Below are 107,566 nucleotides of genomic sequence, written 5' to 3'. Positions count from 1 at the left end.
GAGTGCGCGGCGGCCCGCGCCTCCACCTACCTCCTCCGGGACCTGGGGCGCGCCCGCGGCTACCGTCCGGCCTACCGCGCCGCCCGGGCGCCGGGGCGGCGCGTTAGGCCGGACGGTAGCCGGGAAAGCACCGCGTGTGCGGTCCTCCCCCGGCCGGCCACAGAGCCGACCTCGTGACTTTTGCCCGCCGTGCTCCCCGCAGGGCCTGCGGGTCCTTGCCTGGCCGGAGCGGCGGTGTCTAGCGTCGGGACATGACCACCGAGCCGCAGCGCTTCGAGATCCTGTTGGTACCCGAGCACGTCAAGAACCGGAGCGGAGCACCCCAGGCGGACCATCCCCTGCGATCGGCGGTGGTCGAGGCGACGGGCAAGACGGGCGCCTCCGGCTACCCCCGCTACGTCGGGGAGGGGATGGAGGCCGACATCGACCCGGCCACCCGCACGGTCGAGGCCGTCTTGGTGGACGGCTCGGAGCTGGACCCCGGGATGACGGCCCTGATCGCCCCGGAGACCGGAAAGGGCGCGTCGGGCCGGCGACAGTAGGGGGACGTGGGCCGAGCAGAACCGGCCATCGGGCGCCCGCCGTACGTACGGGCGGACCGCCCGCCGCCGTAGCCTCCGCGTACGGCCGCCCCGTGCGAAGGCGGCCGCACCCGAGCCACCTCCCTGCCCCGCCCACCCTGAGGTCGGCGGCGAGCTGCTCGTCCACGCGGTCACCGAGGGCCCCGAGGGCGAACGGCTGCCCGGCAACTTTCCCGAGTACCGGCTCATGCCGTGACGCGGCGGGCTCCTCCCCCGGGTGGGGGAGGAGCCCGGCGATCAGGTGGTCAGGTGGTCGGGTCGGGTGGCGGTCAGGTCACCTGGACGGTGACGTCGTCCACCACGAACGACGTCTGGAGGGACTGGTCCTCCGCGCCGTCGAACCGCAGGCTGACGGTCTGCCCGGCGAACCGTGCCAGGTCGTACGTCTTCTGCGCATAGCCGGTGTTGGCGTCCAGGTTGGAGAGGGTCTCCAGGGTCTGGCCGCCCACCGAGACGGTGAGCCGGTCGTAGACGACGTTCTCGTTCTCGTCCGTGTCGATGTGGAGGAAGAAGGAGAGCCGGTACGAGGTGCAGCCCGCCGGGACCGTCAGGGACTGCGCCGCGCTGTCCGCGTGGGACGATCCCCAGCCGTTCAGCCAGGCCATGTACCGGCCGGAGTGCGCGACCTGGCCGGACTGGCTGGTGATGACCCCGGTGGTCGCGGACCACGGGCTGCTGCCGTTCTCGAAGCCGCCGTTGGCCACGAGCTGGCGCGGGGTGCAGGTGCCGCCGCCACCGCTGACGGTCAGCGTGTAGGTGGTGGTGTGGCTGACGGTTCCGGAGCCGGTGACCGTCAGGGTGTAGGTACCGGGCGCGGTGCTCGCGCCGACCTGCACCGAGAGGGCCGAGGAGCTGCCGGACTGGACGGACGACGGGCTGAGCGTGGCGCTCACCCCGGCCGGGGCCCCGGAGACGGACAGGGCCACCGTCTGGGCGGCGCCGCTGACGGTCCGGGTGTTGACGGTGGCGGAGGCGGAGCCGCCGGGAGCCGCGGTGCCCGCGGACGGGCTGGCGGACAGGGAGAAGTCCTGTGCGGGCGTCTCACCGCCGACGGCCTGCTTCCACAGCGCGTAGGCGACGCCGTCGGCGCTGCGGTCCAGCACGGTGGCGTTGATGTTGTTCGTGGTGTCGCAGGAGCTGTGGTAGCAGGGGTCGTAGGCCGCGTTCGCGGTGCCTCCCCACTTGGCGGCCTGCGCCGAGGTCTTGCGGGCGCTGGCTCCGGCCGCGTAGCCGGAGGTGGGGATGCCCGCCTGCTGGAAGGAATAGTCGTCGCTGCGGCCCTGGCCCTCGGTGTTCTCCTCCGGCGCGAGGTTCAGCGAGGTCCAGTACGCCTTGAGCGGGGCCGCGGTGGCGGAGTTGAGGTTGCTGACGAAGTAGCCGCCGTTGGTGGAGCCGACCATGTCGAAGTTGTAGTAGCCCTTGATGGCCGAACGCTGGGCGGCGGTCAGCTGGTTCACGTAGAACTCGGAGCCGTTGAGGCCCTGCTCCTCGTCGGTCCACCAGGCGAACCGGACGTGCTTGGTCATGGTCGGGTTCTGCTGGGCGAGGGCGAGGGCGTTCTCCAGCAGGGTCGCGGAGCCCGAGCCGTTGTCGTTGATGCCGGGGCCGGCCGCGACGCCGTCGAGGTGGGCGCCGAACATGACCGTCTGGTCGGCGGGGCCGCCGGGCCAGTCGGCGATCAGGTTGTTGGACGGGTAGGTGCAGGTGGAGCAGTTCTGCTCGGTGACGGTGTAGCCGGCGGCCGTCAGCTTGCCCTTCACGTACGCCAGCGACTGGGTGTAGCCGGCGCTGCCGGCGCGGCGGTGGCCGCCGTTCTGGGTGGCGATGGTGTTCAACTGGGCCAGGTGCGCCCGTACGTTGGCGACGCTGATGTCCGGAGGGTCGTTGCCGGGCTGGGTCCCGCCGACGTTCAGCGTGTAGTCGACGGTGTGGGAGAGGGCGGCGCCCTGCCCCTTGACCACGACCGTGGAGGTGCCGGGCGCCGCGTTGGCGGTGGCGGTCAGCGTCAGCACGGAGGACTGGCCGGCCTGGACGGTGGCCGGGCTGAAGGAGGCGCTCACCCCGGCGGGCAGGCCGCTCGCCGTGAGCGTCACCGACTGGGCGACACCGGTCGTGACGCTGGTCGCGACCGTGGTGGTGGCCGAGGCGCCCTGCTGGACGGTGCCCGAGGACGGGTTCAGCGCCAGCGAGAAGTCGTTGTTCTGGCCGCTCGGGGTGCAGGTCGGGTCGGCTGGCTGCGCGGGCACGCTGATGGCGTCCCAGGCGGCCTTCGTCTTGGCGAAGAGGCCGCAGGTGGTGTCGAGGGACTTCGCCGAACCGAGCGTCGCCGTACGGTACTTCTTGTACGACATACCGCTGGTCTTGAGCAGCATCCCGCCGTAGAAGATCTTGCCGGCGTTCTGGATGCCCACGCCGGACAGCGTGGTCTGGTTGCAGGTGCTGCTGGACGGCTTGCCGCCGCCCGGGTTGGTGCCCTCGGCGAGCAGGTAGAACCAGTGGTTCATCGGGCCCGCCGCCGCGTGCACCTCGGTGCCGGGTATCGCCGAGCTGTAACAGGCCGGGTCGTTGTTCACGGCCGCCGGGTTGTACATGTTCCGGATCGGCCCGCGGCCCTGGAGGTTGATGACCTCGCCGACCGTGTAGTCCGGGGTGTCGTACGGGGACGGCTGGTTGATGTACGCCTCGGTCAGGGCCCCGAAGATGTCACCGGTGGCCTCGCCGAGCCCGGCCTCCTGGCCGCCCGTCCCGCCCGGGGTGTTGCTGTCGATGGCGTGCCCGTACTCGTGGGCGACCACGTCGACGCCCGCGATCCACTCGTTGGCACTGTTGCGGCCGATCGTGACCGAGCTGCCGTCCCAGTACGCGTTGAGCTCGTTCAGCCCGACCTTGGCGGGGAAGGTGCGCCCGTTGCCGCTGACGCCGTTGCGGCCCAGCCACTGGCCGAGCATGTCCCACTGCTTCTGCGCGGCGAACATCAGGTCGACGCAGCCGGTCTCCTTGCTCGTGGGGTTGCCGGTGCCCCAGGAGTCGGTGGACTTCGTGAAGACGGTCCCGGTGCTGTAGTCCGCGCAACTCAGCCCGGTGCGGTTCGGGTCGCGCAGGGTATAGGTGGAACCGGAGTTGGTGGTGTCGATGGTGAGCGGGCCGGGCCCGTTCCACTTGCTGCTGCCGCTGCCGGCGACCACGTCGTCGTAGCTGTCCACGAAGGCGCCGGTGCGTGCGTCGACGAAGACGTGCAGCTTGCTCGGCGCCGTCCGGGTCCGGCCCGACAGGACGGTCTCCCAGGCCAGGACCGGCTTGTCGTCCTTCAGCCGTACGACCAGCCGGCTGCTGTCGACCTTGTCGACGGAGGCCAGCCGCGCCCGTGAGGCGGTCTCGGCGTCCTTGGCTCCGACGGTCGGCCGGGTCGCCACCTCGATCCGTACGGAGGAGGCCGACTGCAGGGCCCGTACCCTGCCGTCCCCGTCGGCGAGCACGACCGCGTCGCCGCCGACGACCGGCAGGCCGCGGTAGCTGCGCTCGTACGCCACCGAGTAGAGGTCCTTGATCCAGGGGGTGACCTGGCGCCGTTCGTACTGCTCCTGCGAGGAGTTGACCAGGGAGTCGAGACCGCTGTCGACGGCCCGGTCGGCGGCGGCGACCGCGCGGGCGGCCGGGGTGTCCTGCGGGGACGGTGCGGGCTGCGCCTGCTGCGCTGCCGATGCCGTCCCGGCCAGGGTGCCGGCGAGACTCGCGGTCAGCGCCATCGCTGCCACGGCCGCCGTCCATCTGGTGGGCTGCAACGTCCACTCCGATCGTGGGGGTGGGTGGGGGGAGTGCGTGCTCGTTCGCGGCCGAGTATGGGCGTGGACATGACGGAAATGGGACATCTCGGCAGGCATAAGCCCGGAGTTATGGTGCGGTGGCGGCCCGCTGCGTACGCTGCCCGGATGCAGCTGGAGTTGAGGCACCTGCAAGCCGTCTGCCGGATCGCCGAGGCGGGCAGCCTGGGCGGTGCGGCGCGGCGGCTCGGGGTGTCCCAGCCCGCGCTCTCGGCGCAGCTGCGCCGCATCGAACGGGTCACCGGCGGCGAGCTGTTCGTGCGGGGCCGCAACGGGGTGGAGCCCACGGCGCTCGGCCAGTTCGTCCTCGCCAAGGCCCGCCGGGTGCTCGGCGAGATGGAGGCCCTGGGCGCTGAGGCGCGGGCCATCGCCACCGGCACCCCGCTGCGGCTGGGCTGCATCCTGCTCGTCCTGCTGGACGGACTGCTGGCCGAGACCGACCGGTCGATGTCCGGCCAGGAGATCACCGTGGACCTCGAGGACTCGGTGACCGCGCTGGCCCGGATGCTCGGCGCCGGCCGGTACGACGCCATCGTGTACGGGGAGGTCAACGAGCACGAGGTACCGCTCCCGGAGGGCACCCTGGCCCGGACGCTCATCCCCAGGGAGCCGTTCTGCATCCGCATGTCGGCGGCGCACCCGCTGGCCGGCTCGGACCGCATCGAACTGGCCGACCTCGCCGGCGAGTCGTGGATGACGCTGGTGGAGGACGACGACGGCGGCCCGGAGGCCCTGGTCGCCGCCTGCGCGAAGGCCGGGTTCGTACCGTCGCTGCGGCACCGGATCACCGACCGCAAGATGCACTACGACCTGATCGCGGCGGGGCGGGCCGTCTCCCTCAGCCAGCCGACGGCCCCGGCGGTGGCGGGCACGGTGATGCGGCCGCTCGCCGGGTCCCCCGTCACCGGCCGGATCCGGCTGGCCTGGAACCGCTCCGCGGTCTCGGCCGGACAGGCGGAGCTGCTCTACCGCGCCGCGGCCCGCGCCCATCTGGCCAATGTCGCCAACCACGGGTTCCACAAGGAGTGGTGGGACGCCCACCCGGAGGTGCATCCGCTCCTCGACTGACCGGGGGAGCGGACGCACCGCACGGGGCGCGCCGCGGGTGCGGGAGCCGGCTCAGGAGCCGTCGGCGAAGACCGCGTAGACGTCGCGCCGGCCCGCGTACTCGCTCAGGTTCCAGATCACGGACTCGCGGTAGGCCCAGTCGGCGGCATCGGAGCCGTGGAAGCTGAGGTCCTCGCAGCCCTTGCCGAGGCGGACCACGGTGGAGGGAGTGTCGGTGCCGGACACGACGGTGCGCAGGCTGCCGTTGGAGTCGGGGCCGTCGCTCGCCGACAGGTAGTGCCTGGTCTTCCGCGAGACCACGCCCTGGATCTTGCCTTGCTTGACCGTGACGGCCTCGGTGGCCGTGGTGGAGGCGAGTCCGCGGGTCGTGTAGTCGAGCGGCCAGCGCACGATCTTGGGCAGGGCCACCTTGGTTCCGTTGCCGTTCCAGCCGGTCCCGGTGTAGTCCACCGCGGGGCTGGTCAGGCTCTTCGCGTACTCGCTCACGGTGAGGTTGTCCGGGCTGGAGGCGCGGTCGAGGCCGATCGCCGAGAAGCGCAGCAGAGTGCCCGTGTTGTCGTAGGCCGCGCACTGCGGCAGGACGAAACGGTAGTCGTAGGCGTGGTAACTGCCGTCGGACTGGAGCCCGCAGGCGTCGGGGCGGCCGGTGGAGACTTCGAGGATGGCGTCCATGTCGAAGACCCGCAGGCCCTTGTACGTGTCCACGACGTACAGCCGGTTGCCGTACCACATGATGCCGCCGGCGTGCTTGCGGACCGGCTCGTAGGTGAAGGTGCCGCCGGCCCCGCGGACGGGCTCCACCAGCAGGACGTGCCGGTAGACGGGCGCGGCGGCCGAGGTGAGGTCGACGAAGCTGACGCGGATGCCCTTGTCGAGGGGGAAGTCGTCGACCTCGTCCTGGTCGGGGTCGGTCTCGAAGTACCAGGAGACCAGGACGACCCGCTTGCCGCCCGCCGGCCACAGACCGGCGCCGAGCGCGTCCGCGCTGGTGGTGATGCCCTGCGGGATCCACTCGACCGCGTCCTGGTCGCCCGGGTTCCAGGTGAAGCCGTGCGAGAAGCCGCCGATCCCCGCGGGGGCCGAGGAGAGGCGGGTCGCCTCGCGGTTGGCGAGGGCCAGTACGTCGGACACCTGGGCGCGGGGCAGGGTGCGGGCCAGGCCGGCTATGTGCTCTGCGAAGCGACCCGACGCGTTGGAGGTCCGCTCGGCGAGCGTGAACTGGCCCGGGGAGATGGTGGCCGCCTCGGCCGTGGCGGGGGCGAGGGCGGCGCCCGCGGCCGTGGCGAACGGCGCGGCGGCCATTCCCTTGATGATCGTCCTGCGTGACATGGTCATGTAGCGAGAATGTAGATCTTCGGATCGCGGCCGTGCAAACCCCGAACCACCGGGTACCCGAGTCCGGCTGACGGCACTTCACGGGCGTCCGCTCCCCGGGAGTGCGGGACGGGAGGCCCGGCCCCGTCCGGTGCGTGCGCGGACGGGGCCGGGCCGGGCCGGGCGCCGGGCCGTGCTCAGTGGAACAGCATGGAGGCGTCCCCGGCCGCGGTGGCGACCGACCCCGGACACAGGAAGCTGCCCGAGGTCTTGGTGGCCGTGAAGGGCCTGTTGGTGTACTTCCGGGTGGTTCCGTCCCGGTCCCACACCAGGTTCGTCGCCTTGTACCTACAGGAGATGAAGCTCTGCTTGCCCGTGATGTCGATGGCGTCCGTGCGCGCCACGGCGCCGGCGTCGTCGAAGGTGAAGGCGGGGTTGTTGTTGAGGGTGGCGGTGATGCCGCCGTTGCAGGCGAGGTTGCCGCCGGGCTTGTTGATCGTGGTGCGGTCGACGGTGAGGGCGTTCGGCGGGACGGCGCTGGTGCTCGCGTTGGTCCACGTGCAGGTGCTGCCGGCGACCACGATGACCCCGTCCGCCTTCTGGTCGACGGTGGGGCCTGCCGCGACGGCCGCCGTCGTACCGGCGACGGTTGCCGCGATCGCCAGTGCGGCGAGTCCTGTGAGGGTGGGGATGTGCCTCATGTCGCTCCTCCTTGCCACGTCCTTGTGGGGGTGATGCGAGGGCCCGGAGGCCTCGCGGGAGTGCGTCACGGAGAGTGGCACAGGGACCTTGAATTGTCAGGTGCAGCTCAACTACTGGCTTGAAGCCGCCCTTCGCCCTTCGAGGTGAACGTATTGAGCGTCTCGATCGATATCTCGTGAAAACGGTCTGTCTACTCGATTGTTATGTGCGTTCACCCTTGACGGCGATCGGTTTCGGACAAACGATGGTGCCCGTTCACCCCACTCCTTCCATACGAGGCCCCGTAGGAGCCGTGCCATGTCGCGCACTTCACGTTCGTTCCGCATAGCCGCCGCCACCGCGTCCCTCGCCGCCCTGGGGCTTCTGGCCACCGCCTGCGGTGGCGGCGACGGTTCCGGCCAGGCCGCGGGCGGCGGTACCGCCGCCCAGCCGGTGGAGATCACCTACTGGTCCTGGATGCCGGGCACGAAGCAGACGGCCGAGGCCTTCAACGCGAGCCACGACACCATCAAGGTCAAGTTCGCCGAGGTGCCCGCCGGCCAGTCCGGCGGCTACGACAAGCTCGCCGCCGCCGTGAAGGCCGGCAACGGCCCCGACGTGATGAACGTCGAGTACCAGGCCGTCCCCGACCTCGTCACCCAGGGGCTGCTCGCCGACTCCTCCAAGCTCCTCGGACCCACCGTCAAGAAGCAGCCCGCCCAGGTGCAGGCGCTCGTCACCCTCGGCGGAAAGCAGTGGGCGGCGCCCTTCGACGTGGGCCCGCAGATGCTCTACTACCGCAAGGACCTCTTCGAGCAGCACAAGATCGCCGTCCCCAAGACCTGGGCGGAGTTCAGAACGGCCGCCGAGGAGATCAAGAAGGCCGACCCCGAGGCGCGCATCACCTCGTTCTGGGGCGACGAGGCCGCGACCTGGGCGGGCCTTGCCCAGCAGGCCGGTGCCAAGTGGTACGGCACCGAGGGCGACGCCTGGAAGGTGAACATCAACGACGCCGCCACCAAGAAGGTCGCCGCGTACTGGGGCGACCTGGTCAAGAACGACCTGGTGTTCAACCACAAGGCGTGGAGCCCGGAGTCGACCAAGGCGGCCGCCGAGAACAAGGTCTACACCCGCCTCGGCGCCTCCTGGAGCGCGGGCGGCCTCAAGACCGAGCAGGCGAAGCAGGAGGGCAAGTGGGCCTCCGTCGCGCTCCCCGGCTGGGGTGACGGCAAGATCGGCATGGTGGGCGGCTCCTCCTTCGCCGTCATCAAGGACAGCAAGAAGGCCGAGGCCGCCGCCGAGTTCATCAAGTGGGCCACCACCAGCCCGGAGGCCGTCAAGGCCCGGCTGAGCATGGGCACCTCCAGCGCCATGCCCGCGGACGAGGCGCTCCGCGAGACGGCGAAGGCCTCCTTCGACACCAAGTTCTACGGCGGCCAGGACATCTACGCCACCGCCTCCGAGCAGGTCCCGAACATAGCCACCGGCTGGGTCTGGAGCCCGGTGCACAACGCGACCTCGGTCGAACTCGTCGCCGCCCTCGCCAAGGCCCAGGACGGCAACTTCGCCGCAGCGTTCGACACGGCGCAGGCCACGGCCGAGAAGCTGATCAACGACCGCGGTCTGAAGCTCGCGAAGTAGGAGGAGCGGACCGGCCGGGCCCGGCAGGCGCACGCACCGCACCCCACGGCACCGCACCCCACGGCACCGCACCCCACCGCGCCGCCGGGCCCCCGCCCCCATCCGCCCGTACGCCCGATCAGCGACTCCCCTTCCCCCGCCCGTCCTCACCCCCCCCCGGCCCCGGAGGTGCCCCGGTGACAGCACCGCTCGCCCCCAGCAGCACACGGCGCCCAGGCCGCAGCCGGCGCGGTCAGCGCACCGCCGCCGCCCTGCTCATCGGACCGTTCGTCCTGCTCTTCCTCGCCGTCATGGTCGTGCCCATCGGGTACGCGGCCTACCTGAGCCTGTTCCGCGAGCAGTCCTCCGGCCTCGGCTTCGGCGGAACGCAGACCTTCTTCAGCGGCATCGACAACTACGTCCGCGCACTGACCGCCCCCGCCCTGCAGACGGGCTTCCTGCACATCGCGGTGTACTGCGCGGTCTACATCCCCGTCATGATCGGCGGAGCCCTGGTCCTGGCCCTGCTCATCGACTCGGCCCTGGCCCGCGCCAAGCGGTTCTTCCAGCTCGCCGTCTTCCTGCCGCACGCGGTGCCCGGACTGATCGCCGCCATCATCTGGGTGTTCCTCTACACCCCCGGCCTCAGCCCCGTCCACCAGTTCCTCGACTGGGCCGGCGCCGAAGTCGACTTCTTCGGCGACGACGCCATCCTCTTCTCGATGGTCAACGCCACCACCTGGCAGTGGATCGGCTACAACATGGTGATCTTCTACGCGGCCCTGCAGGCGATCCCCCGCGAGACCCTGGAGGCCGCGATCGTCGACGGCTCGGGCGCCCTGCGCACCGCCCTGTCCGTCAAGATCCCCATGATCCGCTCCTCGGTGGTCCTCACCACCCTCTTCACCTGCATCGGCGCCATACAGCTGTTCACCGAACCGGAGACCTTCCGCTACGACGCCACCGGCCTGTCGCCCGAGTGGTCGCCGACGATGTTCATCTACCAGGCCGCCTTCTCCAAGCACGACTACGGGATCGCCGCCGCGGCCTCGCTCATCCTGGCCCTGCTCGGCGCCCTCCTGTCCTTCGTCGTCACCAGGCTCGGAAACCGGTGGAAGGAAGCATGAGCACCCTCACCGTGGACAAGACCACGCCCCCCGCGCCCGACGGCACCCCGCGCCGCCGCCCCCCGCACCCGCCGCGCCGCCCCCGCACCGGCGGCCGGATCCTCGCCTCGAAAGCCGCGGTCAACGGCCTCCTCGTCCTGATCGCGCTCTACACCCTGATGCCGCTCACCTGGCTGCTGTTCGCCGCGACCAAGAACAACGCGGACCTCTTCGGCAAACCCGGCTTCACCCTCGGCGACTTCAACCTGCTCGCCAACCTCGGCGACCTCTTCACGTACAACGACGGCATCTTCGGGCGCTGGCTCTTCAACAGCTTCGTCTACTCCGTGCTCGGGTCCCTCGCCTCGACCCTGCTGAGCCTCGGCGCCGGCTACGCCTTCGACAAGTACGACTTCCGGGGCAAGGAGAAGCTGTACGGCTTCATCCTCCTCGGCCTGCTCGTCCCCGCCACCGTCATCTCCCTTCCCATGTACCTGCTCGCCTCCAAGGTCGGCATCGTCAACAGCTACTGGGCCATCCTGATCCCCGGCCTGGTCAGCCCCTTCGGCGTCTACCTCTCCCGGATCTTCTCCGAGGGCTACGTCCCCGGCGAGACCCTGGAGGCCGCCCGCATGGACGGCGCCGGCGAACTGCGCATCTTCGGCTCCGTCGCCCTGCCGATGCTCGCACCCGCCTTCGTCACCGTCTTCCTCTTCTCCTTCACCGGCAGCTGGAACAGCTTCTTCCTCCCGCTGGTCATGCTCAACGACCACGACCTGTACCCGGTCGGGCTCGGCCTGTTCAACTGGAACGCCACCCTGACCCAGTACCCCGAGCAGTACGCCCTGCTCATCACCGGCTCCCTGGTCTCCGTCCTGCCGCTCGCCGTGGCCTTCCTCTGCCTCCAGCGCTTCTGGCGCTCGGGCCTGACCGCGGGCGCGGTGAAGTGACCGTGACCACCACCGCGCCCGTACGGCACCCCGGGCACCCGGCCGCCGCCCCGCCCCCGCGCACCCTGCTCGCCATGGGCGCCACCATCCACCGCACCCTGCTCGAAGCCGCCGCGTTCGAGCGGCTGCCCCGCATCGCGGACACCGACCCCGCACTGCTCGTCACCGACTACCGGGCCGCCGACCCGGAGCTGCTCGCCCGCACCGAGGTCCTCTTCACCCACTGGGGGTCCCCGGTCCTCGACGAGGACGCGCTGCGCCGGCTGCCCGCGCTCAAGGCCGTCGTCCACGCCGCCGGGTCCGTCAAACACCACGTCACCCCGGCCGTCTGGGAGCGGGGCATCACCGTCTCCTCCGCCGCGGACGCCAACGCCCAGCCCGTCGCCGAGTTCACCCTCGCCGCCATCCTGTTCGCGAACAAACGGGTCCTGGAGAGCGCCCGGCGCTACCGCCGCGAGCAGACGGCGTACGAACTCCTGCCGTACTTCGCCGGACACGGCAACTACCGCCGCACCGTGGGCATCGTCGGAGCCTCCCGCATCGGCCGCCGCGTCATCGAGCTGCTGCGCCCCTTCGACCTCGACGTGCTGCTGTACGACCCGTACGTGGACCCGGCGGAGGCCGCCGCCCTCGGCGTGTGCCCGCTCCCGCTCGGCGAACTCGTCTCGCGCAGCCACGTGGTCTCCATCCACGCACCCCAGCTTCCCGAGACCCACCACATGTTCGACGCGGAACTGCTCGGACGGCTCGCCGACGGCGCCACCCTCGTCAACACCGCCCGGGGCTCCCTCGTCGACACCGACGCCCTCGTTGCCGAGCTGCGGACCGGCCGCATCCACGCCGTCATCGACGTCACCGACCCCGAGGAGCCGCCCGCCGGCTCGCCCCTCTACACCCTGCCCAATGTGCTCCTCACCCCGCACATCGCGGGCTCACTGGGCAACGAGCTGACCCGTATGACGCATTGGGCGATCGACGAAGTGGAACGCTACGCACAGGGCCGCCCCTTCGCCCACGGCGTCGGCCCGGACGAGCTGCTGCGCTCGGCGTGACCCCGGCACGACATCCCGTAGGAGAACGGCCCGCCCATGACCAGCACCACCCCCGCCTCCGTCCCCACCCCCCACACCGCGTACGTCGAAGACCGGTCGCCCGGCAGCGGCCGGCTCGCACCCCGGGCTGCGCTCCGCTCCGACGCCCCGGACCTCGCACTCGACGGGCCGTGGCGCTTCCGGCTCGCCGCCGGACCCCACGACCTCAGCCCGGGGTTCGAGGCCCCAGGCTTCGACGACCACACCTGGGGCGAGCTGCCCGTACCGTCCTGCTGGCAGCTGCACGGCCACGGCGCCCCCGCCTACACCAACGTCACCTACCCCTTCCCGGTCGACCCGCCGCACGTCCCCGACGAGAACCCGACCGGCGAGTACCGCCGCGCCTTCACCCTCCCCGAGCCCTGGCCCGCCGACCGCACCGTCCTGCGCTTCGAGGGAGTCGACTCCTGCTTCGCCGTCTGGCTCAACGGGCAGCGCCTCGGCGACGGCAAGGGCAGCCGGCTGCCCACCGAGTTCGACGCCGGCGGCGCCCTGCGCCCCGGCCGCAACGTCCTCGCCGTCCGCGTCCACCAGTGGTCCGCGGGCAGCTACCTGGAGGACCAGGACATGTGGTGGCTGTCAGGCATCTTCCGGCCCGTCCGCCTCCTCGCCCGGCCCGAACAGCGCCTCGACGACGTGTTCGTGCACGCGGACTACGAGCACACCACCGGCCGCGGCACCCTCCGCGTGGACACCTCGGGAGCCGCCGCCCGCCTGCACGTCCCGGCACTCGGCCTGCACGACGCCGACCCGGCAGGCCCGCACACCCTCCCCGCCGTCCTGCCCTGGACCGCCGAACAGCCGCACCTCTACGAGGGCGAACTCGTCACCGCGGGCGAACGCGTGCGCATCCGCATCGGCTTCCGCACCGTCTCCGTCGAGGACGGGCTGCTGCGGGTCAACGGCCGTCCGCTGCTGCTGCGCGGGGTCAACCGCCACGAATGGGACCCGGACAGCGGCCGCACCCTCTCGTACGCGACCATGCGCCGCGACGTGCTGCTGATGAAACGGCACAACATCAACGCCGTCCGCACCAGCCACTACCCGCCCGACAGCGCCTTCCTGGACCTGTGCGACGAACTCGGCCTGTGGGTCGTCGACGAATGCGACCTGGAGACGCACGGGTTCGAGCCCCTCGGCCGGCGCGCCAACCCGAGCGACGACCCGCGCTGGGAGGAGGCGTACCTCGACCGGATGAGCCGCACGGTCGAACGGGACAAGAACCACCCCAGCGTCATCATGTGGTCCCTCGGCAACGAGAGCGGCACCGGCCGCAACCTCGCCGCCATGGCCGCCCTGACCCGGCGCCGGGACCCCTCGCGGCCCGTGCACTACGAGGGCGACCAGGACAGCGGCTACACCGACGTCTACAGCCGGATGTACGCCGATCACGCCGAGACCGAGCTGATCGGCCGCGGTGAGGAGCCGGCCACCACGGACCCGGCGCTCGACGCGCACCGCCGCGCCCTGCCCTTCATCCTGTGCGAATACGCGCACGCCATGGGCAACGGACCCGGCGGACTGGCCGAGTACCAGCGGCTCTTCGAGCGGTACCCGCGCCTGCAGGGCGGCTTCGTCTGGGAGTGGATCGACCACGGCATCGCCCGGCGGACCGGGGACGGGCGCACCCGCCACGCGTACGGGGGCGACTTCGGCGAGCCCGTCCACGACGGCAACTTCGTCGCCGACGGACTCCTCTTCCCCGACCGCACCCCCTCCCCGGGCCTGGCCGAGTACAAGAAGGTCATCGAGCCCGTCGCCATCGACCCGGACCCGGCGGGCGAGAGCATCCTGATCCGCAACGGGCACGACTTCCGCGACACCGCGCACCTGCGCTTCGACTGGCGGGCCGAGGTCGAGGGCGAACTCCTCGCGCAGGGCCCGCTGCCGGTCCCCGTCCTGCGGCCCGGCGAGCACATCCTGCTGCCGTGGCCCCCGCTGCCGCCCGCGAAGGACGCCGAACGGGCCTTCACCGTCACCGCGCGCCTGGCCCGCGACGAGCCCTGGGCCGGGGCGGGCCACGAGATCGCCTGGGGCCAGGCGGTGACGGCCCCCGCGCCGCCGCCGCGGCGCCGGCGCGCAGCCCTGTCCCGGCAGGGCGCCGACCTCCTGGTCGGGCCCGGCCGGTTCGACGCGGCCACCGGGAGCCTGCGCGCCCTCGGCGGACTGCCGCTCGACCCGCCCGCCCTCGAACTGTGGCGCGCCCCCACCGACAACGACCGGCTCGGCGACCGGGCGGCCGACGGCTGGCACGCCCTCGGACTGCACCGGCTCACCGCCCGGGTGACCGCGCTGGACGCCTCCCACGACGCCCTCACCGTCACCACCCGGGTGGCGCCCGCGGGCACCGACGCCGCGATGCGCACCACCTACGGCTGGCACACCGACGGCTCCACCCTGTGGCTCGACCTCACCGTCGTGCCCGAGGGGGACTGGCCGGGCCCGCTCCCGCGCATCGGACTGCGCACGGCCCTGCCCGGCTGGATCGACACCGTGGACTGGTACGGGCTCGGCCCGGGAGAGGCGTACCGCGACTCGGCGGCCGCGGCCCGGCTGGGACTCCACCGGCGCACGGTCGACGCGTGGCAGACCCCGTACGTGCGTCCGCAGGAGAACGGCAACCGGCACCGGGTGCGCTGGGCCCGGCTGACGGGCGCGGACGGCGGACTGCTGGTGACCGGGGCGCCCTGGTACGACCTGACCGTCCGCCGCTGGACGCAGGCCGAACTCGCCGCCGCCCGGCACACCACCGACCTCACGGCCGGCGAGCGGGTCCACGTCCACCTCGACGCCGCACACCACGGACTCGGCACGGCCTCGTGCGGGCCGGGCCAGCTGCCCGAGCACGCGCTGCGCGCCCGGCCGACGGCGCTCCGGCTCGGTTTCGCCCCGGCGGGCTGAGCTCAGACGGCGAAGTCGCGGGCGAAGCCCTCGCGGAACCCGGGCCGGGCCACCGCCTGCTCGAAGGCGCGGGCGGCACGGTCGAGGGCGGCCTCGTTCTCCTGGGCGGCGGTGAGTTGGGCCAGGTACGCGCGCAGGCTCAGTCCACGGGCCGCGGCGAGCGCGGCGAGGCGGTCGTGGACATCGGTGTCGACCTCGACTGTGGTGGTGTCAGCCATGGTCCGAGTATGCGCCGTCCGAGGTGCCGACGGGGTGGTTACGGATGCGCTCACCGGGCAGGCGAGGGGGTGCGGCGGGACGGGCCCGCCGTCCCCGCCCGACCGGAGGAGCTGTTTCGCGTGACGGAGCATGTGTGGAGTTTCCGGCCGGCCTCCGGGCACCTGGCCGGCACCGATCTGACGGGCTACACGGTCGAGGCGACGGACGGCCGCATCGGAAAGGTCGACCAGCACAACGACGAGGCAGGCGACGCCTATCTGGTGGTCGACACCGGCGTGTGGATCTTCGGCAGGGAGGTCCTCGTCCCGGCGGGCGCGGTGACCCGCGTCGACCCGGAGACCCGGACGGTGTACGTGGACGGAACCAGGCAGCAGATCAAGGCCGCACCGGAGTTCCTCCGCGAGCGGCACCTCGGCGACCCGGACTACCGCGAGGCGCTGGTCACCTACTGGGCCGTGGGCCCGTTCGGCGGCCCGTTCGGCGGGAACCGCGTCTAGTACGACCGTCCGGGGAGGGCGGCGTCAGGCGGGCTGCCGGGCGGGTTCGAGCAGGTTCGCGCGCAGGGCCGCGACCAGGTTCTCGTCCGCGCCCAACAGGTCGGCGGCGTAGGCCCGTACGGACCCGTGCTCGCGGGCCAGGGCGGCGAGGAACAGGCGCATCACCTCGGCCGGGGCCTGCCCGTATCCCGGCCAGGCCGGCTCCTGGCCGGGGTGGTCCGCCCGCCAGTCCGCGAGCAGCCGGCCGGTCGCGAGCCCGGTGAGGGCGAAGTCCTCGACGACGACCTCCTCGGGGACGCCGAGCAGGTCCAGGACCACGGCCGCCAGCAGGCCGGTGCGGTCCTTGCCGGACGCGCAGTGGAATGCCACCGGGCCCTGCTGGGCGGCGATCACCTCCAGGGCCGTGCGCAGTTCGCCGACGCCGTCGTGCGCGACCTCCAGGTACCGCTCGGCGAGGTAGGGGCCGGTCTCGACGTCCGGGCCGAGGGCCGCCTGGTCGTACGGGCGGTGCTCGATGCTGAGGTGGTGGTAGGCGAGTGACGGGTGCTCGGGCACCCGGCCCTTCGCATCGATCTCCCAGGAGTACCGCAGGTCGATGACCGCCGCGACGCCGAGCTCCAGGAACCGCTCCCAGTCCCCGTCGCGCAGCTTGCCGAGGGAGTCGGACCGGTACAGCCGGCCCCAGCGCACCGCCTGGCCGTCCGCGGTCCGATAGCCGCCCAGGTCACGGAAGTTGTGCAGCCGCTCGAAGGATATGTGTCTGTCCACGGCGGCACTCTATGCCGTGACCGGCCGGCGGGGTCAGCCCGCCCACCGCCCGGTGAGGAAGGTGACGGCGACCACGGTGGCCAGCGGGGCCACGACGCACAGGTACGCCGTCAGCACCTGGGGGCGGCGCAGGCTCCAGGCGGCGAGGCCGATCCACAGCGGCCACCACAGAAGGGTGGAGCGGGGCACGGAGGTGTACCAGTAGGAGGTGCCCAGCGCCCACAGGGTGAGGCCGATGTACAGGACCTCGGGCCAGCGGCGGCGGCGTACGAGCAGGGCCAGGAGCACCACCCCGGTCACCATGGCCAGGAGCTCGGCCTGCCACATCAGGGCGTAGCCGGTGGGGTGGAGCTGGCCGAAGGCCGCCTCCCAGGTGTTGGCCCAGGCGTCCCACGGCGTGTGGAAGTCCCGGTACCAGCCGCGTTCCTGGGCGTGCTTCCAGGCCATCCAGTCCCCGGTCCGCGTCTGCAGGAACCAGCTGAACAGGGCGGGGGACAGGGCGGGCAGCACCAGCCAGGGCGCCGAACGCCAGGCCCGGCGCTCCCGTGCGGTCAGTACGAAGTTCAGGGCGAGCGCGGCCGCGAGGAAGAGCCCGGTGACGCGTACGGAGCAGGCCAGGCAGGCCAGCACCGCGGCGGCCGGCCAGTTCCGGTTCTGGGCGGCCAGCCAGGCGGGCAGGGCCAGCGCCAGGAACAGGGCCTCGGTGTAGCCGGCGGCGAGGAACACGGCGCACGGCGACAGCAGCAGGAAGAGCACCGTACGGCGGCCCGCGTCCGGGTCGGGCAGGTGGTGGCGGGCGATGCGCGCCAGCGCCAGGACGGCGACCCCGCCCGCGGCGAACGAGATCAGCGCTCCCGCGGCGGCCCAGTCGGGGACCACGGCGTGGACGGCGCGCAGGGTGAGGGGGAAGCCGGGGAGGAAGGCCTCCCGGTTGTCCCAGCCCGCCGTCCAGGGACCGGCCCGGCCGGGGAAGTAGCCGTCCTGGGCTATGTGGAGGTAGTGCACCCAGTCCCACTGCTGCCAGGGCGCCAGGAACGACGCGGGTTCCCGGGCCTGGCCGTCGGAGGGGAACAGCCAGCGGACGGCGCCCGCGGTGGTCCACAGGCCGACGCGGGTCAGCAGGTAGAGCCACAGCACCTCGAGGTCCGCACGGCCGGGGCGCCACGTGAGCACCGGCCGGCGCACGGCGGGCCGGAGGGGGACCTCGACGGGCGGCCGGGGCGGCGCGGAAACGGACATGAAGGGATCTCCTGCTCGGCTGAAGGCGTGCGGAACCGCCGGCCGTGGTTCCGGGGCCGGTGTCCGCTCAAGCGCTGGACGGGGGAAGGGCTACCGGGGCGGGCGCGTCGTGGGCAGGGAGGAGGTCTCCGCGCCCGAGGGGCCCGTGGCCGAGGTGCCGGTGGCCGGCGGGGGGCCCGGCGACGTGGACGTGCTCTGGGGCGGCCGGCGGGACATGCCCTCCGCCGTGGAGCTCGGTTCGGCCGACGGGCCCTGAGAGGTGGCGACGGGAGAGGGCGGCGCGGAAGAGGGGCTGGTCGCCGGGAGGACGGGCTCCCGGTCGTGCGGCAGCAGCGTGGCCACGGCGGTGCCGGTTCCGCCGATGACCAGCAGGCAGGCGGCCGCGACGGACACGATCCTGCGCCGCCGGGTCCGCTCGCCGCGCCGGGCGATGTCGGAGACGGGCGGGAGCACCGCACCGCTCTGCCCGGCGGAGGCGGCTTCCCGGAACAGGGACCGCAGCGGATCCTGGGCGTCATGCATCGGGTGCCTCCTCAATGCGGGGGTCCTGCAGCCGGCGGGAGAGGGCGGCCCGGCCCCGGGACAGGTGGGTCTTGACCGTGCTCGCGGACAGGGCGGTCTCGGCGGCTATCTGCTCGACCGTCAGATCGCACACGTAGTGCAGCGCCATCGTCCGGCGCTGCTTGAGCGGCAGTTGCCGCAGCGCGTCGACGAGGGCGACCGCCTCCGGCCCCGGACCCTCCACATGGCCCGCGGGGGCGGTGCGCTGCCAGGCCTCGGCACTGCGACGGCGCACGCGCCACCGGCTCACCGCGAGCCGCCAGGCGACGGTGCGGATCCACGCCTCGGGCCGGCCGTCCCGGTCCAGCTGACGGCGTCTGCCCCAGCCCCGGACGAAGGCCTCCTGCACCACGTCCTGCGCCTCGTGGTGGTCGCCGAGCATGACGTACAACTGGCCTGTCAGCCGTCCCGCCGCCTGTGCGTAGAACTGTTCGAACTCCTCGACGGTCAAAAATCGCTCCCGAACTCCATGTGTCCCTCTCACCAGGCATACGCCCGGCGACCAGCATCCGGTCGACACGGGCCGGCAGGAAATCGTGTGAGTGGCGTCACAGCGGTGGCGCGGTGTCATGATGCGCGGGTGCAGCGCAGGGTGAGGGCGGACGACGTGCGGGCCAGGGCCGGCGAGATCCTCGACGGCCTCGTGGCGTCGGGCCGGGAGAGCGGCCTCCAGGCGGCCGCCTACCTGGACGGCGAACCGCTGCTCGACGCGCACGCGGGCCGGGCGGACGGGCCGGGCGGCCGCCCGCTCACCTCCGGCACGCTGGTCCACAGCTTCTCGACCGGCAAGGGCTTCACCGCCACCCTCGTCCACGTCCTCGCCGAGCGCGGACTCCTCGACTACGACACCCCGATCGCCCGCTACTGGCCCGAGTTCGCCGAGCACGGCAAGGGGCGCGCCACCGTACGGCACGCCCTGACGCACGCCGTCGGAGTGCCGCAGCTGCCCGCCGCCGTCACCCCGGCAGAGCTGTGCGACTGGGACGCGATGTGCGCGGCCGTCGCCGCGCAGCGGCCGCTGTGGGAGCCCGGCACCGCCAGCGGGTACCACGGCTGGACCTTCGGCTGGATCCTCGGCGAGACCGTACGCCGGATCACCGGGCTGACCCCGGCCGACGCCCTGCGCAGGTACGTGACCGAGCCGCTGGGCATCGCCGACGAGCTGTACTTCGGCCTGCCGCGGAGCGAACTCGCCCGTACGGCCCCGCTGGTGGAAGGCGGCTGGGAGGCCTACCTGGAGGCGCTCCCGCCCACCGTGCCCTTCCGCCGCTACGTCGCGCCCAACCGGTCCGTGTGGACCACCGCCGAGCTCGCCAACCGCGCCTCGTACCTCCTCAGCGACCTGCCCGCCGGCGGCACCACCACGGCGCGGGCCGCCGCACGGCTGTACGCGGCGCTGCTCGGCGAGGTCGACGGGGTGCGGCTGCTCTCGCCGGAGCGCACGGCGTACGCCGCGGGCGTGGCCGTGGACGGGAAGGACCTCATGCTCATGGCCCGGCACGCCAAGGGGCTGGGCTACTTCCTCGGGCTGCCCGCCATGGCCGGGGAGCGCACCGCCTTCGGACACCACGGCAGCGGCGGCAGCATCGCCTTCGCCGACCGCGAGCGCGGGCTGTCCTTCGCCCTCACCCGTACCCGGCTGGTCAGCCCCCGGTCGGACACGACCGCCCGGCGCCTCTCGGACGCGATCCGCTCCGCCGTCGCGTAGACCGCTCTCCTCCCCGGCGGCGTCAGCCCGGCCCGGCGGCTTCAGCCCGCCCCGGGGGCGAGGCGCTCCAGCATCCGCGCGAGGGTGTCGCCGCTCTCGGGGTCGCGGACGGCGGGGTCCAGCCCGGCGGCCAGCAGGGCGTCGATCCCCGGGGTGTCGCCGTGCCGCGCGCGCTCGAAGACCTCCCGGCGCAGCGGTCGCAGGGCGCGCGGCAGCCGGCCCTGCCCCGTGGCCCACGCGCGCCGCACGGCGAAGCAGCCGGAGACGGCGCCGCCCAAGGCCGTCAGGGCCTGCTCGCGCTGCTGCTCCCGCGCGCTGTGCGGGATGCGGAGCTCCCCGTCGCGGAAGCCGACCAGGTGCCACTCGCCCCGGCACCTGACCCGCACCGGTTCGAGGACGGAGGCCGGTCCGGGCGGCCCGGCGACGAGGCCCGCGGCCGGGAACAGGGCGGCCGCCACCAGCGGGTGCAGTTCTTCCGGAGTGAGGCGGCCGGTGCGGACCAGCTGGAGGTCGGGCACGCGCCGCCACACCATGCCGGGGACCGTGGCTCCGGTGCTCGTGTACGAGGTCACCTGCGCGCGCAGGGCGGCGCCGGCTCCCGGGCCGGCGGCTTCGAGCACGACCTCGCCGCGGTACGTGCCCGGCAGCCGGAACCGGGCGGCGTACCCCGCCGCGATCAGGCGCGGCAGCTCCCGGACGAGCCGGGGCAGGTCCAGGGGCAGCGCCGAGACGATGGCTTCCGGCTGCCCCGGGCCCCACCGGGCGGGGAGCGCCCACGTGGCCGGGTCGACCTCCACGCCCGCGGCCGTGAAGGCCCCCACCGTGTCCCCGCGGGCCTGGAGGACCGCGATCCACTCCTCCCGGGCGGCCGGATCGGCGGGGCCGGGCTCGGTGTCGGGCAGCTCCCGGGCGCCGAGCGGAGTGCCGTCCGCGCGGAAGAAGGGGAGCCGGCCCGCGGCGCCGCCGCACCAGGCGCGGAGCTGCGGGGCGTACCGGGCGTCCCAGAAGTGGCGGGCCGCGGTCCAGTCGTCCACGAGGTACGCGCGGCGCAGGCCGGGGTCGTCGGCGGCCACGAAGTCCAGGACCGGCCGCTGCGGGGCGTCCCACGCGGGAGGGGTGCGGGCGACCAGGTACGACGCGGGGGAGCCGGGCTCGTGCCGGTGCTCGCGTCCGTACCCGTGCTCGCGCTCGTGCCCGCCTCCGCCGTAGCGGGCGAGGAGCACCACGCGGCCGCCCATCAGCATCGTGCCGGCGACGAGCGCCCGGGGCAGGTGCCAGCGCAGCAGGTCGGGTGCCAGGTGCGCGAGGTCGGCCTCGGCGGCGTCCCGTACGGCGTCCCCGTGCGCGGCCCCGATCCGGGCCGGGTCGAGGGCGACGTCCACCGCCGCGGCCGCGCAGGCCGCGCGCCAGTCCCCGGCCAGCCGGGCCGCGGTCGCGCCTTCGATCATCCAGCGCGGCACGGCGAAGCGCCGCACCCGGTGCCACAGCGCGACCTCCTCCACGGGGAGCCCGCCCACCAGCGGTCCTCTGCTCACAGGTCATCACCCTTCGGGGCGGCGGGGGGAGGGGCGGGAGGGTGGCAGGGCCGGTCGGATTCGAACCGACGTCCTCCGGCTGTGCAGGCCAGGTGCGACGACCTCTGCGCTACGGCCCTGCCGCCGGTGATCGTATCGACCGCCCGCCGCCTCTCATCGGTAGGAAATCTCCTACGTTTGACGCGTAGGGAATCGCCTACCTATGCTGGAGCCATGAACATCACGCACGCCTCCTTCGTCACCCTTCCCGTCACCGACCAGGACCGGGCCCTCGCCTTCTACACCGGCGTACTCGGCTTCGAGGTCCGCGCCGACCGCCAGGTCGGACCCATGCGCTGGCTGCAGGTCGCCCCTGCGGGAGCGCAGACCGTCTTCACGCTCTCGGGCCCGGGAATGGGCGATTTCACGCCCGGCTCCGAGCGGGGGATCATGTTGGTCACGGCCGACGTCGACGCCGACTGCGCGCGGCTCGCGGCGGCCGGTGTCGAGGTGAACGGACCGGACGAGGCCCCCTGGGGGCGGATGGCCGGCTTCCGCGACCTCGACGGCAACGCCCTGATGCTGCTGACGGAGAAGGAAGGCTTCTAGCGCCATGACCACGACGGGTGTCGCCGAAGACCGGGTGTTCGCAGCCCTCGCCAACGGCACCCGCCGCGAAGTCCTCCGCCTGCTGCGCGAGCGCGGCCCGCAGCCCGTCCAGTCCCTCGCCGACCACTTCGACATGCGCCGCCCCAGCCTCTCGGAACACCTGAAGGTGCTGCGGGAGGCCGGGCTCGTCTCGGAGGAACGCGCCGGCCGGCAGCGCATCTACCGCCTGGAGGCGGCGCCGCTGGCCGACGTACAGGACTGGCTCCATCCGTACGAGCGGTTCTGGCGCGACAGGCTCAAGGGCCTGGGCGACCTCCTTGACCGCATGCCCGACGAGGAGACATGACCTCAGCCTCCGGCCGGGGCTCCGACGAGGACCTCACCACGGTCCGCGTCGACCAGTTCCTGCCCCACCCGCCCGCGAAGGTCTGGCGCGCCCTCACCGAGCCCGACCTGATCGCCCAGTGGCTCATGCCCTCGGACTTCCGCCTCGAAGTCGGCCACCGCTACACGATGACCTCGCTGCCCCGGCCGAACACGGGCTACTCCGGCACGACGGCCGGCGAGGTGCTGGCCTACGAGACCGGGCGGATGCTCTCCGTCCGCTGGCGGGACGCGGCCGCCGCACCCGACGCCGGCGGGGCCGACTGGACCATCACCTGGACCCTCGAACCGGAGGGCCGCGGCACCAGGCTCTTCCTCCTCCACGAGGGCTTCGACCCGGACGACCCGGCCCAGATGACGGCCCGCACCGTCATGGGCGGCGGGTGGCGCAGCCACGTCATGGACGCCCTGCGCGCCGTACTGGAGCGGACCTGATCCGCACCGGCCTGACCTGGCCTCGCGGGCTACCAGCGGGCCGGGCTGGCCTGGGTCGCCACCGGCCCGGCCGGCGCCCCGGCCGGCGGCCCCGGGTGTGCTCCGTACGAGTTCACTTGGGGTGCCGTTCGGCCGTAGAGCCGAGTTCATGATCATCATTTTGGCTCCCGATCGTTTTGATACTGCCATCCGGGCGCGTGAGATCTGGGAGGGCAACGAATGCAACTGACCAAGGCGTGGGGCGTGGTGGCCGCCGTGACGGGAGCCATGCTGGTGGCCGCGGCGGCGCCGGGCCGGGCGTCCGACGCGGACCCCGCGGAGCACCCGGCCGGGCGCGGACCGAAGGAGGCCGCCGTCACCCTGCTGGTCGGACGGGCCGTGGACGACGGCGGCCGGACGGGCGTCGGCCGGTGCGCGGTGCACACCTCACGGCCCGGGCTGTGCGCCGGCTGGCGGGAGGAGCGGGTCCGGGCCACCGCCCGCGGCAGCGGCACGGTCCTGCGCATGCCGGCCCTCGGGGAGCCGGCCGGCGCCCGCGCGGACGCGCTGCCCACCGACGCCGGCGCGCCGCTGGAGATCGCCCTCGCGGAACCGGGCCGTCTCACCGACGTCACCGTGACCGACGGACACGGCCGCCACCTGGCCGGGGAGCTCAGTGCCGACAGCGGGCGCTGGCTCAACACCGAACCGCTGCGGGCCGGGGAGACGTACACCGTGCAGGTCGGCGCGCAGGACGCGGCCGGCACCCCGGTCGGCGTGACCATGGCCTTCAGGACCGCCCCGCCCGCCGACGGGGGCCGGCTGACGGCCGAGTTCGGGCCCCGCCCCGGGACGTACGGCGCCGGGGAGATCGTCACCGCGGACCTCAGCCGCCCGGTGCCCGCCGACGACCCGCTGGCCCGCGAGCGGGTGGAACGGGCCCTGCAGGTCACCTCGGAACCGCAGGTCGAGGGCGCCTGGCACTGGGTCGACCCGTCGACGCTGCACTACCGGCCCCGCACCTACTGGCCCGCCCACACCGTGGTCCGGGTGCGCAGCGGCCTCGACGGGGTCGAGCTCGGGGACCACGGCCACGGCGGCTCCTCGGAGCCGCTGGAGTTTACCGTCGCGGACCGGATCGAGGCCGTCACCGACTCCGCCGCCCACGAGATGACCGTACGCCGCAACGGACGGGTCATCAGGACCATCCCGGTCACCACCGGAAAGCCCGGGTTCCGGACGCGGGCCGGCGTCAAGGTCGTGCTGCGCAAGGAGTCCAAGGTCCGGATGCGGGGCGACAGCGTCGGGATCAAGCGCGGCACCAAGGAGTTCTACGACCTGCCCGTCCGCTACGCGACCCGGGTGACGTGGAGCGGCGAGTACATCCACGCCGCGCCCTGGTCGGTCGAGGCGCAGGGCGAGGCGAACGTCAGCCACGGCTGCACCGGCATGAGCACCGAGGACGCCGCCTGGTTCTTCGAGACGGTGCGCGAAGGGGACATCGTCGAGGTGGTCAACAGCGGCGGCGAGCAGATGACCCCCTTCGACAACGGGTTCGGCGACTGGAACGTGGACTGGGGGAGCTGGCTGGCCGGCAGCGCCCTGGCCGCCGCCGACGCGCGCCGGCACGGTGCGGCCCCGCTCGCACCGGCCCGCCTGCATCCGACCACCTGATCCGACCACCTGATCCGACCACCTGATCCGGCCACCTGATCCGGCCGCCCGGTCCGCCCACCCGAACCGACCGCCTCGACCGGCGGCCACCTGATCGGAATCGCCGACGCCGGGCCGCGTCCGTTGGCATCATGGTCGCGGCGGGCCGGACGGACGGGGTGGGGTGGCGGAGCCGTGGGCGGTACGGGGATGCACGGCCGGGATCGGCCGCAGGACGAGCCGCGGCGCGAGCCGGTCGGTGAACTGGCCGAGCGGGTCGCCCTGCTCGCGGACCAGGCCGGAGCGGACTCGGCGGCCTCGCTGATCCGCCGGGCCGCCCGCAGGGCCGAATCGCCGCTGGCCCGGATCTGCGTCATCGGCGGCAGCAACGTCGGCAAGTCCCGGCTCGTCAACGAACTGGTCGGCACGGACTGCCTGCCCGTGTCCGTCCGCCCGACGAAGGGCCCGCCCGTAGCCGTCCGCCCGGCCCCCGCCGCCGCTGCGGCGGACCCCGGCCCCGCGGACCACCCCGGCCCCGAGTCCTCCGACCCGGCGCAGCCGCACACCGTACGGGTCCCGGTGCCGGCGGATTCGTGGCTGGCCCGGGCCGGGGTGGAACTCGTCGACACGCCCGGCTGGGAGGGCTGGTCCGGGGTACGGCAGCCCGACACCGCGGCCCTCGCCCGGATCGTGGCCGACGGGGACGTGGTGGTCGTGGTCACCGAGGCCCGCCGGGCGATGCTCGCCACCGAACAGGCCAGGATCAAGGCGCTGGCCGCCGCCCCGCACACCCCGCCGCTCGCGGTCGTCGTCACCAAGCTCGACGAGGTCGAGGACGAGGCGGCCGACATCATGCGCCGCGTCCGGCACCTCGTCGGGATCCTCGCGCCCGAGGCGCTGGTGGAGCCCGGACCGGTGCGCACCTCCGGTACGGAGTCGGCCGAAACGGCGGACGGCATCGACCGGCTGCGCTCGGTGCTCGCCCAACTGGCCGGCGTACGGCTGCGCCGCGCGTTACGGACGATCCGCAGGCTGTACCTCCTCGCGGCCACCTGCGACCTGGTCGAAGAGGCCGCCGCCCGGGCCCTGGCGGACGCTGACCGCTCCGATCCGGTCCGGGCGCGAGCCGCACAGATCTGGCACACGGCCCACGAGAGCGCCCGCTTCCACTGGATCGTGCTCAGCGCCGACGTGGGGGATTGGCGCGCCGCGCTCGTCGCGGCGATAGCCGCCGAGGCCCGCCGCCGCCGGGCCGCCGCGACGCGCGAACTCGCCTCCCGGCTCTCCGGGATGCTGGAGACCCCGGAGGAACAGCACTTCATCCGGCTGCACACGATCCCGTACACCGCGGAAGCGCTCCAGTGCTTCGAATCCTGGATCACCGTGACCGTCGACCGGGTGCTCGAACAGGACACCCGCCGGCTGCGCGACATCCTGCTGCGCAACCGGCCCGGCGAGGAGCTCTTCCAGGGACTCGCCGCCCCCGACACCCGGCGGATCGTGCCGACGGCGGCCCTGCCCGGCGTCGCCGACACCGCGGCGGCCGCCGAATCGCAGAACGCGACCGGCTGGGACGCCTCCTGGCTGCCGGAGTTCGTCGGCACCGCCATCGAGAGCGTGCTGACCCCCGTCTCCACCGAGGTCGTCGCCCAGATCGCCGGAGCGGCCGGGACGGCACTGGTCACCGAGGCCCTCGAACACGGCCAGGCGGAGCGCCGCGAACGCACCATCGACGACCTGGAGCGGATCGTCGAAGCCGCGTTCACGGAACAGGTGGCCCGTACGGACGCACGCATCGGCCAGGTGTACGACCGCCTGCTGAGCGAGGCCCGGGACCGCGACGAGCAGTGGTGGCGGCTGCACACGACGGCCGTCGCCGCCCGCCCGGACTCCTTCGGGCACTGGAACTCGCTGCGCGGCACCGCACGGTCGCTGAGCCGTGCCGTACACGCCCACCTCTCCCCCCTGGAAGGGGCCTGATGGACCACGAGACCCCGCAGTCGTCGCCCGGCCAGGAGTCCCCGGCCACGCACTTCCGCGGCTGGAGCGACAACATCGGAGCGCTGCGCTCCTACTACCGGCGACTGCACGAGGTGGCCGGCGAGGCGGCGGAGGCCGTCGCCCCGCCCGGCGGCCCGGTCGGGTCGCTGGAACTGGGCATCAACGGAGCGGTCTTCGAGCGCGAGACCTTCCGGATCATGGTGCTCGGCGAGTTCAGCAGCGGCAAGAGCACCCTGATCAACGCCCTGCTGGGGAAGCGGCTGCTGCCCACCAAGGCCAATCCGGCGACCGCGTTCACCACGGTCCTGCGCTGGGGCGAGACCGAGCGGGCCTGGCTCTACCGGGACGCGGACCGGCGGGGCGGCGAGAAGGCCGTCACCACCGAGGAGTTCAAGCGGGAGGTATCCCTCCAGATCGACGCCCACGGCGCGCCGCGGGCCCCCTCGTTCGCGCTGGCCGTCGTCGAACAGCCGCTGGAGCTGCTGCGCAGATCCGTGGAGATCGTCGACTCGGCGGGGATCAACGAGAGCCCGGACCGCGAGCTGGTGACCCTGAGGTACCTCGAGGAGGTGGACGCCGTCGTCTTCGTCACCGACGCGGGACGGCCGTTCACCCTCCACGAGACCGAGAACTACCTCGAGCGCGTCAAACGGCTCGGACACCGCGACATCTTCTTCGTGGTGAACCAGTTCGACCGGATCGAGGAGGAGGAGCGGGCGGAGGTGATGAGCCGCTGCCGCAACGCGGTGGCCGAGCTCAGCGGCGACCCCGACTCGACGGCGGCGCCCAACGTGTACTTCGTCAGCGCGCTCCAGGCGCTGAAGTCCCGGATCGAGGGGGACGAGCAGGGGCTGCGGGCCTCGGGCATCGGCCAGCTGGAGTCCGCGCTGGAGGTCTTCTGCATGCGCGACGCGGCCCGGGTGAAGTTCGTCCGGCTCGCCGAGTTCCTCCGGCACAACGCCGTCAACCTGCGCCTGCGGCTGCACGACGAGGGCGCGATCCTGATGAAGTCCACCGCGGAACTGCGCGAGCTGCTGGTCCGCAGCCAGGCCACCCAGGACCAGCTGCGCACCAGCGCCGACGCCATCCGCGACATCGTGGGCAGCAGGATCCTCGACATCGAGAACGAACTGCAGCTGCGGTTCGCGACGTTCCTGTCCGACACCAGCGGCCAGATCTCCGGCTGGCACGTCACGAGCGGCCCCGGCCGCTTCAGCCGGGCCGTCCGCTCCTTCACCAAGGACGGCCGGGTGGCGGCCCAGCACGAGCTCATGGACGCGTACACCGCCCAACTCCAGGAGCGGATGCAGGACTTCTGCGCCAACACCCTCGACCAGCTCATCGAACAGCGGCAGTCGGACCTGCTGCGCCAGCTCGAACCGCTGATCCGGGCGCACGAGGACCTCCTCGACAAGCTCCGCGCGGAGCTCACCGGCGCCCAGTCGGTCCGCGACCAGAACCACCTCCTCTACACCCTCGCCATCGCGGCGGGCAAGGGCAACGGCCGCAGCGGACGGCGGCGCCGGGACGACGTGCCGCTGATGTACCGGCCCAGCTCCCTCATGGCCATCGGCGCGGGCACCGGGGCGGCCGTCGCGGGCGGCACGGCCGCCGCCGCCACGGCAGGCCTGATCACCCTGGGGCTGACCATGCCCCCGCTCGGCGTCGCGATCGCCATCGGCGCCGCCGTCGGACCGCTCATGGCCTCCGGGGCGGTCCTCTTCGCCGACGGCAAACTGCAGGCCCGCGCGGCGCAGGAGTTCTCCGACCACGTCAAGGAGTCGGCGACGATGGCCGCGCGCCAGTACGCCGACAGCCGCGCGGCCGACCTGCGCGCCGTATGGGGCGGGATCAGCGAGACGCTCCACACCCAGCTCCAGGACCTCATCGGCATCGTCCAGCGCAACATCGACGAGTCCCGGCACGACGAGCGGAGCAAGGCGGTCCTGCGGGACCAGCTGTACACGTACGAACAGCGGATCACCGAGATCGAGCAGCTCATCGGAGGCTTCCTCCAGCCGTTCGTGTCGGAGGCCGAGCACGAGCAGCCCTGACACCCGGCGGCCCGCCGGGGCCGGCCGGGCCGGGCACACCCGTGTCGTACCACCCGAACGGGACCGCGGTGGGCCGATAGTGAGGCGGTGAGCGACTGGTCGCAGGGATCCGGGGAACCCGGTGTCGGAGAGAACGCCGCATGGTCCGGCCGCGAGGGCGCGCAGGCCTTCGCGGCGCTGGAGGCGGCCACGGACTGGCTCCTCGGGTACCCGTTCGTCTTCCGGGAGCTGTCCCGGCGTCTCGGCGGCGGCGGGGTGCTGGTGGACTACGGGTGCGGGCCGGGCAAGGTGGCCGGCCACGCGGCCCGGCGGCTGGGGGCGCGGGTGCTGGGCGTGGACACCTCGCCCGAGATGCTGGCGCTGGCCCGCGGCGCGGGCACGGCCGTGGCCGAGTACCACCTCGTACGGGACGGCCGCGCGGCCGGCCTCGCCGACGGCTGCGCGGACGCGGTGATGTGCAACCACGTGCTCGCCTCGCTGCCCGGCGAGGACGCGGTCCTCGCGGTGTTCACGGAGATCCGCCGGCTGCTGCGGCCCGGAGCCCCGCTCGTGCTGCTGGCCACCGACCCGGACTGCACGGGCAGGGACTACGCCTCGCTGCGCATCGGCAGCCCGGGCGAGGTCCACGGCCCGGGCGAGCGGCTGACCGTACGGCTCCGGCGCACCGACGGCTCCTGGCAGGAGGTGCGCAACCACGCGTGGCCCGTCGCGGTGATCCCGGCCCTGCTGGAGCGCAGCGGCTTCCGGGACGTCGTCCAGCACCGCCCGACCGTGGAGGAAGCGCTCGCCCTCGCCGATCCGGAGCTGCCGTCCGGCCACGACTGGGCGGCGGAGCGCACCCGGCCGCCGCTGGTGATCACCACGGCGACGGCGGCCTGAGCGGAGGCGGTCACTGCGGGTCCGCTGTCGGCGAAAGCCCCTGGGCCAAAGCCCGTTGCCCGTGCTGAGGTGGCCGGATGGACATCCTGGTATTGGGCGGAACGGCATGGGTGGGCCGCGAGATCTCGCGGCAGGCGCTGGCACGGGGGCACCGGGTGACGTGCCTGGCCCGCGGCGAGAGCGGCGAAGTCGCCGAGGGCGCCGCGCTGGTGAAGGCGGACCGGCGCGCGGCGTCGGCGTACGAGGGCCTGACGGGCCGGGACTGGGACGCGGTGGTCGAGGTGTCCTGGCAGCCCGGCTTCGTCCGAGGCGCACTGGAGGCGCTCGGCGGACGGGCCGGCCACTGGACGTACGTCTCCTCGGTCAGCGCGTACGCCTCGCACGCGCGGCCGGGCGCGGACGAGACGGCCGGACTGCTGCCGGCGGCCACCGCGGACGAGGTCGGCCGCGAGGAGTACGGGCAGGCCAAGGTGGCCTGCGAGCGGGCCGCGACGGCCGCGCTGGGCGACCGGCTGCTGATCGCGCGGGCCGGACTGATCGGCGGGCCGGGCGACCACAGCGGCCGGAGCGGGTACTGGGTCGGCCGTGCGGCCCGGGAGCCGCTCGCGCCGATGCTGGTGCCCGACCCGCTGGACGTCCCGACGCAGACGGTCGACGTACGGGACCTCGCGGCGTGGCTGCTCGACTGCGCGGAGCAGAAGACGACCGGCACGTACGACGCGGTCGGCCCGGAGGTGTCCTTCGCGGAGTGGCTCGCCCTGTCCCGGGAGATCGGCGGACACACCGGCCCGGTGGTTTCGGCCGGCCGCGACTGGCTGCTCGGTCAGGGGGTGGCCGAGTTCGCGGGCCCGGAGTCGCTGGCGATGTGGATGGCCGACCCGGAATGGGCCGGGATCGGCGCCCGCTCCGGCGCCGCCGCGCAGGCCGTCGGCCTGCGGCACCGCCCGCGGAGGGACCTCCTGGCGGACACCCTCGACTGGGAGCGCGCGACGGGCCTGTCCCGGCCCCGGCGGGCGGGCCTCAGCCCGGCCCGCGAACGCGAACTCCTGGCGGCGCTGGCGTAGCGGGCCCTCGGCGGGGCCGGCATGGCCGCGACCGGGGCCGCATGCCGGGGCCGCATGCCGGGCCGTATGCCGGGGACGCATGCCGGGGCGCGACCCCGTCGCAGCCCGGTGGCCAGGCCGCGCCCCGTACGGTGCTCCTGCCCAGGGCGCGCGGGGCCATGCGGCCCAGGGGCTCCGGCGGGGCCGACCGATGGAAGATCGGCGTCCGGGGCGGCCGGTCCCCGCGTGGCACGGCGGCGCCGGGGCCGGGGCGGGATACGACGGGTCACGGCGATGTCCCACCGACGGCGATGTCCCACCCGTCGAAGGGAGCCCGCGGTGGCGAGTGGAACCGAGGCTCCCGCCTCCTCCGTCACCCTCCGCGTCAACGGCACCGCACACACCCTGCGGCTCGACCACCGCGTCACCCTGCTCGACGCCCTGCGCGAGCACCTCGGCCTGACCGGGGCGAAGAAGGGGTGCGACCACGGCCAGTGCGGCGCCTGCACCGTGCTCCTCGACGGCCGCCGGGTGAACGCCTGCCTGCTGCTCGCCGTCGCGCAGGACGGCGCGCACGTCACCACCGTGGAAGGGCTCGCCGACCCCGTCGGCACCCCGCACCCGCTCCAGCGGGCCTTCGTCGAGCGCGACGCCCTCCAGTGCGGATTCTGCACGCCCGGCCAGCTCTGCTCCGCCGTCGGGGCCATCGCGGAGGCCGCCGAAGGCCACCCGTCGCACGCCACCCCCGCCACGGCCCTCGCCGGCAGCGGCCCCGTCGCACTGACCGACGAGGAGATCCGCGAACGGCTCAGCGGCAACCTCTGCCGCTGCGGCGCCTACCCCCGCATCGTCGACGCCGTACGGGACGTGACCGCGTGAAACCCTTCGCCTACGTGCGCGCGACCACCCTCCAGGAGGCGACCGCAGCCCACGCCGGCCTGCCCGGCTCGCGCTACCTGGCCGGCGGCACCAACCTCGTGGACCTGATGAAACGGGGCGTCGAACGCCCGGGCACCCTCGTCGACCTCGCACGGCTGCCCCTGAACGGCATCGAGGAGCTCCCCGACGGCACCCTGCGCATCGGCGGCACCGCGAGCAACACGGACGTCGCGGTCCACCCCCTCGTCCGCGCGCGGCACCCCGCCCTCACCCGGGCCCTGCTCGCGGGCGCGTCGGCGCAGCTGCGCAACGTGGCCACCACCGGCGGCAACCTGCTCCAGCGCACCCGGTGCGGCTACTTCCAGGACGTCTCCGCCGCCTGCAACAAGCGCGATCCGGGCTCCGGCTGCGCCGCCCGCGACGCGGTCCACCGCGACCACGCCGTACTGGGACACTCCGAGCACTGCATCGCCACCCACCCCTCCGACATGGCCGTCGCCCTCGCCGCCCTCGACGCCGGCATCGAACTGCACGGCGAGCAGGGCACCCGGACCGTGGCCGCGACCGCCTTCCACCGGCTGCCCGGCGAGCGGCCCGAGCAGGACACCGTCCTGCGGCACGGCGAGATCGTCACCGCGGTCCTGCTCCCCGCCGCCGCCCCCGGCGCCGTCTCCCTCTACCGCAAGGCCCGCGAACGGGCCTCCTACGCCTTCGCGCTGGCCTCGGTGGCCGCCGTACTCGAACTCGGCCCCGACGGCCGCCGCGTGCGGCGGGTCGCCCTCGCCTTCGGCGGCCTCGCCCACCGGCCCTGGCGGGCCGTCACGGCCGAGGCACGGCTGACCGGCACCGAGCCGACCGCCGGGGCGGTGCGGGAGGCCGTCGAGGCGGAACTGGCCCAGGCCCGGCCCCTGCGCGACAACGCGTACAAGATCACGCTCGCCCGCAGCCTCGCGTGCGACGCACTCGCCACGCTCGCCCGGCGGGCGCGGGACGGACGGCCCGGCAGCCCGCAGGAGCGCACCCCGTAGGAGCAGCGATGCCCGCCGACCACCCCCGACGCCCCGGACGCCCCGACTCCGTCCTCGGTACCCCCGCCGTCCGCTCCGAGGGCCCCGAAAAGGCCGCCGGCGCGGCCCGCTACGCCACCGACCACCATCCGCCCGGCCGCCTCCACGCCTGGCCGGTGCCCGCCCGCGTACCCCGGGGCCGCGTCACCGCCGTGGACACCGGCCCCTGCCTGGAGGTGCCCGGCGTCCTGGGCGTCCTCACCCCCGGCGACGCGCCCCGGCTGGGCCCCTCGGACGACCCCACGCTCCGGGTGCTCCAGAGCGACGAGGTCCCGCACCGCGGCTGGTACGTGGCCCTGGTGGTCGCCGAGACCCTCGAAGCGGCCAGGGCCGGCGCCGACGCCGTGCGGATCGGCTACGCGACCGAGGAGCACGACGGCACCCTGCGCGCCGGCCATCCCGGCGCCTACACGCCCGAGGAGGTCAACGGCGGCCATCCGGGCCTGCGGGAGCGGGGCGACCCGGACGCGGCCCTCGCCGCCGCACCCGTACGCGTCGACCGCGCCTACTCCGTGCCGCCCCTGCACAACCACCCGATGGAGCCGCACGCCGCCACCGCCGTGTGGGACGCGGACGGCGGGCACCTGACGGTGTGGGACTCCAGCCAGGGCGCGGGCGCCGTCCGCACGGCGCTGGCCTCGCTGTTCGCCCTGCCCGAGGAACGCGTCACGGTCATCAGCGAACACGTGGGCGGAGGGTTCGGCTGCAAGGGCACCCCGCGCCCGCACGTGGTGCTGGCCGCGATGGCCGCCCGCCGCTTCGGCCGTCCAGTGCAGCTCGCCCTGCCCCGGCGCCACCTGCCCTCCGTCGTCGGACACCGCGCGCCGACACTGCACCGGATCGGCCTCGGCGCCCGCCCCGACGGCACGCTGACCGCCCTCGTCCACGAGGTCACCACGCACACCTCCCGCGTCACGGAGTTCGTCGAACAGGCGGCCGTCCCGGCCCGCGTGATGTACGCCGTGCCGGACAGCCGCACGCTCCACAAGGCCGTCGCCCTGGACGTGCCCACGCCCTCCTGGATGCGCGCCCCGGGCGAGGCGCCGGGCATGTACGCCCTGGAGTCGGCCATGGACGAACTGGCCGACGCGCTGGGGATGGACCCGGTCGAGCTGCGGATCCGCAACGAGCCCGGCCTGGAACCCGACAGCGGCCGCCCCTTCAGCAGCCGCCACCTCGTGGAGTGCCTCCGGGAGGGCGCGGCCCGCTTCGGCTGGACCGCGGCCCGCGCCCCGCGCGCGGACGGACCGTTCCTGCACGGCGTGGGGATGGCCGCGGCCACCTATCCCGTGTACATCGCTCCCTCGGCCGCCCGCGCGCACGCCCGGCCCGACGGCAGCCGGCTCGTCGAGATCAACGCCACCGACATCGGCACGGGCGCCCGTACCGTCCTCGCCCAGGTGGCGGCCGAGGCCCTGGCTGTCCCGCTGGACTCCGTGACGGTGGCCATCGGCCGTACCGACCTGCCCCAGGCCTCCCTCGCCGGCGGATCCTGCGGCACCGCCTCCTGGGGCTGGGCCGTGCACGAGGCCTGCACCGCGCTGGCCGCCCGCCTCGCGGCCCACCGGGGCGCCCTGCCCGCCGAGGGGCTCTCCGCCTCGGCCGACACCACCGAGGCGGTCCGGCAGGGGTCCCCGTACGCCCGCCACGCCTTCGGCGCCCACTTCGCCGAGGTGCGGGTCGACACGGTCACCGGAGAGGTACGGGTACGCCGCCTGCTCGGCGTCTTCGCGGCCGGGCGCATCCTGAACCCGGTGACGGCCCGCTCCCAGTTCACCGGAGCGATGGTGATGGGCCTCGGCATGGCCCTGACCGAACGCGGCACGGTCGACCCCGTCCACGGCGGCTTCGCCGAGGACGACCTGGCGGCCTACCACGTGCCGGTCCACGCCGACGTGCCCGCGATCGAGGTCGGCTGGATCGACGAGCACGACGAGCACCTGAACCCGATGGGCAGCAAGGGCATCGGCGAGATCGGCATCGTCGGCACGGCCGCCGCGATCGGCAACGCCGTCTGCCGCGCCACCGGGCGCCGGCTGCGCGACCTCCCCCTCACCCCGGACCGGGTCCTGTCGGCCCTGGAAGCGGCCGGTTCCGCCGCGGAGACCGGCTGACCAGTGTGCTTTCCGCCCGCCGGGCGGGCCGGACGCGGGAGGCCGGAGGGCTGGAGGGCGCATTTGGGGGGACCATGAAATGAGCCGCGCCGGAAGGGAGCGCCTTGGATGGATGCGACGGAACCGTTCGGGGGAGGCCGGGCGGACACCGCGGGGCGCGTCGCGCCCGGGGTGTCCCCGCCGAGCGGGCTGCTCGACGTCCTGAGCGTCGCCGCGGTCGTCCTGGACGCGCAGGGGCGGGTCGCGCTGTGGAGCCCGCAGGCCGAGCAGCTGTTCGGATGGACGGCGAAGGAGGCCCTCGGCCGGCCCGCCGCACGGCTGCTGGCGTCCCAGGAGCACGTGGACCTGGTCCTGGAGCTCTTCGCCCGGGTGATGGGCGGCGCCGGGGACTGGGCCGGGGCGTTCCCCGTACGGCACAAGGACGGCAGCACGCGCCTGGTCGAGTTCCGCAACATGCGGCTGCTCGACGAGCACGGAGACCTCTACGCCCTCGGGATCGCCACGGACCGTACGCGCCTGCGCCGGCTCGAGCGGGACCTGGCCCTCTCCGCCCGTCTCGTCGCCCAGTCCCCGATCGGGCTGGCCGTCCTCGACACGGACCTGCGCTACGTCCTGGTCAACCCCTCGCTGGAGCGCATCAACGGGCTGCCCGCCGCCGAGCACATCGGACGCAGCGTCCGCGACGCGCTGTCCTTCCTCGACGACGCGGGGGCCGTGGAGGCGGCGATGCGCCAGGTGCTGGCCACGGGGACGCCGCTGGTCGAGCAGTTCACGGCCGGGCACACGCAGGGCGACCAGCACCACGAGCACGCCTGGTCGGTCTCGTACTACCGGCTGGAGGACGCCACCGGGCGGGTGCTGGGCCTCGCGACCTCCGTGGTCGACATCACGCAGAGTCACCAGGCGGCCAAGGAGATCGCCCACAGCCGCCGCCGCCTCGCCCTGATCGCGGACGCCACCGTCCGCATCGGCACCACCCTCGACCTGGACCAGACCGCCCGCGAGCTCGCCGACGTGGTCGTGCCCGAGCTCGCCGACATCGCCGCCGTCGACATCCTCGACTCCGTGCTCGAAGGCCGCCCCAGCCTGAAGTCGTCCGACCACGAACCGGCGGTGTTCCGGGCCCTGGCCTTGGCCTCGGCCTACCCGAGCGAGGCCGTGCGCGCCGCGGACCCGCCGGGCGACATCGCCCGCTACGAGGCGGACCGGCTGGTCACCCGGTCCGTGACCACCGGGCATCCGGTCCTGGTCGCGCACGTCCAGGCCCGGGACATCTCCCGCATCGCCCGCGACGACGACGCGGCCGCCCTGCTGGCCCGCGCCGGGCTGCGTTCGTACCTGGCCGTGCCGCTCATCGCCCGCGGCGAGGTGCTCGGCGCCCTCGACCTCAAGCGCACCCGCAATCCGCGGCCGTTCAACGACGACGACATCATCCTGGCCGGCGAACTGGCCGCCCGCGCCGCCGTGTGCATCGACAACGCCCGCTGGTACCGCAACGCGCACCACACCGCCCTCGCCCTCCAGCACCACCTCCTGCCGCACCACCCGCCGCCCACCCCCGGTCTCGAAGTCGCCTACCGGTACCGGCCCGCCGCGGCCACCAGCGAGATCGGCGGGGACTGGTTCGACGCCATCGCCCAGCCCGACGACACCACCGTCCTCGTCGTCGGGGACGTCATGGGCAGCGGCATCAACGCCGCCGCCGGGATGGGACAGCTGCGCACCGCCACCCGCACCCTCGCCGAACTGTCCCTCGACCCGACGCGCGTCCTCGAACAGCTGGACCGCACCACCAACGCCCTCGAGGAGACCATCGCCACCTGCGTCTACGCCGTCTACGACCCGCACCGCGCGCAGTGCCGCATCGCCGTCGCCGGACACCTCCCCCCGGTCCTGATCCGGTCCGGCCTGGCCCCCAGACTGCTGGACCTGCCCACCGGCACACCGCTGGGCGTGGGGGGCGTCCCCTTCGAGGTCACCTCCGTGCCCATGGAGCCCGGGGACCAGCTGGTCCTCTACACGGACGGGCTGGTCGAGACCCGGGACCGGCCCATCGACGAGCGCCTCGACCTCCTGCTGGAGCTGCTCGCCGACACCAGCCGCCCGCTGGAGGAGACCTGCGACCGGCTCCTGGACACCCTGCGCCGGCCGGACGACCACGACGACGTCGCCCTGGTCATCGCCCGCGCGAAGGCCCTGTGAGACCGGCGGACGGCCAGTGCCGGTGGTGCCGGTCGATGACGTAGTGGTGGCCGTGCCGCCAGCCGTCCGCGGCGGGCAGCGCACCGGCGAGGTGGGGGTGGTCCGGGGGCAGGTCGGGATGGACGTGTTCGAGCCGGGACGGATCGCGGGCCGGCCAGACGGCTGCGGCCGCCGCGGCGGCGGCCAGGGACAGGGCGCCGAGGACCAGCGCGGTCACCGGCAGCCCGGCCCCGGCGGCGAGCAGGCCCGCCAGGGGGTAGGTGAGCAGCCAGCAGCCGTGGGACAGGGCGAACCGCGCGGCGAACGCTCGCGGCAGGTCCGGGGCCGCGGCGGAGCGGCGGACCACCCGGCCGCCGGGGGTCAGTACGGCGCAGGAGGCGGCGCCGATCACGGCCCACCCCGCGAGGACCCCGGACCAGGACCAGCCGTCCGGCGCCCGCGCCGTGAGGACGGCGACGGCGGCCGGCACCACGGGAAGGGCGAAAGCGGCCGGGAGCATCACGGCCCGGTCGGTACGCCGGCGCAGCAGGCGCGGCAGGAGCAGCGCGGTCAGCACCGACCCCGCCCCGTACGCGCCGAGGGCCAGGGAGACGGCGCCCGCGGAACGGCCGAAGTGGCCCTGGACCAGGACGACGGTGTCGACGAAGACCATGGCTCCGGCGGCGGCCACCGCGAGGTCCAGGGCGAGCAGGGCCCGCAGCCGGGGCGTCGCCCAGAACAGCCGGGCGCCGAACGCGGCCCCGGCGAAGGCAGCCCCGGCGAAGGCGCCGCCGGTGCGCTCGACGGGTGCGGGCCGGGGCAGGGCGGTGGCGGCGACGAGGGCCGCCGAGGCGAGGAAGCCGAGGGAGGTGCCGGTGAAGAGCCATCCGTAGGAGACCAGCGTCAGCAGGGCGGCGGCCAGCGCGGGGCTGACCAGGCTCTCCAGGTCGTAGGCGAGCCGGGACAGCGCCAGGGCCCGGGTGTAGTCGCGTTCGGCGGGCAGCAGCTCGGGGACGGTCGCCTGGAAGACGGGGGTGAAGGTGGCCGAGGCCGCCTGGAGCACGAAGACCAGGAGGTGGATCTGCCAGATCTCGCTGACGAACGGCAGGGCCAGGGCGACCGCGGCGCGGACGAGGTCCGTCGCAGCCAAGATGGTGCGCCGTGGGATCCGGTCGGCGAGCGCGCCGGCCAGCGGGGCGATGCCGACGCAGGCGATCATCTTGATCGCCAGGGCGGTGCCCAGGACCGCCGAGGCCTCGTCCCCGGCCAGGTCGTAGGCCAGCAGGCCCAGCGCGACGGTGGCGAGTCCCGTGCCGGTCAGGGCGACGGCCTGAGCCGTGAACAGGCGCCGGTAGGCGCGGTTGCGCAGGACGGACAGCACCACACCAAGATAGCCATCATGTGCGCACCTGTGCACGTGTCGGGGCGCGGGTGGGCCGTCGGGTGCCAGTGGTGCTGTCAGTGGTGCTGTCAGTGGTGCTGTCGGTCGTGCTGTCAGTCGTGCGGCGGGAGCGACCGCAGCTGGTGGTCGGCCACGCTCAGGGCCTCGTCCACCAGCCGGCGCAGGTGCCCGTGCCGCAGGGCGTAGACCACGCGCCGCCCGTCCTTGCGGCTGGTGACCAGCCCGGCGAGGCGGAGCTTGGCGAGGTGCTGGCTCACGGAGGGCCGCGCGGCCCCGCAGGCCTCGGTGAGCGTGCCGACATCGGCCTCGCCCCGCCCCAGCTCGTCCAGCAGCGCCAGCCGGGTGGCATCCGCGAGCAGCGCCAGGACGGACACCGCGGCCGCCAGCCGCTCCTCCCGCGGCTGCGCATCGTGTGCACCTGCCGGGTGCGGGCTCGCGCTCATGCGCACATGGTAGGCGGGCCGGTCTCGTCGAGGGCCGCGAGCAGGTCCCGCGCTCCGGCCTGCGCCCGGGCCACGTCCACGCCTTCGCAGACCACCTCCAGACCGAGGGCGGCGGGACCGCCCCGTCGGCGGCAGTTCGAGCACCGCCGGCGCGAACTCCCGCGCGTGCGCGGCATCCTCGAAACCCAGCAGGTCGCTGAAGTCGGGCAGCGCCGCCAGCAGCAGCCAGCGCCGCGGCCGGCCCGCCGCGTCCGGTTCGTACGCCACGGACAGCGCGCTGGAGCCCTTGCCCGTGTGGTGCTCCCAGGCGTAGGTGAAGACCTGCTCGAAGTGCATGGCGTCCATGGTGTCCTGTGCCTCGGTTCCGGCCGTATGGAGGATCTGCGGGCAGATGTGTGGGCGGTGCCGGCGCAGCGGATACGGATGGTGGGTACCGCATCCGCTGTGTGAGGAGACCCGATGGCCTGCATCAACCGCCGTGACCTCGCCCTGCTGGCGCTGCGTGCCGGAACGGGCGCGGTGCTGATGGCGCACGGCACGCAGAAGCTCTTCGGCTGGTTCGGCGGGGCGGGCCTGGAGGGGACGGCGGCCGCGATGGAGCACATGGGTTTCCGGCCCGGGCGGCAGAGCGCGATCGCGGCCGGTCTGGGCGAGGCCGGGGGCGGGGCCCTGCTCGTCCTGGGCCTGGCCACACCGGCCGCCGGCGCCGCCGCGGCGGGGGCCATGGCCGGGGCCGTGTCGGTCCACGCACCCGCCGGGTTCTTCAACCAGGGCGGTGGCTTCGAGTATCCGGCCTTCCTCGGGTTCACCGCGGCGGCCGTCGGCCTCGCCGGACCGGGCCGGTACTCCGCCGACCACGCCACCCGGCACCACTTCGACCAGCCGTGGACGGTCGCGCTGGCCTTCGCGGGCAGTGCGCTCGCGGCCGCCGTGGTGGTCACCAAGCGCGCCAGGGCGCAGGAGGAGGAGCGGGCGCGGGGCGAGTGACGGCCGCCCGGGCCGCCGCCGGAGTCGCGGCGGGGGCCCGGGACGGGTCACGCCGCGGTGACCCTGGCCGCGAAGGCGTCCAGGTTGCCCGTCATGCGCGCGAGGCGCTCGTCCAGGGTGAGGGACTCCTCGTACCGCCCGTCCCGCAGCTTCGGCCGGCGCTTGCCCCGCACGTACAGGGGGCAGGCGAGGTCCGCGCACACGTAGACGCCGACCGTGTTGCCCTCCCGGCCGCGGGCGCCGGCCAGCGGGGCGGCGAGCAGGGTGACCCCGGACGACGCGTGGCCGGTCAGGCAGATCTGGCACAGGCTGGACTTCACCGCGCTGGTGCGGCCCACCGAGGGCACGCGCAGCGAGATCCCCACCGGACCCTGCGCTCCGGGCAGCACGAGATGGGCCCGCAGCGGCGCCCCCGGATCCACCCATCCCAGGAAGTCCAGGTCCTCCCAGGGCAGTTCGGCGAAGTCCAGCGGCAGCCGCAGCCGTGCTGCCTCGCCCTTGGTGCAGTTCACGAACGACGAGCGGATGCTTTTCTCAGTGAGTGGTTCCACGTGGATCGACCCTACGCACGCGCTGACCTGCGCGCATCCCAATATCAGGGTCCTCGGTGAGGAAGCTGCGCAGGTCGATGACGGTGTAGCCGGAGGCCTGCGCCGCGTCGATGATCCGGGGCAGGGCCTGGGCGTCGAGGACGACGCCGTCCCCGGTGCTGCCCACGTGCATCTGGATGATCGCGCCGGGCCTGAGGGCGTCGACGGCGCGCGCGACCGCCTTGTCCACGGTCATGCCGCCGGCCGGGCCGAGGTAGCCATTGGTGTCGGCGGTGAACTCGATCGCCGCGTAGCCGAGGTCGTTGACGTCGGCGACCGCGTCCCTGGTCGTCGCGCTGTACGGGAACCGGAAGAACGGCAGCGGCTCGGTCCCGGACGCCCTGCGGATCGCGGCGTCGGCGCTCCAGACCTCCTCCGCCCGCTCCTCGGTGCTCAGGTCCCTGAAGTAGGGATGGCTGTACGAGTGGTTGCCCAGGCCGTGCGCCGCGCCCATGGCCCGTACGGCGGCGGGATGGGAGTCGGCGAAGTCGCCCGTCGGGAAGAAGGTGGCGGGCAGTGCGCGGCGGCGCAGTTCGCCCAGCACCGTGTCCAGCCCGCTCCCGTCCCACGCGGCGTTGAAGGTGAGCGCGACGACCTTGAGCGTCGTGGGCAGCCGGCGGATCTCGGCGCCGAGCAGCGCGGCGGGCGGGCGCGGGCCGGTGGGCCGGGCGGGGGAGCCGGGGGCATCGGGGGCATCGGGCGCGGACTTCGGCGGTCCCGCGGACTTCGGCGGTCCGGGCGGGGCGGCCGCGGCGCCCGTGCACGGGGCCAGCCCCGCGGCCAGCAGTGCGGTCATCGCGGCTCGTCGTCCCGCATCCACCACGGTCTCTCCCTCCGGCACCGCGCCGCGGCGGCCGCGGCGTACCACGACTATGCGAGAGCGGGGCCGCGGCGCCCGGCCCGGACCTGCCGGGCACCCGGGTGATTCGAGTGGTCCGGCCGGCGCCGGGAGGAGCGGGCGTCAGGAGGGGCGTCAGGAGGGGCGGCGGCGCAGGTGGGCCGTGAGGTGGTGCTGGAGCGGCTGCCCCACCGCCGCCATGTCGTGGGTGACCGTGATCTCGTCGCCCCGGAGCGCGTAGTGCCGCCGGGTGCCGGTGACCTCCTTGGCCAGGGGCGTCAGCGCCACGTCCTTCGTCTCGATCTCGATCTCGGTGTCGGACACCCGCCCGACGTACGTCTCGACGATGCCGGTCGGATGGGCGAGGACGACCTCCAGGGACGCGTCGGGCGTCACCCGCCACCATCCGGCCTCGCGGCCCGCCGGGCGCACCGGGGTCCCCGAGGCGTCGATCAGCCACGCGCGGGCCTCGTAGCGCAGGAACGGGCGCCCGTCGTGGCTGAAGGTGATCTCCTGCTCGTACCGGAAGTCCTGCTCCAGGGTCGGGTACTCGCCCCGGCCCCGGCCGTGCCAGCGGCCGAGCAGGGGCAGCACGGGCCGCAGCAGCGGGTGCGGTTCGGGCCCCTCGCCGAGGACGTGGCTGTCCGGGTACGGATTCTCCTGCGGCGACTCGAACATCTGTGCACCTTGCCTGTTGTGACGGTTCTTCCGGGACACGCAGCCTAGTGCGGCGACCCGGTGCCGGTGCCGGTGCCGCTGCCCGTGCCGTCGCCGGACCGCTGCGGCGAGGCCCCGCCCCGCCCCCGTGGCCGGGGGGCGGGGCGGGGCGGTCGGCGGCTACCGGGCCCGCAGGGTCTGGGCGACCAGGGGCGGAACCGGCGCGAGGCCCGCCTGACGGGTGGTGAAGGTGCCCCGGCCCTGCGTACGGCCGCGCAGCCGGGACGCGTAGCCGAAGAGCTCGGCCAGCGGCACGGTCGCCGTGACCACCGCGCTGCCGGACCGGGAGGTGGACCCGCTGACCCGCCCGCGGCGGGCCGCGAGATCACCCAGCACCGCGCCCACGCCGTCCTCCGGGACCGTCACCGTGACCTCCGCGACCGGCTCCAGCAGCTCCACCGTGCTCACGCGCAGCGCCTCGCGCAGCGCGAACCGGCCCGCCGCGCGGAACGCCGGCTCCGAGGAGTCCTTGGAGTGCGTCGCCCCGTCGGTGAGCGTCACCCGCAGCCCGGTCACCGGGAACCCGCCGAGGGGGCCCTCGGCGAGGGCGTCACGGCAGCCGGCCTCCACGGCCCGCGCGTACTCCTGCGGCACCCGGCCGCCGACGACCGCCGAGCGGAACTCGAAGCCCGTCATCCCTTCCTCCAGCGGTTCGACATCGATGACGACGTGCGCGAACTGCCCCGCACCGCCGTCCTGTTTGACGTGCCGGTACACCAGGCCGGTCACCCCGCGCACGACGGTCTCCCGGTAGGAGACCTGCGGACGCCCGACGACGACCTCCACCCCGTGGCCGCTGCGGAGCTTCTCCACGGCCACCTCCAGGTGGAGTTCGCCCAGACCCGACAGCACGGTCTGGCCGGTCTCCGCGTCGGACCGCACCACCAGCGACGGGTCCTCCTCGGCTAGCCGGGCCAGGGCCGACGCGAGCCGTCCCGTATCGGTGCCGCGGCGGGCCTCGACGGCCACCGACACCACCGGGTCGGCCACCGAGGGCGGTTCGAGGACCAGCGGAGCCCCCGGAGCGCACAGGGTCGTACCGGCCCGGGCGGCCTTCACCCCGACCACGGCGACGATGTCACCGGCCACCGCCTCCTCCCGTTCCTCGTGCCGGTCGGCCTGCACCCGCAGGATCCGGCCCACCCGCTCGGTGCGGCCCGTACCCGCGTCCAGTACGGACTCGCCCCTGCGCAGCGTGCCCGCGTAGACCCGCAGGTGGGTCAGGCGCCCGGTCGGTGTCGCCGTCACCTTGAAGGCGAGGGCCGCGAACGGCTCCGCCGGGTCGGGCGCGCGCTCCACCTCCGCGCCGTCCGCCGTCCCGCGCACCGGCGGCATGTCGGCGGGCGACGGCAGGTAGGCGAGGACCGCGTCCAGCAGCGGCTCGACCCCCCGGTTCTTGTACGCCGAGCCGCACAGCACGACGACTCCGTCGCCGCGCAGCGTCAGCTCGCGCAGGCCGCGGACCAGGGTCCGTTCGGTCAGCGCCGACGTCGCGCAGAACTCCTCCAGCGCCTGCGCGTCGAGCTCGGCCACCGTCTCCTCGAGCAGCCTGCGCCGTCGGCCGGCCTCCTCGCGCAGCGGTTCGGGGACGGGCCCCGTCTCGTACGTGTCGGCGCCGGCGTGCCAGATCAGGGCGCGCATCGCCAGCAGGTCGACGACGCCGGTGAAGGCGTCCTCGCTGCCGATGGGCAGCTGGACCACCAGCGGTACGGCGCCCAGGCGTTCGCGGATCGAGGTGACCGCCGTGTCGAGATCGGCGCCCGCCCGGTCCAGCTTGTTGACGAACGCGATCCGCGGCACGCCGTGCCGGTCGGCCTGCCGCCACACCGACTCGCTCTGCGGTTCGACGCCGGCCACGGCGTCGAAGACCGCGACGGCCCCGTCCAGCACCCGCAGGGAGCGCTCGACCTCGTCGGAGAAGTCGACGTGGCCGGGGGTGTCGATGAGGTTCACGCGGTGTCCGTCCCAGGTGCAGCTGACGGCCGCGGCGAAGATGGTGATGCCGCGGTCGCGCTCCTGGGCGTCGTAGTCGGTGACGGTCGTGCCCTCGTGGACCTCGCCCCGCTTGTGGATGGCACCGGTCGCGAAGAGGATGCGCTCGGTGATCGTGGTCTTGCCGGCGTCGACATGGGCGAGGATGCCCAGGTTCCGGACGGTGGTGGCGGGGGAGGCGGTGGCGGCGGATCGCCGGTTGGTGCGCATGGCCCGAGGCCTTTCGAATGATGTCGAACGATGAGGAGAAGGGCGCGCGATTCCCGGACGGCGGAGCCCGGCGGCCCGCCCCGCGTGCGACGGCACCCGTACGGGCGCGGCAAGGGCAGGGCAGGGCAGGGGCGGGGAACTGAGGATGCGTCACGGGGAACGGTGGCGGCCGCGCGGCCGGCACCGTCAGGCGTGAGACACCGGGATCACGTCGTACCGGGACGGGGTGGCGAAGGCGCTCGCGGTGCGGTGAACGCACATGGCCCGGCTCCCCTTCTCTTCACTCGGCATGAGGCGCGCGCCGCTCTGTCGGCAGCGCGTGTGGCGAGTGTAGGGAACCGGATCGTGCCGGGGCACCGCATTTTCCGCCGGGGGGATGACCGAGGGCCCGGGGAGTGATGGTGCTCCCCGGACCCTGGGCCGCGGACACCGCGGGGACGCGAGTGTTTTCTGCGACGTACGGAGAAACGATCCGCCATGCAAAGGGTTACGCACCCGCTCCGCGGCGTTGCGCCGTACGATGCAATCAGGGAGGGAACGCGTCGTTCCGGGAGTGCGCGATGACCATCCGGCACCGATTCCATCTGGATCAGAACGGTCACTCGATCAGCGTGCTGTACGAGGGCCCGCGCCGGCCGGTCGAGGTGCTCGTCGACGGCAGGACCGTCGCCATGGGCCGCGCCCCCGGGGCCGCCCGCACCGTACTGACGGCCGAACTGCCCGGTGATCCGCCGCAGCCCTTCGCCATCGACCTCGCCTGCCCGCGCGACCCCGACGACAGTCCGGTGTGCGCCCTGATGGAGTCGGGCATGCGCTACCCCATGCCCGACGTACCGCTCCGCCCGGGCCGCTGAAGCCCCTTCCGCATGGCGTGGCGTGACGGCCCGGACGCGGAGAGTGTGCGAAGAAGGAGGGCATGGCTGAGAAGAAGACCATCACAGTGTTCGGTGCCACCGGCTCGCAGGGCGGCAGCCTGGTGCGGGCGATCCTGGCGGACCCCGGGAGCGGCTTCGCGGTGCGCGCCGTGACCCGCCGCGCGGACTCGCCGCAGGCCGCGGAGCTGACCCGGCTCGGGGCGCAGGTGGTCCAGGCGGACATGGACGACGAGTCGAGCCTGGCACCCGCCTTCGAGCACGCCTACGGGGCGTACCTGGTCACGAACTTCTGGGAGCACATGTCCGCCGAGCGCGAGAAGGCCCAGGCCCTGGCCCTCGCCCGGGCGGCCTCCCACGCCGGGATCCAGCACGCGATCTGGTCCACGCTGGAGGACACCCGCAGCTGCATCCCGGTCGAGGACCCGCGGATGCCCACGCTCCAGGAGCGGTACAAGGTGCCGCACTTCGACGGCAAGGCGGAGGCGGACCACTACTTCGCCGAGGAGGGCGTCCCCACCACCTTCCTGCGGACCACCTTCTTCTGGGAGAACCTGCTCACCACCTTCGCCCCGCGCCGCGCCGCGGACGGTGTCCTCGAGCTGGCCCTCCCGATGGGCGACAGCAGGCTCTCCGGCATCGCCGTGGCGGACGTCGGCAGGACCGCCCTGGCGGTCTTCGAGCGGGACACCGACCTGATCGCCGCCACCGTCAGCATCGCCGGCGAGCACCTCACGCTGGCCGAGATGGCCGCGGCCCTCACCGAGACGGTCGGCGAGACCGTGCGCTACCGCCCGCTGAGCGCGGACGCCTTCCGGGCCCAGGATTTCCCGGGCGCCGACGAGGCCGGGAACATGTTCCAGTACTACGCCGACTGCGCGGACCGTTTCACCGCGGCCCGCGACCTGACCGCCGTCCGCGAACTCGACCCCGGACTCCAGGACTTCGGGACCTGGCTCGCCGCCCACCGCGACGAACTGCGCACCGCGCTCGCCGAGTAGCCCGCGCGGGCCCGGTACCGCGCCGACCGGGCCCGCCCGGGCCCGCCCGGTCCGCTGTCGGCGGCACACGGCATGCTGAGCCCGTGCAGATTCCGCAGCAGGTTCTTCATGTCCCGGGCGGCACGGGCCGGATGGTGGTGTGCGGCGACGACGGTCTGGCCCGGAGGCTGGCGGCCGAACTCGGCGACATGTACGGGGAACGCGTCACGCTGGTCGTGCCGCCCGCGAGCGAGCCGCCGCTCGCGGTGGGACCGACGGCCAGGCGCGGGCGCTGGGGGCGCACCTCGGCGTCCCGGGTGCTGCGCGGACCGGCGGGGGAGCGGCCGCCGGAGGAGCCGCGGATCGTGGAGGCCGCGGAGCCGGACGAGGAGGTGCTGGCCGCCGTGGTGGCCGGCGCCGCCGGGCTCGCGCTCGTCTACGAGGACGACGACCGCAACGTACGGGCCGCCCTGGTGGCCCGGCGGCTCAACCCCGGGCTGCGGCTGGTGATCCGGCTCTACAACCGCAAGCTCGGCGAGCACCTCGAGGACCTGCTGGACCAGGCGGCGATCGTCGCCGGACCGGGGAGCCGCCCGCGCGACCGGGACTCCGTCACCACCGTGCTGTCCGACGCCGACACGGCCGCACCCGCCCTCGCCGCGAGCGCGGTCGCCGGTACGAGCAAGGTGGTCCAGGCGGACGGCCTGCTGCTGCGCGCGGTGGAGCGTACGCCTCCGGGCCGCGGCGAGACGGCCGACCCCGGTCTGTGCACCCTCGCCCTGCTGTCCGCGACGTCCACCGACCCGGCCGGCAGCGAGAGTTCGGTGCTCGGCGGAGAGCGCGGACTGCAACTGCTGCCCGACGACCGTGCGGTGGCGGCCGCGACGGGACGCGGCATCGTGGCCCTGGAAACGGTGACGTACGCGGGCCCCGCCCAGGCGGCGGCCCCGCGGCTGAGCGCCGCCGCACTGCCGGTGGCCTCGCTGTTCTCCCGGAGGCTGCGCTGGTCGCTGGCCGGCATCGTGGCCGCCGTCACCGCACTGGCCGTGGCCTCCTGGCTGACCACGGGCGATCACCCCCTGCACGCCGCGTACGTCACCCTGCTCGACATCTTCGCGATCAACGACCCGGCGGTGGGCGCCCCGACGCAGCGGCAGGTGCTGCAGATCCTGGCCGGGTTCGTGGGCCTTCTGCTGCTGCCGGTCCTGGTGGCGGCCGCGCTCGAGGCGCTGGGGGCCTTCCGTACGGCCACGGTGCTGCGCCGCCCGCCCCGGGGGCTGTCCGGGCACGTGGTGCTGCTGGGGCTGGGCAAGATCGGTACCCGGGTGCTGGCGCAGCTGCGGGAGCTGGAGATCCCGGTGGTCTGCGTGGAGTCCGACCCGCGCGCCCGCGGACTGGCCCTGGCCCGCCGGCTGCGGGTGCCCGTGGTCGTCGGGGACGTCACCGACGAGGGGGTGCTGGAGGCCGCCCGCGTCCACCGGGCGCACTCCCTGCTCGCCCTGACCAGCTCGGACACCACCAACCTGGAGGCCGCCCTGTACGCGCGCGGGGTCAAGCCCGACCTCCGGGTCGTGATGCGGCTGTACGAGGACGACTTCGCGACCGCCGTCTACCGCACCCTGCGCGCCGCGCACCCGGGCGCGCTCACCCGCAGCCGCAGCGTCACCCACCTCGCCGCCCCGGCCTTCGCCGGGGCGATGATGGGCCGGCAGATCCTCGGGGCGATAGCGGTGGAGCGCCGGGTGCTGCTCTTCGCCGTCGTCGACGTGGCGGGCCACCCGCAGCTCGAAGGCCGGACCGTCACCGAGTCCTTCGAGCCGGGCGCCTGGCGGGTCGTCGCCCTCGACACCGCCTCGCCCGCGGAGCGCCGCCCCGACCTGGCCACCGTCCCGCGCGAGGGTACGGTTCCCGGCCCCGGGCTGGTGTGGCAGCTGCACCCGGGTTACGTCCTCAGGCCCGAGGACCGCGTGGTCCTGGCCGCCACCCGCCGGGGCCTGGCCGAACTCCTCGGCCGTACGGGAGCTTCGGCCCCCCGATCCTGACGGCCGCGGCCGGGCGACCGGCTGGAAGGAGGGCTCGGCACCGCCCCAGGGCCCTGCGAACGACCCGGTTCCGGCCATCAGAATCAGAGAGATTTTCTAGAACTAGACTCCAAATTGATGCGGTGCCTGGGCCACACTCGGCCCATGGCCAACAACCTCGTTCGCCCACGCCCGGCGAGATCGTCCCGGTTCGCCCGCCTCCTGCGCGCGAAGGCCGCGGTCCTCGCCCTGGCGGCGGCCGTCCTCCTCGTGGGCACACCGCCCGTACACGCGGATCCCCCGGGGCCGCCCGCCATGACCGACGGGTTCGGCCTGACCCAGACCGCCGCGGTGACCGGCACCGGAACCAACTTCGTGCTGACCGTCACCACGCCGCAGGTCGCGGGGGAGCACCGGATCCGGATCCTGCTGCCCCGCGACTACGCCGCCGACCGGGCCAGGCGCTATCCGGTCCTCTACTTCCTGCACGGCGCGTCCGACGACCCGGGGAACCCCGCGATCGCCTACCCCGCGCTCACCGCCGCCCAGTCGATGATCACGGTCATCCCGGACGGCGGCCGCCGCGGCTGGTACGCCGACTGGATCGACCAGAAGACCGCGGCCGGGGCGCAGAACTGGGAGACCTTCCACATCAACCAGGTCATCCCCTTCATCGACGCCAACCTGCGCACCCTCACCGGCAAGGAGGGCCGGGCCGTCGCGGGCCTGTCCATGGGCGGATTCGGCGCACTGCACTACGCACAGCGCCACCCCGGCCTGTTCAGCCAGGTCGCCACCCTCTCCGGTGCCAACGACCTGTCCAGGAACCACATGGTCACCCGCGGTGCGGTCGTCGCCACGCTCACCAACGTCGGCGCCCCGCTGTGCGGTTCCAGCTCCGGCCCCTCCTGCAACCTCGAGTTCGGGCCGACCGTCTCCAGCGACGCGATCTTCGGCACCCCGTATCCGGTGTTCGACGCCGACTGGCGCTGGAACGCGGCGGATCCCAGCTCGCACATGGCCGCCCTGGCCGGCATGGGCATCGCCGTCTACACCGGCTCCGGCAACGGCAACCCGGCCGACTTCGAGTTCTGGGCCGAGTCCGCGGCGCGCAACACCAAGGCCGCGCTCGACGCCCTCGGCCTCCCGTACCACTACGTGAACTACGGCAACGGCTCCGGCTGGGGCGAGAACTGCCACGGCGGCCACGAAAGCGGCTGCTGGAGCCAGGACCTCGTGGACTGGGTCCCGCGCCTGGAGGCGGCCTTCGCCGCCGCCACCGCGGCCTGACCCCTCCGACGCGTCGCCCGACGCGTCGCCCACCGCACCCGAGCCACCGCTCCCACCCGACCGAACGCAAGGAAAGGCCCGACCCATGACCGCAATCCCGGCCACCGCGCCGGAACGCGCCACGTCCTGGCTGCGCTTGCTTGCCGCCGCGTTGGCGACGTGCTGCGTCGCCCTCGGCATCCTGGCCTCCCCGCTCACGGCGGCCCCGGCGAACGCCGCCGCCCGCGCCGACGGAGCGGCCCCGGCGAGCGGCGCCGACCGCGCCGACGGCGCCGCCCTCCAGGGCGTGAACTTCACCTCCGTCAGCAACAGCCGCCGCCTCGACGTGCAGAACGGCTCGCGCGCCGACGGCGCGTACGTCGTCACCAACTCCGCGCCCGGCCACCACCAGGCCTGGAACCTGGCCGTCGACCCGGCCGACTTCAGCTTCGCCATCGTCAACGGCACCACCGGCAAGTGCATCGACCTCAGCTGGCCCGCGCTGCGGCAGCAGACCTGCCGCGGACAGAAGAGCCAGAAGTGGTACTTCCAGCCGGTGGCGGGCTCCACCACCGCGTTCATGATCCGCAACGCGAGCGACAACTCCTGCCTCGACCTCATCGCCAACGCCCAGTACGACGACGCCTGGACCGGTCAGTCCCGCTGCCACGCCGGCGCCAACCAGCGCTGGACCACGAACTCGCCGGCCGCCTGGAACCTGGCCGTGGACCACGGTGCCAAGGCCTGCCAGAAGGACCCCTCCAGCTGCTCCTGGGCCGTACGCAGCGAGGCCCCCGCCGCGCCCCTGCCGAAGGTCTGCGCCTCCGCAGTCTGGTACAACAACTCCTCGTCCCCGGTCAGCCAGTCCTTCTCGGTGAACAAGACCACCGGCTGGCAGAGCAGCATCGGGACGACGCTGTCCTCGGAGCTCGGCGGCGGCGCCGCCCCCGCCCTGGAGGTGGCCGTCTCCACCACCCTGTCGTTCCAGAACGTGTGGAGCGGCTCGACGAGCGTCGGTGACGCCATCCAGGTGTCCGTGCCGCCCGCGCAGTACGGCTGGGTGACCCTGTCCGTGCTGGCGAGGAAGGTGACCGGCAGCTGGACCTTCGACGCCCGCGGCTTCCCCTGGACGGCCGAGGACACCGTCACCGTCCCCGTCAAGGACGACCCGAACGGCGGCGCGACCCTCTACATCGCCAACACCAGCCCCACCTTCACCTCCTGCACCTGAACCACGGCTACGGACCGGCCGGTTGACCCGGAGGTGAGGGCGCGCACAGCATGCTCGCATGGTCATCTCCGGACTCCCCGCCGACAACCGTGAGGTCAGCCCCCGCACCGGCTACACGCGGGAACACTGGGAGGCGGCCGCGGACGGACTGCTGCGCGCCGCCTGGCGGTGGGCCACTCCCGACGGGGCCCTGCTCGACCTGCCGGGGCCGCCCTCCGCCTCCGGAGTCCGCTCCGACGGGCTCGAAGGGTACGCACGCACCTTCCTCGCCGCCGCCTTCCGTGTCGCGGGCGGCGGCGGGAAGGACCCGTACGGCTGGCTCGACCGCTACGCGCGGGGGCTCGCGGCCGGCACCCGCACCCCCGGCCGCCAGGACACGGAATCCTGGCCGCTCATCCGCGATCTGCACGTTCACGGCCAGCCGATGGTCGAATCCGCCTCCGTGGCCCTCGGACTGCGGCTGACCCGGCCGTGGCTGTGGGACCGCCTGGACGGCGCCGTGCAGGACCGCACCGAGGAATGGCTGCGCGGCGCACTGCGGCACGCGCCCGCCCCGAACAACTGGTACCTCTTCCCCTTCACCGTGGCCGGATTCCTGGAGTCCGTGGGACGGGGGGACGCCGAGACGGCCCGGGCCCGCAGCCGCGCCCTCGGCCTCCTGGAGCAGGGGTACACCGGCCAGGGCTGGTACGCCGACGGCGACGGCCGCGCCTTCGACCACTACAACGGCTGGGCCCTGCACCTGTACCCCATGCTCGACGCGCACCTCGCGGGCGGCGACGGAGCCCCGGCCGGCGCCGGGCAGCCGCACGGGGCCCGGCTGCGCACGCACCTGGACGGCCACTCCCTGCTCTTCGGCGCCGACGGCGCCCCGCTCTACTTCGGGCGCTCCCTGACCTACCGCTTCGCCGCCGCGGCCGCCGTCGGCCTCGGCGCCGTGACCGGCCACACCCCGCTGACCCCGGGCACCTCGCGCCGGCTGCTGAGCGGCTCGCTGCGCTACTTCCTGGAGCGGGGCGCGGTCGACGACGCCGGACTGCTCCGGCTGGGCTGGCACGGCGCGCACGCGCCGACCCTCCAGCCCTATTCGGGGCCCGCCTCGCCGTACTGGGCGGCCAAGGCCTTCGTCTGCCTGCTCGCCCCCGCGGGGGATCCGCTGTGGACCGCGACGGAGGAGCCCGCTCCGTGCGAGCGCGAGGACCGGGTGCTCGCCCTGCCGGCGCCGGGCCTGCTCGTCCAGTCCACCCGCGCCGACGGCCTCGTACGCCTGCACAACCACGGCAGCGACCACGTCGGCCCGGACGAGGCCGAGTCGGCGGCCGACGAGGACCCGCTCTACGCCCGCCACGCCTACTCCACCCGCACCGGGCCCACCGCGTCCGGCAACACCCCGGACAACCACCTCGCCCTGGTCGCGGCCGGGACGCGCAGCGCCCGGCGCCGCATCCACCCGCTCGGAGCCGGGCACGGCGACGGCTGGGGCTGGGCCGCCTCCTGGCACCGGCCGGTCTTCGCGGCCGGGACCGGCGTGCCGGGGCTGCGCGTGGACAGCGTCGCCGTGGTCAGGGGCCGGCACGAACTGCGGGTCCACCGGGTCCAGGGTGCCCCGCAGGGGTCCCGCGCGGAGCAGACCGGCTGGGCCACCGGCCCCGGCGACGCGCTCCGGTCCGCGCTCCACCCGCTGTACGGATGGGAGGTCCTGGACGAGGTCCGGGCGCCGGCGGGCACGGCCTTCACCCCGTGGGCCCTCGTACCGCGGCTGACGGCCGGGGCGGCGGGCACGGGCCTGTACGCGGCGCTGGCCACGCTCACCGCGGACCCGGAGCCGGCCCCGCTCGCGGCGGCGGTGACGCGGGTGCGGGCGGACGGCGACGGCATCGAGGTGCGGTGGTCGGACGACGGATCACTGACCCGGATCGGCTTCGGACCGGTGGCCGTGGAGCACTTGCCCGCCGGTACCGACCGGGCTACCGGTCCGCTGCCCCCAGGTACCGCGTGAACCAGTCGCGGGCGAGGCCGGCGACCTCCTCCAGGGTTCCCGGCTCCTCGAAGAGGTGCGTGGCGCCGGGGACGACGTCGAGCCGGTTCTCGCAGGTCAGCCGCGCCTGTGCCTGCCGGTTGAGGTCGAGGACGGTGGTGTCGCGGCCGCCCACGACGAGCAGGGTCGGTGCCCGTACGCCGGCCAGCCGGTCCCCGGCCAGGTCGGGGCGGCCGCCGCGGGAGACCACGGCGCCCACCTCGGCGCCCGCGTCCGCGGCGGCCCACAGCGCGGCCGCCGCTCCGGTGCTCGCCCCGAAGTAGCCGACGGGAAGCGGTTCGCGGCGCCGCAGCCAGTGCGTGGCGTCCGTCAGCCGCAGGGCGAGCGGCTCGATGTCGAAGACGTTCGCGCGACGGGCCTCCTCGGCCGGGGTGAGCAGGTCGAAGAGCAGGGTGCCCAGGCCCGCCCGGCGCAGGGCGGCGGCCACCGACCGGTTGCGCGGGCTGTGGCGGCTGCTGCCGGAGCCGTGCGCGAACACCACCACCGCGCCCGCGTCCGGCGGCAGCGCGAGGTCACCGGTCAGCCGGACGCCGCCCGCGTCCACCTGCACCTCCTCCTCGGCCTCCGCTCCCGGCCCGGTCCCGGCGGCCCGCGCCAGCAGGAGGACGACCTCCTCGTCGGGGGTCTGCGAGAAGTCCTGGTACCACTGGCCCACGGCCGAGAACCCGCTCGGCGTGGACAGGCACACCACCTCGTCCGCCGCCGTGCGCAGCCGGGCGACCGCGTCCGGCGGCGCCACCGGCGCCGCCAGCACCACCCGGGCCGCGCCCATCGCCCGTACCACCTGGCAGGCCGCGGCAGCGGTGGCCCCGGTGGCGATCCCGTCGTCGACGACGAGCACCGTCCGGCCGTCGAGGTCCACCCGCGCCCGGCCGGCGCGGAACCTTCCGGCCTGCCGTACGAGCTCCGCCTCCTCGGCGCGCTCGACCGCCGCGAGATCCCCGGCCGCCGCCCGGCTGCCGCGCACGATCTCCTCGCTGATCACCCGTACCCCGCCCTCGCCGATGGCGCCGAAGCCCAGCTCGCGGTGGTACGGGACGCCGAGCTTGCGGACCACGACCACATCGAGCGGCGCACCCAGCGCCCGCGCCACCTCGAAGGCCACCGGGACCCCGCCGCGCGGCAGGCCCAGTACGACGGGACGCTCCTGCTCCAGGTGCCCGAGGGCCGCGGCGAGGCGCCGTCCGGCGTCCGCGCGGTCGGTGAAGAACACGGTCGCTCACCCCCAGACCAGGGGAGACGGAAAGACGGGCCGGGGAGACGGAAAACCCGGTACACGCCTACTTCGAACCAACCCCACATCGGCACGCACCGCAAATCGGCGGCCCCGGACCCCGGCCCCGGGCCCGTGCGGCAGCGCGTCGTTCCCGAGATTCGGCGTTTCGGCGTGCGGGGCCGCTCCTTCGTGGGCGAGGGTGTATCCGGCTCGCCCGATCCGTTTCGTTCGTGAGGAGACGTTCCGTGAACTGGACGCTCGAAGTCGTCCCGGTCCCTGTCAGCGACATGGACCGGTCGAAGGAGTTCTACGCCGACAAGGTCGGCTTCGCGGTCGACCTCGACGACGAGGTCGCCCCCGGGGTGCGCATCATCCAGATGACCCCGGCCGGCTCCCGGTGCTCGATCGCGTTGCTCTCGGGGATGCCGCCCGCGCCCGGTACGAAGGAGATGGAACCGGGCGCCCTCCAGGCGATCCAGATCTGCGTGACCGACATCGAGGCGGCCCGCGCCGAGCTGGTGGACCGGGGGGTGGACGTCTCGCCGGTGCGCCACGTCGGCGAATCGGGCTGGACGGAGGGCAAGGGCGGGACCTGGAACTCGTTCATGACCTTCGAGGACCCCGACGGCAACGGCTGGGTGGTCCAGGAGGCCCCGTCGGAGCTGTCGGAACGCTGAGCGGGCGGCGGCGCCGTCACCGCACGGCGCCTACGGCCTGATGTTCTGGTTGAGGTGGAAGAGGTTGCCCGGATCGTAGGTGCGCTTGACCTCCACCAACCGGTCGTAGTTGTCCTTGTAGTTGGCCCGGATCCGGTTCTGGTCGTCCTCGGCCATGAAGTTGATGTAGCCGCCCTCCTCGGAGTGCAGGGCGGTCGCCCCGTAGTAGTCGCGCACCCATGCGATGCCGGAGTCGTTGTCGGCGGGGTCGGGCCACATCCCGGCGATGACGGTGGCGAACGCGGCGTCGCGGTAGGCGTAGGCCGTCGCGTCCGGTGCGACGCGGTGGCAGGCGCCGTTGACGGGGTAGATGTGCACGGTCGAGTTCACGGCGGGCAGCCGCGGCCCGAACCGCAGGTGCGCCTCGATCGCCTCGTCGGTCAGCTCGGTCATGAAGTTGGCCTTCCAGTAGTGCTGGAGGCCGGGCGGCACGAGCGCGTCGAAAGCGCTGTTGAGCGCGGGGTACGGCATGGGCCCGACGTGCTCGGCGACCACGGGTGCGATGTCGTGGAACACCCGGAGCGCGCGTTCGCCCTCGTCGACGGGGCCGGACCAGCAGGCCACGATCAGGGCGAAGGGCTCGCCGTGCCGGTCCTCGGGGATGAAGGGGAGCGGTGGTGCGATCTGGAAGGCGGGGAAGCCGCCGAGTTGCTCCGGGGCGTCGGCGATGAGTTCGCGGAAGGCGCGCAGGACGGTGCCGGCGTCGGCCAGTTCGAACAGCATCGGCCCGCCGTAGACGTCCTTGACGGGGCTGAGCGCGAACTCGAAGGAGGTCACCGCGCCGAAGTTGCCGCTGCCGCCGCGAAGGGCCCAGAACAGGTCCTGGTTCTCCTCCTCGCTGGCGACGAGCATCTGGCCGTCCGCCGTCACCACATCGGCCGACAGCAGGTTGTCGCAGCTCAGGCCGAGTCCACGGGCGAGGTAGCCGATGCCGCCGCCCAGGGTGAGACCGCCGACACCGGTGGTGGAGATGATCCCGCCGGTGGTGGCCAGGCCGAAGGCGTACGTCGCCGCGTTGAAGTCGCCCCAGGTGGCCCCGCCGTCGGCGCGGGCCGTCCGCCTGACGGGATCGACGCGGACGGACCGCATCCCGGACAGATCGGCGACCACGCCGTCGTCGCAGGTCCCGAAGCCGGGCACGCTGTGCCCGCCGCCGCGCACCGCCAGGTCGAGCGCGTTGTCGCGGGCGAAGTCCACCGCGGCCATCGCATCGCCGGCGTTGGCGCAGTGCACGACGGCCGCCGGCTTCCTGTCGATCATGGCGTTGTTGACCTTGCGGGCCTCGTCGTAGCCCTCGTCCTGCGGGGTGATGACCGCCCCGCGTACCCGTGCGCGCAAGTCATCGATCGAGGGCTTGCCCATGGCCGTCGCTCCTCGTGTGGTCGTGCCGCCGAGATTCCGGCACGTTCCACGCTACGCCGGTGCCGTGAAGCCTCAACCCGGCATCCGGGCAGGCCCCGGCGGGGTCGGTCCGGGACCGACCGTCAGTGGTCCTGGGGGGCCACCACGGTGAACGACGCGCCGTCGGGGTCGGTCAGGACGACCGAGCGGCTGGTGGCCGTGGTCTCCACGGGCGAGACGACGCGGCCGCCGAGCCCGGTGGCGGTTTCCACGGCGGCTTCGAGGTCGGGGACGCGGAAATGGACGTGCCAGCGCGGTCGGACCTGCGGATCGGGGGCCTCCTCCACCGCCCCGCCCACGATGCGCGCCGTGGTGTCGTTCCCGTGGCGCAGGACGACGTGGTCGTGTTCGTACGAGACCGTGCAGCAGCCGGTCCGCTCGCCGGCCCAGTCGAGGACCTCGCCGTAGAAGACGGCCGCGGCGAAGGCGTCACGGGTGCGCAGTTCGAGCCAGGCGGGGGCGTTGCCCTGGCCGACGGTCCAGTCGGGGATGACCTCGCCCTGCCAGAACCCGAAGACCGCTCCGTCGGGGTCCGAGGCCAGCGCGGCGCGTCCGGTGCCGAACGCGAGGGGGCCCACCGCCATGGTCGCGCCGCGTTCGACGATCCGCGCCGCGGTGACGTCGGCGTCGTCGACCGCGAAGTACGGGGTCCAGGCGGCCGGCAGGGCCAGCCGGTGGGCCAGCGCGCCGATGCCGGCCACCGGGGCACCGTCGCGGAAGGCGATGGAGAAGCCCTCCCCGAGCCGGGTGGCGCGGAAGTGCCAGCCCATGACGGCCCCGTAGAACCGCTGGGCCGCGGCGAGGTCCCCGGTCATCAGGCTGACCCAGCACGGCGCGCCGAACATCTCGTGACTCGACGTCGACACAGCTGCCCACCTTGCTCGCGATCACCTACGGCCGGGTCCGGCCCACACTAGCGCCGCCGGGCGCCCCCGTTCGCGAGGCGCAAGACACCCCCTACGGCGTACGGGTGAAGGAACGCCGGTAGGAGCGCGGGGGCACACCGCGCCGGCGTACGAACTGCTCGCGGAGCACGGCCGCGCTCGCGAACCCGACCGCGCGGGCGATCTCCTCGACGGACAGTGCGGTGGTCTCCAGCAGCTCCTCGGCGCGGCTCAGCCGCAGGCCGACGAGCCAGGCGTGCGGGGTGGTTCCCGTGGCCGAGGTGAAGCGGCGGGCGAAGGAGCGCTTGCTCATCACGGCGCGCCGGGCCAGTTCGGCGACGGGCAGCGGCTCGTGGAGGTGCTCGCGGGCCCAGGCGAGGACTTCGGCGAGGCGGGTGTCCTGCGCGTCCTCGGGGACGGGGGCGGCGAGGTACTGGGCCTGCCCGCCCTCGCGGTGCGCGGGCAGGACCAGGTCGCGCGCGATGGCGTTGGCGGTCGCGGCGCCGTGCTCCCGCCGGACCAGGTGCAGGCAGAGGTCGAATCCGGCGGCGGCGCCCGCGCCCGTGACGACGCGGCCCTCGTCGACGTAGAGGGCGTGCGGGTCGACCGTGACCTCCGGATGGCGGGCGGCCAGCAGGTCCGCGAACCGCCAGTGGGTCGTGGCCCGGCGCCCGTCGAGCAGGCCGGCGGCGGCGAGCGCGTACGTGCCGACGCAGTGGGCCGCGACCAGGGCGCCGCGGTCGTGGGCGGCGGACAGCGCGGCCGGCACGGCCGGCGCGAGCGGCGTGCGGAAGTCGGCCCAGGGCAGGGCGATCACCAGATCGGCGGTGGCCATCCGCTCCAGCCCGTGCTCGACCGCCAGTGGTACGCCGAGGTCGGTCGGTACCGGCCCGGGCCGGTCGGTGCACAGCGCGAAGTCGAAGCGCGGCAGGCCCTCGCGCGGGCCGAACACCTCGGTGACCACGCCGACGGCGAGCATTCCGACACCGGGCGGGGTGTAGGCGGCGATGGAGGTGAAGGGCGGCATGCGGGGAGTCTGGCAGATTTCCCGCGATCGCCGGGCTCGGGCCCCGGATGCGCCGCCCGCCCGACTACCCGAGGAACGCCGAGGTCGCCGCGGTGAACCGGTCGGCGTCGTCGATCCAGGGGGAGTGGCCGGCTCCCGGCTGTACGACGAGGGAGGCGGCGGGGAAGAGCCCGGCGAACTCGGCGGCCGACCGGGGCGGGCTGTTGAGGTCGAACTCCCCGGCGAGCACCAGGACGGGCCCGGCGAAGGCGGCGAGGGCGGCGCGCGTGGCTTCGGGGTCGAAGGCCCCCTCGGCGCCGAAGAGGGCGACGGCCTCGGCGTTGCCGGGCCGGGCCGCCGCGTGGTGCCGGCGCGCCCGGTCGTCCCAACGGCCGCAGAAGAAGGGGGCGATGGCGTCCACGTCGTCGCCCGTGCCCGCGCCGATCGCCTCCAGCGCGGCGAAGGCGGCCGGGAACCACGGTTCGTCCCGGCGCAGTTGGGCCAGCTCGCGGCGGGTCTCCCAGGTGATCTCGATGCCGACGGCCCGGGTGCTGGGGGTGATCAGCGCGAGCCGGCGCACGCGGTGCGGGAACCGGGCCGCGTACTGGGCCGCGAGGTTCGCCCCGGCGCAGTGGGCGAGCAGGTCGGTCACCGCCAGCCCCAGGTGTTCGCGCAGGGCCTCGACGTCGTCGACGAGGCGGTCGCAGCGGTAGCTGGACGGGTCCTCGGGCACGGCGGACCGGCCGGTGCCGCGCAGGTCGGGGACGATCAGCCGGCGGTGCGCGGACAGGCCGCCGAGGTCGCCGAGGTAGGCGGAGTCGGCGGGGCCGCCGGGCAGGCAGAGCACGGGGTCGCCGGTTCCGTGGGTGCGGTAGGCGAGCCGGGTGCCGTCGGGTGCGCAGAAGGTGGGCATGGCACGGATCCTGCCAGTCACAACCTGGTTGTACAACCTGGTTATGGCCGAGCGGCCCGGTGGGTGTATAACCAAGTTGTGGCAGGTGGAGAGCAGGAACCCCGGATTCCCGAGACGCTGACCGAGGAACAGGCCGAGCGGATGCTCGCCGGCATGAACGAGGTCATCCGCGCGGGCGAGGAGATGCGCAGGCTGCGCACCGAGATGATCAAGGTGTTCGTCGGCTTCGGCTGGACCCAGGACCGGATCGCCCGGCTCACCGACATGAGCCAGCCCGCGGTGTCCAAGCAGGTCACCAAGTACAGGTCGGACGAGCCGCCCGCGGCCATCGGGCTCCGGCTCGACCAGTACGACGCCCCGTGGCTCGAAGGCCGCCTGTGGGGCCTCGCCGAGGAGGTCTCCGAGACCCTCGACGGCGCCGCGCACTGCACCCGCAGCGTCGACGCCCTCGCGCGCGGCAGGAAGCGCTTCACGCCCCGGACCGTCGACGAACTGCGGCGCCGCCTCGAAGAGGACCTGCGACTGCACCGCGACCGGCTGCCCGCCGCCCACCAGACCGCCTACGACGAGATCGGCCGCGCCCTCGACGTCCCGCCGAAGGCCGCCGCCGGCGCCGCGGCCGACCCCGCCGGATCGCCCTCGGTCCGCCGCGCCCTCGCCCACCGGATCCAGCGCGACCGCCTGAGCGGCCAGGCCTGAGCGGCGAGGCCTGGGCCGGGCATCCGGGGCCCGGAGGAAACCGCGGGCGGGCCCGGTGCGTCCCTCCGTGCGGGGGTGGTGTTCATGCCAAAAACGGAACCGCGGAAGCGGCGGCTCGCCGCAGGTCTGCCCGCCGTTGCCGCGGCGGTCGTGTACGGCTGGACCCACTGGTGCTTCGCGGGCCCGGCCTCACCGCCCACCGCCGTCGCATGGCTGGGCGCGGTGGTCCTGCTCGTCGGCGCCTGCGTCGCGTACCGCAGGCTCGTCGGCGTCAGAGCCAGCATCTTCGGCGGGCTCCTGCTCGCCCTGGGGCTGCTGCTCACCGTGACGGCCGCCGAGCAGACGGCCTCCCGTCCGGCGACCGCCACCTGCGCGGTGCGCGAGGTCCACACCAGGCTCCAGGGCTCGCTGGGCGAAGGCGCGCCTCCCGGGAAGACCGTGTACCGCCTCACGCTGGACTGCCCGGGCGGCTACCCCGGCGAGCTCAAGGACGACCAGGCCGTCGCCGCCGTCGGCGAGCAGGTCCGGGTGGCCTACGACCCGCGGCGCCGCGCGTCCCCCGCACTGGAGGGGGAGACCTCGCCGTGGCGGGCCGCGGTCTGCGCGGTGCTCCTCCTCGCCCTCAGTACCGTGATCGCCGGATGGCGCGGCTTCCCGGAGGCGGAGCGGGTTCCGGGCGTCGGGAGACGGCGCCGATGAGCGCACGCGCAGCACGGCCTGAGGCACCGTCAAGGGACGGCCCGAGCACACCCCCAGGCCCCGCCCAGGCTTCACTCCCGGTTCACCCGCGGCTGTCACCGTGGCCGGATGGCTCTCAGTAGACGAGCACTACTGGCATCCGGCGTGACCGCGGCCTTCGGCCCGCTCACCCCCACCGGCCGGGACACGGCCACCCGCACCCTGCGCGGCACCATCGCACCCGGTGCCCCGGACTGGGTCTACCTCCCCCTGGGCGTTCCGCCCGGCAGCACGGAACTGCGGATCTCCTACACCTACGCCAAACCCCCGGTGCCGCCCGGCACCCCGGGCAACGCACTCGACATCGGCATCTTCGACCAGCGCGGCACGGGCCTCGGCGGCCGCGGCTTCCGCGGCTGGTCGGGCGGCGCCCGCAGCGAGTTCTTCCTGCGCGCCGACGCCGCCACCCCCGGCTACCTGCCCGGCCCCGTCGAGCCCGGCCGCTGGCACGTGGCGCTCGGACCGTACACCGTGGCCCCCGAGGGCCTCGACTACGAGATCACCGCCACCTTCACCTGCGGCGACCGGGGCGAGCCCGCCGTCCCCGCCTACCCGCCGCAGCGGGCCAGGGGCCGCGGCCGCGCCTGGTACCGCGGCGACTGCCACCTCCACTCGGTGCACTCCGACGGCCGGCGCACCCCCGCCGAACTCGCCGCGCTCGCCCGGGCGGCGGGTCTGGACTTCATCAACTCCTCCGAGCACAACACCCACGCCGCGCACGCGGCCTGGGGCCCGGTCGCCGCCGCGGAGCCCGGGCTGCTGATCCTCACCGGGGAGGAGATAACGACCCGTACCGGCCACGTCGTCGCCGTCGGCACCACACCCGGCACCTTCACGGACTGGCGCTACCGGGCCCGCGCGACCAGGGCGTGGTGTTCACCGCCCCCGCGGCCACGCGTCTGGAATGGCGCACCACCCCGGCCCGTACCTCCTACGTCCGCGCCGAGGCCCGCCACCCCGCGACGGCCCCGCCCCTCCCCGGTCCTCCGGCGGCGCTGACCAACCCGATCTGGCTGTCGGCCTGACCGCCGCCGCCACCCCGATCCGGTCCCGCACCCCGATGGCGCGCCGGGCACGGCACGGCGCGCCGGGCGGGGACCGGACGCGGGGTTACCGTCGGCGGCATGGACGGTGATCGCCGGGTGTGGCGCCAGTGCTTGCTCAGCGGGGCGGTGTTCGCCGTGTGCATGGCCGGCACCACGCTGCCGACCCCGCTCTACGGCCTGTACCAGGAGAAGTTCGGCTTCTCCGAACTGATCGTCACCGTCGTGTACGCGGTGTACGCCTTCGGGGTCATCGGCGTACTGCTGCTGGCGGGCAACGCCTCGGACGCCGTGGGCCGGCGGCCGGTGCTGCTCGTCGGGCTGGGCTGCGCGGCGGCGAGCGCCGTCTGCTTCCTGTGCGCCACCGGACTGGGCTGGCTCTACGCGGGCCGGCTGCTGTCGGGGCTGTCCGCGGGCCTGTTCACCGGCGCCGCCACCGCGTACGTGATGGAGCTGGCCCCGTCCGGCGGCGGCTCCCGGGCCACGTTCGTGGCGACGGCCGCCAACATGGGCGGCCTGGGCTGCGGTCCGCTGCTCGCCGGGGTGCTCGCGCAGTACGCCGCCTGGCCGCTGTACCTGCCGTTCGCCGTGCACCTCGCCCTGGTGGCCGGCTCGGCCGCCGTCCTGCTGCGGCTCGCGGAGACCGTACGGGAGCGGCGGCCGCTGAGCACCGTACGACCGCAGCGGCCGGGCCTGCCCGCGCAGGTCCGGGCGGTGTTCGGGCCCGCGGCGATCGCCTCGTTCGTGGGGTTCGCCCTGTTCGGGGTGTTCACCTCGGTCAGCCCGGCGTTCCTCGCCCAGTCCCTGGACGTGCACAACCACGCCGTCAGCGGGCTGGTCGTCGCGCTGGCCTTCTTCGCCTCGACCGCCGGGCAGCTGCTGGTCGGCCGGGTCGGGGTGGCGCGCTCGCTGCCCCTGGGCTGCGCCGGACTCCTCGCCGGGCTGGCGCTGCTCGCGGGCGCGCTGTACTGGGACCTGCTGGTGCTGGTGGTCCTGAGCGCGCTCGTCGGCGGCGTCGGCCAGGGGCTCGCGTTCCGCGGGGCGCTGGCCGCGGTGGCCGAGGCCGCTCCCGTGCACGAACGCGCGGCCGTGATCTCGACCCTGTTCGTGGTCGCGTACGCCGGCATCTCGGTGCCGGTCATCGGCGTGGGCGTGCTCTCGGGCCCGATGGGCCTGGAGGGCGCGGGCCTGGTGTTCATCGCCTGCATGGCCGTGCTCGTCTCGACCGCAGCGCTCTACCTGCTGCGCCGCTCGGCGGCCCCGACCCGCGGCTAGTCCGACGCCGGGACGGCGCGGGGACCGGAGCCTGAGAGCTCCGGTGCCCGCGCCGCCGTCCGCCGCGGCCGCTACCAGAGCACGGGGAGCCGCTCCGGCAGGCGCTTCATGAAGCGGGTGCGCCACACGAGCTGGTCCACCGGCACCGCGAGCTGGAGACCGGGCATCTTCTCGACGAGGACCTCCAGGGCGATCTCGGTGTGCCGCTTGCCGAGGGCGGTAGCCGGGCAGTAGTGCTGGCCGCCGCCGAACGACAGGTGGGTGCCCGCGTTCGCCCGGTCGATGTCGAAGGTGTGCGGGTCGGGGTACACGTCCGGGTCGGTGTTGGCGGCCTCGACCAGGACGAGCAGGAGCTCGCCCTTCTTCACCTCGACGTCCCCGAGGGTGACGTCCTCGAGGGCCAGGCGGGGCAGGCCGTCCGCGATCGAGAGGTTGACGCGCAGGAGCTCGTCGACCGCCGCGGGGATCCGGGAGGGGTCCTGGCGGATCTGCTGCCAGACCTCCGGGTGCTGGATGAGCGAGACCAGGGCCATCGTGAGGAAGCCCATGGTGGAGATGACGCCCGCGCCGAAGAGGGTGACCCCGACGGTGGCGAGCATCTCGTCCGTCAGGTGGGCGTAGTCGGGGTCCTTGCGCAGGGCCGCGAGCTCGGCCATCAGGCCGGTGACCGCCGGGTCGTCGAGGCGCTCGACCATGTAGGCCATGTCCCGGTCCCAGTTGAGCTTGGCTCCGGTGACGGGGCAGGCCGAGTTCATGAACGCGATGTCGAGGCTCGCCGCCAGCCGCGGGGCGTCCTCCCCGGGGATGCCCAGGATGCGGCAGTGCAGCTGCTCGGCGTACGGACTGGCGAACTGGCCGCGCAGGTCGACCGGCGCGCCCGCGGTGAGCATGCCGTCGACGAGGGTGTGGGCCTGGGCCCGCATCCAGTCGGTCAGCCCGTCGGTCTTGGGGTTGATGGCCTTCAGGACGGCCTTGCGCAGCCCCGCGCCGGTGATGTTGCCCATGTTGTTGACGACCTCGGGCGGGATCGTCAGCGCGTACTGGCGCGGAACGCCCGGAGCCGAGGTGTCCTTGAGGCTGAACCTCGGATCCTCGAGGACCTGCTTGCACAGGGGATAGGAGGAGACCAGCCAGGCTTCGTCCCCGGCGATCGTGCGCACCCGCTTGACCGGCTCGTCGCGGAGCAGCTCCACCTCGCGGGGGAGCTGGTCGCCGCGCGCGGAGAACGGGAAGTCGAGGAGGGTGTCAGTGGGCATCGGTGTCTCCATCGGCGGGGGTGATCACGGCGTGGCCCTGGTTGCGCGAGGCACGCAGGCCCGAACCTCGGGAGTACAGCAGCTCGGCCATCGGCAGCAGCTGGTGGTAGCAGTTGAGGGAGGAGGGCACGCCGAGGATGGCCGGGGTGTCCAGGAAGAGCGGGGCCTCGGCGCAGACGTACTCCAGGCAGACCTCGCGCTGGCGGAGCGTGGCGGTCTCCCCGCCGAGCACCTTCGAGGAGAGGAACGCGTCGACCAGCGCGTTGCAGGTCTCGCGGAACTCCGGGTCGGTGTCGAGGAGGGTGTTGAGGTGGGCGTGGAGCCTGCGGTACGCGGGGATGTCGGTGAGGGACGACATCGGGCGGGCCCGCAGGCGGGCTCCCGAGGGATCGGCGTCGGCCGCGGCGTTGTTGACCTTGGCGCGGACCCCGCGCAGGTTCTTGACCGCCTTGCGCCGGGCCTCGTCCTCGGGGTAGCCGAGGGCCTCGTACATCTCGGCTACGTGCAGGTCGGTGTAAATGAGGTCGACCTGGCGGAAGTTGCGCATGCCCCAGTGCGCGAGATCCGTGACGCGTTGCGCGGAGAAATAGCTGTTTCCTGGTGAGATGCCGATCACCGCGTGATCGCCTTCGGTGTGGATCACCTGGCAGTGCGGGGTGAAAGGCTGGACCGTGAAGACTTCTGTGGCTGTCGTCAACAGACGTCGGTTCCTTTGGTCGCCGCGAGTCCCGTGGGGCCCTGTGCCCCGGGTGTGGCGGCGACGTGATGGAAGGTACCTGAGCGTGACCGTGCAGTTCCACGTCTAGCCTGAGGTAATTCACATGCTGGACACAGGAGTTGCCTGGTCCAGGCCAAGCCCTTGACAGGGAATTTGTTCACTTCTTAAATCACGAAGTGAACTAAGGGCCTGGCATGGTCATGACCTTCCAGTCGGGCCTCCCTCACACTCCCGGAAGGGAGCGCCATGAACTCCCCGCGCTTATCCCGGCGTCTGCTGCTGTCCTCCGTCTCGCTCCTCGCCCTCGCGTCCCTGTCCACCGGACTCGCCCAGGGCGCGGCCCCGGTGCGCACCCCCGCGCCGGCCGCGGCCGCGGTCTCGGTCCCGGCGGGGGGCGCCGCGGCCGAAGCCGTCACGTTCTCCGACGAGTTCGACGGGCCCGCCGGCTCCGCCGTCGACGGCGGGAAGTGGCAGGTCGAGACGGGTGACAACGTCAACAACCACGAGCGGCAGTTCTACACCGCGGGCAACCGCAACGCCGCCCTCGACGGCCAGGGCCATCTGGTGATCACCGCCCGCCGCGAGAACCCGGCCGACTACCAGTGCTGGTACGGACGGTGCGAGTACACCTCGGCCCGGCTGAACACGGCCGGCCGGTTCACCACGACCTACGGGCGGGTCGAGGCCGGATGAAGATACCGCGCGGGCAGGGCATGTGGCCGGCGTTCTGGATGCTGGGCCATGACATCGGCCAGGTGGGATGGCCCGCCTCCGGCGAGATCGACGTGATGGAGAACGTGGGCTTCGAGCCGTCCACGGTCCACGGCACCCTGCACGGCCCCGGGTACTCCGGCTCCGGCGGCATCGGCGCCGGGTACACCCTGCCCGGCGGGCAGGCCTTCGCCGACGCCTTCCACGCCTTCGCCGTCGAGTGGAGCCCGAACTCGGTCACCTGGTCCGTCGACGGCGCCGTCTACCAACGGCGCACCCCCGCCGACCTCGGCGGCCGCCAGTGGGTCTTCGACAAGCCCTTCTTCCTGATCCTCAACCTCGCGGTCGGCGGCTACTGGCCCGGCGACCCCGACGGCAGCACGGCCTTCCCCGCGCAACTCCTCGTCGACCACGTCCGCGTCACCACCGGCGGGGGCCGACCCGGCGGCGGCCCGATCACCGGTCTCGCCGGCAAGTGCGTCGACGTGGCCGGCGCCAACAGCGCCAACGGCACCCCGGTCCAGCTGTACGACTGCAACGGAACCGCCGCGCAGCGGTGGACCGTCGGCGCCGACGGCACGGTCCGCGCCCTCGGCAAGTGCCTGGACGTGGCGTCGGGGGGCACCGCGAACGGCACACCGGTCCAGCTCTACGACTGCAACGGGACCCCGGCGCAGCAGTGGGCCGTCCCCGCGGCCCGCGACATCGTCAACCCGCAGGCGGACAAGTGCCTGGACGTCGCCGGCAACAACCCGGCCAACGCCACCCGGCTGCAGATCTGGACCTGCACGGGAGCCGCCAACCAGAAGTGGACGGTGACCCGATGACCCGCGTCACCGGAGCCCGGCCCACGGCCCTGGTGGCCGCGGTCGCGGCCGCCACCCTGCTCACCGCCGTACAGCCCACCCAGGCGGCCGCGCCCCGGGCGGTCGTCGCCCCGGCCGCCACTTCGCAGGCGTCGGTGCGGGCCGCTGCCGCCGCCCTGCCCGCCGGCTGGTCCACGGTGGTCAACACCGGCAGCGGCAAGTGCCTGGACGCGCGGTCGGCCACGACCGCCAACGGCACCGCGGTGCAGCAGTACTCCTGCAACAACACGGCGGCGCAGCAGTGGAGTTTCACCGCGACCGGCGACGGTTTCGTCCGGATCGGCAACCGCAACGACGCCGGCCAGGTCGTCGACGTCAGCGACACCTCCTCGGCCGACAACGCGGCCTTGCACCTGTGGACGAACGGCGCCGGAGCCAACCAGCAGTGGCAGGCCGTAGGCGAGGGCGGCGGCGCCTACCGCTTCGTCAGCCGGCACAGCGGCAAGTGCCTCGACGTGCCGTCCGCCTCCACCGCCGACAGCGTCCAGCTGGTGCAGTACACCTGCAACGGCACCGCGGCCCAGCGCTTCCAGGTGGCGCCCGTGAACACCGCACCCGGTGATGTGGACCTCGGTCCGAACGTGGTCGTCTTCGACCCGTCCATGCCCTCCGCCACGATCCAGAGCCGCCTCGACTCGATCTTCCGGCAGCAGGAGACCAACCAGTTCGGCACCCAGCGCTACGCGGTGATGTTCAAGCCCGGCACCTATGGCAACGATGTCAACGTCGGCTTCTACACCCAGGTGCTCGGCCTCGGCCAGTCGCCCGACGCGGTCACCATCAACGGCGCCGTGCACGTGGAGGCCGACTGGTTCCCGCCGCAGAATGCCACCCAGAACTTCTGGCGCGGCGCCGAGAACCTGTCGGTGAACCCGGCCGGCGGCACCGACCGGTGGGCCGTCTCCCAGGCCGCCCCCTACCGCCGCATGCACGTCCGCGGGAACCTCGCCCTGGACGACAGGGGCTGGGCCAGCGGCGGGTTCATGGCCGACAGCAAGATCGACGGCCAGGTGCGGTCGGGTACGCAGCAGCAGTGGCTGACCCGCAACTCGCAGCTCGGCGGCTGGACCGGGGCCAACTGGAACATGGTCTTCGTCGGCAGATCGCGGGCGTGCTCTTCGACGCGGGGACCGTCAATTCGCGGACCCTGATGGAGGTCGGCCCGGCCGGGGCCGCCGCCGACCATGCGGCGAACCCCACCTCCCTGCACGACGTCTTCTTCCGGGTCGGTGGGGCCGCCGTGGGCAAGGCGACGACCAGCCTCGTCGTCAACAGCGACCACGTCATCGGCGACCACATGTGGATCTGGCGCGGCGACCACGGCAGCGGCATCGGCTGGAAGCACCCAACCGCCCGAACGTGCGCCTCCAGAGCATGGTGACCGTCTCGCTCGGCGGCACCGGCACCATCCGCCACGTCATCAACGACCGGGGCGGCCCTTCGAACCCGTCCACCAACGTGGCCAACCTGGGCAGCTACCCCTAGGACCCCGGCCCCGGGGCGGGACTCGTCATGCGATCACCGAGCCTTCGAAATATGATGAACGTGGCCATCTGTGTCGAAACTGAAGCGGACGTACGTCGAAGCGGTCCAGGAGCGGTCCATGAGCCCCCATAGGTCCACGCGGTCGGCGACCGCGGAAGACTTGCTGACCCGGCTCGGACGGCTCACGGCCCAGGCGCGGGAAGGGGCCGAGCTCCAGCAGGCCAGGGTGGAGCTGGCCGAAGCGCTCCAGCGGGAGATCCTTCCCGCGTCCCTCCCCGGCGTGCCCGGCCTGCGCACCGCCGCCCGGTACGCACCGGCCCGACACGGCCTGAGCATAGGCGGCGACTGGTACGACGGCTTCCCGCTCCCCGGGGGCGCGCTCGGGTTCTCCATAGGCGACGTGGAGGGCCACGACGTCGAGGCCGCCGCCTTCATGGGCCAGGTCCGCATCGCCGTGCGGGCCGTCGCCGCGTCCGCCGCGGACCCGGGCGAGGTGCTCAGCCGGGCCAATGAACTGCTGCTCTCGGTGGACTGCGACCTCTTTGCGACCTGCACCTTCCTCCGCTTCGACCCCGTCACCCGGGAGATCCACAGCGCCCGCGCCGGCCATGTGCCCGGGGTCTGGGCCACGGCCGACGGCGAGCACGGCATCGTGCGCGACGAGGGCGGCCTTCCCTTGGGCATGCTGCCGGGATCGCGCTATCCCGTGACCCGCCGCCGGCTCGCGGCGGCCGGCTCCTTCGTCCTGGTCACCGACGGGGTCGTCGAGGGCCCGTCCTTCCCGATCGACGCCGGACTGGAGCGGGTGGCCGAGGTGGTCCGGGCCAACGCGGAAGCGGAACCCGGCGACCTGGCCGCCGCGGTGATGAAGGTGGCCGACTCCACCGGCCACCAGGACGACGCCGCCGTGCTCGTGCTCCGCCATGAGGCCGTACGGGGCGGAACCGGATGACGCGGAGGGCGCGGTAGCGCGTGTCATGCTCCGACCGCGGGTGCAGGCTGTTGTCTGATGAAGCGATGCGCACCGAGGGTTTCCGACGTCTGGGCATGACGGTGCTCCGGATCCTGGTCGTCGCCGCCGCCTACTTCGCGGGCGGGCGCATCGGGCTGCTCCAGCAGGTGGTGATCCAGGGCGCGGTCGTCACCCCGCTGTGGCCGCCCACCGGCATCGCCCTCGCCTGCCTGCTGTGGCAGGGGCTCCGCGTCTGGCCCGGCATCGCCCTCGGCGCCTGCCTGGTCATCCTGTCGATCAGCGGCTCGATCGACCCCGTCGGCTTCGGGATCGCCGCGGGCAACACCCTCGCCCCCGTATGCGCCTTCCTGATGCTCCGGCGCGTCCGCTTCCGCATCACCCTGGACCGGCTCCGGGACGGCGTCGCACTGGTCTTCCTGGGCGGGCTGGGGCCGATGCTGATCAGCGCCACCGTCGGAGCCGGGCTGCTCCTGCTCACCGGCAGCATGCCCCAGAGCGGATTCTGGATCGTGTGGTGGACCTGGTGGGCTGGCGACGCCATGGGCGTGCTCGTCATCGCGCCGCTGCTCCTGGTCCTGCGCATGGCCAGGCTCCCCTCGGACGCCTACCGGTGGGCGGAGGCGGCCGCCCTGCTCGCCGCGGCCTTCGCCGTCACCCTGCTGGCGACCCGCAGTGACCTTGCCCTGTTCTTCCTCGTCTTCCCGCTCCTGGTCTGGGCCGCCCTGCGCTTCCAGCTGGAGGGCAGCGCACCCTGCATGCTGCTCGTGTCCGCCATGGCGAACACGGCGGCGATCGACCAGGAGGGCCCCTTCGACCGCCACACGCTCGTCGAGGCCATGGTCAACCTCCAGGCGCTCAACGGCTCCGCGGCGCTGACCTCCCTGCTGCTGTCGGCGGTCGTCACCGAGCAGAACGTCATCCGCGCCAGGATCGAGCAGGCGTGCCAGGACCTCGCCGAGGTCGTGGAGCGGCTCGCGCCGGGGAAGGCGCCGACCGGCTGGCCGCCGAAGGGCGAGGACATCGTGGAAACCGAGGACGGATAGCCCGGGGGCGCGCAGACGTCCAAAATCCCCCTGGACAACGGCCGGTACCCGGATAGGCTCGGCCGCTCATGGACCGGGTGCACGGGCACGGGGGTGGACACCATGGAACCGGGAAGCGCAGCGCCCAGTGATGCCTCGGTGGCAAGGATCCTGGGCGCCGACGGCAGACCCGAGGGAGCCGGCTTCCGCGCCGGGCCGCGCGAGGTCGTCACCTGCGCGCACGTGGTCGCCACGGCGCTCGGCCTGCCCGCCGACACCCGGGACGCACCCGGCGGCCGATTATGGGTCGACTTCCCGCTCGCCGAGCGCGGCACCCGGGTGCCCGCACGCGTCGAAGCCTGGACCCCGGTGCGGCCCGACGGCTCCGGCGACGTCGCCGTCCTGGAACTCCTCGCCGATCCGCCCGCCGGTGCACCCGTCGCCCGCCTCGTCGAGGACGCGGCCGGCCCCGACCGCCGGGTGCGCGCCTTCGGCTTCCCGCCGGCCTACGACGACGGCGCCTGGAGCGTCGGCTGGCTGCGCGGGGCCACCGGCGCCGGCTGGCTCCAGTACGACACCGATCCCGCCAGCGAGCACCGCGTCGAGCAGGGCTTCTCCGGGGCGCCGGTCTGGGACGTCGCCGAGGGCGGCGTCGTCGGCATGGTGGTCGCCGCCGACACGCGGTCCGATGTGCGCACCGCGTACCTGATCCCCGTACGCACCCTGCGCGAGAGCTGGTCGGCGCTGGCCGCGCGGGCCCTGCCCGCCTGCCCCTTCCGCTCCCTGGAGCCCTTCGGGGAGCAGGACGCCGGCCTCTTCCACGGCCGCGCCGAACCCGCCGACCGGATCGCCGGCCTGCTCGCCCACGCCCCCGCGACCAGCCTCGTCGGACCGTCCGGCTGCGGCAAGTCCTCCCTCCTGTACGCCGGCGTGCTGCCCCGGCTGCGCCGGCGGTCCGAGCTGGAGATCGTCGTCTTCCGGCCGGGCCGGCTCGGCCGCGCCCCGCTGGAGGCGCTCGCGCTCGCCCTGCTGCCCCGGCTGGAGCCCGACCTGACGGAAACCGCCCGGATCGCCGAACTCCCGGAACTGACCGCGCTGTTGCGGGACGGCCAGTTCCCCGCCGTCGTGGAGCGGCTGCTCGCCCGGCAGGGCAAGGAGCGGCTCCTCGTGGTCGCCGACCAGTTCGAGGAAGCCCTCACCGGAACCGGAGCCGGCGCCGACCCCGCCGAACTGGACGCCCTGGCGGGGGTGTTGGCGTACTGCCTGCTGCCCGGCTCCCGGATGCGGCTGGTCACCGGACTGCGCGCCGACTTCCTCACCCCCGCCCTCGCCCACCCGGGCCTCGCCCCGCTGTTCTCGGGCGAACGGCTCTTCACCGTGGGCGCGATGTCCGGCGGCGAACTGCGGGCCGCGGTGGAACTGCCGCTCACGGGCACCGGCGTCACCTACGACCGCGGGCTGGTCGACCGCATCCTCGGCGACGTCGGCAGCGACCCCGGACGGCTGCCGCTGCTCGAATTCACCCTGACCAAACTGTGGGAGCGCCAGCGCCACGGACGCATCGGCCACACCGCGTACGAGTCCCTCGGGCGGGTCCACGACGCCCTGGTCACCCACGCCGAGCAGGTCTGGACCGGCGCCCTCACCGACACCGAGCAGCGGGCCGCCCGCGCCCTGCTGGTCCAGCTCGTCCACCCCGGCGACGACGGCATCGCCCCCACCCGCCGCACCCTCGCCCGCTCCGAACTCCGCCCCGAGCAGTGGCGGCTGGCCCAGCGGCTGATGACCACCCGCCTGCTTGTCCCCGGCGAGGACTACCGGCCGGAATCCGGCCCGCCCCAGGAGACCGTCGAGCTGGCCCACGAGACCCTGCTGACCCACTGGGACCGGCTGCGCACGTACGTCGCCGAGGACCGCGACTTCCGCCTGTGGCAGGAGGGGCTGCGCCGCCGCATCACCCAGTGGTCCGGCGAGGGACGGTCCGGGCGGCGGCTGCTGCGCGGCCAGGACCTCCGCGACGCCCACCGCTGGCGGACCGCCCGGACGGATGAACTGCGGCCCGCGGAACAGGAGTTCATCGAGGCGAGCGGCAAGACCGCCCGGCGGCGGCTGGCCGGGATCACCGCCGTCGGCGTCGTCCTCGCCCTGCTGGCGGGGATCGGCAGCTGGGTCTGGCGTACGGACATCAGCCAGGACGCGGCGGCGAAGGCGTCGAGCGTACTGGTCCAGCAGTCCCGCGACGCCGAACTGGCCGGAAACCCAGGCGACTTCGGCATGTCGTACACGGCGCTGCTGCTCGCCCTGCGCGCCTACCGCACCCAGGACACCCCGCGCACGCGCGAGCGGCTCGGCGAGATGTACGCCCGGTACGGCTTCGCCGACATCCTCGCGCCCCAGTACCGGGGCATGACCACCGCCGTAGTCGAATGGATGCGCGTCCCAGCCGAGACCGTCACCGACGGTCAGGCGAAGGTGGTGGCCGCGCGGACGGCCAAGGGGGAGCTCGTGGTGCTGCGCGCGGACGACTCGGGCCTCAAGCGCGTGGAGACGGGGCGCACGGCGGACGTCACGGGCATCAGCCGGGACGGCACGATGGTGGCCCTGGCCGAATCGATGGGCCTGCTGCCATCGGACGGCACGCCGCCGGATCCGGGGCGGACCGCGGCCCGGCTGCTCACCGTGGAAACCGGCCGCATCCTGGACCTGGAGGCGCCGCAGGGCGGAGACCCGTTCCCCAAGGACCTCGACACGGGCCCCGACATCCCGGGGCTCGAGCTGCCCCCGCTCCCCGAGTTCCCCGGACTGGAACTGCCGACCCAGTACGCCCGGCTCGCCTTCGACCCGGGGTCCGAAGTGCTGCTCGGACAGACGGGACTGTTCGGGGAGAGCGGCAGGCTGGTGCTCTGGAACACGGCCGACGGGCGGATCAGGAAGGTCATGCCCGGCCTTCCGGAAGCCGTCGAGCGGATGTGGCCGACGGCCGGGGGAGCGCGGCTGCTCACCGTGAGCACCGAGGGCGTGTCGCTGTCGGGGTCGACCGGGGTGGTGAAGTCCTGGGACCTGACCGGCGCGGCGCCGGTCGGCAGAGAGCTGATGCGCTGGCAGAGCACCACGGCGAAGGGCGTGCACATGGACGTGAGCCCGGACCTCGCACGGCTGGCGCTGGTCGAGACGGAGACCGTGGTCCGCGGAGGGCAGTCGCTGCTCTCGCACCGGATCGCCGTGCACGGACTCGACGACGGCAGGCTGTTGCACGAGGAGCGCAGTGAGCAGCAGGTCCCGGTCACCGGGGTCTCTCTGGGCTCCGGCGGGGCGAAGCCGCTGGTGTACTACCTGGAGAACGGGGGACCGCAGATGGAGACCGCACCTTCCGGCGGCCCGGTCCGCACGTTCGGCCAGGGGCAGGCGTGGTCGGGCCTGGAACTCACCGGCCCGGCCGACGGGCCTTCCGTGGTCATGGACGGGCTCGGCATGGTCGCCGTCGCCGGACCCGGTGACGGCGGTGACGCACTCGGCAGGCTCCCGGCCCCGGGGGCGAAGCCGGTCGAGACGCCGCCCGCGGCCGAGGCCGCCCGCTGGATGACACGGCTGTGCCGGACCCTCGGCGACGAGACCCTGCCGCCCGCGGTCGACGAGAACGTGCCGCCCGGTGCCTACCGGGGGGCTCTGTGCGAGGGAAGGAACGGAACGCGTGGGTGACAACGCGCAGCTCATCTGGGTGCCGCTGGAGGCGGACGGCGAAGGCGGCGGCGAACGGGTGGTGGTGGAGGTCCCGCCCGGCAGCTCCGGGATCGTACGGGCCGCCCGGCCCGGCGAGATCGCGGGGACGGCCGCGCGCTCGCTGGCCGAGAGCTTCGACCAGGTGCGGGCGGCCGCCGCCGTGCTGCTGGACCGGATGACCACGATGCCCAGCCCGCCGGACACGGTCGAGGTCGAACTCGGAGTGAAGATCAACGCCGAGGCGGGCGCGATCATCGCGAAGACGGCGGCGGAGGGCAACTTCACCGTCCGGCTGACCTGGCAGCGCGGAGAGCAGCCGCCCGCCCCGGCGGCCGAGGGCACCGCACCCTGACGGAATCGGGTCTGGGACCGTTCAATGGAGTACGTGCACACCGGCCGGGGGGACGCGGATGACCGTGAGTCGTGACAGCGACAGCGGCAGTGACCGTGACCGTGATCGTGACAAGGGCGGGCGTGACGGACGCATCGTCACCTTCTACGCGTACAAGGGCGGCGCCGGCCGCACCATGGCGCTGGCCAACACCGCCTGGATCCTCGCCTCGAACGGCAAACGGGTCCTCGCCGTGGACTGGGATCTGGAGGCCCCCGGCCTGCACCGCTTCCTCCGCCCCTTCCTGGATCCCGCCACGCTCGGCGCCTGCCCCGGGGTCATCGACCTGATCACCGAGTACGCCGAGGCCGCGGCCGGCCCGGTGCAGCGAATGGAGGGCCGGCACGAGGACTACGCGCGCGTGCAGCGGCACACCGTAGAGCTGGCCCCCGCGGCCCTGGGCTGGGAGTTCCCGGAGGGCGGGGCCCTCGACTTCCTCTCGGCGGGCCGGCAGAACCGCGAGTACTCCGTGACCGCCACCACCTTCGACTGGGACCGCTTCTACGACCTGCTCGGCGGCGGCCGCTTCATCGACGCCCTGCGCGCCGACATGAAGCGGAACTACGACTACGTCCTGATCGACAGCCGCACCGGCCTGTCCGACACGGCGGACATCTGCACCATCCACCTCCCGGACGTGCTGGTGGACTGCTTCACCCTCTCCGGCCAGTCCATCGACGGAGCGGCCGCCGTCGCCCGGCAGATCGACGAGCGCTACTCGGACCGGCGCATCACGATCCACCCCGTCCCGATGCGCGTCGACGAGAGCGATCCGGGCCGGGCCCAAGCAGGCCGCGCACTGGCCCGGACCACGTTCGACCGGTTCGTCCACGGCCTCGCCGGGGACGAGCTCACCTCCTAGTGGCGCACCGTGGAGATCCCGTACCGCTCCGCCTACGCCTACGAGGAGACCCTGGCGGTCTTCGGCGACGAGCCCGGGCACACCGGCTCCCTGCTCGCCGCCTTCGAACGGCTCACGGCCGTGATCACCGAAGGCGCCGTCACGTCCATGCCCGATGTCGACGAGCGGACGCGCCTGCGGATCCGGGACGCCGTCGCCCGCCCCTCCGCCCCGGCCCGCGACGACCTGGTCCTCTGCTACGTCCCCGAGAACCGGATGTGGGCCGACTGGACCGAGGCGGTGCTCACCCGGGCCGGCTGCCGGGTGATCCCCGTGGACGTGTCCGCCGCGCCCGCGCCCGACGGGACGGACTTGGGCGGCGGCGACCCCGGCGTCCGGACCGTGGTGCTGCTCTCCGCCGCCTACCTCAAGTCCGACCGCGCCATGGACGCGTGGGAGCGTGCGGCCGCCGCGGCTCCGACCGGGAGCCGAGGCGGACCCATTCCGCTCACCGTGGGCGACGTCCGCCTGTCCTCGCTGTTCCCCGCCCACGACCCGGTGGACCTGTTCCGCCTCGACGAGGCGCAGGCCACGGCCGCCCTGCTGCGCGCGGTGGAGCTCCCGGCCCTCCCGGAACTCCCGGAGGGCGTGTCAGGCACCTCCTCCCGGCCCGGCCCCCGCTTCCCCGGAACCGTCCCGAGGATCTGGAACGCGCCGCCCCGCAACCCCGGTTTCACCGGGCGCGCCACCGTGCTGGAGCGGATGCGCGACCAGCTCGGCAGCGGACTGGCCGTGGTGCTGCCGCAGCCGCAGGCCCTGTACGGACTCGGCGGCGTGGGCAAGACCCAGCTGGCGCTGGAGTACGCGCACCGCTTCATGGCCGACTACGACCTGGTGTGGTGGATCCCCGCGGAGCAGACCGACGATGTGGTCGCCGCGCTCGCGGAGCTGGCCGTACGGCTGGGCGCGGGGTCCGGACAGGACATGGCGGCCGACGTGCAGGAGGCGATCGACCTGCTGCGGCGCGGTGAGCCGTCCGCCCGCTGGCTGCTGGTCTTCGACAACGCGGACGATCCCGAAGACCTCACGCGGTTCCTCCCGCCGGGCGGCCCGGGCCACGTGCTCGTCACCTCCCGCAACCAGGCCTGGTCGCAGTACGCCGACACGCTGCCCGTGGACGTGTTCCGGCGCGAGGAGTCCGTCGAGCACCTCCGGCGCCGGGCCCCCGGGCTCGGGCAGGAGGAGGCCGGGCAGCTGGCCGCGGCACTGGGCGACCTGCCGATCGCCGTGGAGCAGGCGGGCGCCTGGATCGCCGGGACCGCGACGCCGGTCGCCCAGTACCTGGAGCAACTCGCCCGGCAGCCCGCGCACGTGCTGGGCCTGAACCAGGCGCCCGGCTACCCGGAGCCGGTGGCCGCCACCTGGAACATCTCCGTCGAGCGGCTCCGGCACCGTTCCCCGGCCGCCGTACGGCTGCTCCAGCTCTGCGCCTTCTTGGGGCCCGAGCCGATCTCGCCGAACCTGCTCTTCAGCAAGGAGATGATCGACGCCCTCAAGCCGTACGACGTCTCGCTCCAGGAGAAGCTGGTGCTGGGCCGGGTGATCCGGGAGATCGGCCGGTTCGCGCTGGCCAAGACCGACCAGGTCGCCAACGCCATCCAGGTGCACCGGCTGGTCCAGGCCGTGATCCGGTCGCAGCTGACCGAGGAGGAGCAGCGCGAGGCCCGGCACGCGGTGCACCGGATCCTCGCCGGAGCCCGGCCGGACGACGACGACCCGGTCGACAACCCGGAGAACTGGCCGCGGTTCGACACGATCTGGCCGCACCTGGCCCCGTCCGAAGCCCGGTACTGCCATGAGCCGGAGACGCGCCGGCTGCTGATCGACCGGGTCCGCTACCTGTGGAAGCGAGGTGCACTCGACGCCGCCGAGCAGCTGGCCGGGGAGCTGCGCGCGATCTGGCGGGAAATCCTGGGCGATCACGACATCCAGTACCTCTACCTGCGCTTCCATCTCGCCACCATCCTCCGTTCCCGAGGCCGGTTCGTGGAGGCGCGAGAGCTGGACGAGGTCACGCTGGACCGGCAGCGCAGCGTCCTCGGCGACTCGCACCCGCACACGTACATGACCACCGGCGCCCTGGCGATGGACCTGGGCGCGCTCGGCCGGTACGGCGAGGCGAGGGAGCTGGCGCACGCCGCCCACCAGGGCTTCGCGGAGATCTTCCACGAGAGCCACCCGCGCAGCCTGGCCGCCGCGAACAACCTGGCACTGACCCTGCGCATGGTCGGGCAGTACGCGCGGGCCCGGGAGATCGACCACGAGGTCTTGGGCCGGCGCACGGAGGTGCTGGGTCCGGAGCACCCGTACACCCTGTCCTCCGCCCGGCACCTCGCCCGCGACCTGCGCGAGGTGGGCCGGTACGAGGACTCGGTACGGCTGCTCAGCCGGACCCGTGCGAGCTGCGAGCGCACCCTGGGGAAGGACGATCCCGGCACCCTGTCGGCCGCGACGAGCCTCGCCGTCTCGCTGCGCCGGGCCGGCCGGCCGGCGGAGGCGCTGGAACTGACCACGGCCGCCCGGGACCGCTACCGGGCCGCCTACATCTCGGACCACCCGGACCACCCGGACCACCCGGACCTGCCGGCCTGCGAACTGAACCTGGCCGCCGACCTGTTCGCGACCGGGGACCCGGGCGGGGCGCGGGACCTGGCGCAGGAGGTGGTCGACGCGTACGCACGGGTGCCGGGCGAGCACCACCCGTACACCCTGGCCGCCGTCAACAACCTCGCGGTCTACCACTGCGCGACGGGGGAGGCGGACGTGGCGGAGCCCATGCTCCGCCGGACCGTCCGCTCCCTGCGCGAGGTGCTGGGCGACGACCACCCGCACACCCTCCTCGCCCGGCTCAACCTGGCCGGCGCCCTGGCCGGCCTGGACGATCCGCAGGGCGCCCTGGAACTGGACCGGCAGACCGTGCCGCGGCTGAGCGAGACGCTCGGCGCCCACCACCCCGACACCCTGGCGGCCGCTGCCAACCTGGCCGTCGGCCTGGACCGGACGGGCCGCGGACAGGAGGCGGCCCGAGTGCGGGCCGGGGCCGTCGCCGAGCTGGTCAGGCTGCTCGGCGAGGACCACGCCCTGACCCGCGCCGCCCGCGAGGGACGCAGGATCCACCGCGACCTGGAACCCCTGGCCGTGTGATCCCTCGCTACGCTGCGGCCGTGACCAGTGCAGAGCTGACCCGCCGACGGGTGATGGGCGCCGGCCTCGGCGTCGCGGCCGCGGCGGGGCTCGCCGGATGCTCCGGCGGCTCCGGCCCGGTCCGGCGGCTCCGCCTCGCGACCGGGCCGGAGGGCGGACCGTACAACGCCTTCGGCGAGGCCCTGGCCCGGGCCGTCGCCGCGAGCGGCCGCCGCCTGGAGATCGTCCCGGTGAGCACCTCGGCGAGCGTGAACAACCTGCGCAAGCTGGACGACGGCACCGTGGAACTGGCGCTGGCCATGGCGGACGCGGCCGAGGACGCGGTGCTGGGGCGCGAGTCCTTCACCCGCCCCGCCGCAGTGACGGCCCTGGCCCGCGTCTACGTCAACTACACGCACCTCCTCGTCCCGGCGGACGGCCCCGTGCGCACGGTGCGGGAGCTCGCCGGACGGCCGGTCGCGGCAGGGGCGACGGGCTCGGGCGTACAGGTGGTCGCAGGGCGGGTCCTGCGGGCGGCCGGGCTGGGCGGCGGCTCCCCGGCCGCCCGCGAGCGGCAGCTGGGGCTCGCCGCCTCGGCGGCGGCACTGCGGGAGCGCGCGGTCGACGCGGTGTTCTGGTCCGGCGGGGTCCCCACCCCGGCGCTGGCCGGGCTGGCGCGCGAACTGCCGCTGCGGTTCCTCCCGCTGGACGGCTACGTGGGCGCGCTGCGCCAGGACCACGGCCCCGTCTACACCTCGGTCACGCTCCCGGCCGGGGTGTACGGGCTCACGGAGCCGGTCGGGACCATCGGCGTCGGCAACTACCTCCTGGCCCGCGACGACGTACCGCAGGGCGCCGTCCGCGAACTGCTCCAGGTGGTGTTCGAGCGGTGGAGCGACCTGCTGCGCGAAGTGACGGCGGGCGCACGCCTGGAGCCCCGGTTCGCGATCTCGACCGGGGCGGTGCCGCTGCACCCGGGCGCCGTCACCTACTACCGCTCGGTCTACGGCTGACCGGCTACGGGGCGGGCGGGAGCCGGAACTCGACGACCAGGCCGTGCGGGCTGTTGCCGCCGACGTCGAGCCGGCCGCCGCTGATCCGGGCGATCTCGTCGGCGATGGCCAGGCCCAGCCCGCTGCCGGGCACGTTCTGGTGCTCGGGGGCGCGGGCGAAACGCCGCAGCAGCAGATCCAGTTGGTCCTCCGCCACGCCCGGGCCGTCATCGGCCACCCGTACGACGGCCGTCCCGTCCGCACCCCGCCCGGCGGTCACCTCGACCCGGCCGCCGCGCGGCACGAACTTGACGGCGTTGTCGAGGAGCGCGTCCAGGATCCGGCCCGCCGCGTCCGGCAGGGCCCGCGCCCGCAGGCCGTCCGCCGGGCCGTCGGCCGTCAGCTCCAGCCCGGCGTCGCGGAACACCGGAGCCCAGGCCCGGACCCGTTCCCGTACGGCCCGCGACACGTCCTGGTCCGCCGGCTCCGCGCCCCCGGACTCCACCCGGGCCAGGGCCAGCAGCCCGTCGAGCAGCTCCTCCAGGCGCTCCGCCTCGTCGAGGGCGCGGGTGTGCTCCGCCCGGCCGGGACCGGGGGCGATGTGCGGTTCGACGTTCTCCAGTTGCAGCACCAGCGTGGCCAGCGGATTGCGCAGCTGGTGGGAGGCGTCGGCGACGAAGTCGCGCTGGCGGCCGATGGAGTCGGCCACGGCCTCCGCCATGATGTTGAAGTGCTGCCGCAGCCGGCGCAGTTCCGGTGGTCCGGTGTCGGAGACGGCCCGTGCCTGAAGGCTGCCGGCGGCCAGTCCCTCCACCGCCCGGTCCAGATCGCCGACCGGGCGCATCAGCCAGCGCGCGATCCCGGCGGCCACCAGCGCGGCCGCCGCGAAGGCCGCGGCGGCTCCGGCGGCGATGACCGACCAGCGGACCGTGACGTCCAGCCGGGCGGCGTCGGTGGACACGGCCATCAGGACCGCCCCGCTCACCCGCTCGTCCCGGCCCACCGGCTCGGCGAGCACCACGGTCTTCGGGCCCCACGGGCGTACGGTGGGCAGCCGGTCCGTGGAGCGCCCGGTGAGCGCGCGGCTCCGGGCCTCGTCCGCATCGCGGGCGTCCTCCCAGGCGGTGTCCGCCCCGGCCCGCGCGACCGTGGCACCCGCCGTGTCGACCACGGCCACCCCGGCTCCGTACAGCTGGGCGTACCGGCCGATCTCGGCCGACAGCTCCAGCCGGTCGGCGCCCGTGCGCATGCGTTCGGCGAGATCGGCGAACCGCACGGCCTCCGAACGCCGTTGCAGGAGCAGGTGCTCGGTCCGGCCCCGGGCGTAGGCGTCGGCGAGCGGGGCGCAGAGCAGCAGCGCCGCCGCCCCCATCAGGACCATCAGCACGGCGAGCAGCCGCCGCCTCACCGCCCGCCGCCCCCGCCCCCGTCGCTCCCGCCCTCGCGCCCGTCCCGTGCGGCAGGGCAGCCGAGCTGGTAGCCGAACCCGCGGACCGTGCGCACCAGGCCGGAGCGGCCGGTCTTGGCGCGGATCCCCGCCACGTGGACGTCCAGGGAGCGCGAGGCGGCGAGGAAGACGTCACCCCAGATCCGGTCCAGGATCTCCTCACGGGAGTGCACCTCGTCGGGGCGGGCCGCCAGGAAGGCCAGTACGTCGAACTCCCGGCGGGTCAGGCGGACCTCCGCCCCCGCCACCGTCACCGTACGGCCCGCCGGGTCGACCTCGACGTCCCCGCTGCGCACCCGCCCGCCCCCGGCCTCCGGCCGGCCGGCCGACGCCGCTCCCGTCCGCCGCCGCACCGTGTCGATCCGGGCCATCAGCTCGGCCATCCGGAACGGCTTGACCACGTAGTCGTCGGCGCCCGCCCGCAGCCCCTGCACGATGTCGCGCTCCTCGCAGCGGGCGGTCACCACGATCAGCGGCGCGTCGCAGACGGTGCGCAGCCGCCGCAGCAGTTCCAGCCCGTCCAGATCGGGCAGCCCCAGGTCGAGCAGGACGAAGTCCGCCTCGTGGACGAACCGCAGGGCGTCCAGGGCACGGCCCACCCGGCGGACGCTGTGCCCGCGCTGGGCGAGGGCCGTGCCGAGGGCCTGGGCCATGCGGTCGTCGTCCTCGACGAGAAGCGCGTGCATAGACAGTTACCTCGCGAGCTGTGACCGGGGTCAGAAGCTTACGGGAGCCGCCGCGGGCCGGTCCGGGCCGCCATCGGCCCCGGCCCGCGCCTTGGCCTCGGCGTCGGCCCGCTCCTCGGCACGGCTGAGCGCGGCATTGCGGGTGTCCGGCATCAGCACGTACGTCACGAGCGAGACCAGCGCGCACCCGGAGACGTACCAGAAGAACATCGTCTCGTGGCCGCTGCTCTTGAACCACAGCGCCACGTACTCCGCCGTGCCGCCGAACAGCGCGTTGGCGATCGCGTACGGCAGCGCCACGCCCAGGGCGCGCACCCGGGTCGGGAACAGCTCCGCCTTGACCGCCGCGTTGATCGAGGTGTAGCCGGTGACGATCACCAGGGCCGGCAGCGACAGTCCCAGCGCGGACCAGTAGGAGGAGGCCGACCCGAGGGCGGTCATGATCGGGTACGTGCCGACGGTGCAGCCCACCGCGAAGGTGATCAGCAGGGGCCGTCGGCCGATCCGGTCCGACAGCATCCCGGCGAAGGGCTGGAGCACGGCGAACAGGGCCAGCGCGGTGAAGCTCACCAGCGTGGCGGTGGTCTTCTCCATGCCGGCGCTGCCCACCAGGTACTTGGTGAGGTAGGTGGTGTACGTGTAGTACGCCACGGTGCCGCCCAGGGTGAGCGCCATGACCAGTCCGGCCTGCCGCCGGTGCTGCCACAGGACCTTCAGCGTGCCGCGCGCGCCGTCGTCGTCCGCGTCCTCGCCGGAGGCCTCCTCCTTGAAGGCGTCGGTCTCCTGGAGCCGCCGCCGCAGCCAGAAGACGACCACCGCGAACAACGCCCCGAGGAGGAAGGGGATGCGCCAGCCCCAGCTCTCCAACTGGGCCGTGGTGAGCGTGTGCTGCAGCGTGATCAGGATGCCCAGGCCGAGCAGCTGCCCGCAGGTCATCGACACGTACTGGAAGGACGACCCCAGGCCGCGCCGGTCGCGGGCCGACGCCTCGGTGAGGTAGGTGGCGCTGGCCGCGTACTCGCCGCCGATGCTCATCCCCTGGAGCAGCCGCGCGAGCAGCAGCACCAGGGCGCCGAAGTAGCCGGCCTGGCCGTAGGTCGGGGCGACGGCGATCAGCAGCGCGGCCACCGACATCATCGTCACGGTCAGCGTCAGCGCGCTCTTGCGCCCGTGCCGGTCGGCGGCGCGGCCCAGGATCCAGCCGCCGACGGGCCGCATCAGGAAGCCGACCGCGAAGATGCCCGCCGTGTTCATCAGCTGGGTCGTCGGATTGTCGCCGGGGAAGAAGGAGTCGGCGAAGTAGATCGCGAAGCTGGCGTAGACGAACCAGTCGTACCACTCGACGAGGTTGCCGAGCGAGCCGCCGATCAGGGCGAGACGGCGCTTCTTGCGCTCGTCCCCGGGCGGCGGCGGGGCGGGCGTCACGGTGGACGGGGACATGGCGGCTCCAGACGGACGGCGGAAGTCCCGGGCGGGGACGGGGGAGATGCCCCGGTGGCGGGGAAGTGCCCAGAGCATGCGGCCGCCGCCGGCCGCGGACAAGCTCCGCCACCCAGATCTAACGTCCCGCTAAGAAAGCCGGGGGCGTGCGCGGGCGCCAAGGGGCGTGCGGGGGAGCGGATGCGCTATCTCCGGAAGATTCCCGAAGACCGGCTTGCACGATCGGCCCTGTTTTCCGATGGGGTGGGGATCAGGAGCCCTTCGTGCTCCACGGCGGCCGGAGCCGGAGGGCAGGCAGCCGCGCTACACACCATCGGGAAGGTTTCGCGCAGACGTGGACGTCGAGGTCGTTGCCCTCGTGCTGATAGCCGCTACCGCGGTACGTGTTTTCGCTTTTGACGTGGTCAGGGTGTCGCCGGCCCGGTGGGCGGCGACGAGCAGCCGTGGGAGAGTGCATGAGTGAGGGCGAGTTCGACCCATCCGGGGACCGGGCGGTCTCCAGCGAGCTGGCCGGTGTGCTGCCGGTGGACTACACCGCCTTCCACTCCCAGCAGCATCGCGCCTACCTGCGCTATGCCCATCTGCAGCTGGGTTCCCGGCAGGACGCCGAATACGTGGTCGACGACGTGTTCACCTTCCTGCTCAAGGTGTGGCCGCACGCCCTGAAGGAGGCGAGCCTGCACGGGTTCGCCTGGGCGGTGCTCCGCGAGCACGTCGAGCGCAGGCTCGCGGTCTCGGCCCGTTCGGTGGCGATGGTGGAGACCGCGTGGTTCGCCGCGCTGCGCCGCGCCTCCCGGGAGCGGATGGAACTGCTGGAGTCGAAGCTCGGCCTGTACGCGGCGATCGCGGACCTGTCCGAGCGGCAGTACGACGTGGTGCTGCTGGCCTTCCTGCTGGGCAATGACAACGACACGGTCGCCCGGATGATGGGCATTTCCTCGGCGACCGTCCGTTCGCACATCCGAGGCGCACGCCGAACCCTGTCCCGGAAACTCGGGGTGGACTGGGTCCCTGGAGAGGAGAAGGACCAGTGAGCGATGTGACTCGCGATCGCGACCCTGTGACGTGGGACGGACTGGACGCGGCCCTGCGGGCAGCGGAGGTCCTGGTCGAGGAGTACGCCGGCTACGACGAGGGCGCGGCACGGCGCCGGATCGCCCGCCGGATCGTGGCCGACCGCGCCCGGGCGGCGATCGGCACGGAAGGCGGCTGCGCACCCGCGCCGCGCTCGGCCGGAGTCGACGACCTCGTGCTCGACGCCACCTGCCACGTACGGGCGGCCCGGACCCTGGACGAGATCGCCTGGGCGCTCGCCGAGAGCCGGGCCTTCGCGGAGATCGCCCTGGGCCCCGGCTCATGGCCCCACGGAGCCGACTCGGCCCTGCTGTTCGGCTGCCTCCTGCACCTGGACGACGCGGAGGGCGCGCAGTTCTGGTTCCAGTACGCCGCCGGCGCCGGGTCCCGGACCGCAGCCCGCTGCCTCTACCTCCACCACCTGGCCCGCGCCGAGGTGAAGACCGCCCGCCACTGGAAACGGCAGGCACAGGCCCTGCCGCCCGACGAGCACCTGCCGGCCCTGCCGGAGATCCCCGACACCCTCGAGGAAGCCCTGCGGGCCTCGATCATCTGGACCTCCCCGCCCATCACCACCCAGGACCTCACCGCCCTCAGCGGCGCGGGCCGCTTCGTACGCCCCCCGTACCGGCTGCCCCCGCGGCTCCGGCGGGCCGTCACGGCGCACGTCTGGTCCGAGGACCCGGACCTGGGAGACGTACCCATGCCCGGCCCGCAGGTCGCCGCCGCCGTGGCACAGCACGCACGACTGAACCCCCTGCACCTGACCGACGAGGCGGCGCACGCCTGGGCCCTCGACGTGCTCAACGAGCCCCAGCCGGCCCGGGCCCCCCGCAGCTCACCGGAACGGCGCCCCGCGCCGGCCGCGATGGAATCCGTCCACCGCGCCCTGCGCGTCCTCGAGGTCGTCAACCGGTACGCGGGCGGCGTGAGCCTGACCCAGATCGCCCGGGAGACGGACCTGCCCCAACTGGCCCTGGCCCGGGCCGTGGAGCAGCTGGCCCGCGCGGCACTGGTCACCCCCGTCGGCCCCGACGCCTACATCGCAGGCGGCGCCCTGCGCCTCGGCCCGGGCGAGGACGGCCGCGCACACCTCCAGGAAACGCTCGCCTGGGTCCGCGACGCGGTGGGAGCCGCCGTCTACGTGGCCCGCTACACCGACGGAGAGGTCTCCATCACCCAGTACGCCGACGGGCCCGCCACACCGCTCGTCGAGGAATGGGTGGACTTCCGCGCCGCGGCCCACGCCTCCGCCGTCGGCAAGGCCCTGCTCGCCCAGCTCGACGACGACCAGCGCAAGGACCACCTCTCCCGCCACCGGCTCACCCGCTTCACCGCCCACACCCTCGGCACCCCGCAGGCCCTCTTCCAGCAGCTCGACAGCCGGCGGCCCAGCGCCCCCCTGCTCGACCTCCAGGAGTACGCGCTGGGCACCCTCTGCGCCGCGGTCCCGATCACGGCGGGCCCGAACGCCGAATGCGTGGCCCTGTCCATCCCGGCCACCGACCCCCGCCGCCTGCAACAGGCCGCACGGATCCTGCAGAGCGAGGCCGCGGCCGTCCTCATCGCCCTGATCGTCGTCGGCAGCACACAGCCCGCCACACCCCAGAGCGCCGCCCGGGAGGGAGACAACGGCCCCGCGGGCCTGGGCAGCGGCGTCCTGTCCCCGACCGCCTAGACCCCGTAGGGCCGCGACGCAGGACACCCCGACGCCGGACGCGGACGCCCCCGCCCGGGAAGTCCGGGCGGGGGCGTCCGCGGCGGGCCGCGGAACCGTCAGGTGCCGAGGGCGGAGCCGCGCCACTGCTGGTTGGTGTGGTGCGGGGTGCAGTCCCAGATGCCGACGCGGGCGCCGTTGCCGGTGGCCCAGCCGAGCGCGTCGAGGCACTTGCCCGAGTGGACGCTGCGCAGCAGGCCGTTCGGGAGCTGCTCCCACTTCTGGTTCAGCCCCTCGTGACAGGAGTTGAGACCGATCAGCGAGCCGTTCTCGGTCTTGCCGTACTGGACGTCCAGGCACTTGCCCAGGGCGCGAACGGTGCCGTTGGCCTCCAGCTTCCACGCCTGCGCGTTGGAGCCGTTGCAGCCGTAGATCTGGATCGGCGTGCCGTCGGCGGTCTTGGCGCCCTTGACGTCCAGGCACTTGCCGGAGTGGACCCCGACGATCTGCCCGGAGCCCGGGGGCGGCGGCGGCACGCAGTAGATCTCCAGGGAGACCTGGTAGTAGCCGCCGTTGCCGATGGGCGCGGCGACGGGACCGGCCGAGCGGGCGCAGTTGGCGGCGGGGTAGCCCTCCTGCGTGGCCTGGGCGTACGCGCTGTTCCAGGCCGCGTCGGTGGCGATGTTGAGCGGGCCGTAGCCGGCGCCGAGGAAGTACTTCGGCGCGGTCGGGACGTTCGCCGCGGCGGCGGGTGCCGTTGCCGGGCCGGGTGCGGCGGCGGCGGGTCCGGCGAAGAGGGTCGCGCCGGCCAGGAAGGTCGCGGCCGCGGTCGACAGCCATCGAGCCAACTTCACGAGGGGTCCTTTCACAAGGATCGGGAGGAACGGAACCGCCGGGCCCGCGGTGGTGACGACGTTAGCCGCGCCCCGCCGCCGTGAAGTCTCACCGGAGTATCAACTCCGGTCAGCGAACGGCCTGTTCCCGCCGTGACTGGCGTGATCACGGTGGGTATCGTCCCGGGTCCGTGGAGACCACCGATGATCTCGCCCGGCTGCGGGCCGCCCTCGCGCAGCACGACCTGGTCAACCTGACCGGCGGACTGGGCACGGGGAAGAGCCGACTGGCCGCGCGGCTGCCCGTCGCCGCCGTGCTCGAACCGGGCGAGGCCTGCGATCCCGCCGTGCTGCGGGGGCTCGCCGCCGGGCCCGGCGGCCTCCTGCTGATCGACGGGGTGGACGGCCCGGGGCAGGCCGAGGCACTGGCCGCGTCCCTGTACGAGGCGTGCGGGCCGCCGACGCCGGGGCATGGGCCGTATGCGGTGCACCCGCCACGGCCGGTGCTGCTGGTCAGCAGGATCCCGCTGCGGGCGGCCGCGGGATGGGCGGAGGCCGGTCCGGTCACCGTCACCGTCGGGCCCAGGCCGCCCGAGGCGGTCGAGGCGCAGGCGCGGGCCGCGGGCATCACGGACCCGCAGGGCCTGGCGCTGGTGGTGCGGCTGGCCGGCGGGGTACCGCTGCTGGCCGAACTGGCCTGCCGGGCACTGCACTCGGGGATCGCCCCGGACGCGCCGGGCGCGGCCGCCGACCTGATGACCGGCGAGGTGCTGGAACGGCTCGGCCGGGAGCGGCCGGGACGGCGCTGGCGCCACGCCCTGCGCCTGCTGGCGACCGTACGGGCCGGGGACGAGCACCTGGTCGCGGGCGGCCCCGCGCTGTTCTCGACGCTGGCCGGGCTGAGCGTCGTACGGCGCGAGCGGCTGGGCCTGGCGGTACGGGAGCCGTACCGCAGCCTGTTCGAGCTGGCGTACCAGTGGCGCCGGCCGAACGCGCACGCGCAGGTGCGCACCCGGGCGGCCGACTACCGCGGCGCGCTGCTCGCCGGGAGCACGGCAGGGCCGGAGGAGCGGGCCGGACTCGTGGAGCAGGGGCTCTTCCTGAGCGGCGACCCGCTGCTGCGGAGCACCCTGTTCCCGCCCGCCGAGGACGGGTCGCGGATCGGCCCCGCCCGTCCGGAGGAGGCGCAGGACGTGGAACGGCTGATGCACCGGTGGGCGGTGCGCGGCGGGTTCGACGTACGGCGTTCCCGGACGATCACCGAGCGCTGGCTGGCGGACGGGCCCTCGTCGTTCAGGCTGGCGCGGGACCGGGACGGCCGGCCGGTGGGCCTGGCCGCACTGGTGCCGGTCGGCGCCGGTACCGAGGGCGGGATCGAGCCCCTGCTCCAGCAGCACACGGCGGCCCTGGGGGCGGGCGGCCGGCCGGGGCTCTTCCTCGGGGCGGCGTACGGGGCGGATCCCGTGACGCACGCGCAGATCCTGCGGGACATCCTGGTCAGCGCCGTCCACGCCGGTCACCTGGTGGTCTCCACCGCCAGCCCGGACTATCAGGCGCTGTTGCGGACGCTGACCTTCCGGCCGCACGGCGGCATCCGGGACGACGTGTACCGGTGCGGGCGCCGTCCCGAGGTCTACAGCCACGACTTCAGCGCCGCGCGGCTGCCGGGATGGATGCGCGCCCTCGCGCCGCCGCCGCCCGGTTCGCCGTTCGGGGGCCGGGACGCGGCGGCCCTCGTCGCGTGGGCGCTCGCCCGGCTCGGCGATCCGGCGGCGCTGTCCGCGAGCCCGCTGCTGTCGGGCCCGCAGTTCGAGTCCCCGGACGCCCTGCGCGGCTGGCTGAGGTGCGCGGTACTGGACCTGGCGGACGCGGAGAGCCGTGCCGACGCCGAGGCCGGGGCGATCCTCCAGGCGTACTACCTGGGGCGCGACCGGACGCACCACCAGGTCGCGCGGCGGCTCCACTTGAGCCGGGCGACCTACTTCCGCAGGCTGCGCCGCGGCCTGGCGCTGGTCGCGGCCCGGCTGCCGGGGTGAGCAGCCGGGCCGGGCAGCCGCCGGCCCGGCGGGTCAGCCGGCCGGGACCGTGGCGGTGGGCGTGTTCCAGCCGGAGATCCGCAGCCGGGGCGCGGAGCCGCGCAGGTCCCCGGTCCGGTAGGTCGCGGTCAGGGTCGCCGACTCGCCGGGCCAGAGGCTGACCTGGTTGTCGCTCCACCGGACGGGCAGCACGGGCGTCCCCTGCGCCGACACCAGGTGGACGTCGGTGAGCAGGGCCGGGGTGTTCCCGGTGCCGGTGTTGCGCAGCGTGACCGTCGTCGTGGACGTCCCGGCACCGTCCGCCGTCGACGAGGCCGTGGCGGTGACGGCCGCCCGCGGCATCGAGTTCAGGCCCGTGAGGTCGGCGTAGCCGGTGGTGGGCGTGTGGTACCAGGTGCTCTTGGTGTAGTCGAGCACGTCCGCCGTGGTGGAGAGCCAGTAGACGTTGCGGCTCACCTCCCGGCCCTCGGCGTCGGTGAGCAGCAGCCGGGCCAGATAAGTGCCGGACAGGCCGGGAACCGACGCCGGGACGGTCAGCGCGGTGCTGCTCGCGCCGCCGCCCGCGACGGCGACACCGGTCACGGTCCGGTCGTAGTGCTGCCTGCCGTCGGTGCCGAAGAGCGTCACCCGCGTGGTCAGCCCGTCGGCGGCCGAGGTCCGGTGGTTGACCACGCTCACGGCCCGGTTGTCGTACCCGTACTGGATGTGCAGGGGCTCGTTCGCCTTCTTCGCGCCGAAGTAGGCCCCGCCCTGGTCGAGGTACCGGTCGACGAGCTGCCACTGGAGCGAGGTCCAGCCGCTGTTGAACATCCAGTAGATGACGCCGGTCGACGGCCGCGAGGCGTCCTTGGCGTTGCGGGCGTACGCCTCGAACTGGGCGCGCACGGCCTCGTACTGGGCGAGCTGCGCCTTGCGGACATAGTCCTCCAGGCCGGTCGGGGGACCGTACCGGCCGGCCAGGGCGGCGTTGTACAGCCCCAGCGTCGCGAAGGTGGGGGAGGGGGAGCGGTGGTACTGGGCGGCGGACGGGTTCTTCCAGAGGGTCTCCAGCTCGGCCGGGGACATCATGCGGCGCAGCGTGTCGAGGGTCGGGATGTCGGGGCCCGCGCTGGTCTCGGAGTTGAACCCGGTCGCGCCGCCCTCCCGCTTCCCGTACCAGTAGCCGGGCGGCACCCAGTCGTAGGGGCCGGTCATCTTCATCCCGGAGCGTCCGGTGATCGGCGCGGAGGCGTCGGAGGCGGCGGGGACCACCGGGGCCGTCCAGTCGGCGGCCTCCAGCGCGTCGACGTACATCTCCTCGATCTCCTCGTTCGGTGCGAAGTCGCTGCCGATCAGGAAGGAGATCACGCTGGGGTGGTGGCGCAGCCGGGCCGCCTCGGCCGCCATCGAGGCCCGGGCGACGGGGTAGTCGGCGTCCTCCCATCTCTCCCCGGCCTCCGTGCCGTTGACCTCCCCTTCCCATTTGTCGCAGCACTCCCAGCCGGGGAGCGTCAGGATCCCGTACCGGTCGGCGAGGTCGAAGAACTCGTCGGGCTCGATGTGCCCTTCCAGGCGCAGGGTGTTGAGGCCCAGGTCGAGCGCGTACCTGAGACGGTCCTCCACGTAGGTGCGGTCCCAGCGCAGGAACTCGTCGGGGGACCAGCCGCCGCCCCTGATCAGCAGCGGTCGGCCGTTGATCCGGTACTGGCGGGCACCGTCGGCGTTCAAGGGCGCCTGTACGTCACGGACGGCGAAGGACTGCCGGGCGGTGTCGGAGGCCGTGCCGTTCACCGTCGCGGTCAGGTCGAGCCCGTACATCGGCTGCTCGCCCATCGAGGCCGGCCACCACACGCGGGGCGGGCTCAGCCGGAGCGCGGGGTGGACGGCGGGGGTGAAGACGACGGTCCTGGTCTCGTGCGGAGCCAGTGTGACGGTGCGGCTGACGGCGGCCGGACCGGCGGTGCCGGACACGGTCGTGGTGACGGTGTCCGGCGAGTCGTTGCGCACCCGGGCCTTGACGGTCAGGTCGGCCGAGGACATCGACGGCATGGCCAGGGCGGTGACCACGTGTGCGTCGCGCAGGGCGACCGGCCCGCCGCGGCGGACCGTGACGTCGCGGACGATGCCCATGTTCTCGTCGGGCGGCGGCTGCAGCCAGTCGAGCCAGCCCATGGTGAGCCGCTTGCGCGGGTTGTTGGGCTGGATGCGGAAGGCGACCGTGTTCCCGCCCTCCCTGACGAGGCCGGTGACGTCGAGTTCGTGCCGGGTGTAGGCGCCGGCGACCGTGCTCGCGGCGGCGACCTGGCGACCGTTGACGAAGACGTCGGCGGCGGAGATCACCCCGCTGAAGTCCAGGTACGTACGGGCGGTGGTGTCGGCGACCGTGAAGTCGGAGCGGTACCACCAGGGCACGGTGAAGTCGGCGGCCGGGATCAGCTTCTGCTGGGTCGAGTAGAAGGGATCCGGGTAGACCCCGGCGGCGAGCAGCGCGGCGAGCACGGTGGAGCGCGGACCGGCCGGGTACCAGCCGGACGCCGGATAGCCGGGGCTGGACACGGTGGCCGGCGGATCGGTGACCTTGGCCGTCGACTGGATCGCGTACCCGGACAGGGCCGTCGCGCTGCCCGGGGCGGCCGGGACCGCGGTGGGCGTCAACGTCCTCGTCGCAGTCGTCGCAGTCGTCGCAGTCGTGGCCGTCGTGGGCGTCGTGGGCGTGGAGGCCCGCGGTGACGGGGGTGCCGCGCGGGTGGTGCCCGCCGTGAGGCCGAGGAGCAGGTCGGCGGCGGCCAGGGCGGCGACTCCGCCGCGTAGGAGAGCAGGGCAGCGGAACACGGGGCCTCCCGCGGGACGGGGACGGGGTCGGGATGCCATCCGGTACAGGGACATAACGGGATGGAACGGGTCGGATTCTGCCACGGCCGAGGCCGCACCCCGCTACGACAGGCCCGTGCCGGAGCGTCGGCGAGCGCGCGGCGCGGCCGCGGCAGGCCCTCGGCGCGCTCCCTAGCGGGTGCGGACGGTGTCCCGGTGGAGTCCCGCTGGAGCCTCGGTCGGCGCGGGGGCGCGCGAACGGCCGCGGCACGTACTGTCGACAGTCCGTCAGCGGGAGCCGGTCGTCGGCCGGGAGGCCACCACGACTACCGTTGGTGCTTACAGACATCGGCGTGCGTGCGACTTCGCGACGCATTCGATTCAGGGGGAATTTGAATGGTGCTTGGACCTGCCATCGTGGATCTGCTGGAGCTCAGCCCGGACTTCACGCGGGATCCGTACCCGGTCTACGCGGCACTGCGCGCGAAGGGACCCGTCCACCACGTGCGCACCCCGGACGGTGAGGAGATGTGGCTGGTCGTCGGACACGACGCCTGTCGCACGGCCTTCACCGATCCGCGGCTGAGCCGGGACTGGCGCGGATCCGGCGACATGGGCCAGATCATCAACGCCGACCAGGACCACCCGGCGCTGGCCCACATGCTGATGTCCGACCCGCCGGACCACACCCGGCTGCGCCGCCTGGTGGCCCGGGAGTTCACCCCGCGCCGCATCGAGGCGCTGGCTCCGCGCATCCAGCAGGTGACCGACGAGTTGCTGGACGCCATGGAGGCCGACCCGGAGCGCCGCGGCGACCTGGTGAACGCCTTCGCCTTCCCGCTCCCGATGACCGTGATCTGCGAACTGCTCGGCGTGCCCGAGCTGGACCGCGAGGCGTTCCGCAGGTGGTCCGGCGAGATGGTGGCCCGCACCAGCCCGGAGGCCGAGGCCGTCGCGTACGCGGAGATGCCCCGGTACCTGACCGAGCTGATCGAGGCCAAGCGCGCCGCTCCCGGCGAGGACCTGCTCAGCGCGATGATCCACACCGTCGACGAGGGCGGTGACCGGCTCTCGCCGTCGGAACTCATCGGCATGAGCGTCCTGTTGCTCATCGCCGGGCACGAGACCACGGTCAACATGATCGGCAACGGGATGCGCGCCCTGTTCGCCCACCCCGACCAGCTGGCCGACCTGCGCGCGGACCTCGGTCTCCTCGACGGCGCGATCGAGGAGATGCTCCGCTACGACGGTCCGGTCGAGACCTGCACCGAGCGACTCGCCCTGGAGGACGTGGAGATGGGCGGGGTGGTGATCCCGGCCGGCTCGGCCGTCCTGATCGCCATGGCCGACGCGGACCGCGACCCGGCGCGCTTTGAGGACCCGAACCGCTTCGACATCCGCCGGGACGCCCGCGGCCACATCGCCTTCGGGCACGGCCTGCACTACTGCCTGGGTGCGCCGCTGGCCCGGATGGAGGGCCGTATCGCGCTGCGTTCGCTGCTGGAGCGCTTCCCGGAACTCGCCGACGACGCCGACGAGTCGAAGCTGTCCTGGGTGCCCGGCATGCTGATCAGGGGCGTACGCGAACTGCCCGTGCGCTGGTGACCCGCGCGGCCCGGGGGCCGGTACCCTGCCGCACGCGCGGCGGCGCACCGGCCCCGCGGCCCGCACCCTGCCCCGCCCCGCCGTGGACCGGTACCCGCGTTCAGCCCGCGGACCGCCCGCCGCCCGATCCCGCCCGGCCCTCACCGGACTGCCCGGTGATCCGCTCCAGGTCCGTCATCAGCGAGTCCAGCCACTCCGCGGCCGCGTAGTACGAGATCGGCGCGTCCGGCGGTTCCGCCGAGAAGCCGTGGAAATCCGGATCCCGCAGCGGGACCGGCCCCTCCGGGGTGTCGTCGCGCGGGTCCAGGCGCGCCGACACCAGCAGCATCCGTCCGGCCACCCGGTCGCCGAGCCGGGTCACCGCCCGCGCGGGATCCCGCGGCAGGGGCGGTACGTCGACCCGCTCGAGCGGCACCAGCAGCCGGTCCGCGCCCCACAGCGTGTGGTGACCGGCGATCAGCGTCGCCTGCCAGTCCTGCCCCGCGGGCGCCTGCGCCGGCTCCTTCGGCTCGCTCTGGAACTGCGCGTACGCCGACTCCGCCATGATCACCGCGTGCTGCAGCGACCGGTGCCCCGGCGCGGTGGCGGTCGCCGGCTCGCGCAGGCCGCCCGCCGCCAGCTGGGCCGTCGTGGCCACCACGGTCTCGGCCGTGCCCCGCAGCAGCACCGCCATCGCCCGCCGCAGCTCGTCCTGAGCGCCCCGGGGCCAGGCGAGCAGCCCGAACACGGCGCCGATCGCGCTGCCGGTCAGCACGTCCAGCAGCCGGAACTCGGCCAGCTGCCAGGTCGCGGGCGCCAACTGGGCGAACACCAGTGCGACCACCAGGGTGAACATCGCCTGGGCCCAGCCGACCCCCTTGACCGGCCCCAGCGTGAAGGCGACCAGCATCAGCGGCGGCAGCGCCGCCGCGTACACCGCGATGTCCGTACCCACCAGGGCCAGCAGCCCGGCCACCACCAGGGCGCCGATCAGGGTGCCGGTCAGCGCCACCCGCACCGTCGTCCGGGTCTCCCGCACCGTCGTCCGGGTCAGCGTCAGGGTCGCCAGCAGCACCCAGAACCCGTGCGGCAGCGAGTCCACCCCCGCGATCACCCGCGCCGCCGCCAGCGCCAGGCTGATCCGCACCGCGTTCTGGAAGAACACCGACCGCCCGCCGGCGTGGCCCTCCAGCCGCCGCCACCACAGCAGGGGCGCGGGCATCCGCGCGTACCAGAACCGCCCCGGCGCCGCCCGCTCTGCGCCCGCCCGGCCCCGTACCGCGATCCACGCGGCCGTCGACATGGCCAGCGCGGCGTCCGCCGCCTCCAGCACCGCCACGTGCCGGCGCAGCACCGCGGGGGAGGCGTCGGCGGCCGGGCCCTCGGCCAGGGCCGAGCGGGCCCGCAGCAGCTCGCCGTGCGCGTCCCCGGTCGGCGCCCGGCCGCGCAGCCGCCCGGCCGTCTCCTCCGCCGCGTCCCGTACCGCGCGCAGCACGTCCAGCCCCGCCCGGCTCGGATCCGGCCCGTCGGGGACCGGTGGCAGCAGGGACAGCCTGCCCAGCAGGGTGCGCAGGGACAGCCCGGTCTGGGACAGCGCCCGGTTCCGTACGCCCGCCCCGGCCGGCCGTTCGGCCTCCGGGACCAGCGAGGAGCGCAGGGCGGTGCCCGCCGCCAGCGCCGCCCGCGCCGACGTGTCGGACAGCGTGGCGGACGCCCCGGTCAGCTCGTCGGCGCAGCGCCGCGCGCTGTCGGCGGCCCGCGCGGCCAGCTCCCGGTACGGGACGGTCGGCGGATCGGGCAGTACGAACGCCTCCGCGAGGACCAGGAACACGAGGCCGGTCGTCGCGCCCGCCAGCCGCTCGCCCAGCGAGGCGGGATCGTACGGCGGGAAGGACGGCAGGATGTACATCAGCTGGAGTCCCGGCGCGGCCCCCGCCGGACGCGGCCCGCCCACGGCGGCGAAGGCCAGCGCGAACCCGACCACCAGCATGCCGAGGACCGCGCTCCAGGTCCGTACGGCCAGGTAGGTGCCGATCGTGATCAGCACCCAGCAGGCGGGCATGGCCCGCAGCACGACCGCGGCGCGCTGCCGGCCGGTACCGGGGATGCGCGACAGGCCCGCCATGGCCACGGCGGCGAACACCGCGTAGGTCGCGGCGTCGGCCGAGCCGAAGCCGTACAGGAACAGGTAGAAGCCGGCACTGGCGGCCAGGGTGACCCGAACCGACCGCCGGGCCGCCGCCCGGTAGGCGGCGGGCAGCCCCGCCCAGGGAACGCCGGCCATGGAACCAGCATCCCCCGGCCCGGCCGGTGACGCAGGTCACACCCGCGCTGTTGTCACATCCGGCCGGTCCGACCTGTCTCAGCTGTGAATCCACCCGCCCGACACAGGAGCCACCATGAACGCCCGCCTGAACGTCTTCGGCAGCCCGACCGCCGGCAAGGTCCTGAAGCACTTCGTCGCCGCGAACAAGGTGGTCGCGGACTCGCCGCTGCCCGCCGCCACCCAGGAACTGGTGAAGATCCGCGCGAGCCAGGTCAACGGCTGCGGATTCTGCACCGACATGCACACCAAGGACGCCGTCGCCGCCGGTGAGACGGCGACCCGCCTCCACCTGGTGGCGGTGTGGCGCGAGGCCACGGTCTTCACCGACGCCGAACGCGCCGCCCTGGAGCTGGCCGAGCAGGGCACCCGCATCGCGGACGCGGCCGGCGGGGTCTGCGACGAGGCCTGGGAGAACGCGGCCAAGCACTACGACGAGGAGCAGCTCATCGCGCTGGTGTCCCTGATCGCCGTCATCAACGCCTTCAACCGGTTGAACGTCATCGGCCGGCAGCCCGCCGGCGACTACCAGCCCGGCCAGTTCGGATAGCCGGCCCGCCGCCCGCCGGATCCGCTGCCCGGCGCCGGTCTTCGCGACGCGTCAGGCGCCCGCACGCGGCCGTTCGCCGAGCAGCCGCGTGCGGAACAGGTCGAGGACCGTGTCCAGCGCCTGCCGGGTGGGCTGCCCCGGCTCGTCGACGAGGTGCTCGGTCAGGACGGAGTGCGGGGCGAAGACGCCCTCGGGGTTCGCCGCACCGTCGTCGAGCTCGACGGCGACGAACGCGTCGCCGAGCTCGCGCCGCAGGTGCGCGAACCGCTCCCCGGGCACCAGCCGGTCACCCCGGAACCGCAGCCCCAGGACCTGGAGGCCCTCGCGCTCGCAGCGCGCGCGGACGACCGCCAGGTCCGCGGGGCTGATGTCGACGGTGCCGGCCCGGCCCGCGGTGCACGCCAGCGGCAGCGAGGGCTGGGCCAGCACCGGGGCCAGCAGGCGCTCGTCCGTGGCCATGGCCAGGGCGAACCCCCCGGTCAGGCACATGCCGACGGCGCCGACCCCGGGGCCGCCGCACCGCTCGTGCTCCGCGGCGGCCAGCGCGCGCAGCCACCGCACGACCCGCGAACTGCGCCCCGTGGCCAGCAGGGTGAACTCCCGGCTCACGCAGACCCGCCACAGCGACGAGGCCAGGTAGCGGCCGGTGCTCGGCCAGCCGCGGGCAGCGGGGTGCGCGTCCCGGCCGGGTGTGCCGAAGAGCACCGGCAGTACGGCCGTACAGCCGGACTGCGCCACGCGTTCGGCGAACCCTATGACCTTGGGGGTGATGCCCGGGATCTCCGCCATGACGATCACCGCGGGGCCCGTGCCCCGGCGCAGTACGCGGCGGGTGGCGCCTTCGTGGGTGAACGTGTCCTCGGTGAAGCCGGCCAGGTCGTGGTCTGCCACGGGCTCGCTCCCTCCGCCCTCGGGTCGCTCGGTCAACCGGCAAGCTACACCGGCGGGCGGCTCAGGAGATCGCGTACCACTGGCTGGCCCAGCCGGTGTTGATGGTGCTGGTCGACTGCTCGGCGAGGTGCACGTTCGCCGGCAGCGAGGTCTGACCGGTGAGGACGGTGCTGTACCGCAGATTGGGCGGTGTCAGACCGGCGTTGACGGAGATGCCGGCCCCGGTGGACTTCAGGGTGAGCGCGTTGGTGGCCCAACTGCCGTTGAGGAGAAGGGCGATGAAGTAGGTGCCGGGCGCGGCGGTGAACGGCTTGGCCAGGGCGAACGGCTTGGCGATCGGTTCGGTCATCAGCTGCGGGGAGATGTCCGCGGTGGCCGCGACCAGGGCGCCCTTGGCGTCGTACACGCCGAGCTGGCAGTTGGCGAGCTGGGCGTTCGGGTCGAGGCCCGCCAGGCCCAGCCAGATGTTCGACCAGGTGATCTCCTCGCGCAGCACGATCCGCACCAGGGTGACCCGACCGCCGACCCCCGCGGCCGTCTGCGCGGTGACGTGCCCCGCGTCGTTGGGGTCGCCGGTCCACGCCAGCAGGTTCTGGTCCTGCGGCCGCGGCCCCTCGAACCCGGAACCGCCGCCGGGCGCGGGCACCGACGGCCCGGAGCTCACCGCCCCGCGCGGGCTCTCCTGCGGTGTGGTGCAGCCGGCCAGGACGAGCAGCGCCGCGAGTGCGGCGACGAGGCCGGTCGTGGCAGTGGTGGTGCGGGTGCGCATGGTCCCCCCATGAGGCGCGGATGTGTAGACGAGCCATGGTCACACAGGCCGAGGACACCCGGCCGACCTGCCCCGACCTGCCCCGACCGCTCGAAACCGCCCCCGGCCGCGGGCGCGGCCGGCACCGCATCCCCGACCCGCGGCCCGGCGGCCGGCCGGGCCGGGGGGCGCCGCCGTCCCGGCGCGTCGCGGGCATTGCCCTTCCCGCCCGGCAGACGCCACAATCGGCCTCCGCCACCGAGGGCGGGGCCGGGGGGAGTGGGACGTTGGACGGGTTGCTCTCTGCGGGCTTCGCGCTCGCCGCGCTGGTGACGCTGTCCATGGGTCTGAGCCGGGCCTGCTTCTGGTGGATCGTGTTCCGCCCCCGGACGACGTCCTGCTGCGGGGTCTGACTCCCGACCCCGGCCGGGGGTCAGACACCCGACCGGCCGCCGCGGCCGTGTGCTCTCTGGTCCGCCCCGCGTTCTTCACGCGGGGCGGCAAGCCTCCTTCTGCCCCGTCCTCGCTCACCCAAACGGCCCAAGCCCACCCCGAACTCAGGGGCGGTAGCGCAGCGGGTGGTCCGACGGCACCTCCACGACGGCGATCCGCACGCCGTCCGGGTCGGCGATCCACATCTCGATCAGGCCCCAGGGCTCGCGCTGCGGGGGCCGCAGCACCTCGGCGTCCCGGCCGCGCAGTTCCTCGTACGCCGCCGCCGCGTCCTCGACCTGGAGCCACAGCCGCATCCCTGGCCCGGGCGGCGCCTCGGCGCGCCCCGACACCTCCAGGAACCCGCCGCCGAGGAAGTACACCGTCCCGCGCTCCGGGCCGGTGCCGAACTCGCGGTAGACGGCCAGCCCGAGCGTGCCGCCGTAGAAGGCGCGCGAGCGCTCGGGGTCCGTGGGGGTCAGCAGGATCCTGCCGCTCAGTACGTGCACCATGACTCCCGGCCTCGATCTATGGTCGGAGCATGGTACGCAAGCGCGTGATCGACGTCCGTGAGGACGCGGCGCCGGAGGACCTGTGCGGCATCGAGGTGCCGCCCGCTCCCCGGGGCACGGTCTGAGCCCGGCCCGCGGGGCGTGCGGAGCGGCCCGGCAGGCCCCCTGCCGGGGCGCCGTGCGCCTCGCCTCCACCGCAGGCGCCGCGGTCGTCGTGCTGTGCACCGCCACCCTCGGCTGTACGGCCGCCCCCTCGGCCCCGCCCCCGCCCGCGGGCCGGATCCAGGTCCACACCGGGCTGGCGGCCGAGGTGCGGAGGGTACCGGCGGAGGCGCTCGGCGACACGTACCGGCCGGGCTGCCCGGTCGGCCCCGACCGGCTGCGGCTGATCCGGATGAACCACTGGGGCTTCGACGGCAAGGTCCACCGCGGCGAGCTCGTCGTCCACGAGCACGCCGTCGAGCCCCTCCTGAAGGTCTTCGGCGAGGCCTTCGAGGCGAAGTTCCCCATCCGCCGCATGCGGCCGGCCGCGGCCTACGACGGTGACGACGAGCGGTCCATGGCCGACGACAACACGTCCGCCTTCAACTGCCGGCGGGTCACCGGCGACCCCGCCCGCCTCTCCCGGCACGCCTACGGGGACGCCGTGGACGTCAACCCGGTGGAGAACCCGTACGTGGACCGCGGCGGCACCCCTCATCCGGCCGCCGGCCGCCCGCACCTGCGGCGCGAGCCCCCCGCCCCGGGCATGGTCCGCCCCGGCGACGTCATCACCCGGGCCTTCGAGGAGGTGGGCTGGCACTGGGGCGGCGACTGGTCCAACCCCGACTACCAGCACTTCTCGGCGACCGGGGGCTGAGCCGCCGCACGCACGCACGCATGCACGCACACCCACCCGGCTCACGGTGCCTGCCGCGCCGAGTCGAGCAGCCGCCATGCGGTGAGGGCGAGGGAGGCGCGCACCAGTCCGGCGGGCTCGGTGAGTTCGATGCCCAGGGACCGCGCGATCTGGTCGAGACGCCGGGCCACGCTGCTGTGGTGCAGGTGGAGGAGGTCGGCGGCGCGGCGCAGGGAGCCGGTGGCGCAGTAGGCGTCCAGCGTCTCCAGGTCCTCCGGGCTGCCGGCGAGCCGGGCCACCGCGGCCACGTCGGCGTTGTCCCGTACGGTCTCCGGCGGTATCCGGGCGAGCAGCGCCAGCGCCCCCAAGTCGGCGTAGCGGACGACCGGTTGGCGTGCCGTGGTGAAACGCAGGGCGGTGCGGGCCTGCTGCCAGGAACGGCCGGGGCCGTCGGCTCCGCCGATGCCCGCGCGTACGCCCGCCGGAATCCGGGCCGGGTCGACGGTGGCGGCCAGGATGACGCCCACGTCGGCGAGGGACGCCGCCTTCACGGGGCGGGCGGGGCAGAGCAGGGCGCCGATCCGGTCGAGCGGCAGGTGCGAGCGCACGGCGACGACCTGCACCGGCAGGTCCGCGGTGAAGCCCAGGAGCCGCAGCGCCCTTGCGCGGGCCGCCTCGTCGCTGTCGTCGCTGATCGCGAGCTCGACGAGGGCCGGGTCGGCCATGGTGGTACGGGCCGGGCCGTACCGCTCGACGGCCGTCGCGGCGGCGATGGCGAGCCGGTCGAGGAGCACCTCGTCGAGCGGGTTCGGCGGGCCGGTGCGCTCCAGCCACACCGTGCCGATCTCCTCGTCGTCGAGGGTGACCCGCGCCGTGCTGGACGCCGGCGCCGGCACCGTGGACGGCGGCCTGCCGTCGGGTGAGGCCCGGACCACCGCTCCGGTGCCGTGCAGCCGCAGCCCGGCCACGCATTCGGCGAGCCCCGCCGAGGCGCGGGCGAGCGCCGGGAGGTCCACGCGCCGGCGCATCAGCGTGTCGTAGAACGCGATGACGCGGATCGCGCCCTCGGCGTGCGCATCCATTCCCGACAGCCGTACGGCCAGCGCCTCCATGCCAGGAGGATAGGACCCCCGCTGCCGGGAGAAGAAGCGCCGACCGGTGCGCGATTCAGGTCGGATGCCCGACAGCCGTCGGATGATCCGGGGCGGACGGGGGCGCAGGATGGCCCCATGGATCCCGAACTCGAAGCATTCGTACCCCTGTTGCCCCGCACCGACCTGTCGGACCCGGCCGCCTACCGCAGGATCTACGCCGAGCTGGCCGCGTCGAGGCCGGCGCCGGACACCACGGGCCTGGACGTAGCGGACCGTACGGTGCCCGCCGATCCGGACGTGCGGGTGCGCGTCTACCGCCCGCACGGGGCACGCGGCGCCGTCCTCTGGCTGCACGGCGGCGCCTGGGTCGCGGGCAGTCTGGACACCGAACACCTGTGGGCGGCCCCGATGGCGCACCTGTCCGGAGCCGTCGTGATCACCGTCGACTACCGCCTCTCGCCCGAGAACCGCTTCCCGGCCGCCCTGGACGACGCCTACGCCGCGCTGGTCTGGACGTACGAGCACGCGGCCGAACTCGGCATCGACCCGGACCGGATCGCCGTCGGGGGCCACAGCGCGGGCGGCGGCATCGCGGCCGCGGTGGCCCTGCGGGCCCGCGACGAGCAGGGGCCGCCGATCCGCTTCCAACTCCTCAACGAGGCCATCCTCGACGACCGGCAGCAGACGTGGTCCGCACGGAACTTCACCGACACCCCCTGGAACAACCGCGCCGTACGGGCCGCGGCATGGGGCCACTACCTGGGCTCCCGGCCCGCCACCCCGTACGCCGCACCGGCCCGCGCCGAGGACCTGTCCGGCCTCCCGCCCGCCTATGTGGCGACCGCGGAGTTCGACCCGAACCGCGACGAGGACGTCGACTACGCGCTGCGGCTGCTGCAGGCGGGCGTGTCGGTCGAACTGCACCAGTGGCCCGGCACCTTCCACGGGTCGCTGGCGATCCAGTCCGCCGAGGTCTCCCAGCGGCACGTCGCCGAACTCGGCGCCGTCCTGCACCGCGCCCTCGCCGGATGAGCGCGGGCTGAGCGCCGGATGGGCGCGGGGCGAGCCAGGGGTGAGCGCGCGCTGAGCCCGGGGTGAGCGGCGGGGGCGCGCCGGGCCGGTTATCGCGTTCGCGGGCCGCAGCGGGTTGGATCGCGTCAGCGGCGAGGGGCCGCCCGTCCCGGGCGGTCCCCTCGCTTCCGACGACGCAGGAGGAAACGCGTGGACCAGCTGCTGAGAGTGCAGAACTTCAACGTCTCGAGCGACGGATTCGGTGCCGGTGAGAACCAGAGCCTCGAGCGGCCGTTCGGCGACGCCGACCCCGGGACCATGTTCGCCTGGGCAGGTGCCACGGCCAGCTGGCCCAACCGCACCGATCCCGGCGGCAGCCGCGGCCTCGACGACTACTTCACGCGGGACTTCGCGCACAACATCGGCGCCGAGATCATGGGCCGCAACAAGTTCGGCCCCCAGCGCGGCCCCTGGCAGGATCTCGACTGGCGCGGCTGGTGGGGTGACGAGCCCCCGTTCCACACCCCGGTGTTCGTCCTCACCCACCACACGCGCCCGTCGTTCACGCTCTCCGACACCACGTTCCACTTCGTCGACGGAGACCCGGCCGCGGTCCTCGAACAGGCGAAGGAGGCCGCCCAGGGCAAGGACGTCCGTCTCGGCGGCGGGGCCGCCACCATCCGGGAGTTCCTCGACGCCGACCTCGTCGACACCCTGCACATCGCCGTCTCGCAGGTGCGGATCGGCTCCGGATCACGGCTCTGGGAGTCCCCGGAGGAACTCCTCGACCGCTTCCACCTCGACATCGTGCCCAGCCCGAGCGGCGTGAAGCACCTCCTGTTCTGGCGCAAGTGACCTGAGGACCCGGGCCGCCGTCGACGGCCGCAAGCGGTTTCCGCCGGTCCGACCCCCGCACCGGCCGGTTCCGGCCAACCTGCCGCGCCGGCCGCCCCGGGAACCCGAGGGCGGCCGGACGCGATCAGCGGCCACGCCAGGGGGGCCGCCGCCGCGAGGTCGGCCAGATCCCGCTGCTCCGGCCCCCGGCCTGCGCTCTACTCACTTCCTCCAGTTCCGGCGACCCCGCACCAGCCCCTCCGCACACCGCGGACCCGGGCTTCCCAGCCATGCGCGGAAGCACGCGAACCGGCCTCCACGACAACCCGGTTGAAGGAGAGAGCGGATGTCCGAGCAGCAGGCACGGAAGCAGGAAGAGCAGCAGGCCGAACAGCGAACACCGGAGCAGGCGGCGCAGCGGGAACCCGCCGCGCCACCCGCCCCGCCGGAGTTCACGTACAGCTGGGGCCAGCACAACGAGACCATGGAGGCACTGTCGCTCGGGCAGATGGCCCGACGCGTTCCCGCCGCCCTCAAGCAGACCGCGCGACTCGCCCTCGCCGTCAACCGCACCGCCTTCCGCGTGCTGGTCACCGCCCAGATCCTCGGCGGGATCTGCACGGCGGCCGCCCTCGCGGCGGTCTCCCAGGCCATGGTCCCGCTGCTGGCCGGCGACGGCGTCCGGGAACGGATCGCGGCCGCCGCCTGGCCGCTGGCCGTCGCGGCGGCCATGACCGCCCTCGGCGCGCTCGCCTCCATCGCCTCCGGCAGCGCCGCCCGCCGCCTCAACCCCGGCATGGCCACCCTCGCCGACCTCGCGATGGTCGACGCCCACATGGACGTGGAACTCGCCGCCTACGACGCCCCCGACTTCACCGAGCGCTCGGAGGCCGCCGAGACCGGCTCCGCCCGCTCCGCCATGCTCCTGCAGGACGCCCTGGGCTTCACCGGCGGGATGATCGACATGGTCGCGGTCGCGTCCGTGCTCGCCGTGGTCCACCCCGTGCTGCTGCCGCTGCTCCTGCTGTCGGTGGTCCCCCGCGGCCTCGGATCGGTGTACGCGGCCCGCCTCGACTACCGGCTCCACAACCAGACGGTCGCCGCCCGCAACATCAAGCACATGATGCGCTGGCACCTGACCACCCCGAAGCTCGCCGACGAGCTGCGCGGCAACAGCATGCGGCCCTACGCCCACCACTGGTACGCGGCGGTCTGCGAGCGCATCGACTCCAGGATGGTCGGCTCCGCGCCCCGCTACCTCACCGTGTACCTGATCGCCGCCGCGGCCTCCGGTGCCTTCGTCGTCGCGACGTACGGGGCGCTCGCCGGGCTCGTCATCGGCGGCTACATGGCCATCGCCGCCGCCGGCACGGCCATCGTCGCGATGCGGACCTCCACGGCCGCCCTGTCACAGCTCGTGGTCTACGGCGCGGCCATGTTCCAGCACGCCCTCTACCTCGGCGACTACACCGCCTTCGTCGCGGAGGCCGCCGAGAAGTCCGGCCCGCGCGGCCCGCAGGTGATGGAGAGCGCCCCGGAGAAGATCCGGCTGGAGGAGGCCACGTACACCTACCCCGGCAAGGACACCCCCTCCCTGGGGCCGGTCTCCCTCACCCTGGCCAAGGGTGAGGTGGTCGCCGTCATCGGCGAGAACGGCGCCGGCAAGTCCACGCTGATCCGGCTGCTGACCTCGCTCACCGCCCCGACCTCCGGCACCGTCTCCTGGGACGGCGTGCCGACCTCGGACGCCGACCAGCGCTCGGCCTGGGCGCACGTGGGCCTCGTCACCCAGTCGTACGGACACTGGCCGTTCTCCGCCCGCGAGAACATCACCCTCGGCCGCCCGGACCCCCGCGGCGAGGACGCCGTGTGGGACGCGCTGGACGCGGTCGGGATGCGGACGGCCGTCGAGGAGTTCCCCGACGGCCTCGACACCCTCCTGGCCCGCTCGGTGTGGGGCGGCCACGAACCCTCGGGCGGCCAGTGGCAGCGCATCGCCTGCGGGCGCGCCTTCCACCGCAAGCCGGGCCTGCTGGTGATGGACGAGCCGACGAGCGCCATGGACCCCCGCGGGGAGCACATGATCTTCTCCGGGCTGCGGGGCATGAAGGACGACCGGATCACGGTGATCGTCACGCACCGCATGGAGAACTGCCGCCTCGCCGACCGCATCATCGTCCTGGACGGCGGCCGGATCGTGGAGCAGGGCCCCTTCGACCAGCTCGTCACCCTGAGCGGCGGCCGGTTCCGCGAGCTGTACGAACTCTCGCAGGACCGATGAGCCGCTGACGGCGGCGGCCCGGGCCGTCACGCCTGGGCGCCGGCCGCCCTGGGCAGTGTCAGCTCGAAGCGGCAGCCGCCGGTCACGTTGCGCACGCCGGCCCGCCCGGCGTGCGCCTCGACGATGCCCCGGACGATGGCCAGGCCCAGCCCGGCCCCGCCCGGGGGCGTGCGGGCCTCGGTGCCGCGCCAGCCGGTGTCGAAGACCCGGGGCAGGTCCTGTTCGCGGATGCCGCCGCAGCCGTCGGTCACCGAGAGCACCACCGTGTCGTCCGCCCCGGACTCCGCGGCGATGGCCACCGTGCCGTCGGCCGGCGTCCGGTGCAGGGCGTTGGTGAGCAGGTTGGACAGCACGCGCGTCATCTCCCGGCCGTCGACCTCGATCGGCACCGGCATGACCTGCTCTCCGACGAGCCGGACGCCGCGCTGCCGGGCGAGGGCCTCGACGGCTGCGAGCGCGTCGCCGACCAGGTCGTACGTCGAGATCCGGGTCCGCGTCAGCGACAGCGCGCCCGCGTGGATGCGGGAGAGTTCGAAGAGGTCGCCGACCATGGTGTTCAGCCGCTCCGCCTCCGTGCGGATCTGGCGGAAGTACCGCTCGGGGTCGGTGGCCACGCCGTCCTCCAGGGCCTCCGCCATCGCCCGTACGCCGGCCAGCGGGGTCCGCAGGTCGTGCGAGATCCACGCGACCAGTTCCCGCCGCGAGGTCTCCAACGCCCGCTCGCGCTCCCGCGATTCGTTCAACTTGGCGCTCGTGGCGGCGAGTTCCCTGCTCAGCGCCGCCAGCTCCGCCGTCCCGGCCTGCTGCGGGGCGGCGAACGAACCGCCGTCGCCGAAGGACCGCGCCGCCTGGGTCAGCGCCGTACTGCGGGCCACCACCCAGCGGCCCAGTACGAGCGCCACCGTGAAGGAGACCACGGCCGCCATCGCGACGACCGTGGTGACCACCGCCAAGTCGTGCCGCGAGAGGAACATCGCCCACGCGACGGCCAGGGTCCCCGAGAGCATCGCCGACACGGAGACGGCCGCGACGACCGCCAGCGAGAGCGCCGTCGAGCGGTGGCGCACCGCGCGCAGCAGCGCGGCCCCGAGCGCGCCGGCCGCTGCCGCGCCGCCCAGGGCGTACAGGGCGATGAGTACGACGTCCTGCTCCTGCACGGCGGTCAGCCCTTCTCTGCGGAGTCGTCGAAGCGGTATCCGACACCCCACACGGTCTGAATGAGCCGGGGGTTCGCCGGGTCGTCCTCGATCTTCGTCCGGAGCCGTCGGGCGTGGACCGTCACGGTCGACAGGTCGCCGAACTCCCAGCCCCACACGGCGTGCAGGAGCTGCTCCCGGCTGACGGCCTGCCCGGGGTGGCGCATGAAGTGGACGAGCAGGTCGAACTCGCGCAGGGTGAGGGCGAGTTCCTGCCCGCCCTTGACGGCGCGGCGGGCGGCCGGGTCGACCACCAGGTCCGCGACGCGCAGCAGGGCGCCCGCCCGGGGCGGGGCCGCGGCGGCGGCCCGGCGGCGCAGGACGGACTCCACCCGCAGGACGAGCTCGCGCGGGCTGAAGGGTTTGGTGACGTAGTCGTCGGCCCCGACTTCCAGGCCCAGTACGCGGTCTTCTTCCTCGCCGCGGGCCGTGAGCATGATGACGGCGGGCGCCGGCTCCTCCCGGCGCAGGGCGAGGCACACGTCGATGCCGTTCATTCCGGGAAGCATGAGGTCCAGGACGACGAGATCGGGCCGGCCGTCGGCGGCGCACGCCAGGGCCTCCCGTCCGTCCGCGACGGTGTCGACGAGGAATCCGGCGCGCTTCAGGTATCCGGTGACGACTTCGGTGACCGTCGGGTCGTCGTCGACGACGAGAATCCGACGCAGTGGTTCAGGCTGCATGCGGCCAGCCTCCCATGCCGCCCCGACGCGCGTTCCGCGTGATCGGCCCGGTGGCGGCGGCCCGCGGCCGCGGCCGTCACCGCGGCCCTCCCGGGGCCGCGCTCCGCGACCCGGCCGCGCTCCGCGACCCGGCCGCGCGGGTCAGTCGTCGCCCGCGCGGGTCACTCGTCGCGCGGGCTCACCCAGCGCGTCCCCTTCCCGTCCGGCTTCTCGGGCTGCTGCGGCCGGTCGAGACGGCTCGCCTCGTCCGTGTCGGCTGCCGCCGTCTTCTTCCCGTCGTGCCCGTCGTGCCCGTCGGGGCGCGGCGGCTTGCGATGGTGCCGGGCCCCCGGCTGCTCGTCGTGCAGCGGGACTCCTCCCGCGCCGCCCTGCTCGTCCATGGCCATCCTCCTCCGTCGCCGTCCGCTGGCGTCCGATGCCGACCGGTCCCGTCGGCGGGGCTGTCCTGCGGCACCTGCCCCGGTTCGCCCGCCCCATGCCCCGGCGGCCCCGCCGGTGCCGTGTCGGGCAGCTCTCCGTGGCGGGCGGGTGACGGGGCGAAGCCGCGCCGGCGCGCGCGGGCGTGGACCTGCGCGGACCGATGTCTCCCCACACCCCCAACTCGCATGCCATGATGCTGAGTTATGACCAAGGGGGAGGGTTTGCCGAAAACGGTTGTCCGCATACGCCTGGGGCAGGGCGCGAGCGCGAGCGATGTTGGAGCCCTGAAGGCGTGGCTCGAACGTGAGAACAAGCTGGAGGCGCTGCGGATCAGCGGCGACCTGGAGATCAGGGAGCGTGCCGGGACCGAGGAGAGCCCCGGCAGCCCGATGGGCGCCGGGCTGGAGATCGTGCTGGTCCTGGCCGCCATCGTCGGCCCCAAGCTCTTCGATGAGGTGTACGAGCAGGCCAAGAGCGGGGTACGGGCCTGGCGGGAGAACCGGCGCTCCGTGGAGCGGGGCGAACCCCCGGAGGTCGAGGTCGTCCCGGACGGCGACGCGAGGTAGTCCGGTGGCGCGCTTAGACCCGCGCGGGAGGGTGAACCGGGCGCTGATCGTCGGCGTGCCCGCGTACGAGTTCACACAGCCCGGCCATCCCTTCGGCGTGCCCGGCGACCTGGAGGCCGTCGAGCACAACCTCGTCGGCCTCGCCGCCGCCCTGCGCACGGGCGGCGTGTTCGGCGAGCCCGAGATCGGCGTGGTCCGGCCGCGCAACGTGGACGAGTTCGACCGCCGCCTGGACCGCGCCGTCGACGAGGCCGAGGGCCTCCTCCTGCTCTACTTCTCCGGGCACGGGGCCGTCCCCAGCACCGGTGACGAACTGTGGCTCCTGATGCGCGCGGCGACGATCGTGGCCGGTGCGGAGTCCGTGTTCCGAGGCGCCGTTCCCTGGCGGAGCGTCCTGACCGTGCTGACCCGGACCAGGGCGGAGCACGTGGTCGTGGTGCTCGACTGCTGCTACGCGGGCAACGCGTCGGCGGCCTGGGACGCGCTCGACACCGCGCAGCGGCACCGGATCTCGCTGCTGATGAGCGTGCAGGCCAACAACCGGATCGACGCGGGGGACGACGCCACCCCGACACCCTTCACCGCCGAGCTGATCCGCGCCCTGCGGGCCGCCGAGGACGGCGCCCCCGTGGGGTTCACGGCGGTGGCGGAGCGGCTGCGGGCGTACATGTCCGCGCACCACACGACACTGCGCGATCCCGCCGAGCCGTGGGAGCCGCAGAGCCGCCCGGCGGGCTCCGGTACGGACGTCCTGCTCGCCGCCGCAGGACCCGTACCGGGCACTCCCGCCGTGCCGGGGGACCAGCACGAGCCGGACCGCCCGCCCGGCCCCACCCCGGACCACACGCCCGACCAGCCACCGGGCCACGAGCCGAGCCAAGAGCCGGGCCAAGCGCCGGGCCACAAGCCGGGCCGCAAGCCGGGCCACGAGCCGAGCCATGAGCCGGGCCAAGCGCCGGGCCACAAGCCGGGCCGCAAGCCGGGCCACGAGCCGGGCCAAGCGCCGGGCCACAAGCCGGGCCGCAAGCCGGGCCACGAGCCGAGCCATGAGCCGGGCCAAGCGCCGGGCCACAAGCCGGGCCGC

83 protein-coding genes, 1 tRNA gene and 5 pseudogenes are annotated in these 107,566 nt (G+C 74.1%); 53 read left to right on the top strand and 36 right to left on the bottom strand.

What is annotated here, in order from left to right:
* Positions 1-251: 251 nt before the first annotated feature.
* Entirely contained in the window at positions 252-542 is a 291-nt protein-coding gene (locus ACFWP3_RS02170; protein WP_384215501.1) for a hypothetical protein, read from the top strand.
* 308 nt (positions 543-850) lie between these two features.
* On the opposite strand, the gene ACFWP3_RS02165 is transcribed toward ACFWP3_RS02170, so the two are convergent.
* Positions 851-4,327, bottom strand: coding sequence for a M28 family peptidase (locus tag ACFWP3_RS02165; protein WP_384215510.1), 3,477 nt, complete (start codon positions 4,325-4,327; stop codon positions 851-853).
* A gap of 183 nt (positions 4,328-4,510) precedes the next feature.
* Here ACFWP3_RS02165 and ACFWP3_RS02160 point away from each other — a divergent pair, with 183 nt between their 5' ends.
* Complete coding sequence (locus tag ACFWP3_RS02160; RefSeq protein WP_384215500.1) at positions 4,511-5,470, top strand: LysR family transcriptional regulator; 960 nt, start codon at positions 4,511-4,513, stop codon at positions 5,468-5,470.
* A gap of 51 nt (positions 5,471-5,521) precedes the next feature.
* On the opposite strand, the gene ACFWP3_RS02155 is transcribed toward ACFWP3_RS02160, so the two are convergent.
* The gene (locus tag ACFWP3_RS02155; protein ID WP_384215499.1) at positions 5,522-6,805 is read right to left on the bottom strand and encodes a hypothetical protein; all 1,284 of its coding nucleotides are present in this window, start codon (positions 6,803-6,805) and stop codon (positions 5,522-5,524) included.
* 176 nt (positions 6,806-6,981) lie between these two features.
* Complete coding sequence (locus ACFWP3_RS02150) at positions 6,982-7,485, bottom strand: hypothetical protein (RefSeq protein WP_384215498.1); 504 nt, start codon at positions 7,483-7,485, stop codon at positions 6,982-6,984.
* Positions 7,486-7,783: 298 nt separating this feature from the next.
* On the opposite strand from ACFWP3_RS02150, the gene ACFWP3_RS02145 reads away from it, so the two are divergent.
* The 5 genes from ACFWP3_RS02145 (at position 7,784) to ACFWP3_RS02125 (ending at position 15,133) form a co-directional block, all read left to right on the top strand.
* Positions 7,784-9,106, top strand: a complete 1,323-nt coding sequence (locus tag ACFWP3_RS02145; RefSeq protein WP_384215497.1) for an ABC transporter substrate-binding protein — start codon at positions 7,784-7,786, stop codon at positions 9,104-9,106.
* 176 nt (positions 9,107-9,282) lie between these two features.
* A complete protein-coding gene (locus ACFWP3_RS02140; RefSeq protein ID WP_384215496.1) occupies positions 9,283-10,212 on the top strand; it encodes a carbohydrate ABC transporter permease in 930 nt (309 codons plus the stop codon).
* Complete coding sequence (locus ACFWP3_RS02135; RefSeq protein ID WP_384215495.1) at positions 10,209-11,141, top strand: carbohydrate ABC transporter permease; 933 nt, start codon at positions 10,209-10,211, stop codon at positions 11,139-11,141. Before ACFWP3_RS02140 ends, ACFWP3_RS02135 begins: the two co-directional genes overlap by 4 nt.
* A 74-nt stretch (positions 11,142-11,215) precedes the next feature.
* Positions 11,216-12,193, top strand: coding sequence for a hydroxyacid dehydrogenase (locus ACFWP3_RS02130; RefSeq protein ID WP_384215509.1), 978 nt, complete (start codon positions 11,216-11,218; stop codon positions 12,191-12,193).
* Between the two features lie 36 nt (positions 12,194-12,229).
* A complete protein-coding gene (locus ACFWP3_RS02125) occupies positions 12,230-15,133 on the top strand; it encodes a glycoside hydrolase family 2 TIM barrel-domain containing protein (RefSeq protein WP_384215494.1) in 2,904 nt (967 codons plus the stop codon).
* Positions 15,134-15,135: 2 nt separating this feature from the next.
* On the opposite strand, the gene ACFWP3_RS02120 is transcribed toward ACFWP3_RS02125, so the two are convergent.
* The gene (locus ACFWP3_RS02120; protein ID WP_384215493.1) at positions 15,136-15,351 is read right to left on the bottom strand and encodes an antitoxin MazE7; all 216 of its coding nucleotides are present in this window, start codon (positions 15,349-15,351) and stop codon (positions 15,136-15,138) included.
* Positions 15,352-15,471: 120 nt separating this feature from the next.
* On the opposite strand from ACFWP3_RS02120, the gene ACFWP3_RS02115 reads away from it, so the two are divergent.
* The gene (locus ACFWP3_RS02115; protein WP_384215492.1) at positions 15,472-15,849 is read left to right on the top strand and encodes a PRC-barrel domain-containing protein; all 378 of its coding nucleotides are present in this window, start codon (positions 15,472-15,474) and stop codon (positions 15,847-15,849) included.
* A gap of 24 nt (positions 15,850-15,873) precedes the next feature.
* Here the strand turns inward: ACFWP3_RS02115 and ACFWP3_RS02110 are convergent, their stop codons facing one another.
* From ACFWP3_RS02110 to ACFWP3_RS02095, 4 genes are all read right to left on the bottom strand, one after another.
* The gene (locus ACFWP3_RS02110) at positions 15,874-16,617 is read right to left on the bottom strand and encodes a tyrosine-protein phosphatase (protein ID WP_384215491.1); all 744 of its coding nucleotides are present in this window, start codon (positions 16,615-16,617) and stop codon (positions 15,874-15,876) included.
* 33 nt (positions 16,618-16,650) lie between these two features.
* Entirely contained in the window at positions 16,651-17,856 is a 1,206-nt protein-coding gene (locus ACFWP3_RS02105) for a mannosyltransferase family protein (RefSeq protein WP_384215490.1), read from the bottom strand.
* A 90-nt stretch (positions 17,857-17,946) separates the two neighbouring features.
* Positions 17,947-18,378, bottom strand: a complete 432-nt coding sequence (locus ACFWP3_RS02100) for a hypothetical protein (protein ID WP_384215489.1) — start codon at positions 18,376-18,378, stop codon at positions 17,947-17,949.
* Complete coding sequence (locus ACFWP3_RS02095) at positions 18,371-18,868, bottom strand: SigE family RNA polymerase sigma factor (RefSeq protein WP_384215488.1); 498 nt, start codon at positions 18,866-18,868, stop codon at positions 18,371-18,373. The genes ACFWP3_RS02100 and ACFWP3_RS02095 overlap by 8 nt, the downstream gene beginning before the upstream one ends.
* Before the next feature lie 129 nt (positions 18,869-18,997).
* Here ACFWP3_RS02095 and ACFWP3_RS02090 point away from each other — a divergent pair, with 129 nt between their 5' ends.
* On the top strand, positions 18,998-20,125 hold the full coding sequence (locus ACFWP3_RS02090) for a serine hydrolase domain-containing protein (RefSeq protein ID WP_384215487.1): 1,128 nt from the start codon (positions 18,998-19,000) through the stop codon (positions 20,123-20,125).
* A gap of 41 nt (positions 20,126-20,166) precedes the next feature.
* On the opposite strand, the gene ACFWP3_RS02085 is transcribed toward ACFWP3_RS02090, so the two are convergent.
* Together ACFWP3_RS02085 and ACFWP3_RS02080 are read right to left on the bottom strand one after the other, a co-directional pair.
* A complete protein-coding gene (locus tag ACFWP3_RS02085) occupies positions 20,167-21,660 on the bottom strand; it encodes an ankyrin repeat domain-containing protein (protein ID WP_384215486.1) in 1,494 nt (497 codons plus the stop codon).
* Positions 21,661-21,702: 42 nt separating this feature from the next.
* Positions 21,703-21,779 (bottom strand) — tRNA-Cys (locus ACFWP3_RS02080).
* Positions 21,780-21,873: 94 nt separating this feature from the next.
* Between ACFWP3_RS02080 and ACFWP3_RS02075 the strand changes: the two genes are divergently transcribed.
* The 12 genes from ACFWP3_RS02075 (at position 21,874) to ACFWP3_RS02020 (ending at position 36,938) form a co-directional block, all read left to right on the top strand.
* On the top strand, positions 21,874-22,248 hold the full coding sequence (locus ACFWP3_RS02075) for a VOC family protein (RefSeq protein ID WP_384215485.1): 375 nt from the start codon (positions 21,874-21,876) through the stop codon (positions 22,246-22,248).
* Between the two features lie 4 nt (positions 22,249-22,252).
* Entirely contained in the window at positions 22,253-22,594 is a 342-nt protein-coding gene (locus tag ACFWP3_RS02070) for an ArsR/SmtB family transcription factor (protein ID WP_384215484.1), read from the top strand.
* Entirely contained in the window at positions 22,591-23,067 is a 477-nt protein-coding gene (locus tag ACFWP3_RS02065; protein ID WP_384215483.1) for an SRPBCC domain-containing protein, read from the top strand. The genes ACFWP3_RS02070 and ACFWP3_RS02065 overlap by 4 nt, the downstream gene beginning before the upstream one ends.
* A gap of 219 nt (positions 23,068-23,286) precedes the next feature.
* Positions 23,287-24,720 carry an Ig-like domain-containing protein gene (locus ACFWP3_RS02060; RefSeq protein WP_384215482.1) on the top strand — a complete coding sequence of 478 codons (1,434 nt, stop codon included), beginning with the start codon at positions 23,287-23,289 and terminating at the stop codon, positions 24,718-24,720.
* A 189-nt stretch (positions 24,721-24,909) separates the two neighbouring features.
* Entirely contained in the window at positions 24,910-26,679 is a 1,770-nt protein-coding gene (locus tag ACFWP3_RS02055) for a GTPase (RefSeq protein WP_384215481.1), read from the top strand.
* On the top strand, positions 26,679-28,754 hold the full coding sequence (locus ACFWP3_RS02050; RefSeq protein WP_384215480.1) for a dynamin family protein: 2,076 nt from the start codon (positions 26,679-26,681) through the stop codon (positions 28,752-28,754). The genes ACFWP3_RS02055 and ACFWP3_RS02050 overlap by 1 nt, the downstream gene beginning before the upstream one ends.
* Positions 28,755-28,841: 87 nt before the next feature.
* On the top strand, positions 28,842-29,633 hold the full coding sequence (locus ACFWP3_RS02045) for a class I SAM-dependent methyltransferase (protein WP_384215479.1): 792 nt from the start codon (positions 28,842-28,844) through the stop codon (positions 29,631-29,633).
* A 77-nt stretch (positions 29,634-29,710) separates the two neighbouring features.
* Positions 29,711-30,697, top strand: a complete 987-nt coding sequence (locus ACFWP3_RS02040; protein ID WP_384215478.1) for an NAD-dependent epimerase/dehydratase family protein — start codon at positions 29,711-29,713, stop codon at positions 30,695-30,697.
* A 318-nt stretch (positions 30,698-31,015) separates the two neighbouring features.
* Positions 31,016-31,555 (top strand): (2Fe-2S)-binding protein, encoded by a 540-nt coding sequence (locus ACFWP3_RS02035; RefSeq protein WP_384215477.1) that lies wholly within the window; start codon positions 31,016-31,018, stop codon positions 31,553-31,555.
* A complete protein-coding gene (locus tag ACFWP3_RS02030) occupies positions 31,552-32,583 on the top strand; it encodes an FAD binding domain-containing protein (RefSeq protein ID WP_384215476.1) in 1,032 nt (343 codons plus the stop codon). Before ACFWP3_RS02035 ends, ACFWP3_RS02030 begins: the two co-directional genes overlap by 4 nt.
* An 8-nt stretch (positions 32,584-32,591) precedes the next feature.
* Positions 32,592-34,736, top strand: coding sequence for a xanthine dehydrogenase family protein molybdopterin-binding subunit (locus ACFWP3_RS02025; RefSeq protein ID WP_384215475.1), 2,145 nt, complete (start codon positions 32,592-32,594; stop codon positions 34,734-34,736).
* 108 nt (positions 34,737-34,844) lie between these two features.
* The gene (locus ACFWP3_RS02020) at positions 34,845-36,938 is read left to right on the top strand and encodes a SpoIIE family protein phosphatase (RefSeq protein WP_384215474.1); all 2,094 of its coding nucleotides are present in this window, start codon (positions 34,845-34,847) and stop codon (positions 36,936-36,938) included.
* Here ACFWP3_RS02020 and ACFWP3_RS02015 read toward each other — a convergent pair.
* Both ACFWP3_RS02015 and ACFWP3_RS02010 read right to left on the bottom strand, forming a co-directional pair.
* Complete coding sequence (locus ACFWP3_RS02015; RefSeq protein ID WP_384215473.1) at positions 36,913-38,298, bottom strand: MFS transporter; 1,386 nt, start codon at positions 38,296-38,298, stop codon at positions 36,913-36,915. The two genes, ACFWP3_RS02020 and ACFWP3_RS02015, sit on opposite strands and share 26 nt — an antisense overlap.
* Positions 38,299-38,411: 113 nt before the next feature.
* Positions 38,412-38,762, bottom strand: coding sequence for an ArsR/SmtB family transcription factor (locus tag ACFWP3_RS02010; RefSeq protein WP_384215508.1), 351 nt, complete (start codon positions 38,760-38,762; stop codon positions 38,412-38,414).
* Positions 38,763-39,221: 459 nt separating this feature from the next.
* Between ACFWP3_RS02010 and ACFWP3_RS02005 the strand changes: the two genes are divergently transcribed.
* Positions 39,222-39,749, top strand: a complete 528-nt coding sequence (locus tag ACFWP3_RS02005; RefSeq protein WP_384215472.1) for a DoxX family protein — start codon at positions 39,222-39,224, stop codon at positions 39,747-39,749.
* A gap of 47 nt (positions 39,750-39,796) precedes the next feature.
* On the opposite strand, the gene ACFWP3_RS02000 is transcribed toward ACFWP3_RS02005, so the two are convergent.
* From ACFWP3_RS02000 to fusA, 4 genes are all read right to left on the bottom strand, one after another.
* Positions 39,797-40,300: an FBP domain-containing protein gene (locus ACFWP3_RS02000; RefSeq protein ID WP_384215471.1), complete on the bottom strand. Its 504-nt coding sequence runs from the start codon at positions 40,298-40,300 to the stop codon at positions 39,797-39,799.
* Positions 40,284-41,135: a polysaccharide deacetylase family protein gene (locus ACFWP3_RS01995; RefSeq protein ID WP_384215470.1), complete on the bottom strand. Its 852-nt coding sequence runs from the start codon at positions 41,133-41,135 to the stop codon at positions 40,284-40,286. Before ACFWP3_RS01995 ends, ACFWP3_RS02000 begins: the two co-directional genes overlap by 17 nt.
* A 177-nt stretch (positions 41,136-41,312) precedes the next feature.
* Entirely contained in the window at positions 41,313-41,855 is a 543-nt protein-coding gene (locus ACFWP3_RS01990) for an FABP family protein (protein WP_384215469.1), read from the bottom strand.
* 159 nt (positions 41,856-42,014) lie between these two features.
* Positions 42,015-44,096: an elongation factor G gene (gene fusA / locus ACFWP3_RS01985; protein WP_384215468.1), complete on the bottom strand. Its 2,082-nt coding sequence runs from the start codon at positions 44,094-44,096 to the stop codon at positions 42,015-42,017.
* A 560-nt stretch (positions 44,097-44,656) separates the two neighbouring features.
* Here fusA and ACFWP3_RS01980 point away from each other — a divergent pair.
* From ACFWP3_RS01980 to ACFWP3_RS01955, 6 genes are all read left to right on the top strand, one after another.
* Positions 44,657-44,950, top strand: a complete 294-nt coding sequence (locus tag ACFWP3_RS01980; RefSeq protein WP_384215467.1) for a hypothetical protein — start codon at positions 44,657-44,659, stop codon at positions 44,948-44,950.
* Between the two features lie 62 nt (positions 44,951-45,012).
* On the top strand, positions 45,013-45,969 hold the full coding sequence (locus ACFWP3_RS01975) for an NmrA/HSCARG family protein (RefSeq protein WP_384215466.1): 957 nt from the start codon (positions 45,013-45,015) through the stop codon (positions 45,967-45,969).
* Between the two features lie 131 nt (positions 45,970-46,100).
* Positions 46,101-47,990, top strand: a complete 1,890-nt coding sequence (locus tag ACFWP3_RS01970) for a potassium channel family protein (RefSeq protein WP_384215507.1) — start codon at positions 46,101-46,103, stop codon at positions 47,988-47,990.
* A 144-nt stretch (positions 47,991-48,134) separates the two neighbouring features.
* Positions 48,135-49,259 (top strand): alpha/beta hydrolase, encoded by a 1,125-nt coding sequence (locus ACFWP3_RS01965; protein ID WP_384215465.1) that lies wholly within the window; start codon positions 48,135-48,137, stop codon positions 49,257-49,259.
* Positions 49,260-49,344: 85 nt separating this feature from the next.
* Positions 49,345-50,469: an RICIN domain-containing protein gene (locus tag ACFWP3_RS01960; protein ID WP_384215464.1), complete on the top strand. Its 1,125-nt coding sequence runs from the start codon at positions 49,345-49,347 to the stop codon at positions 50,467-50,469.
* A gap of 58 nt (positions 50,470-50,527) precedes the next feature.
* Entirely contained in the window at positions 50,528-52,468 is a 1,941-nt protein-coding gene (locus ACFWP3_RS01955; protein ID WP_384215463.1) for a DUF2264 domain-containing protein, read from the top strand.
* Here the strand turns inward: ACFWP3_RS01955 and ACFWP3_RS01950 are convergent.
* Positions 52,437-53,720 (bottom strand): phosphoribosyltransferase family protein, encoded by a 1,284-nt coding sequence (locus tag ACFWP3_RS01950; RefSeq protein ID WP_384215462.1) that lies wholly within the window; start codon positions 53,718-53,720, stop codon positions 52,437-52,439. The two genes, ACFWP3_RS01955 and ACFWP3_RS01950, sit on opposite strands and share 32 nt — an antisense overlap.
* Positions 53,721-53,968: 248 nt before the next feature.
* Here ACFWP3_RS01950 and ACFWP3_RS01945 point away from each other — a divergent pair, with 248 nt between their 5' ends.
* The gene (locus ACFWP3_RS01945; protein ID WP_384215461.1) at positions 53,969-54,400 is read left to right on the top strand and encodes a VOC family protein; all 432 of its coding nucleotides are present in this window, start codon (positions 53,969-53,971) and stop codon (positions 54,398-54,400) included.
* 30 nt (positions 54,401-54,430) lie between these two features.
* Here the strand turns inward: ACFWP3_RS01945 and ACFWP3_RS01940 are convergent, their stop codons facing one another.
* The 4 genes from ACFWP3_RS01940 to ACFWP3_RS01925 form a co-directional block, all read right to left on the bottom strand.
* Positions 54,431-55,801 carry an FAD-binding oxidoreductase gene (locus ACFWP3_RS01940; RefSeq protein ID WP_384215460.1) on the bottom strand — a complete coding sequence of 457 codons (1,371 nt, stop codon included), beginning with the start codon at positions 55,799-55,801 and terminating at the stop codon, positions 54,431-54,433.
* Positions 55,802-55,923: 122 nt separating this feature from the next.
* Positions 55,924-56,655: a VOC family protein gene (locus tag ACFWP3_RS01935; RefSeq protein WP_384215506.1), complete on the bottom strand. Its 732-nt coding sequence runs from the start codon at positions 56,653-56,655 to the stop codon at positions 55,924-55,926.
* A 142-nt stretch (positions 56,656-56,797) separates the two neighbouring features.
* Entirely contained in the window at positions 56,798-57,751 is a 954-nt protein-coding gene (locus ACFWP3_RS01930; protein ID WP_384215459.1) for a GlxA family transcriptional regulator, read from the bottom strand.
* 64 nt (positions 57,752-57,815) lie between these two features.
* Positions 57,816-58,643 (bottom strand): alpha/beta fold hydrolase, encoded by an 828-nt coding sequence (locus tag ACFWP3_RS01925; protein ID WP_384215458.1) that lies wholly within the window; start codon positions 58,641-58,643, stop codon positions 57,816-57,818.
* Positions 58,644-58,721: 78 nt separating this feature from the next.
* Between ACFWP3_RS01925 and ACFWP3_RS01920 the strand changes: the two genes are divergently transcribed.
* The 4 genes and pseudogenes from ACFWP3_RS01920 (at position 58,722) to ACFWP3_RS01905 (ending at position 62,398) form a co-directional block, all read left to right on the top strand.
* On the top strand, positions 58,722-59,342 hold the full coding sequence (locus ACFWP3_RS01920; RefSeq protein WP_384215457.1) for a sigma-70 family RNA polymerase sigma factor: 621 nt from the start codon (positions 58,722-58,724) through the stop codon (positions 59,340-59,342).
* 84 nt (positions 59,343-59,426) lie between these two features.
* Positions 59,427-60,041: a hypothetical protein gene (locus tag ACFWP3_RS01915; protein ID WP_384215456.1), complete on the top strand. Its 615-nt coding sequence runs from the start codon at positions 59,427-59,429 to the stop codon at positions 60,039-60,041.
* A gap of 108 nt (positions 60,042-60,149) precedes the next feature.
* A pseudogene (locus ACFWP3_RS01910) lies at positions 60,150-60,947 on the top strand (CehA/McbA family metallohydrolase); the annotation flags it as partial.
* A gap of 257 nt (positions 60,948-61,204) precedes the next feature.
* Positions 61,205-62,398, top strand: a complete 1,194-nt coding sequence (locus ACFWP3_RS01905; protein ID WP_384215455.1) for an MFS transporter — start codon at positions 61,205-61,207, stop codon at positions 62,396-62,398.
* Positions 62,399-62,469: 71 nt separating this feature from the next.
* On the opposite strand, the gene ACFWP3_RS01900 is transcribed toward ACFWP3_RS01905, so the two are convergent.
* Complete coding sequence (locus ACFWP3_RS01900) at positions 62,470-63,654, bottom strand: cytochrome P450 (RefSeq protein ID WP_384215454.1); 1,185 nt, start codon at positions 63,652-63,654, stop codon at positions 62,470-62,472.
* On the bottom strand, positions 63,644-64,351 hold the full coding sequence (locus ACFWP3_RS01895; RefSeq protein WP_384215453.1) for a tRNA-dependent cyclodipeptide synthase: 708 nt from the start codon (positions 64,349-64,351) through the stop codon (positions 63,644-63,646). The genes ACFWP3_RS01900 and ACFWP3_RS01895 overlap by 11 nt, the downstream gene beginning before the upstream one ends.
* Before the next feature lie 267 nt (positions 64,352-64,618).
* Between ACFWP3_RS01895 and ACFWP3_RS01890 the strand changes: the two are divergent.
* The 8 genes and pseudogenes from ACFWP3_RS01890 (at position 64,619) to ACFWP3_RS01855 (ending at position 78,577) form a co-directional block, all read left to right on the top strand.
* Positions 64,619-65,910, top strand: a pseudogene (locus ACFWP3_RS01890) (ricin-type beta-trefoil lectin domain protein).
* Positions 65,907-67,434 (top strand): annotated as a pseudogene (locus ACFWP3_RS01885) (RICIN domain-containing protein). Before ACFWP3_RS01890 ends, ACFWP3_RS01885 begins: the two co-directional pseudogenes overlap by 4 nt.
* Positions 67,435-67,552: 118 nt before the next feature.
* Complete coding sequence (locus tag ACFWP3_RS01880; protein WP_384215452.1) at positions 67,553-68,386, top strand: PP2C family protein-serine/threonine phosphatase; 834 nt, start codon at positions 67,553-67,555, stop codon at positions 68,384-68,386.
* A 65-nt stretch (positions 68,387-68,451) separates the two neighbouring features.
* Positions 68,452-69,450 (top strand): MASE1 domain-containing protein, encoded by a 999-nt coding sequence (locus ACFWP3_RS01875; protein ID WP_384215451.1) that lies wholly within the window; start codon positions 68,452-68,454, stop codon positions 69,448-69,450.
* Between the two features lie 138 nt (positions 69,451-69,588).
* A complete protein-coding gene (locus ACFWP3_RS01870) occupies positions 69,589-73,128 on the top strand; it encodes a trypsin-like peptidase domain-containing protein (RefSeq protein ID WP_384215450.1) in 3,540 nt (1,179 codons plus the stop codon).
* Complete coding sequence (locus ACFWP3_RS01865; protein WP_384215449.1) at positions 73,121-73,501, top strand: CU044_2847 family protein; 381 nt, start codon at positions 73,121-73,123, stop codon at positions 73,499-73,501. The genes ACFWP3_RS01870 and ACFWP3_RS01865 overlap by 8 nt, the downstream gene beginning before the upstream one ends.
* Before the next feature lie 58 nt (positions 73,502-73,559).
* A pseudogene (gene fxsT / locus ACFWP3_RS01860) lies at positions 73,560-77,585 on the top strand (FxSxx-COOH system tetratricopeptide repeat protein).
* Between the two features lie 20 nt (positions 77,586-77,605).
* Entirely contained in the window at positions 77,606-78,577 is a 972-nt protein-coding gene (locus tag ACFWP3_RS01855) for a TAXI family TRAP transporter solute-binding subunit (RefSeq protein WP_384215448.1), read from the top strand.
* 4 nt (positions 78,578-78,581) lie between these two features.
* Here ACFWP3_RS01855 and ACFWP3_RS01850 read toward each other — a convergent pair whose 3' ends face one another.
* Genes ACFWP3_RS01850 through ACFWP3_RS01840 form a run of 3 tightly spaced genes read right to left on the bottom strand, consistent with a single transcriptional unit; the run spans position 78,582 to position 82,129 of the window.
* The gene (locus ACFWP3_RS01850) at positions 78,582-79,964 is read right to left on the bottom strand and encodes an ATP-binding protein (protein WP_384215447.1); all 1,383 of its coding nucleotides are present in this window, start codon (positions 79,962-79,964) and stop codon (positions 78,582-78,584) included.
* Positions 79,961-80,689 (bottom strand): response regulator transcription factor, encoded by a 729-nt coding sequence (locus ACFWP3_RS01845; protein ID WP_384215446.1) that lies wholly within the window; start codon positions 80,687-80,689, stop codon positions 79,961-79,963. The genes ACFWP3_RS01850 and ACFWP3_RS01845 overlap by 4 nt, the downstream gene beginning before the upstream one ends.
* Before the next feature lie 30 nt (positions 80,690-80,719).
* On the bottom strand, positions 80,720-82,129 hold the full coding sequence (locus ACFWP3_RS01840; RefSeq protein WP_384215445.1) for an MFS transporter: 1,410 nt from the start codon (positions 82,127-82,129) through the stop codon (positions 80,720-80,722).
* A 455-nt stretch (positions 82,130-82,584) separates the two neighbouring features.
* Here ACFWP3_RS01840 and ACFWP3_RS01835 point away from each other — a divergent pair, with 455 nt between their 5' ends.
* A complete protein-coding gene (locus ACFWP3_RS01835; RefSeq protein WP_384215444.1) occupies positions 82,585-83,163 on the top strand; it encodes an RNA polymerase sigma factor in 579 nt (192 codons plus the stop codon).
* 908 nt (positions 83,164-84,071) lie between these two features.
* Positions 84,072-84,782: pseudogene (locus tag ACFWP3_RS01830) on the top strand (IclR family transcriptional regulator); the annotation flags it as partial.
* A gap of 197 nt (positions 84,783-84,979) precedes the next feature.
* Here the strand turns inward: ACFWP3_RS01830 and ACFWP3_RS01825 are convergent.
* Positions 84,980-85,714 carry a ricin-type beta-trefoil lectin domain protein gene (locus ACFWP3_RS01825; RefSeq protein ID WP_384215443.1) on the bottom strand — a complete coding sequence of 245 codons (735 nt, stop codon included), beginning with the start codon at positions 85,712-85,714 and terminating at the stop codon, positions 84,980-84,982.
* Between the two features lie 170 nt (positions 85,715-85,884).
* Between ACFWP3_RS01825 and ACFWP3_RS01820 the strand changes: the two genes are divergently transcribed.
* Positions 85,885-87,729 carry a hypothetical protein gene (locus ACFWP3_RS01820; protein ID WP_384215442.1) on the top strand — a complete coding sequence of 615 codons (1,845 nt, stop codon included), beginning with the start codon at positions 85,885-85,887 and terminating at the stop codon, positions 87,727-87,729.
* A 33-nt stretch (positions 87,730-87,762) separates the two neighbouring features.
* Here ACFWP3_RS01820 and ACFWP3_RS01815 read toward each other — a convergent pair whose 3' ends face one another.
* The gene (locus ACFWP3_RS01815; protein ID WP_384215441.1) at positions 87,763-90,540 is read right to left on the bottom strand and encodes an exo-beta-D-glucosaminidase; all 2,778 of its coding nucleotides are present in this window, start codon (positions 90,538-90,540) and stop codon (positions 87,763-87,765) included.
* A 375-nt stretch (positions 90,541-90,915) separates the two neighbouring features.
* Between ACFWP3_RS01815 and ACFWP3_RS01810 the strand changes: the two genes are divergently transcribed.
* Complete coding sequence (locus ACFWP3_RS01810; RefSeq protein WP_384215440.1) at positions 90,916-92,124, top strand: cytochrome P450; 1,209 nt, start codon at positions 90,916-90,918, stop codon at positions 92,122-92,124.
* Between the two features lie 100 nt (positions 92,125-92,224).
* Here ACFWP3_RS01810 and ACFWP3_RS01805 read toward each other — a convergent pair whose 3' ends face one another.
* Positions 92,225-94,387, bottom strand: a complete 2,163-nt coding sequence (locus ACFWP3_RS01805; protein ID WP_384215439.1) for an FUSC family protein — start codon at positions 94,385-94,387, stop codon at positions 92,225-92,227.
* 115 nt (positions 94,388-94,502) lie between these two features.
* On the opposite strand from ACFWP3_RS01805, the gene ACFWP3_RS01800 reads away from it, so the two are divergent.
* On the top strand, positions 94,503-94,976 hold the full coding sequence (locus ACFWP3_RS01800) for a carboxymuconolactone decarboxylase family protein (RefSeq protein ID WP_384215438.1): 474 nt from the start codon (positions 94,503-94,505) through the stop codon (positions 94,974-94,976).
* Positions 94,977-95,027: 51 nt separating this feature from the next.
* Here ACFWP3_RS01800 and ACFWP3_RS01795 read toward each other — a convergent pair whose 3' ends face one another.
* Positions 95,028-95,867 (bottom strand): dienelactone hydrolase family protein, encoded by an 840-nt coding sequence (locus ACFWP3_RS01795; protein ID WP_384215437.1) that lies wholly within the window; start codon positions 95,865-95,867, stop codon positions 95,028-95,030.
* A gap of 61 nt (positions 95,868-95,928) precedes the next feature.
* The gene (locus tag ACFWP3_RS01790; RefSeq protein WP_384215436.1) at positions 95,929-96,636 is read right to left on the bottom strand and encodes a hypothetical protein; all 708 of its coding nucleotides are present in this window, start codon (positions 96,634-96,636) and stop codon (positions 95,929-95,931) included.
* 266 nt (positions 96,637-96,902) lie between these two features.
* On the opposite strand from ACFWP3_RS01790, the gene ACFWP3_RS01785 reads away from it, so the two are divergent.
* Entirely contained in the window at positions 96,903-97,028 is a 126-nt protein-coding gene (locus tag ACFWP3_RS01785) for a hypothetical protein (protein ID WP_384215435.1), read from the top strand.
* 144 nt (positions 97,029-97,172) lie between these two features.
* Here the strand turns inward: ACFWP3_RS01785 and ACFWP3_RS01780 are convergent, their stop codons facing one another.
* Positions 97,173-97,559, bottom strand: a complete 387-nt coding sequence (locus tag ACFWP3_RS01780) for a VOC family protein (RefSeq protein WP_384215434.1) — start codon at positions 97,557-97,559, stop codon at positions 97,173-97,175.
* Between the two features lie 178 nt (positions 97,560-97,737).
* On the opposite strand from ACFWP3_RS01780, the gene ACFWP3_RS01775 reads away from it, so the two are divergent.
* Positions 97,738-98,418, top strand: a complete 681-nt coding sequence (locus ACFWP3_RS01775) for a M15 family metallopeptidase (protein WP_384215433.1) — start codon at positions 97,738-97,740, stop codon at positions 98,416-98,418.
* A gap of 41 nt (positions 98,419-98,459) precedes the next feature.
* Here the strand turns inward: ACFWP3_RS01775 and ACFWP3_RS01770 are convergent, their stop codons facing one another.
* Complete coding sequence (locus ACFWP3_RS01770) at positions 98,460-99,509, bottom strand: helix-turn-helix domain-containing protein (RefSeq protein ID WP_384215432.1); 1,050 nt, start codon at positions 99,507-99,509, stop codon at positions 98,460-98,462.
* Between the two features lie 117 nt (positions 99,510-99,626).
* Between ACFWP3_RS01770 and ACFWP3_RS01765 the strand changes: the two genes are divergently transcribed.
* The 3 genes from ACFWP3_RS01765 to ACFWP3_RS01755 all read left to right on the top strand — a co-directional run bounded on the left by ACFWP3_RS01765 (position 99,627) and on the right by ACFWP3_RS01755 (position 103,617).
* Complete coding sequence (locus tag ACFWP3_RS01765; protein ID WP_384215431.1) at positions 99,627-100,523, top strand: alpha/beta hydrolase; 897 nt, start codon at positions 99,627-99,629, stop codon at positions 100,521-100,523.
* A gap of 189 nt (positions 100,524-100,712) precedes the next feature.
* Positions 100,713-101,357: a dihydrofolate reductase family protein gene (locus ACFWP3_RS01760; protein ID WP_384215430.1), complete on the top strand. Its 645-nt coding sequence runs from the start codon at positions 100,713-100,715 to the stop codon at positions 101,355-101,357.
* Between the two features lie 325 nt (positions 101,358-101,682).
* Positions 101,683-103,617, top strand: coding sequence for an ATP-binding cassette domain-containing protein (locus ACFWP3_RS01755; protein ID WP_384215429.1), 1,935 nt, complete (start codon positions 101,683-101,685; stop codon positions 103,615-103,617).
* A gap of 26 nt (positions 103,618-103,643) precedes the next feature.
* Here the strand turns inward: ACFWP3_RS01755 and ACFWP3_RS01750 are convergent, their stop codons facing one another.
* The 3 genes from ACFWP3_RS01750 to ACFWP3_RS01740 all read right to left on the bottom strand — a co-directional run bounded on the left by ACFWP3_RS01750 (position 103,644) and on the right by ACFWP3_RS01740 (position 105,876).
* On the bottom strand, positions 103,644-104,774 hold the full coding sequence (locus tag ACFWP3_RS01750; RefSeq protein ID WP_384215428.1) for a sensor histidine kinase: 1,131 nt from the start codon (positions 104,772-104,774) through the stop codon (positions 103,644-103,646).
* Between the two features lie 5 nt (positions 104,775-104,779).
* Entirely contained in the window at positions 104,780-105,496 is a 717-nt protein-coding gene (locus ACFWP3_RS01745; RefSeq protein WP_384215427.1) for a response regulator, read from the bottom strand.
* 161 nt (positions 105,497-105,657) lie between these two features.
* The gene (locus ACFWP3_RS01740; RefSeq protein ID WP_384215426.1) at positions 105,658-105,876 is read right to left on the bottom strand and encodes a hypothetical protein; all 219 of its coding nucleotides are present in this window, start codon (positions 105,874-105,876) and stop codon (positions 105,658-105,660) included.
* A 261-nt stretch (positions 105,877-106,137) separates the two neighbouring features.
* Here ACFWP3_RS01740 and ACFWP3_RS01735 point away from each other — a divergent pair, with 261 nt between their 5' ends.
* On the top strand, positions 106,138-106,482 hold the full coding sequence (locus ACFWP3_RS01735) for a hypothetical protein (RefSeq protein WP_384215425.1): 345 nt from the start codon (positions 106,138-106,140) through the stop codon (positions 106,480-106,482).
* Positions 106,483-106,486: 4 nt separating this feature from the next.
* Positions 106,487-107,566: caspase family protein (locus ACFWP3_RS01730; RefSeq protein ID WP_384215424.1), on the top strand; the 1,080-nt coding region annotated here is incomplete at its 3' end.

The sequence above is a fragment of the Streptomyces sp. NPDC058525 genome (assembly GCF_042719495.1).
In the GTDB taxonomy this organism is placed as follows: domain Bacteria; phylum Actinomycetota; class Actinomycetes; order Streptomycetales; family Streptomycetaceae; genus Streptomyces.
This window is presented reverse-complemented; position numbering and strand designations above follow the sequence as displayed.

Excerpts from the sequence above, each read along its gene's own strand:
- ACFWP3_RS02005 (WP_384215472.1), top strand. The coding sequence starts at position 39,222 with ATGGCCTGCATCAACCGCCGTGACCTCGCCCTGCTGGCGCTGCGTGCC.
- ACFWP3_RS01960 (WP_384215464.1), top strand. The coding sequence starts at position 49,345 with ATGACCGCAATCCCGGCCACCGCGCCGGAACGCGCCACGTCCTGGCTG.
- ACFWP3_RS01790 (WP_384215436.1), bottom strand. The coding sequence starts at position 96,636 with ATGCGCACCCGCACCACCACTGCCACGACCGGCCTCGTCGCCGCACTC.
- ACFWP3_RS01990 (WP_384215469.1), bottom strand. The coding sequence starts at position 41,855 with ATGTTCGAGTCGCCGCAGGAGAATCCGTACCCGGACAGCCACGTCCTC.
- ACFWP3_RS02020 (WP_384215474.1), top strand. The coding sequence starts at position 34,845 with ATGGATGCGACGGAACCGTTCGGGGGAGGCCGGGCGGACACCGCGGGG.
- ACFWP3_RS02070 (WP_384215484.1), top strand. The coding sequence starts at position 22,253 with ATGACCACGACGGGTGTCGCCGAAGACCGGGTGTTCGCAGCCCTCGCC.
- ACFWP3_RS01970 (WP_384215507.1), top strand. The coding sequence starts at position 46,101 with ATGGTGGTGTGCGGCGACGACGGTCTGGCCCGGAGGCTGGCGGCCGAA.
- ACFWP3_RS01765 (WP_384215431.1), top strand. The coding sequence starts at position 99,627 with ATGGATCCCGAACTCGAAGCATTCGTACCCCTGTTGCCCCGCACCGAC.
- ACFWP3_RS01845 (WP_384215446.1), bottom strand. The coding sequence starts at position 80,689 with ATGCACGCGCTTCTCGTCGAGGACGACGACCGCATGGCCCAGGCCCTC.
- ACFWP3_RS01810 (WP_384215440.1), top strand. The coding sequence starts at position 90,916 with ATGGTGCTTGGACCTGCCATCGTGGATCTGCTGGAGCTCAGCCCGGAC.
- ACFWP3_RS02170 (WP_384215501.1), top strand. The coding sequence starts at position 252 with ATGACCACCGAGCCGCAGCGCTTCGAGATCCTGTTGGTACCCGAGCAC.
- ACFWP3_RS01995 (WP_384215470.1), bottom strand. The coding sequence starts at position 41,135 with ATGACCGCACTGCTGGCCGCGGGGCTGGCCCCGTGCACGGGCGCCGCG.
- ACFWP3_RS02145 (WP_384215497.1), top strand. The coding sequence starts at position 7,784 with ATGTCGCGCACTTCACGTTCGTTCCGCATAGCCGCCGCCACCGCGTCC.
- ACFWP3_RS02050 (WP_384215480.1), top strand. The coding sequence starts at position 26,679 with ATGGACCACGAGACCCCGCAGTCGTCGCCCGGCCAGGAGTCCCCGGCC.
- ACFWP3_RS01900 (WP_384215454.1), bottom strand. The coding sequence starts at position 63,654 with ATGCCCACTGACACCCTCCTCGACTTCCCGTTCTCCGCGCGCGGCGAC.
- ACFWP3_RS01935 (WP_384215506.1), bottom strand. The coding sequence starts at position 56,655 with ATGACCGGGGACCTCGCCGCGGCCCAGCGGTTCTACGGGGCCGTCATG.
- ACFWP3_RS01905 (WP_384215455.1), top strand. The coding sequence starts at position 61,205 with ATGGACGGTGATCGCCGGGTGTGGCGCCAGTGCTTGCTCAGCGGGGCG.
- ACFWP3_RS02010 (WP_384215508.1), bottom strand. The coding sequence starts at position 38,762 with ATGAGCGCGAGCCCGCACCCGGCAGGTGCACACGATGCGCAGCCGCGG.
- ACFWP3_RS02100 (WP_384215489.1), bottom strand. The coding sequence starts at position 18,378 with ATGCATGACGCCCAGGATCCGCTGCGGTCCCTGTTCCGGGAAGCCGCC.
- ACFWP3_RS01925 (WP_384215458.1), bottom strand. The coding sequence starts at position 58,643 with ATGCCCACCTTCTGCGCACCCGACGGCACCCGGCTCGCCTACCGCACC.
- ACFWP3_RS02150 (WP_384215498.1), bottom strand. The coding sequence starts at position 7,485 with ATGAGGCACATCCCCACCCTCACAGGACTCGCCGCACTGGCGATCGCG.
- ACFWP3_RS02105 (WP_384215490.1), bottom strand. The coding sequence starts at position 17,856 with ATGTCCGTTTCCGCGCCGCCCCGGCCGCCCGTCGAGGTCCCCCTCCGG.
- fusA (WP_384215468.1), bottom strand. The coding sequence starts at position 44,096 with ATGCGCACCAACCGGCGATCCGCCGCCACCGCCTCCCCCGCCACCACC.
- ACFWP3_RS01770 (WP_384215432.1), bottom strand. The coding sequence starts at position 99,509 with ATGGAGGCGCTGGCCGTACGGCTGTCGGGAATGGATGCGCACGCCGAG.
- ACFWP3_RS01740 (WP_384215426.1), bottom strand. The coding sequence starts at position 105,876 with ATGGACGAGCAGGGCGGCGCGGGAGGAGTCCCGCTGCACGACGAGCAG.
- ACFWP3_RS01875 (WP_384215451.1), top strand. The coding sequence starts at position 68,452 with ATGCGCACCGAGGGTTTCCGACGTCTGGGCATGACGGTGCTCCGGATC.
- ACFWP3_RS01915 (WP_384215456.1), top strand. The coding sequence starts at position 59,427 with ATGCCAAAAACGGAACCGCGGAAGCGGCGGCTCGCCGCAGGTCTGCCC.
- ACFWP3_RS02160 (WP_384215500.1), top strand. The coding sequence starts at position 4,511 with ATGCAGCTGGAGTTGAGGCACCTGCAAGCCGTCTGCCGGATCGCCGAG.
- ACFWP3_RS02075 (WP_384215485.1), top strand. The coding sequence starts at position 21,874 with ATGAACATCACGCACGCCTCCTTCGTCACCCTTCCCGTCACCGACCAG.
- ACFWP3_RS01980 (WP_384215467.1), top strand. The coding sequence starts at position 44,657 with ATGACCATCCGGCACCGATTCCATCTGGATCAGAACGGTCACTCGATC.
- ACFWP3_RS02125 (WP_384215494.1), top strand. The coding sequence starts at position 12,230 with ATGACCAGCACCACCCCCGCCTCCGTCCCCACCCCCCACACCGCGTAC.
- ACFWP3_RS01940 (WP_384215460.1), bottom strand. The coding sequence starts at position 55,801 with ATGGGCAAGCCCTCGATCGATGACTTGCGCGCACGGGTACGCGGGGCG.
- ACFWP3_RS01800 (WP_384215438.1), top strand. The coding sequence starts at position 94,503 with ATGAACGCCCGCCTGAACGTCTTCGGCAGCCCGACCGCCGGCAAGGTC.
- ACFWP3_RS01805 (WP_384215439.1), bottom strand. The coding sequence starts at position 94,387 with ATGGCCGGCGTTCCCTGGGCGGGGCTGCCCGCCGCCTACCGGGCGGCG.
- ACFWP3_RS02165 (WP_384215510.1), bottom strand. The coding sequence starts at position 4,327 with ATGGCGCTGACCGCGAGTCTCGCCGGCACCCTGGCCGGGACGGCATCG.
- ACFWP3_RS01930 (WP_384215459.1), bottom strand. The coding sequence starts at position 57,751 with ATGCCGCCCTTCACCTCCATCGCCGCCTACACCCCGCCCGGTGTCGGA.
- ACFWP3_RS01745 (WP_384215427.1), bottom strand. The coding sequence starts at position 105,496 with ATGCAGCCTGAACCACTGCGTCGGATTCTCGTCGTCGACGACGACCCG.
- ACFWP3_RS01880 (WP_384215452.1), top strand. The coding sequence starts at position 67,553 with ATGAGCCCCCATAGGTCCACGCGGTCGGCGACCGCGGAAGACTTGCTG.
- ACFWP3_RS02155 (WP_384215499.1), bottom strand. The coding sequence starts at position 6,805 with ATGACCATGTCACGCAGGACGATCATCAAGGGAATGGCCGCCGCGCCG.
- ACFWP3_RS01835 (WP_384215444.1), top strand. The coding sequence starts at position 82,585 with ATGAGTGAGGGCGAGTTCGACCCATCCGGGGACCGGGCGGTCTCCAGC.
- ACFWP3_RS01755 (WP_384215429.1), top strand. The coding sequence starts at position 101,683 with ATGTCCGAGCAGCAGGCACGGAAGCAGGAAGAGCAGCAGGCCGAACAG.
- ACFWP3_RS02060 (WP_384215482.1), top strand. The coding sequence starts at position 23,287 with ATGCAACTGACCAAGGCGTGGGGCGTGGTGGCCGCCGTGACGGGAGCC.
- ACFWP3_RS02055 (WP_384215481.1), top strand. The coding sequence starts at position 24,910 with ATGCACGGCCGGGATCGGCCGCAGGACGAGCCGCGGCGCGAGCCGGTC.
- ACFWP3_RS02120 (WP_384215493.1), bottom strand. The coding sequence starts at position 15,351 with ATGGCTGACACCACCACAGTCGAGGTCGACACCGATGTCCACGACCGC.
- ACFWP3_RS02065 (WP_384215483.1), top strand. The coding sequence starts at position 22,591 with ATGACCTCAGCCTCCGGCCGGGGCTCCGACGAGGACCTCACCACGGTC.
- ACFWP3_RS02040 (WP_384215478.1), top strand. The coding sequence starts at position 29,711 with ATGGACATCCTGGTATTGGGCGGAACGGCATGGGTGGGCCGCGAGATC.
- ACFWP3_RS01780 (WP_384215434.1), bottom strand. The coding sequence starts at position 97,559 with ATGGTGCACGTACTGAGCGGCAGGATCCTGCTGACCCCCACGGACCCC.
- ACFWP3_RS02130 (WP_384215509.1), top strand. The coding sequence starts at position 11,216 with ATGGGCGCCACCATCCACCGCACCCTGCTCGAAGCCGCCGCGTTCGAG.
- ACFWP3_RS01840 (WP_384215445.1), bottom strand. The coding sequence starts at position 82,129 with ATGTCCCCGTCCACCGTGACGCCCGCCCCGCCGCCGCCCGGGGACGAG.
- ACFWP3_RS01975 (WP_384215466.1), top strand. The coding sequence starts at position 45,013 with ATGGCTGAGAAGAAGACCATCACAGTGTTCGGTGCCACCGGCTCGCAG.
- ACFWP3_RS02025 (WP_384215475.1), top strand. The coding sequence starts at position 32,592 with ATGCCCGCCGACCACCCCCGACGCCCCGGACGCCCCGACTCCGTCCTC.
- ACFWP3_RS02135 (WP_384215495.1), top strand. The coding sequence starts at position 10,209 with ATGAGCACCCTCACCGTGGACAAGACCACGCCCCCCGCGCCCGACGGC.
- ACFWP3_RS01965 (WP_384215465.1), top strand. The coding sequence starts at position 48,135 with ATGGCCAACAACCTCGTTCGCCCACGCCCGGCGAGATCGTCCCGGTTC.
- ACFWP3_RS01955 (WP_384215463.1), top strand. The coding sequence starts at position 50,528 with ATGGTCATCTCCGGACTCCCCGCCGACAACCGTGAGGTCAGCCCCCGC.